Source organism: Acidimicrobiales bacterium, assembly GCA_041394185.1.
Taxonomy (GTDB): Bacteria; Actinomycetota; Acidimicrobiia; order Acidimicrobiales; family Poriferisodalaceae; genus JAAETH01.
The window spans coordinates 692,059-803,731 of the sequence record JAWKIQ010000002.1 but is presented as its reverse complement, the minus strand read 5'-3'; the positions used below and the strand labels follow the sequence as shown (position 1 = coordinate 803,731).

General features: G+C 64.1%; 125 protein-coding genes, 5 tRNA genes and 2 pseudogenes (2 of these 132 running past the window's edge). 105 read left to right on the top strand and 27 right to left on the bottom strand.

Going from position 1 to position 111,673, the window contains the following annotated elements; translation table 11 throughout:
• The 7 genes from R2770_11315 to R2770_11285 all read left to right on the top strand — a co-directional run.
• A protein-coding gene (locus R2770_11315) for a cbb3-type cytochrome c oxidase subunit I (GenBank protein ID MEZ5281051.1) crosses the window boundary here: on the top strand, positions 1–536 show its 3' end. It extends 1,117 nt beyond the left edge of the window; the window shows 536 of its 1,653 coding nt (coding positions 1,118–1,653); its start codon lies beyond the left edge, outside the window; the stop codon is at positions 534–536.
• Positions 536–1,126: a hypothetical protein gene (locus R2770_11310; protein ID MEZ5281050.1), complete on the top strand. Its 591-nt coding sequence runs from the start codon at positions 536–538 to the stop codon at positions 1,124–1,126. Before R2770_11315 ends, R2770_11310 begins: the two co-directional genes overlap by 1 nt.
• A 6-nt stretch (positions 1,127–1,132) precedes the next feature.
• Positions 1,133–1,921, top strand: a complete 789-nt coding sequence (locus R2770_11305; protein MEZ5281049.1) for a hypothetical protein — start codon at positions 1,133–1,135, stop codon at positions 1,919–1,921.
• A 92-nt stretch (positions 1,922–2,013) separates the two neighbouring features.
• Positions 2,014–3,099, top strand: a complete 1,086-nt coding sequence (coxB, locus tag R2770_11300) for a cytochrome c oxidase subunit II (GenBank protein ID MEZ5281048.1) — start codon at positions 2,014–2,016, stop codon at positions 3,097–3,099.
• 46 nt (positions 3,100–3,145) lie between these two features.
• Positions 3,146–5,125: a cytochrome c oxidase subunit I gene (gene ctaD, locus R2770_11295; GenBank protein ID MEZ5281047.1), complete on the top strand. Its 1,980-nt coding sequence runs from the start codon at positions 3,146–3,148 to the stop codon at positions 5,123–5,125.
• Positions 5,118–5,753 carry a heme-copper oxidase subunit III gene (locus R2770_11290; protein ID MEZ5281046.1) on the top strand — a complete coding sequence of 212 codons (636 nt, stop codon included), beginning with the start codon at positions 5,118–5,120 and terminating at the stop codon, positions 5,751–5,753. The genes ctaD and R2770_11290 overlap by 8 nt, the downstream gene beginning before the upstream one ends.
• A 12-nt stretch (positions 5,754–5,765) precedes the next feature.
• Positions 5,766–6,065 carry a cytochrome C oxidase subunit IV family protein gene (locus R2770_11285; GenBank protein MEZ5281045.1) on the top strand — a complete coding sequence of 100 codons (300 nt, stop codon included), beginning with the start codon at positions 5,766–5,768 and terminating at the stop codon, positions 6,063–6,065.
• A 29-nt stretch (positions 6,066–6,094) separates the two neighbouring features.
• On the opposite strand, the gene R2770_11280 is transcribed toward R2770_11285, so the two are convergent.
• On the bottom strand, positions 6,095–6,829 hold the full coding sequence (locus R2770_11280) for an ABC transporter permease (protein ID MEZ5281044.1): 735 nt from the start codon (positions 6,827–6,829) through the stop codon (positions 6,095–6,097).
• On the bottom strand, positions 6,826–7,740 hold the full coding sequence (locus R2770_11275; protein MEZ5281043.1) for an ABC transporter ATP-binding protein: 915 nt from the start codon (positions 7,738–7,740) through the stop codon (positions 6,826–6,828). Before R2770_11275 ends, R2770_11280 begins: the two co-directional genes overlap by 4 nt.
• 91 nt (positions 7,741–7,831) lie before the next feature.
• Between R2770_11275 and serS the strand changes: the two genes are divergently transcribed.
• Positions 7,832–9,082, top strand: coding sequence for a serine--tRNA ligase (gene serS / locus R2770_11270; GenBank protein ID MEZ5281042.1), 1,251 nt, complete (start codon positions 7,832–7,834; stop codon positions 9,080–9,082).
• Positions 9,083–9,096: 14 nt separating this feature from the next.
• Here serS and R2770_11265 read toward each other — a convergent pair whose 3' ends face one another.
• Together R2770_11265 and R2770_11260 are read right to left on the bottom strand one after the other, a co-directional pair.
• Positions 9,097–9,423, bottom strand: a complete 327-nt coding sequence (locus R2770_11265) for a CrcB family protein (GenBank protein ID MEZ5281041.1) — start codon at positions 9,421–9,423, stop codon at positions 9,097–9,099.
• Complete coding sequence (locus R2770_11260) at positions 9,420–9,755, bottom strand: CrcB family protein (GenBank protein MEZ5281040.1); 336 nt, start codon at positions 9,753–9,755, stop codon at positions 9,420–9,422. The genes R2770_11265 and R2770_11260 overlap by 4 nt, the downstream gene beginning before the upstream one ends.
• Before the next feature lie 113 nt (positions 9,756–9,868).
• Between R2770_11260 and pdxH the strand changes: the two genes are divergently transcribed.
• Positions 9,869–10,504, top strand: coding sequence for a pyridoxamine 5'-phosphate oxidase (gene pdxH / locus R2770_11255; GenBank protein ID MEZ5281039.1), 636 nt, complete (start codon positions 9,869–9,871; stop codon positions 10,502–10,504).
• Here the strand turns inward: pdxH and R2770_11250 are convergent.
• The 5 genes from R2770_11250 to R2770_11230 all read right to left on the bottom strand — a co-directional run bounded on the left by R2770_11250 (position 10,458) and on the right by R2770_11230 (position 13,381).
• A complete protein-coding gene (locus tag R2770_11250) occupies positions 10,458–11,129 on the bottom strand; it encodes a poly-gamma-glutamate hydrolase family protein (GenBank protein ID MEZ5281038.1) in 672 nt (223 codons plus the stop codon). The genes pdxH and R2770_11250 overlap by 47 nt on opposite strands.
• Positions 11,130–11,155: 26 nt before the next feature.
• Positions 11,156–12,049 (bottom strand): cytochrome c biogenesis CcdA family protein, encoded by an 894-nt coding sequence (locus R2770_11245; GenBank protein ID MEZ5281037.1) that lies wholly within the window; start codon positions 12,047–12,049, stop codon positions 11,156–11,158.
• A 3-nt stretch (positions 12,050–12,052) separates the two neighbouring features.
• Entirely contained in the window at positions 12,053–12,592 is a 540-nt protein-coding gene (locus tag R2770_11240; GenBank protein MEZ5281036.1) for a TlpA disulfide reductase family protein, read from the bottom strand.
• Between the two features lie 96 nt (positions 12,593–12,688).
• A complete protein-coding gene (locus R2770_11235; GenBank protein MEZ5281035.1) occupies positions 12,689–13,033 on the bottom strand; it encodes a WhiB family transcriptional regulator in 345 nt (114 codons plus the stop codon).
• 156 nt (positions 13,034–13,189) lie between these two features.
• A complete protein-coding gene (locus R2770_11230; GenBank protein ID MEZ5281034.1) occupies positions 13,190–13,381 on the bottom strand; it encodes a hypothetical protein in 192 nt (63 codons plus the stop codon).
• Positions 13,382–13,523: 142 nt separating this feature from the next.
• On the opposite strand from R2770_11230, the gene R2770_11225 reads away from it, so the two are divergent.
• Positions 13,524–14,276: a thioesterase gene (locus R2770_11225; GenBank protein ID MEZ5281033.1), complete on the top strand. Its 753-nt coding sequence runs from the start codon at positions 13,524–13,526 to the stop codon at positions 14,274–14,276.
• A gap of 3 nt (positions 14,277–14,279) precedes the next feature.
• On the opposite strand, the gene R2770_11220 is transcribed toward R2770_11225, so the two are convergent.
• Together R2770_11220 and orn are read right to left on the bottom strand one after the other, a co-directional pair.
• Positions 14,280–15,401 (bottom strand): MBL fold metallo-hydrolase, encoded by a 1,122-nt coding sequence (locus R2770_11220; GenBank protein MEZ5281032.1) that lies wholly within the window; start codon positions 15,399–15,401, stop codon positions 14,280–14,282.
• Positions 15,398–15,976: an oligoribonuclease gene (gene orn / locus R2770_11215; protein ID MEZ5281031.1), complete on the bottom strand. Its 579-nt coding sequence runs from the start codon at positions 15,974–15,976 to the stop codon at positions 15,398–15,400. The genes R2770_11220 and orn overlap by 4 nt, the downstream gene beginning before the upstream one ends.
• A 70-nt stretch (positions 15,977–16,046) precedes the next feature.
• Between orn and dut the strand changes: the two genes are divergently transcribed.
• Together dut and R2770_11205 are read left to right on the top strand one after the other, a co-directional pair.
• Positions 16,047–16,484, top strand: coding sequence for a dUTP diphosphatase (gene dut / locus R2770_11210; GenBank protein ID MEZ5281030.1), 438 nt, complete (start codon positions 16,047–16,049; stop codon positions 16,482–16,484).
• A gap of 63 nt (positions 16,485–16,547) precedes the next feature.
• Positions 16,548–16,922 carry a hypothetical protein gene (locus tag R2770_11205; GenBank protein MEZ5281029.1) on the top strand — a complete coding sequence of 125 codons (375 nt, stop codon included), beginning with the start codon at positions 16,548–16,550 and terminating at the stop codon, positions 16,920–16,922.
• A 13-nt stretch (positions 16,923–16,935) separates the two neighbouring features.
• On the opposite strand, the gene R2770_11200 is transcribed toward R2770_11205, so the two are convergent.
• A tRNA-Lys gene (locus R2770_11200) sits at positions 16,936–17,008 on the bottom strand.
• A 49-nt stretch (positions 17,009–17,057) separates the two neighbouring features.
• Between R2770_11200 and R2770_11195 the strand changes: the two genes are divergently transcribed.
• A complete protein-coding gene (locus tag R2770_11195; protein MEZ5281028.1) occupies positions 17,058–17,246 on the top strand; it encodes a hypothetical protein in 189 nt (62 codons plus the stop codon).
• A gap of 36 nt (positions 17,247–17,282) precedes the next feature.
• On the opposite strand, the gene R2770_11190 is transcribed toward R2770_11195, so the two are convergent.
• Positions 17,283–17,873, bottom strand: a complete 591-nt coding sequence (locus R2770_11190) for a histidine phosphatase family protein (protein ID MEZ5281027.1) — start codon at positions 17,871–17,873, stop codon at positions 17,283–17,285.
• Positions 17,874–17,947: 74 nt separating this feature from the next.
• Here R2770_11190 and R2770_11185 point away from each other — a divergent pair, with 74 nt between their 5' ends.
• The 4 genes from R2770_11185 (at position 17,948) to R2770_11170 (ending at position 20,907) form a co-directional block, all read left to right on the top strand.
• Entirely contained in the window at positions 17,948–18,184 is a 237-nt protein-coding gene (locus tag R2770_11185) for a MoaD/ThiS family protein (protein MEZ5281026.1), read from the top strand.
• A complete protein-coding gene (locus R2770_11180) occupies positions 18,181–19,044 on the top strand; it encodes a hypothetical protein (protein MEZ5281025.1) in 864 nt (287 codons plus the stop codon). The genes R2770_11185 and R2770_11180 overlap by 4 nt, the downstream gene beginning before the upstream one ends.
• 73 nt (positions 19,045–19,117) lie before the next feature.
• Complete coding sequence (locus R2770_11175; protein MEZ5281024.1) at positions 19,118–19,624, top strand: hypothetical protein; 507 nt, start codon at positions 19,118–19,120, stop codon at positions 19,622–19,624.
• 116 nt (positions 19,625–19,740) lie between these two features.
• Complete coding sequence (locus tag R2770_11170; GenBank protein ID MEZ5281023.1) at positions 19,741–20,907, top strand: glycosyltransferase; 1,167 nt, start codon at positions 19,741–19,743, stop codon at positions 20,905–20,907.
• A 31-nt stretch (positions 20,908–20,938) separates the two neighbouring features.
• On the opposite strand, the gene R2770_11165 is transcribed toward R2770_11170, so the two are convergent.
• Positions 20,939–22,231 carry a hypothetical protein gene (locus tag R2770_11165; GenBank protein MEZ5281022.1) on the bottom strand — a complete coding sequence of 431 codons (1,293 nt, stop codon included), beginning with the start codon at positions 22,229–22,231 and terminating at the stop codon, positions 20,939–20,941.
• A 62-nt stretch (positions 22,232–22,293) separates the two neighbouring features.
• Here R2770_11165 and R2770_11160 point away from each other — a divergent pair, with 62 nt between their 5' ends.
• From R2770_11160 to R2770_11150, 3 genes are all read left to right on the top strand, one after another.
• Positions 22,294–22,758: a YbjN domain-containing protein gene (locus R2770_11160; GenBank protein ID MEZ5281021.1), complete on the top strand. Its 465-nt coding sequence runs from the start codon at positions 22,294–22,296 to the stop codon at positions 22,756–22,758.
• A 145-nt stretch (positions 22,759–22,903) separates the two neighbouring features.
• Positions 22,904–23,707 carry a pyrroline-5-carboxylate reductase gene (proC, locus tag R2770_11155; protein ID MEZ5281020.1) on the top strand — a complete coding sequence of 268 codons (804 nt, stop codon included), beginning with the start codon at positions 22,904–22,906 and terminating at the stop codon, positions 23,705–23,707.
• Between the two features lie 11 nt (positions 23,708–23,718).
• Positions 23,719–24,531, top strand: coding sequence for an SAM-dependent chlorinase/fluorinase (locus R2770_11150; protein MEZ5281019.1), 813 nt, complete (start codon positions 23,719–23,721; stop codon positions 24,529–24,531).
• Here the strand turns inward: R2770_11150 and R2770_11145 are convergent.
• The 3 genes from R2770_11145 to R2770_11135 are packed head-to-tail and all read right to left on the bottom strand — an operon-like array spanning position 24,528 to position 26,333.
• A complete protein-coding gene (locus R2770_11145; GenBank protein MEZ5281018.1) occupies positions 24,528–24,974 on the bottom strand; it encodes a copper chaperone PCu(A)C in 447 nt (148 codons plus the stop codon). The genes R2770_11150 and R2770_11145 overlap by 4 nt on opposite strands.
• Positions 24,971–25,651: an SCO family protein gene (locus R2770_11140; GenBank protein ID MEZ5281017.1), complete on the bottom strand. Its 681-nt coding sequence runs from the start codon at positions 25,649–25,651 to the stop codon at positions 24,971–24,973. Before R2770_11140 ends, R2770_11145 begins: the two co-directional genes overlap by 4 nt.
• 13 nt (positions 25,652–25,664) lie before the next feature.
• Positions 25,665–26,333, bottom strand: a complete 669-nt coding sequence (locus R2770_11135) for an SCO family protein (GenBank protein ID MEZ5281016.1) — start codon at positions 26,331–26,333, stop codon at positions 25,665–25,667.
• Between the two features lie 54 nt (positions 26,334–26,387).
• Here R2770_11135 and R2770_11130 point away from each other — a divergent pair, with 54 nt between their 5' ends.
• Complete coding sequence (locus R2770_11130; GenBank protein ID MEZ5281015.1) at positions 26,388–26,822, top strand: hypothetical protein; 435 nt, start codon at positions 26,388–26,390, stop codon at positions 26,820–26,822.
• A 17-nt stretch (positions 26,823–26,839) separates the two neighbouring features.
• Here R2770_11130 and R2770_11125 read toward each other — a convergent pair whose 3' ends face one another.
• The 4 genes from R2770_11125 to R2770_11110 are packed head-to-tail and all read right to left on the bottom strand — an operon-like array spanning position 26,840 to position 31,390.
• Positions 26,840–29,038 (bottom strand): cytochrome b N-terminal domain-containing protein, encoded by a 2,199-nt coding sequence (locus R2770_11125; GenBank protein ID MEZ5281014.1) that lies wholly within the window; start codon positions 29,036–29,038, stop codon positions 26,840–26,842.
• Positions 29,032–30,723 carry a b(o/a)3-type cytochrome-c oxidase subunit 1 gene (locus R2770_11120; protein ID MEZ5281013.1) on the bottom strand — a complete coding sequence of 564 codons (1,692 nt, stop codon included), beginning with the start codon at positions 30,721–30,723 and terminating at the stop codon, positions 29,032–29,034. The genes R2770_11125 and R2770_11120 overlap by 7 nt, the downstream gene beginning before the upstream one ends.
• 2 nt (positions 30,724–30,725) lie before the next feature.
• Positions 30,726–31,238: a cytochrome c oxidase subunit II gene (locus R2770_11115; GenBank protein ID MEZ5281012.1), complete on the bottom strand. Its 513-nt coding sequence runs from the start codon at positions 31,236–31,238 to the stop codon at positions 30,726–30,728.
• Positions 31,235–31,390 carry a cytochrome c oxidase subunit 2A gene (locus R2770_11110; protein ID MEZ5281011.1) on the bottom strand — a complete coding sequence of 52 codons (156 nt, stop codon included), beginning with the start codon at positions 31,388–31,390 and terminating at the stop codon, positions 31,235–31,237. Before R2770_11110 ends, R2770_11115 begins: the two co-directional genes overlap by 4 nt.
• 155 nt (positions 31,391–31,545) lie before the next feature.
• On the opposite strand from R2770_11110, the gene R2770_11105 reads away from it, so the two are divergent.
• The 11 genes from R2770_11105 (at position 31,546) to hemL (ending at position 41,710) form a co-directional block, all read left to right on the top strand.
• The gene (locus R2770_11105) at positions 31,546–32,424 is read left to right on the top strand and encodes a cytochrome c (GenBank protein MEZ5281010.1); all 879 of its coding nucleotides are present in this window, start codon (positions 31,546–31,548) and stop codon (positions 32,422–32,424) included.
• Complete coding sequence (locus R2770_11100) at positions 32,424–34,208, top strand: FAD-dependent oxidoreductase (GenBank protein ID MEZ5281009.1); 1,785 nt, start codon at positions 32,424–32,426, stop codon at positions 34,206–34,208. Before R2770_11105 ends, R2770_11100 begins: the two co-directional genes overlap by 1 nt.
• Complete coding sequence (locus R2770_11095) at positions 34,205–34,987, top strand: cytochrome b N-terminal domain-containing protein (GenBank protein MEZ5281008.1); 783 nt, start codon at positions 34,205–34,207, stop codon at positions 34,985–34,987. Before R2770_11100 ends, R2770_11095 begins: the two co-directional genes overlap by 4 nt.
• On the top strand, positions 34,980–35,537 hold the full coding sequence (locus R2770_11090) for a hypothetical protein (GenBank protein ID MEZ5281007.1): 558 nt from the start codon (positions 34,980–34,982) through the stop codon (positions 35,535–35,537). Before R2770_11095 ends, R2770_11090 begins: the two co-directional genes overlap by 8 nt.
• Positions 35,534–36,046, top strand: a complete 513-nt coding sequence (locus R2770_11085; GenBank protein ID MEZ5281006.1) for a ubiquinol-cytochrome c reductase iron-sulfur subunit — start codon at positions 35,534–35,536, stop codon at positions 36,044–36,046. Before R2770_11090 ends, R2770_11085 begins: the two co-directional genes overlap by 4 nt.
• Positions 36,046–36,507, top strand: a complete 462-nt coding sequence (locus R2770_11080; GenBank protein MEZ5281005.1) for a cytochrome c — start codon at positions 36,046–36,048, stop codon at positions 36,505–36,507. Before R2770_11085 ends, R2770_11080 begins: the two co-directional genes overlap by 1 nt.
• Positions 36,508–36,739: 232 nt before the next feature.
• Positions 36,740–37,381, top strand: coding sequence for a redox-sensing transcriptional repressor Rex (locus R2770_11075; protein MEZ5281004.1), 642 nt, complete (start codon positions 36,740–36,742; stop codon positions 37,379–37,381).
• Positions 37,382–37,476: 95 nt separating this feature from the next.
• Positions 37,477–38,736, top strand: coding sequence for a glutamyl-tRNA reductase (locus R2770_11070; protein ID MEZ5281003.1), 1,260 nt, complete (start codon positions 37,477–37,479; stop codon positions 38,734–38,736).
• 3 nt (positions 38,737–38,739) lie between these two features.
• A complete protein-coding gene (gene hemC, locus R2770_11065) occupies positions 38,740–39,639 on the top strand; it encodes a hydroxymethylbilane synthase (protein ID MEZ5281002.1) in 900 nt (299 codons plus the stop codon).
• Positions 39,639–40,373, top strand: coding sequence for a uroporphyrinogen-III synthase (locus R2770_11060; protein ID MEZ5281001.1), 735 nt, complete (start codon positions 39,639–39,641; stop codon positions 40,371–40,373). The genes hemC and R2770_11060 overlap by 1 nt, the downstream gene beginning before the upstream one ends.
• Positions 40,374–40,444: 71 nt before the next feature.
• Positions 40,445–41,710 carry a glutamate-1-semialdehyde 2,1-aminomutase gene (gene hemL / locus R2770_11055; GenBank protein MEZ5281000.1) on the top strand — a complete coding sequence of 422 codons (1,266 nt, stop codon included), beginning with the start codon at positions 40,445–40,447 and terminating at the stop codon, positions 41,708–41,710.
• On the opposite strand, the gene R2770_11050 is transcribed toward hemL, so the two are convergent.
• Together R2770_11050 and R2770_11045 are read right to left on the bottom strand one after the other, a co-directional pair.
• Positions 41,707–42,921, bottom strand: coding sequence for an NAD(P)/FAD-dependent oxidoreductase (locus R2770_11050; protein ID MEZ5280999.1), 1,215 nt, complete (start codon positions 42,919–42,921; stop codon positions 41,707–41,709). The genes hemL and R2770_11050 overlap by 4 nt on opposite strands.
• 35 nt (positions 42,922–42,956) lie before the next feature.
• Entirely contained in the window at positions 42,957–43,694 is a 738-nt protein-coding gene (locus R2770_11045) for a c-type cytochrome (protein MEZ5280998.1), read from the bottom strand.
• 360 nt (positions 43,695–44,054) lie between these two features.
• On the opposite strand from R2770_11045, the gene R2770_11040 reads away from it, so the two are divergent.
• The 33 genes from R2770_11040 (at position 44,055) to R2770_10880 (ending at position 76,223) form a co-directional block, all read left to right on the top strand.
• A complete protein-coding gene (locus R2770_11040; protein MEZ5280997.1) occupies positions 44,055–44,504 on the top strand; it encodes a hypothetical protein in 450 nt (149 codons plus the stop codon).
• Complete coding sequence (locus R2770_11035) at positions 44,504–44,920, top strand: 4Fe-4S dicluster domain-containing protein (protein MEZ5280996.1); 417 nt, start codon at positions 44,504–44,506, stop codon at positions 44,918–44,920. The genes R2770_11040 and R2770_11035 overlap by 1 nt, the downstream gene beginning before the upstream one ends.
• 22 nt (positions 44,921–44,942) lie before the next feature.
• Positions 44,943–45,737: a selenite/tellurite reduction operon b-type cytochrome ExtP gene (gene extP / locus R2770_11030; GenBank protein ID MEZ5280995.1), complete on the top strand. Its 795-nt coding sequence runs from the start codon at positions 44,943–44,945 to the stop codon at positions 45,735–45,737.
• A 19-nt stretch (positions 45,738–45,756) separates the two neighbouring features.
• The gene (locus R2770_11025) at positions 45,757–46,476 is read left to right on the top strand and encodes a menaquinol-cytochrome c reductase cytochrome b subunit (GenBank protein ID MEZ5280994.1); all 720 of its coding nucleotides are present in this window, start codon (positions 45,757–45,759) and stop codon (positions 46,474–46,476) included.
• Between the two features lie 18 nt (positions 46,477–46,494).
• Positions 46,495–47,364, top strand: a complete 870-nt coding sequence (locus tag R2770_11020) for a Rieske 2Fe-2S domain-containing protein (protein ID MEZ5280993.1) — start codon at positions 46,495–46,497, stop codon at positions 47,362–47,364.
• A 94-nt stretch (positions 47,365–47,458) separates the two neighbouring features.
• Positions 47,459–48,535 (top strand): c-type cytochrome, encoded by a 1,077-nt coding sequence (locus tag R2770_11015; GenBank protein MEZ5280992.1) that lies wholly within the window; start codon positions 47,459–47,461, stop codon positions 48,533–48,535.
• Positions 48,536–48,542: 7 nt separating this feature from the next.
• Positions 48,543–49,355 (top strand): hypothetical protein, encoded by an 813-nt coding sequence (locus R2770_11010; protein MEZ5280991.1) that lies wholly within the window; start codon positions 48,543–48,545, stop codon positions 49,353–49,355.
• Between the two features lie 11 nt (positions 49,356–49,366).
• Positions 49,367–49,843: an NADH-quinone oxidoreductase subunit A gene (gene ndhC, locus R2770_11005; protein MEZ5280990.1), complete on the top strand. Its 477-nt coding sequence runs from the start codon at positions 49,367–49,369 to the stop codon at positions 49,841–49,843.
• Positions 49,843–50,412, top strand: a complete 570-nt coding sequence (locus tag R2770_11000; GenBank protein ID MEZ5280989.1) for an NADH-quinone oxidoreductase subunit B family protein — start codon at positions 49,843–49,845, stop codon at positions 50,410–50,412. The genes ndhC (R2770_11005) and R2770_11000 overlap by 1 nt, the downstream gene beginning before the upstream one ends.
• On the top strand, positions 50,409–50,894 hold the full coding sequence (locus R2770_10995; GenBank protein MEZ5280988.1) for an NADH-quinone oxidoreductase subunit C: 486 nt from the start codon (positions 50,409–50,411) through the stop codon (positions 50,892–50,894). The genes R2770_11000 and R2770_10995 overlap by 4 nt, the downstream gene beginning before the upstream one ends.
• A 1-nt stretch (position 50,895) precedes the next feature.
• On the top strand, positions 50,896–52,194 hold the full coding sequence (locus R2770_10990; protein MEZ5280987.1) for an NADH-quinone oxidoreductase subunit D: 1,299 nt from the start codon (positions 50,896–50,898) through the stop codon (positions 52,192–52,194).
• A 26-nt stretch (positions 52,195–52,220) separates the two neighbouring features.
• Complete coding sequence (locus R2770_10985) at positions 52,221–52,841, top strand: NAD(P)H-dependent oxidoreductase subunit E (protein ID MEZ5280986.1); 621 nt, start codon at positions 52,221–52,223, stop codon at positions 52,839–52,841.
• On the top strand, positions 52,838–54,277 hold the full coding sequence (gene nuoF / locus R2770_10980) for an NADH-quinone oxidoreductase subunit NuoF (protein MEZ5280985.1): 1,440 nt from the start codon (positions 52,838–52,840) through the stop codon (positions 54,275–54,277). Before R2770_10985 ends, nuoF begins: the two co-directional genes overlap by 4 nt.
• Entirely contained in the window at positions 54,274–56,844 is a 2,571-nt protein-coding gene (gene nuoG / locus R2770_10975; GenBank protein MEZ5280984.1) for an NADH-quinone oxidoreductase subunit NuoG, read from the top strand. The genes nuoF and nuoG overlap by 4 nt, the downstream gene beginning before the upstream one ends.
• A gap of 30 nt (positions 56,845–56,874) precedes the next feature.
• Positions 56,875–58,083 carry an NADH-quinone oxidoreductase subunit NuoH gene (nuoH, locus tag R2770_10970; GenBank protein MEZ5280983.1) on the top strand — a complete coding sequence of 403 codons (1,209 nt, stop codon included), beginning with the start codon at positions 56,875–56,877 and terminating at the stop codon, positions 58,081–58,083.
• Positions 58,084–58,085: 2 nt separating this feature from the next.
• Complete coding sequence (gene nuoI / locus R2770_10965) at positions 58,086–58,709, top strand: NADH-quinone oxidoreductase subunit NuoI (GenBank protein MEZ5280982.1); 624 nt, start codon at positions 58,086–58,088, stop codon at positions 58,707–58,709.
• Positions 58,706–59,254 (top strand): NADH-quinone oxidoreductase subunit J, encoded by a 549-nt coding sequence (locus R2770_10960; protein ID MEZ5280981.1) that lies wholly within the window; start codon positions 58,706–58,708, stop codon positions 59,252–59,254. Before nuoI ends, R2770_10960 begins: the two co-directional genes overlap by 4 nt.
• The gene (gene nuoK / locus R2770_10955; protein ID MEZ5280980.1) at positions 59,254–59,559 is read left to right on the top strand and encodes an NADH-quinone oxidoreductase subunit NuoK; all 306 of its coding nucleotides are present in this window, start codon (positions 59,254–59,256) and stop codon (positions 59,557–59,559) included. The genes R2770_10960 and nuoK (R2770_10955) overlap by 1 nt, the downstream gene beginning before the upstream one ends.
• Positions 59,560–59,563: 4 nt before the next feature.
• Positions 59,564–61,444 carry an NADH-quinone oxidoreductase subunit L gene (gene nuoL / locus R2770_10950; GenBank protein ID MEZ5280979.1) on the top strand — a complete coding sequence of 627 codons (1,881 nt, stop codon included), beginning with the start codon at positions 59,564–59,566 and terminating at the stop codon, positions 61,442–61,444.
• Positions 61,444–63,057, top strand: coding sequence for an NADH-quinone oxidoreductase subunit M (locus R2770_10945; GenBank protein MEZ5280978.1), 1,614 nt, complete (start codon positions 61,444–61,446; stop codon positions 63,055–63,057). Before nuoL (R2770_10950) ends, R2770_10945 begins: the two co-directional genes overlap by 1 nt.
• On the top strand, positions 63,057–64,556 hold the full coding sequence (locus tag R2770_10940) for an NADH-quinone oxidoreductase subunit N (GenBank protein MEZ5280977.1): 1,500 nt from the start codon (positions 63,057–63,059) through the stop codon (positions 64,554–64,556). The genes R2770_10945 and R2770_10940 overlap by 1 nt, the downstream gene beginning before the upstream one ends.
• A gap of 217 nt (positions 64,557–64,773) precedes the next feature.
• Positions 64,774–65,139, top strand: coding sequence for an NADH-quinone oxidoreductase subunit A (gene ndhC, locus R2770_10935; protein MEZ5280976.1), 366 nt, complete (start codon positions 64,774–64,776; stop codon positions 65,137–65,139).
• Positions 65,130–65,633, top strand: coding sequence for an NADH-quinone oxidoreductase subunit B family protein (locus R2770_10930; protein MEZ5280975.1), 504 nt, complete (start codon positions 65,130–65,132; stop codon positions 65,631–65,633). The genes ndhC (R2770_10935) and R2770_10930 overlap by 10 nt, the downstream gene beginning before the upstream one ends.
• 7 nt (positions 65,634–65,640) lie before the next feature.
• On the top strand, positions 65,641–66,339 hold the full coding sequence (locus tag R2770_10925; GenBank protein MEZ5280974.1) for an NADH-quinone oxidoreductase subunit C: 699 nt from the start codon (positions 65,641–65,643) through the stop codon (positions 66,337–66,339).
• On the top strand, positions 66,336–67,508 hold the full coding sequence (locus R2770_10920; protein MEZ5280973.1) for an NADH-quinone oxidoreductase subunit D 1: 1,173 nt from the start codon (positions 66,336–66,338) through the stop codon (positions 67,506–67,508). Before R2770_10925 ends, R2770_10920 begins: the two co-directional genes overlap by 4 nt.
• Positions 67,505–68,542 carry an NADH-quinone oxidoreductase subunit NuoH gene (gene nuoH / locus R2770_10915; GenBank protein MEZ5280972.1) on the top strand — a complete coding sequence of 346 codons (1,038 nt, stop codon included), beginning with the start codon at positions 67,505–67,507 and terminating at the stop codon, positions 68,540–68,542. Before R2770_10920 ends, nuoH (R2770_10915) begins: the two co-directional genes overlap by 4 nt.
• Positions 68,543–69,076: an NADH-quinone oxidoreductase subunit I gene (locus tag R2770_10910; GenBank protein ID MEZ5280971.1), complete on the top strand. Its 534-nt coding sequence runs from the start codon at positions 68,543–68,545 to the stop codon at positions 69,074–69,076.
• Positions 69,076–69,570 carry an NADH-quinone oxidoreductase subunit J gene (locus R2770_10905; protein MEZ5280970.1) on the top strand — a complete coding sequence of 165 codons (495 nt, stop codon included), beginning with the start codon at positions 69,076–69,078 and terminating at the stop codon, positions 69,568–69,570. The genes R2770_10910 and R2770_10905 overlap by 1 nt, the downstream gene beginning before the upstream one ends.
• Before the next feature lie 2 nt (positions 69,571–69,572).
• Positions 69,573–69,872: an NADH-quinone oxidoreductase subunit NuoK gene (gene nuoK, locus R2770_10900; protein ID MEZ5280969.1), complete on the top strand. Its 300-nt coding sequence runs from the start codon at positions 69,573–69,575 to the stop codon at positions 69,870–69,872.
• A 10-nt stretch (positions 69,873–69,882) separates the two neighbouring features.
• Positions 69,883–72,192, top strand: a complete 2,310-nt coding sequence (nuoL, locus tag R2770_10895; protein MEZ5280968.1) for an NADH-quinone oxidoreductase subunit L — start codon at positions 69,883–69,885, stop codon at positions 72,190–72,192.
• Between the two features lie 14 nt (positions 72,193–72,206).
• Positions 72,207–73,745 carry an NADH-quinone oxidoreductase subunit M gene (locus R2770_10890; GenBank protein MEZ5280967.1) on the top strand — a complete coding sequence of 513 codons (1,539 nt, stop codon included), beginning with the start codon at positions 72,207–72,209 and terminating at the stop codon, positions 73,743–73,745.
• A gap of 3 nt (positions 73,746–73,748) precedes the next feature.
• A complete protein-coding gene (locus R2770_10885) occupies positions 73,749–75,242 on the top strand; it encodes an NADH-quinone oxidoreductase subunit N (GenBank protein ID MEZ5280966.1) in 1,494 nt (497 codons plus the stop codon).
• A gap of 6 nt (positions 75,243–75,248) precedes the next feature.
• Positions 75,249–76,223, top strand: coding sequence for an SAM-dependent methyltransferase (locus R2770_10880; GenBank protein ID MEZ5280965.1), 975 nt, complete (start codon positions 75,249–75,251; stop codon positions 76,221–76,223).
• On the opposite strand, the gene R2770_10875 is transcribed toward R2770_10880, so the two are convergent.
• Positions 76,220–77,530: a deoxyribodipyrimidine photo-lyase gene (locus tag R2770_10875; GenBank protein ID MEZ5280964.1), complete on the bottom strand. Its 1,311-nt coding sequence runs from the start codon at positions 77,528–77,530 to the stop codon at positions 76,220–76,222. The two genes, R2770_10880 and R2770_10875, sit on opposite strands and share 4 nt — an antisense overlap.
• A gap of 80 nt (positions 77,531–77,610) precedes the next feature.
• On the opposite strand from R2770_10875, the gene R2770_10870 reads away from it, so the two are divergent.
• From R2770_10870 to R2770_10850, 5 genes are all read left to right on the top strand, one after another.
• Positions 77,611–78,363, top strand: a complete 753-nt coding sequence (locus tag R2770_10870) for an ROK family protein (GenBank protein MEZ5280963.1) — start codon at positions 77,611–77,613, stop codon at positions 78,361–78,363.
• 78 nt (positions 78,364–78,441) lie between these two features.
• Complete coding sequence (gene acs / locus R2770_10865; protein MEZ5280962.1) at positions 78,442–80,433, top strand: acetate--CoA ligase; 1,992 nt, start codon at positions 78,442–78,444, stop codon at positions 80,431–80,433.
• Positions 80,430–80,951, top strand: a complete 522-nt coding sequence (locus tag R2770_10860) for a hypothetical protein (protein MEZ5280961.1) — start codon at positions 80,430–80,432, stop codon at positions 80,949–80,951. The genes acs and R2770_10860 overlap by 4 nt, the downstream gene beginning before the upstream one ends.
• A gap of 6 nt (positions 80,952–80,957) precedes the next feature.
• Positions 80,958–81,803 (top strand): zinc metalloprotease HtpX, encoded by an 846-nt coding sequence (locus R2770_10855; GenBank protein MEZ5280960.1) that lies wholly within the window; start codon positions 80,958–80,960, stop codon positions 81,801–81,803.
• A 77-nt stretch (positions 81,804–81,880) separates the two neighbouring features.
• Entirely contained in the window at positions 81,881–82,960 is a 1,080-nt protein-coding gene (locus R2770_10850) for a hypothetical protein (protein MEZ5280959.1), read from the top strand.
• A gap of 20 nt (positions 82,961–82,980) precedes the next feature.
• On the opposite strand, the gene R2770_10845 is transcribed toward R2770_10850, so the two are convergent.
• The 3 genes from R2770_10845 to R2770_10835 form a co-directional block, all read right to left on the bottom strand.
• Positions 82,981–83,469, bottom strand: coding sequence for a YajQ family cyclic di-GMP-binding protein (locus R2770_10845; protein MEZ5280958.1), 489 nt, complete (start codon positions 83,467–83,469; stop codon positions 82,981–82,983).
• A gap of 66 nt (positions 83,470–83,535) precedes the next feature.
• A tRNA-Tyr gene (locus R2770_10840) sits at positions 83,536–83,618 on the bottom strand.
• A gap of 59 nt (positions 83,619–83,677) precedes the next feature.
• Entirely contained in the window at positions 83,678–84,172 is a 495-nt protein-coding gene (locus R2770_10835) for an N-acetyltransferase family protein (GenBank protein MEZ5280957.1), read from the bottom strand.
• Between the two features lie 118 nt (positions 84,173–84,290).
• On the opposite strand from R2770_10835, the gene R2770_10830 reads away from it, so the two are divergent.
• The 35 genes and pseudogenes from R2770_10830 to rpsH all read left to right on the top strand — a co-directional run.
• Positions 84,291–84,363, top strand: a tRNA-Thr gene (locus R2770_10830).
• A 28-nt stretch (positions 84,364–84,391) separates the two neighbouring features.
• Positions 84,392–84,465 (top strand) — tRNA-Met (locus R2770_10825).
• A gap of 133 nt (positions 84,466–84,598) precedes the next feature.
• Positions 84,599–85,783, top strand: coding sequence for an elongation factor Tu (gene tuf, locus R2770_10820; GenBank protein MEZ5280956.1), 1,185 nt, complete (start codon positions 84,599–84,601; stop codon positions 85,781–85,783).
• Between the two features lie 108 nt (positions 85,784–85,891).
• A complete protein-coding gene (locus tag R2770_10815) occupies positions 85,892–86,458 on the top strand; it encodes an RNA polymerase sigma factor (protein ID MEZ5280955.1) in 567 nt (188 codons plus the stop codon).
• Complete coding sequence (locus tag R2770_10810; GenBank protein MEZ5280954.1) at positions 86,448–86,816, top strand: hypothetical protein; 369 nt, start codon at positions 86,448–86,450, stop codon at positions 86,814–86,816. Before R2770_10815 ends, R2770_10810 begins: the two co-directional genes overlap by 11 nt.
• Positions 86,817–86,942: 126 nt before the next feature.
• Positions 86,943–87,015: transfer RNA gene (locus R2770_10805), tRNA-Trp, on the top strand.
• 53 nt (positions 87,016–87,068) lie between these two features.
• The gene (secE, locus tag R2770_10800) at positions 87,069–87,371 is read left to right on the top strand and encodes a preprotein translocase subunit SecE (GenBank protein ID MEZ5280953.1); all 303 of its coding nucleotides are present in this window, start codon (positions 87,069–87,071) and stop codon (positions 87,369–87,371) included.
• Positions 87,371–88,198, top strand: a complete 828-nt coding sequence (nusG, locus tag R2770_10795; protein ID MEZ5280952.1) for a transcription termination/antitermination protein NusG — start codon at positions 87,371–87,373, stop codon at positions 88,196–88,198. Before secE ends, nusG begins: the two co-directional genes overlap by 1 nt.
• 143 nt (positions 88,199–88,341) lie before the next feature.
• A complete protein-coding gene (rplK, locus tag R2770_10790; protein MEZ5280951.1) occupies positions 88,342–88,770 on the top strand; it encodes a 50S ribosomal protein L11 in 429 nt (142 codons plus the stop codon).
• Between the two features lie 82 nt (positions 88,771–88,852).
• Positions 88,853–89,539, top strand: coding sequence for a 50S ribosomal protein L1 (gene rplA / locus R2770_10785; GenBank protein MEZ5280950.1), 687 nt, complete (start codon positions 88,853–88,855; stop codon positions 89,537–89,539).
• A gap of 178 nt (positions 89,540–89,717) precedes the next feature.
• The gene (gene rplJ / locus R2770_10780; GenBank protein ID MEZ5280949.1) at positions 89,718–90,386 is read left to right on the top strand and encodes a 50S ribosomal protein L10; all 669 of its coding nucleotides are present in this window, start codon (positions 89,718–89,720) and stop codon (positions 90,384–90,386) included.
• A 67-nt stretch (positions 90,387–90,453) separates the two neighbouring features.
• The gene (gene rplL, locus R2770_10775; GenBank protein ID MEZ5280948.1) at positions 90,454–90,834 is read left to right on the top strand and encodes a 50S ribosomal protein L7/L12; all 381 of its coding nucleotides are present in this window, start codon (positions 90,454–90,456) and stop codon (positions 90,832–90,834) included.
• A gap of 359 nt (positions 90,835–91,193) precedes the next feature.
• Positions 91,194–94,769 (top strand): DNA-directed RNA polymerase subunit beta, encoded by a 3,576-nt coding sequence (locus R2770_10770; GenBank protein MEZ5280947.1) that lies wholly within the window; start codon positions 91,194–91,196, stop codon positions 94,767–94,769.
• A 53-nt stretch (positions 94,770–94,822) separates the two neighbouring features.
• On the top strand, positions 94,823–98,719 hold the full coding sequence (locus R2770_10765) for a DNA-directed RNA polymerase subunit beta' (protein ID MEZ5280946.1): 3,897 nt from the start codon (positions 94,823–94,825) through the stop codon (positions 98,717–98,719).
• Positions 98,720–98,722: 3 nt separating this feature from the next.
• A complete protein-coding gene (locus tag R2770_10760; GenBank protein MEZ5280945.1) occupies positions 98,723–99,439 on the top strand; it encodes a hypothetical protein in 717 nt (238 codons plus the stop codon).
• Between the two features lie 151 nt (positions 99,440–99,590).
• Positions 99,591–99,962 carry a 30S ribosomal protein S12 gene (gene rpsL / locus R2770_10755; protein MEZ5280944.1) on the top strand — a complete coding sequence of 124 codons (372 nt, stop codon included), beginning with the start codon at positions 99,591–99,593 and terminating at the stop codon, positions 99,960–99,962.
• A gap of 1 nt (position 99,963) precedes the next feature.
• A complete protein-coding gene (gene rpsG / locus R2770_10750; protein ID MEZ5280943.1) occupies positions 99,964–100,434 on the top strand; it encodes a 30S ribosomal protein S7 in 471 nt (156 codons plus the stop codon).
• Positions 100,435–100,541: 107 nt separating this feature from the next.
• Positions 100,542–102,638, top strand: a complete 2,097-nt coding sequence (fusA, locus tag R2770_10745; GenBank protein MEZ5280942.1) for an elongation factor G — start codon at positions 100,542–100,544, stop codon at positions 102,636–102,638.
• Between the two features lie 65 nt (positions 102,639–102,703).
• Positions 102,704–103,888: an elongation factor Tu gene (gene tuf, locus R2770_10740; GenBank protein MEZ5280941.1), complete on the top strand. Its 1,185-nt coding sequence runs from the start codon at positions 102,704–102,706 to the stop codon at positions 103,886–103,888.
• Between the two features lie 5 nt (positions 103,889–103,893).
• Entirely contained in the window at positions 103,894–104,214 is a 321-nt protein-coding gene (rpsJ, locus tag R2770_10735; protein MEZ5280940.1) for a 30S ribosomal protein S10, read from the top strand.
• A gap of 344 nt (positions 104,215–104,558) precedes the next feature.
• A complete protein-coding gene (gene rplC / locus R2770_10730; protein ID MEZ5280939.1) occupies positions 104,559–105,194 on the top strand; it encodes a 50S ribosomal protein L3 in 636 nt (211 codons plus the stop codon).
• Between the two features lie 7 nt (positions 105,195–105,201).
• Positions 105,202–105,819 (top strand): 50S ribosomal protein L4, encoded by a 618-nt coding sequence (gene rplD / locus R2770_10725; GenBank protein ID MEZ5280938.1) that lies wholly within the window; start codon positions 105,202–105,204, stop codon positions 105,817–105,819.
• Positions 105,816–106,106 (top strand): 50S ribosomal protein L23, encoded by a 291-nt coding sequence (gene rplW, locus R2770_10720; GenBank protein MEZ5280937.1) that lies wholly within the window; start codon positions 105,816–105,818, stop codon positions 106,104–106,106. The genes rplD and rplW overlap by 4 nt, the downstream gene beginning before the upstream one ends.
• Positions 106,107–106,108: 2 nt before the next feature.
• Positions 106,109–106,945 carry a 50S ribosomal protein L2 gene (rplB, locus tag R2770_10715; protein ID MEZ5280936.1) on the top strand — a complete coding sequence of 279 codons (837 nt, stop codon included), beginning with the start codon at positions 106,109–106,111 and terminating at the stop codon, positions 106,943–106,945.
• Between the two features lie 3 nt (positions 106,946–106,948).
• Positions 106,949–107,233: a 30S ribosomal protein S19 gene (gene rpsS / locus R2770_10710; GenBank protein MEZ5280935.1), complete on the top strand. Its 285-nt coding sequence runs from the start codon at positions 106,949–106,951 to the stop codon at positions 107,231–107,233.
• Positions 107,230–107,580: pseudogene (gene rplV, locus R2770_10705) on the top strand (50S ribosomal protein L22). Before rpsS ends, rplV begins: the two are co-directional and overlap by 4 nt.
• Positions 107,581–108,103: 523 nt before the next feature.
• Positions 108,104–108,772 (top strand): annotated as a pseudogene (gene rpsC / locus R2770_10700) (30S ribosomal protein S3).
• 263 nt (positions 108,773–109,035) lie between these two features.
• Positions 109,036–109,452: a 50S ribosomal protein L16 gene (gene rplP / locus R2770_10695; protein MEZ5280934.1), complete on the top strand. Its 417-nt coding sequence runs from the start codon at positions 109,036–109,038 to the stop codon at positions 109,450–109,452.
• On the top strand, positions 109,452–109,667 hold the full coding sequence (rpmC, locus tag R2770_10690) for a 50S ribosomal protein L29 (GenBank protein MEZ5280933.1): 216 nt from the start codon (positions 109,452–109,454) through the stop codon (positions 109,665–109,667). Before rplP ends, rpmC begins: the two co-directional genes overlap by 1 nt.
• Positions 109,667–109,948: a 30S ribosomal protein S17 gene (rpsQ, locus tag R2770_10685; GenBank protein ID MEZ5280932.1), complete on the top strand. Its 282-nt coding sequence runs from the start codon at positions 109,667–109,669 to the stop codon at positions 109,946–109,948. Before rpmC ends, rpsQ begins: the two co-directional genes overlap by 1 nt.
• Positions 109,945–110,313 carry a 50S ribosomal protein L14 gene (rplN, locus tag R2770_10680; protein MEZ5280931.1) on the top strand — a complete coding sequence of 123 codons (369 nt, stop codon included), beginning with the start codon at positions 109,945–109,947 and terminating at the stop codon, positions 110,311–110,313. The genes rpsQ and rplN overlap by 4 nt, the downstream gene beginning before the upstream one ends.
• Position 110,314: 1 nt before the next feature.
• Entirely contained in the window at positions 110,315–110,623 is a 309-nt protein-coding gene (gene rplX / locus R2770_10675) for a 50S ribosomal protein L24 (protein ID MEZ5280930.1), read from the top strand.
• A gap of 20 nt (positions 110,624–110,643) precedes the next feature.
• On the top strand, positions 110,644–111,186 hold the full coding sequence (gene rplE, locus R2770_10670; GenBank protein MEZ5280929.1) for a 50S ribosomal protein L5: 543 nt from the start codon (positions 110,644–110,646) through the stop codon (positions 111,184–111,186).
• On the top strand, positions 111,186–111,371 hold the full coding sequence (locus tag R2770_10665; protein MEZ5280928.1) for a type Z 30S ribosomal protein S14: 186 nt from the start codon (positions 111,186–111,188) through the stop codon (positions 111,369–111,371). Before rplE ends, R2770_10665 begins: the two co-directional genes overlap by 1 nt.
• 13 nt (positions 111,372–111,384) lie before the next feature.
• A protein-coding gene (gene rpsH / locus R2770_10660) for a 30S ribosomal protein S8 (protein MEZ5280927.1) crosses the window boundary here: on the top strand, positions 111,385–111,673 show its 5' portion. Its footprint extends 116 nt past the window's final position; 289 of the gene's 405 nt are visible here — the first part of the coding sequence; it begins with the start codon at positions 111,385–111,387; the stop codon falls past the right edge of the window.

The following is a 111,673-nucleotide window of genomic DNA, read 5'->3' as shown; positions in this document are numbered from 1 at the left end:
GGCTCGAGTCGGTCAATGCCTTCGACATGGATCCTGCGATTGCGCTCAGGTTCACCACCTGGAACACGGCGGCTTTCCAGCTGCTGGTCCTCGGCGCGGGCGCGGCGGGTGCACTTGCTGCCCATACCTGGTGGGCGCCCATAATCTGCGGCCGCAAGACCATGGCCGGTCCCGGGTTCCTCGCCGCTTTGGCCATCGGTGCCGGCGCCATCGTGGCCGCCCTGGGCAGCGTGTTGGCCGGAATCGTGTCGGGCCAGCCCGGCGGGCCTTTCACCAACTCGATCTACTCGGGTCTGGAAGATCCCAGCGAGGCCTTCAACACCATCGCAGCTCTGGGCACGATCCTCGTGGCCGCCGGAGCTGCCGTCATGTTGCTGAACGTGGTGGTGTCGATCTTCTTGAAGAAGGGTCCCGAAGCGGGCGACAACCCGTGGGAAGCATTCACCCCCGAGTGGGAGTCCGAAATGGGTCTGCCCGCCTTGGCGTCTGGCACGCCACTACTTGACGCTCGTGAAGAACAGGAGGTCGGAGTCTGATGGCCGACACCGCCATGGCTGTGCCGGGCATGCGCACCGCCCCCCGCACCCAACTAGTAGCGACGTCGCTGGCCGTCGTTGCGGCCTCGAGCCTCATGGCCGGGCTGCTGGCGTTCTACATGAGCCGGCGCCACGCCGTCGTCGATCCGGGCCACAACTGGTTGCCAGACGACGTTGCAATTCCCAACACGCCGATGGTCATGACGGTCGTCACCATCGTGTTGGCCGCCCTGTTCGGCCACTGGGCCGCGTGGGCCGGGCACCGCAACGAGCGGGGTCACACCTACATGGCCATCGGCGCCACGATGTTGATGATCCTGGCCTTCCTGAACATGCTCATCTTCTCGATGAACCGCATGGACATCGCCATCGGCACCAGCGAATGGCACAACCTCGCCTTCACCATCACCGGTGTCATCATCGCCTTCACTCTCATCTCCCTCGCCTACTGGTTGTTGATGGGAATGCGAGCGCTCGGCGGCGACCTCGGCCCCGAGGGCGCAGCCTCTTTGACCTCATCTGCTCTCTTCCTCGACTTCTTGGTCTTGGCCTGGAGCGCAGCCTGGTACGCCGTCTACGTCGTCAAGTAGGGACCAATGTTCGGAACCGCCACCAAATTCCTCGCCGGAGTCGGACTGCTGCTCATCGTCGCTGCGACGGTGTACGGCGTCGGCACCGCCGCCAACAGCACGGGCGACGTCGCTTTCTCGGGAACCATCATCCTGGGCACAGCCGGCGCTGCTTGCCTGTTCCTCGCCTGGCTGTCACTCGAAGCCGGTGACGCTCCGTCGATCGACCGCGAGCGTGAAGCCGCGTACGAGCTCGTACCCGCCTATTGGCCCATCATGGCCTCGGCCGGTGTGGGCGTCATGATCGTCGGCCTCGTCGCAACGCCGCTTTTGGCGATCGCGGGCTTCGTGTTGATCGTGCTGGCCGCCATCGAGTGGACCATCACGGCCTGGGCCGACCGCCGCTCCACCGATGCTGCCGCCAACTACGCCGTTCGCCGCAAGGTGATGCTGCCCTTCGAGGTGCCCGTCTACGCCGTGCTCTTCGGCGCCATTCCTGTTCTGCTGGGTTCGAGGGTTCTGTTGGCGCTGCCCCGCAACGCTTCGAGCTGGCTTGCCCTGGGCGTGGCCACGACGATCCTGATCTTCGCCTTCGTCTTCTACGCCAAGCCCGACCTCAAGGGCCCCATCATGGCGTCGATCCTCGCCATCGGGGCATTGGCCGTCGTGGTGGGCGGTATTGTTGCCATCGCCGTAGGCGAACGCGACTTCGAACACCACGAAGAAGACCACGGCGACGACACAGAACACACCGAAGAAAGCACGCTCGGATTCACCGGCGACGGGGTCGCCGTCATGGTGGTGAACGTGCGATGACCCGATTCGACCGAGGCCCCCTGGGGGCAGAGAGCGAGCTGGCCCGAGTGACTCAGCCTGTCCGCAAGTCGAGAACGCGCAGGTTTGCGCCCTTGGCCCTGCTCGTTGGCGCGCTGGCCGCACTGTCTGCCTGCGCCGGCGAGAACGGCCAGAACGGCCTGAAGCCCCGCGGCGAGAACGCCGATGTCATCTGGTCGGTCACGAGCTTCATCGGAATTGCCGCCATCGTGGTTGCTGTCCTGGTGGGCATAGCGGTCGTCTTCATAATCTTCCGCTTCCGCAGTACGCCCGAGACCTACGACGATCTGCCAGGCCAGATCCACGGCAACTCGGTGGCCGAGATCGGCTGGACCGTCGTGCCGCTGGTGTTCCTCATCATCGTTGCGGTCGTGTCCGTGCCCAAGGTGTTTGCCCTGGCCGACCAGGACGAGACCGACATGACCATCCTGGTCGAGGGTCAGCAGTGGTGGTGGCAGTTCAGCTACGACCTGGACAACGACGGCACCTACGACATCGTCACCTCCAACGACATCGTGTTCCCGGCAGATCAGCAGATCAACCTGCGGATTACCTCCAATGACGTGATCCACAGTTTCTGGGTACCCGAGCTCAACGGCAAGAAAGACGCCGTGCCGGGTCGTGTTCACGACTGGAAGATCCACGCTCACGAGCCCGGCGTCTATGGCGGGCTTTGCGCCGAGTACTGCGGCTTGTCGCACGCCGACATGCGCCTCACGGCCGTCGCTCTCGACGAGGCCGACTGGAACGAGTGGCTTGCTCGCCAGACCACCGATCAGGTCGCCCTCGAGGGCGACACACCCGAGGCTCGGGGCTACCAGCTGTTCGGGCAGTTCTGCTCGAGCTGCCACGTCGTGAACGGTGTCTACGAGTCGGCCTACGAGAACGAGCCACCATTGCTCTCGGGTGTGGCGCCGAACCTGACCCACCTGATGAGCCGCACCGGCTTTGCCGGCGGAATCTTCGACATGTACCTCGAAGACGGTTCGCTGAATCAGGCCGATCTGGTCGCTTGGGTTCAGGATGCTCCTGGCCGCAAGCCCCTTCGTGCCGACAATCAGCAGGGCATGATCTCGTTCGCTGAACAGCTGAACGTCGACCAGGTCGAAGACATCGTTGCCTACCTCCAAACCCTCGGCGACGCGCCGATCCTTCCCTGATAACCCCGCATCCCGCAGCACCTGAGGCCCCACAGGAGAACGACACATGGCGATAATCGAGCAGGAACCATCAGAAATCCTCGAGCTCGAATCCGGCGCCGCCTCGCCCACACGCGATCGTGGCATCGGCATTCTCGCCCGACCCACTGCCAACACGGGCTGGCGTAGCTGGCTGTTCACAGTCGACCACAAGAAGCTGGGCATCCTCTACGGCGCCGTAGCCATGTTCTGGTTCCTCATCGCCGGCATCGAGGCGTTGTTGGTGCGTCTGCAGCTGGCGGTTCCAAACGGCACCGTCCTCACCGCCGACGAATACAACCAGCTGTTCACCATGCACGGCACCACCATGGTGTTCCTGGTGGTCATGCCCTTGGCGGCGGCGTTCGCCAACTACGTCGTGCCTCTGCAGATCGGCGCTCGCGACGTCGCCTTCCCCCGCATGAACGCCCTGGGCCTGTGGCTGTTCGTCTTCGGCGGCATCTTCTTGAACCTCAGCTGGTTCACGGGCGGCGGGGCCGACTGCGGCTGGTTCTGCTATGCACCCAACTCTGGTCTGGCCTATAGCCCGGGGCACGGTGTCGACTATTACGCCCTGGGCCTGCTGATCACCGGTGTTGCCTCGCTTGTCGGCTCGGTCAACCTGATCATCACGATGCTCAACATGCGGGCGCCTGGCATGGATCTGCGCAACATGCCGATCTTTTGCTGGATGATCATGGTGGTGCAGTTCCTGCTGCTGTTCTCGCTGCCGGTCATCACCGTGGCGCTTCTGTTCCTGGTGTTCGACCGCAACTTCGACGCCAACTTCTTCAACGTCGAGCAGGGCGCAGATCCGCTCCTTTGGCAGCACCTGTTCTGGATCTTCGGACACCCCGAGGTCTACATCATCATCCTTCCCAGTTTCGGCATCATCTCCGAGACGCTGCCGGTGTTCAGCCGCAAGCCCCTGTTCGGCTACTCGTTCGTGGTCTTCTCGGGCATAGCCATCGCCTTCATGGGCTTTGGTGTGTGGGCTCACCACATGTTCGCCTCGGGCATGGGGCCCGTATCGGTGGCTGCGTTCTCAGCGGCAACGATGTTCATCGCAGTACCCACCGGCGTGAAGATCCTGAACTGGATCGCCACCATGTGGGGCGGCAACCTACGTTTCACCACCGCGATGTTGTTCTCGATATCGCTGGTGTCTATGTTCACCCTGGGCGGCGTCACGGGCGTCATGCACTCGGTGGCAGCATCCGACACCCAGCAGACCGACAGCTATTTCATCGTCGGACACTTCCACTATGTGCTGTTCGGTGGTGGCGTCATGGGCCTGTTCGCCGGCGTCTACTACTGGTGGCCCAAGGTGTTCGGCTTCCTGCTGAACGAGCGTCTAGGCAAGACCCACTTCTGGCTCATGTTCGCCGGCTTCAACTTGACCTTCTTCCCGATGCACTTCCTCGGGCTGCAGGGCATGGCTCGTCGTACCTACCGCTATGACGAGGGCCTTGGCTTCGACTGGATGAACATGGTGGCCACCATCGGCACCATCGTGCTGTTCATCTCCGCGGCGGTGTTTGCCTTCAACATCTTCACCACCAGCATGAAGTACCGCCGTGGCGAGGTGCCCCAGGCTCCAGCCGACCCATGGGACGGTCGCACCCTCGAGTGGTCGATTCCCTCGCCCGCACCCGAGCACAACTTCGACTACTACCCAGTCGTCACCCAGCTCGACGACTGGTGGCACAAGAAGTACCAGAAGAACGAAGACGGCGTCCTGGTCCAGATCGCCGACGGCAACGAGATCGCTCAGAAGGGCGACCAGCACCCGCATCTGCCCTCGCCGTCGTATTGGCCCATCGTGCTTGCGTTCTCGATGCCGGTCCTGTGCCTGGGCGTCATCTACAACCTGTGGCTGAGTGTCATCGGCGGTCTCATCGCCGTGGCGGCCATCTATGGATGGGCTCTCGAGCCCGCAACCGATCCTGATGCCGGCCATCACGACGAACACGCCGAGCACGAGACCGAGGAGGAGACCGTTGACTGACACGGCCCAGGTCGGATACGGCCGTACCGATTGGGACGACTACGACCATCTGCCCACCAATACCGGGCTTTCGCACGAGAAGCTCACCATGTGGGGCTTTCTCGGCTCCGAGTGCCTCCTGTTCGGGGCGCTCATCAGCAGCTACCTGTTGCTGCGCAACAAGCCAGACGGTCTCGGTATAGACGTCGGCCCCAAGGCCAGCGATCTGTTCGACATCCCGTTCACTTCGGTCAGCTCGTTCGTGCTGCTGATGAGTTCGTTGACCATGGTGCTTGCGGTCCAGGCAATCCAGAAGGGCGACGACCGCCAGACCCGCTTGTGGCTGGCGTCCACCGCCAGCTTCGGTGCGCTGTTCATCGCTGGCCAGGTGTATGAGTTCACAGCCTTCTACCGCGAGGGCATGGGCTACACCACCAACATCTCGGCGTCGGCGTTCTACACCCTGACCGGCTTCCACGGTGTGCACGTGTCGGTAGGCATCTTGATGCTGGCGTCACTGTGGTTCATGTCCCGTTCCGGACGCCTGACCCAACGAAATGCCGAGACCGTCGAAATCGTCGGCCTGTATTGGCATTTCGTCGACATCGTCTGGATCGTCATCTTCGGCATCGTCTACCTGATTCCCTAGGACCACACTGCAATGAGCAACGACACCGCAACTGTCGAGCATGCCGAGCACACCGAGCATGGCGAACACAAGGATCACCTGAGCTTCTCGGGTGCGATCAAGGTCGCCATCATCTTGGCGATCATCACCTTCATCGAGACGATGACCTACTTCGTCGACTTCGGTGCTGCAGCCGAGCCGGTAATCATCGTCGCCATGATCTTGAAGTTCGCGACCGTGGTCGGCTACTTCATGCACCTGAAGTTCGACAACAAGATGTTCACGTTCTTGTTCATGGTCGGCATCGTGTTGACCCTGGGTGCTACCTGGTGACGCTGGCGACCTTCGAGTACTTCAGCTGATCATCCGCTGGGCTGCCAACGCATGAGCTTGGCAGCCGCAGCCGGAGCCAGTGCGGCCCAGGTCATCAGCACCAGCCACGGACCTGCGTCGACCCCAGCGCCGTCGAAGGCACCGCGGACGATCGTGGCCAAGGCCGTTCCGGGCAATGCGCGGCTGAAGGTAGCCAGCGCCGCGGGCAGATCGCCCAGCGGCACGATCATGCCGCTGATCAGCAACATCACGATGTAGACCGCGTTGGCCAGCGCAAGCGTCACCAGGCCGCCCAGGCGGCCCGCCATCAAGAACGCCAACCCCACGAAGGCGGCCGTGGCCAGCAAGATCGCCCCGACGACGTCGATCGGTGTCTGCGAGGGCGTCCAGCCCAACAGCCGAGCTACCAACAGGACCGCCAGCACCTGAACGACCTCGACAGTCGCCACGGTCAGTACCTTCGCCAGCACCAACTCTGATCGACGAAGGGGTGTGGCGCCCAGCCGCTTCAGCACTCCGTAGTGTCGGTCGAAGCCGGTCGAGATCGCCGTATTCACGAACGCAGTCGACATGACGGCCAATGCGATGATGCCCGGTGCCAAGAAGTCGACAGCCTCGACAGCCTCGCCCTTGGGCAAGATGTCGACCAGGCTGAAGAACACCAATAGGCCCAGCGGCAGACCAACGATCAACAGCAGCGACTCGCCATTTCGCGCCAGCAGCCTCAGCTCGAATCGATACTGGGCGAACACTCGCCGCATCATGTCGGCTCCTGATCATCCGGCAAGTCGGCCAGCAGCGCGCGAATCGCCGCCTCGAGGCTCCCACCGGTGTCTCCAACCGAGTCGATCTCGACCGCTTCAGCGGCAAACCACTCGACAAGGCGAGCGATCGAGGCCGATGACTTCGGGCAGGCGACGCGAAAGCGGCCTGCGCCGGTTTCGGTGACACGTGCCGCCATGTGCTCTGCAAGCCGCTCGCGGTCAAAAGATGCCGAGGCGCCGAACGTCAGCTCACTCTGGGCTGGTGCAAGATCTTCGGGCGAACCCTGGGCGATGATCCGTCCCCGAGCCATTACGACCACCCGATCGGCGATGGCCTCGGCGAAGGCGAAATCGTGCGTCGTGACCAGGGCGGCCGCCCCGGCGCTGCGTCTCTGGTGAAGCAGGTCAACAACCCGATCGCGGCCCTCGGCGTCGAGGCCCGCAGTGGGCTCATCGAGCAACAGGGCCACTGGCTCGCCAACCAATGCGAGGGCCAGACCCAGGCGCCGATGCTCACCGCCAGACAAACGCCGCACGAACGTAGACGCTCGGTGCTCCAGCCCTACGAGCGCCAGCAGCTGTTGGGCTCCCAAGCCCTTGCCGCCGGCGAGCCGAACGAAGAGATCAACGACCTCGATGGACTTGGCTCCGGGATATATCCCGTCGTCTTGCAGCAGGACTCCGGCAAGCCCGGCGTCGAGCGCAGCGGTGGGACCGAGACCTGCGATCCGCACCTCGCCGCCCGACGGCACGCGATAGCCCTCGATGGCCTCTACGGTGCTGGTCTTGCCGGCACCGTTGGCTCCCGCCAACACGACGATCTCGCCAGGGTTGACCTCGAGATCCACTCCATCGACAGCAACGAGGTCGCCATAACGAATGGTCAGGCCGTGGACGGAGACAATCGACACCGGGCCCAAAGCTACTGCGTCGGGCGGCATGCGGTTGCGTGATGCGAATACGGGTCGTGGAGACCGTCCCGGCCACCTACCATCTTCAACCGTGATCGATCTCAATCTCCTACGCAACGACGCCCAGTACCGTCAGGGGGCGATCGCGAAGGGTGCCGACGACGCCAGCCTCGATGCGCTGTTGGCAGCCGACGACCAAAGGCGCGACCACCTGACCCGCACCGAGGAGCTGAGGGCAGCCTCGAACGCGGCAAGTAAGGAGATCGGATCGTCGCCCCCCGATGAGCGTCCGGCCAAGATCGAGGCCGCGTCGCAGATCAAGGCCCAGTTGGCTGCCGCCGAGGACGAACTCCGCCAAGCCGAGTCGGTTGTAGGCGGTCTCATCGTCACGATTCCCAACCCAGCCCACGTCAGCGTTCCCTCCGGCGGGGAGGACGACTACGAGGTGCTCCGTACCATCGGCGAACCCACCCCAGCGCCGGCCATGGACCACGCCGCGATTGGCGAGGCGCTGGGCCTGGTCGACAGCGAGCGTGCCGTACGCAACAGCGGCAGCCGGTTTGCCTATCTGATGGGAGCGGCGGTGCGACTCGAGTTCGCACTGGTGCAGTGGACACTGGACAAGTTGCTGGCGCACCAGTTCATTCCGGTGGTACCGCCCGTGCTGGTCCGCGAAGACATGATGGTCGACGCCGGCTTCTTTCCCACCGACCGCAATCAGGTCTACGAGATCGCCGGCGACGATCTGTTCCTGATCGGCACCAGCGAGGTCGCTTTGGCCGGCCTTCACCGTGGCGAGAGGCTCGACGCCGAGCAGCTGCCGCTGCGCTATGCCGGGTTCTCGTCGTGCTTCCGGCGTGAGGCCGGAACCTACGGCAAGGACACCAAGGGAATCTTTCGGGTTCACCAATTCGACAAGGTCGAGATGTTCTCGTACGCCCATCCCGATACCTCGTGGGACGAGCTCGAGCAGATCCGAACCCTCCAAGAGGAGATCGTCGCCGAACTCGGCATGCCATATCGGGTCATCAATGTGGCTGCAGGAGATCTGGGAGCAGCGGCGGCCAAGAAATACGACCTCGAGATCTGGTTGCCTTCAGAGGGTCGCTATCGCGAGATCACGTCGTGTTCGAACTACACCGACTACTCGGCGCGACGCATGCGCACCCGCTACAAGGGTGAAGACGGCAAGTCAGACCTCGTGCACACACTCAACGGCACTGCCTGTGCAATCTCTCGCATGCTGGTGTTCTTGTTCGAGAATGCCCAGTTCGACGGGGTCATCGTCGTTCCGGAGGTTCTGAGGCCCTACTGCGGTCTAGAGGTCATCGAGGCACCCTGAGCCCGACTGGCCCCTCAGGCCAATGAGATGCCCGCCAGGGCTGCGCCGACGCCACCAACTGCGGTGACCACCAAGTAAGCCACCCCCGCCCGCCGGTCGCCCTCGGCGAGCGCGGCGACCTCGTCGGCAACCGTCGACACCGACGTCAACGACCCAAGCCCGGCAATGGTGACGACCACGGCAGAACCACCGGTCAAGCCGTGGAACAGCCCGGCCAGAAATGCGCCACTCAGGTTGACCAACAGCGTTCCCACCGGCCACCGCCCATTCATCGTGTTGGTCACCAGGAACCTTGCGGCGGCGCCGACGACCGCAGCCAGCACGAACCCGAGGGCCGTCATGGCTCGAGCATCCCGAGCCGCCGACCACTGACATAGCCAAGACCCGACGCAACAACGACCGCAAACAGCAGCAGCGTTGCCGAAGCCGCACGACCCTGGTCGAACCGCCCTGCGACAGCGACCGCAGCGCTGGACAAGGTGGTGAGCCCCCCGCAAAACCCTGTGGCCACCACCAGCCGAGTGGCCGCTTGGGGTTTGCGGGCAGCCACCCAGCCGATGACGACGCACCCGAGCGCGTTCACCAACACCAAGGCACCATTCGCCGCCAACACCTCGCCGGCCAACCATCGACAGCCTGCGCCCGCCACCGCGCCCGCCCCAACAAGCGGCACAGCCCGTAGTATCGACAGCCGGGGCGTGGTCATAGGGGCAAGAAATCCGGTGGAGTTACAGCGTCCCCAGGCGTCACACTTATCGGTGCGCGCTCAGCTGAAAGGGAAGTCTGGTGAACATCGACGAACTCAGGGGTCGCCTGATGGACGCGGGCCTGGCCGCAGAGCTCGCCGAAGAGGACCCGCTCGAGCTGTTCGCCGCCTGGCTGGGCGAGGCCCGGGGCGCAGGCCTGTTCAATGCCCACTCGATGGCCCTTGCAACGGCGGGGCCCGACGGCTTCCCCACGGTCCGCAACGTGTTGATGCAGGGCATCGTCGACGGCGCGTTCACGTTCTACACCAACCGGCAGAGCGAGAAGGGCAAGGCGCTGGCATCGAAGCCCAAAGCCGAGGGCCTGTTCTCGTGGTTGCCGCTCGAACGCCAAATCCGGGTGCGCGGTGCGGTGGTCGAGCTGGCCGACGCTGCCAGCGACCAGTACTTCGCCACACGACCGCGCGAGAGCCAGCTGGCTGCCGTGGCATCCGACCAGAGCACGCCGATACCCGACCGGCAGTATCTGATGAAGCGCTTCAAGGTCCTCGAGGCCGCCAACGACGGGCGTGAGGTCGAAAGGCCGTCCCACTGGGGCGGCTACGGACTGGTCGCCGAACGCATCGAGTTCTGGCAAGGTGCCAGGCACAGGCTTCACGATCGGTTGGTCTTCACGCGCTCTGACGACGGCTGGACAACGACGCGTCTGGCGCCTTGAGCTTGGCGTCGCCAAGCGACCAGCGCTGAGCGAACGCCGCCAGACCTTCCACCAGCGCTTCCAGATGGGGAACGATCGTGCCAGGCTCGAGCTGGCCCCAGAAGATGGGGCTGCGACCGCGCACCCGAGGTGGTAGCTCGATCTGTACGCCACCCATGCGTGGCAGGTTCACCGGGTTCAGCCGGTGCTGGCCCCGCAGCGCTTTCGGAATGCCCTTCAGCTCGGTGATGATCTCGTAGTGGCGCAGCCGGGGGATGAGCTCTATGGCGACCATCTCGGCGACCTGCCGATTGCGCCCGCCCAGCAGCAGCGACCGCCACAGTTCGGGTCGACCGAAACCATGCAGAGAAACGACTACCTCGACGTGCTCGAGGAAGGTCTCCAGCCGGGGGCTGGGGTCGCGGCCGATCAGGTGTGAGGGGATGTGCCACTGATCTTCGGGCGGCTGAACCACGGCGTAGTAGGAGGCGCCCGACCTTTCGGCAGCTTCCCTGGCCACCCAGTCGGTCATCTCCTCCAGGTGGCCGCCATGGATCGCCATGAAGCCGACCGACGATCGCAGCTGCAGTTGCTCGACGACCCCGGGTTGGGCCAGCAGGCTGCGAAACGGCCTCGGCTCGTTCAACAGAGCATGGTCGCGAAGGTGCAGCGTCATACCCGACGACCCGGTGTGGCACCGGCGGTCGATTCCGACGGGTCGCGGCGTGGAGGTCGCAAAAGCACCAGACCAACGGCTGCGGCGACAATGGCCACCAACAACAGGCCCACCTTTGCTCCGCCCAAGCTGCTGACCTGGTTGCGAATGCTGTCGGCCACACCCTCGACCCAGCGACTCGGCCGCCTCCAAGCGCTGTCGTGGGCGGCGTCGACCAGTTCGATCGACCAGTAGTAGGTCATGTAGATGCCGGCTGCTATCAGCAGCACAGCGGCGGCTCGATCGACGTGGCGCATGGCCCTTCGCAGGGTGTGGAGAAGGCTCTGGCGAGCCAGGGCCAGCGACACTGTCAAAGCGATCAGCACGGTGGCCATACCGGCCGAGTAGGCCACGAAGCTGGCAATGCCAGAATCGAGCCCGTCAACTCCACTGATGACCACGACAAAAGTGGGGAAGGCACATGACAGGCTCGCCAGCGCGTAGCTGGCCCCGAACACGAACAGCGACCGCAGGCCGGTGCCAGAGGTGTCGGCCTCGAGCTTGGGCAACGAGATGATGAGCCTGAAGCCGAGCAGCATCGATACGCCCAACGCCACCATCGCAAGACCCAGGATCAGCCCGATCCACGGCAGTCGATCCTGTAGCGACGTCAGCCCTGCGGTGAACAGGATTCCGACCGCACCGAACACTGCGAGGAACCCCAGCGAGACGACACCCCCGGTTGCGAGGGCGCGCAACACGGCGGCACTTGGGTTGGCTACGCCGCCGTCTGATCGACTCTCGATGCCGAGGAAGTACGACAGGTAGGCGGGCAACATGGCGAAGCCGCACGGGTTGACGATCGCGATCAGGCCCGCCGTGAAGGCGAAGGCGATCGGAGCGTCGAACACGGCTCAGCCCAACCCGAAGTTGTCGGCGATTCGGTCGCGGAACTGGCCTTCGGTCAGTGCTCCGATGTGGGTATCGAGCACCTTGCCATCGGCGCTGATGAACACCGTTGTGGGCATACCGAAACCCTCGTATCGGTCGAGCAGAACACCATCGATATCGATACCGGTCGGATAGGTGACGCCCAGTTCTGCCACGAGCTTGGCGGCGATGTCGGCGGGCTCGGATGGGTCGAGACCCAACACAACCAATTCGCCTTGCAAGTCGAGGTGAATGGCCTCGAGAGCGGGCATCTCTGCCACACACGGCGGGCACCACGAGGCAAAGAAGTTCAGAACGACGGGTGTGCCTTCGTACTGGGCGAAATCGAGAGGTTGGCCCGCCAAATCGACCGCCACCGTTTGATGGAACTGGCTGGGGCCGTCTTCACCCTCAGACCACGTGAAGGCAACTACCAAAGCGATGGCGGCCAGAGCCAACAGACCGATGCCACCGATGGTACGGCCGAGCGAACGCGAGGGGCGGCCCGGAGCTTCGGTATCCATGGGTCAAAAGATACCGGCCCCGGGCCGCCCAGCCGTCCCGGCAAGCCCGGTCGTCACCGATCCATCTCGGATCGGCTCGACATCGGGCTGCGTTCGTCAGGCCGTGGCGGTCAGCTCGGGCGGAATCGGAACCTCGTCGACCACCAGCGCAGGGCGCGGGTTCTTGGGCGGACGACCACGTCCCCGCTTGTTGGCGAGAACCTTTCCGTTCATGACGAGCTCGCCACCCCAGACCCCCCACGGCTCCTGGTTGCGAAGCGCCAGTTCGAGGCACTGGGCGGTCACGGTGCACTTGCCGCAGATGGCCTTGGCCCTGGCTATGTCGTGGATCTCATCGGAGAAGAACAGACCGGTCATGGTGCCGGCGCCGTCGACGCAACGGCCGTTCTTACGCCACGAGGTGTCCTCGGTTGTGTCGAGTAATAGTTGGATCGTCCTCATGATTCGGCTCTCCCCTTGTGAGCCACACCCCGCAGGGTTCTGGGTTGTCGGACAGTCAGTCAGGTGTCAGGTGGATTCATGGCGCCTCCGGAAACGAGAAAGGCCGCCGGATCGATCCGGCGGCCTGGTGGAAGAACTAGCGATGTCTTTGCGTCGCTAAGTCGGTCTCACAAGCCGCGGATTCGGGTGATACATGCCGGCGCCCTTCCCGAGGTGCGCGAACGCCGGCTTGACGGTGTTGGTGGTCCACACGATCGAGCAGATGGCGTCGGCAGCGACAGCGGCGCGGAACTTGGCGCGCGCGACGACGCTGCTCAACGAGAGCTGAAGCGTGGTCACGGCGTTCATCGGAGTTCTGCGTCCTCGGTTGTCGGGCGTCCGTGCTGAACCGGCATGAACCGGGGCCGCAACGGGCGGCGGGACTGGCGTCTCGCTTTCACGAGGATCCACGGATTTCGACCCGGAGTCAACCCATTTATTGTGAGGGGCCGTGCCGACACCAGACGGAGCCAGAGAACTGTTGCCACTTCCCGACAGCGGAAGGCGCTTCAGCTACACCCGCAAGGTTCGCCTAGGCGACACCACGCCGAGGGGACGGCTGCGCCTCGACGCGGTGGCCAGATACCTCCAAGACATAGCCAACGACGATGCTCGCGACGCGGGTCTCACCGATGCCATGTGGTGGATTCTCAGGCGCACCAAGGTGGTCGTCGACGCCCCGCTGAGCTTCGACGAGAAGGTCGAGCTGACGACCTGGTGCTCTGGCTATGGCGGGCGTTGGGCCGAGCGCCGCACCGAACTGGTGGGCGACAAAGGGGGGCACCTGTCGGCGGTGGCGCTTTGGGTGGCGGTCGACAGCCAGACGGGTGCGCCGCGGCGTATTGGCGACGAATTCGTCGAAACCTACGACCTGGCTGCTCGCGGACGAAAGGTTCGCGCCCGGCTGCATCACGAGCAGCCCCCGGTCGACGCCGCCCGCAAATCGTGGGCAGTGCGATATGTCGACCTCGACGTCATCGGCCACGTCAACAACGCCGTCTACTGGGCAGCTGTCGAGGAGTCGATGGCCGAAGCTCGCTCTGGGGGGCGGGTGCGGGCATCGGTCGAGTTCGCTTCGGGTATTGAGGCCCGGTCTTCGGTCGAGCTGTCGGTTGCACCTTTCGGCGGTGGTGAGGCCGGCTGGTTCATGGTCGACGGCACTGTTGCGGCCAGCTATCGGTGGCGACCCACGGGCGACGCCTAGCGGCTAGGTGAACGTGTACAGCAGCTGGCCGTCTTCGCGCCGCGAGATCGAAGCCTCTCCGTCGTAGCGAAGATGCTCGAGGTGGGCGAAGGTCTCGCTTTCGGCCATCGGGCCCCAACTGCGCTTCTGGAACAGCCGCTTCATGTACTGCTCGACGGTTGCCGGGCCCAGATCGGCGCTGGCTTCACGCAAGATGTCGAGACGTTCGTTGTGGTGATCCTTGATGTGCCGGACCCTTGACCCGATGTCTTGGAATTCGAGGCCATGTGCAGGGAGCACCCGCTCGACGTCGGCATAGGACGCGACCTTGTCGAGCGACCCGAAGAATGCCCGCAGAGGGTCGCGACCCTGTTTCAGGCCCGAAATGTGTGGCGTGATGGTGGGCAGCACGTGGTCGCCGGCGAACAGCAGCTTGTGTTCGGGGTCGTGCAGGCACAGATGGTCGATGGTGTGCCCCGGGGTGTGTACGGCACGAAACTCGCGGCCCGCCAGTTCGATGACGTTGCCGTCTTCGACCCGGTGGGTCGGGTTGGGCGTGGGTATGAAAACACGCCCCAGCTTCGTGCGCATCAAGGCGTACATCAGGCGACGGTGGCGAGGGGTCTCGAACCGCAGCTCGGCACCCCAAGGCGTCTTGCCCGCTTCGTCCACCAGGTGCACGTTGTCGTCTGGTGTGTCGACGTTCTCGAGGGGCTCGTCGTCGTCCTCTGAGGGGTCCCAGAACATGCGGAAGTCGCGGTGTGTGATGACGCGCGCCCCGGCCTCCTTGCGCAGGCGTCCGGCTTGGCCGAAGTGATCTGGGTGGCTGTGGGTCACCAGGACCGTGTGGATGTCGCCGACCTTCAGCCCAGCCCTGGTCAGACCAGCCTGAAGCGACTTCCAGGCCTCGCGCCCGGGCAGGCCGGGGTCGATCAGGGCCGCGCCTTTGTCGTCGTCGAGGATGTAGCAGTTGACGTGACCCAGGCCGGTGAAGTTGATGGGCAGCTGCAAACGCCTGACACCGGGTGCCAGCTCAGTTATCTCTTCGATGGGGGCGCGACGCTCTTCGCGCAACGGCTTGGGCATGTCAGCCGGATCGCCGTGGCCGCTGTGGTGGTGATGCTGGTGTGCGGAGTTCTCGGTCATTGGTCGTCGGTTTCGACGGCGGGTGCGGGTGCGCCGGGCGCCCCCGGCGCAAAGAGGTTGTCTCGGTAGTAGCGGAGTTCCTCGATCGATTCCTTGATGTCGTCGAGGGCGCGGTGGCTGGTGCGCTTGCCAGGGCTGGCTTTGAAGACGTCCGGATACCACCGACGACAGAGTTCCTTGATGCTGGACACATCTACCGATCGATAGTGAAGGTGGTTCTCGATGTCGGGTAGGTAGGCGTCTAGAAAGCGCCGGTCGGTGCCAATCGAGTTGCCGCACAGGGGCACGGTCGCTGGTTGGGGGCAATGGCGCTTGATGAAGTCGAGGGTCTCGTTACCCGCCTGCTCGAGGCTGATCGACGAGCCGCGGATCTGTTCGAGCAGGCCACTGCGCGTGTGCATTCGGGTGACGACGTCGTCCATGTGCGACAAGGCTTCGTCGTCTTGGAACACCACCAGGTCGGGGCCTTCGGCGATGATCTCGAGCCGGTCGTCTGTGATGATGGTGGCGATCTCGACAATGGTGTGGCGGCGTGGGTCCAGCCCTGTCATCTCGAGGTCCATCCAAACGAGCACCCGGGCATCGTAGGCGGCTTCGGCCGGGTTCCCGAATCCGGACCTGTCGTGGCCGCTAGGCTCGCCCGCCGTGGTCGCCATCGAGATACGCCGTTTGCATCCTCTGGCCGAGGTTCCCGCCTACGCCAAACCCGGCGACGCCGGAGCCGATCTGGTGTCGGTGGAGGAGGTGGTGATCGAGCCCGCCGGAGGGCGGGCCATCGTGCCGACAGGCGTTGCAATAGCGCTGCCCGATGGTTTCGTCGGTTTGGTGCACCCCCGCTCTGGGCTGGCGGCCAAACACGGGCTGACCACTCTCAATGCTCCGGGCACCATCGACAGCGGCTACCGGGGCGAGATCAAAGTCATCATGGTCAACACCGACCCGACCCACGCCTATACGGTGCGCGCGGGTGAACGCGTAGCCCAGCTGGTGGTGCAGAGGTTCGAGACCGTCGACTGGGTCGAGGTCGACCAACTCGACGAGACCGAGCGTGGCGAAGGCGGATTCGGGCATACGGGCCGCTGACTTTCGTCACAATCGGGCCGAGGGTCCGCGACGTTGTCCCACCCCCTATGTATGACTTGTGGCATGGACGAACGCACCACCCCCGGCGCCGACCAAGACGACGTGTTCTCTCCGGACACCCTCTTCGACGGCCAGCTCTTCGACGAGCTGGGCCGTCCACGTTCGATCCAGCGCACCCGCCGCCACCCCAGCAGCGGCCGAGCCAGGCGTGTCGACGAGCAACACTCCGCATATGACGACGCTCGAGATCGCATCCGCGAGCTGTCGGCCGAGCACCGGGCGTTGGCCGCCTCGGCGATGTCTGAGGGTGTCGAGGCCGAGTTCGCCCGCCGCCGCGCCATCGCTGCAAGCCGCTCGAAGCGACGGCGTGACTCCTCGGTGGGCGACCAGCGCGACCACCACTCCCGCATGCGCCACACCTTGACGCTGGTGTCATAGAACACCGCCGCCGTGCCCCCGGTGGGACTCGAACCCACGATCGTCGGATTAAAAGTCCGCTGCCTTACCTACTTGGCCACAGGGGCGACCAGCCCGAGACGCTAGCAATCATCTGGGCCCGATACGATCGCCCGGGTGAACACCTCGTCGCAGCCTCCAGATATTTCTGCCGAAGCCGACATAGATCTCGACGCGGCGCCAGATGTCGCACTGCTCGAGCGTGTCGAGGGTGAGATGATGAGGGTCGAGGCGACACTCGGAGCCCTAGGTGCCGGCGACGCCGACCCGGGTGCTCTGACGGGTTGGATCGCCGACAACGACTGACCGTCCGCAGTTGATCGACCCTGGTCTGCCCGATCGCTACTCGAGGCCGGTGTCGGTGCCCGCAGCCAGATCGGGGCCATCTACGATGGACCAGCCCGACGAGTCTCGGGTCAGCAATCTGCTGGCCAGGTTGGCGATTGAGCGGCCTTGCAGCCCCAGGTGGCGGTCGATGCATCTGATGACTCCGCCGTGAGCCACAACAACGGCCCTAGCTGTGCGCTCGGCAATGTCCTCCAGACCTGCCATCGCCCGCTGGGTGAGGCTGTCGTCAGACTCGAACCCCTCCGGACGCATCCGCTGGTCTAGATAGCCGGGCCAGCCGGCTTCTATCTCTTCTCGGGTCAGCCCTTCCCACGGGCCGGCGAAACGTTCGCGGATCTTGCAGTGGGTCGAAACGATCTCGTGGCCCAACGCCTGGGCGATCAGGTTGGCGGTGGTGACGGCTCGCCACAGATCCGACGCCCAGATCGAGTCGAACTCGCCCATGGCCCCGGCTGCCAGGCTGGCGCCCGCAGCTGCGGCCTCTCGGCGACCCAGTTCGGTGAGGGGCGGGTCGGATTGTCCTTGCCAACGCCCGATCTCGTTCCACTCCGATTGGCCGTGCCTGACGATCAGCAGCTCCGTCATGGCCTGCGAAGGTACTCGCTACGCTGGTCATCCATCGCCGTCGGCTACTACTGCGGCAGGAGGGCTCGGCACAAATGGCAACGCTTCGTCTGTTCGCTCAGGCCCGAGAGGCCGCTGGCACGTCGACGGCCCAGTTCGATGCCACGACTGTCGGCGGTGTCCTCGACCAGGCGATCGATATGTGGGGTGCCGGGTTTGCCACCGTTGTCGAGCACAGCAGGGTCTGGCTCAACGGCGACCCTGCCCAGTACGACATGGTGGTGGGCGACCGCGATGAGGTCGCCGTGTTGCCCCCGGTTTCTGGCGGGTGAGTACGACTGCGCAGCGCAGGCCCGACGGCCGGCGCTCCCAAGGGGCTGCTCGCTCCAAGGCCAAGGGCCGGCGCAAGGTGGCGCGATCGAACCGGTGGTGGTGGCAGCCCACGCCGGCAACCCGCCAAATCCCGATGGGCTTGGCCTGGTTCGGTGTCATGTCCGGAGCGATGTGGCTGGGAATGTGGCCGGTGGCCATGGTGCTGGGCGTGGTGTCGGCCGTCGCCGGCTATCAGCTGGGCGCGTCATGGATCGAGGCCGGCCGCCGCGCAGACGCTTACCTGGCGGCGTTGGTCTGTGGCCTGTCGGCGCCCGCCGCCGCGGTTCACACCGCTGCGGTTGGTGCGCTGCTGATCGCGGGGGTTGTGGTCACCTTGCTCGGTGCCAGTGTGCAGAGAACCATGCACTCGTCGCCGGTCGAAGACGCCGGGTTCACGATCCAGTCGTGGTTGGCGATCTCGATTGCGTCGGCCAGCTTCGTTCTGGTGTACCGCTACGAGGTCGGTGCTGCGGTGTGGCTCCTGTCGCTGTCGGCCATCTACGACGCCGGCCACTATCTGATCGGGGCCGGTTCGCCCCAGTTCTGGGAAGGTCCGGTCGCCGGGGCCATCGGTGTTGCGGTCGTGTCGTTCGCGCTCGTATCCATCGGCGTGCCTCCGCTCGACGAGGCGGCCGGCCTCAGGTTCGGCGCTGCGGCGGTTGTCCTGATGCCCGCGGGTGTGATTCTGGCCGGCCTGCTGCTGCCCCGTGCCGACGTCGTTGCTCCGGCGCTGCGCCGCATCGACAGCCTGCTGTGCCTGGCGCCGATCTGGGCGTTCTTCATCGGCCGATACATCGAATCGATCTCGCCGACGCTATAAGCCGCGTCTTCTCAAGGTCTGGGGCCCAACCTCCGACAGGACTGTTGTCTGAGACCAGCGAAGGTTGAACGCCATGCCCCATCCAGAACTCGAATACGCGATGTCACCAGATGCGGTCGCCGACCTCGATGATGCTTCGCGCGACGAGCTGGCCGAGCGCCGCCATCGTCTGACCGCCGTCGAGGAGCAGGTTTCGTATCTGCGGCGCGTAGCGCAGAGCCGCGTCGATGTCGCTCGTTCCGAGCTCGACGCCCGTGCTGCCGGGCGTCAGCGCAGCGACCTCAGCGACATCATCCGACGTCTACCCGAGGTTCTGTCAGAGCACGGCAACAGCCATGGGATGCCCGGTGTGGCGGCGCCCGACATAGATATCGATCCCGAGTATTCGGTCGATCTCGACACGGTAGTGTCGCCGGTTCGGCTGCTCGATGTCGGTACGTTCAGTCGCACCGAATTGCGTGAGCTGGTCGTCAGGCTCGAGGCCGAGGAAGCTCGCATCTCGGTGCAACGGCGGCTGGTGCAGCAACGACTGGACCAGATCGAAGAGGAAATCGCCCGCCGAGACGACGTGCGCGTCTAGCCCGCTCGTCACTGAATCGCCTAAAGCCGATCGGCGAAGTCGGGAATTTGGCGAGGGGCTGCTACGTTGCTCCTGTTGTGCGATCGATAGGCGTCATATCTCTCCACACTTCCCCGATGGTTCAGCCCGGGTCAGGTGATGGCGGTGGAATGAACGTCTACGTGCGCGAACTGGCCACCGCCATGGCCCATCGAGGCGTCGATTGCCACGTGTTCACGCGACGGGTTCATGAGGGTCAGCCAGACGTCGTGCAGGTCGAGCCGGGGCTGTTTCTTCACCACATCACCGCCGGCGGTTACGACCTGGCCAAAGAGGACCTTCCGGCCATCGTCGGCACCTTCACCTCGGCAATGCTCGACCGAATCCGCGATTATCCGATCGAGGCGATCCACGCCAACTATTGGCTCTCGGCCGATGTGGGCCATCGGCTCAAGCACGAGCTGGGTATTCCTTTGGCGGTGACCTTCCACACCCTGGGAGCGGTCAAGCGGGCCAAAGGAGACGACGAACCGCAGTTTCGAATCGACACTGAGCGGGCCATCATCGGCTGCAGCGATGCGGTCTTTGCCTCTTGTGAGACCGAGGCTCTCGAATTGCTCGATCATCACGAGCAGGCTCGGGGGCGCATCGAGTTCGTCACGCCTGGGGTCGACCACGCCTTCTTCTCGCCGGGGCGGCGTTGGGCTGCCCGCAGCGCCCTGGGGCTGGCTGCCGACAAGCCGACCGTGTTGTTTGCGGGCCGGCTTCAGCCGCTCAAAGGGGTCGACCTGGCGATAGAGGCAGTGGCCCGGTCGAAGCATCGCCCTCAACTGGTGGTTGTCGGCGGCCCCTCAGGCGTGGGTGGCGAGGAGTATGTCGCCGAGTTGCACCGTCGTTGTTCGGAGTTGGGCATCGCAGGCCAGGTTCGATGGTTCGATCCGCAGCCGCATCACCTGCTGTCGTCGTTCTACCGCGCTGCCGATGTGGTGGTGGTGCCCAGCCGCAGCGAATCGTTCGGGCTGGTGGCACTGGAAGCATCGGCGTGCGGGACACCCGTGGTGGCCACTGCTGTCGGCGGCCTCAACACCATTGTCGACCATGGCCGGTCTGGTGTGCTTGTGGCGGACCGAACGGCCCCGGCGTTTGCCAGGGGCATCGACCGGGTGCTCGACCAAGCCGAGAGCTCCCCGATGGGTGCGGCCGCGTACCGCAGGTCGCTCGACTTCACTTGGGGTGCGGCGGCCGACGCCGTGTTGGAAGTATTCGACCGCTTGGGTGCGGTCGAGCTGGTGACCTGCAGCTAGAGGGGCGCAGCACCGTTCTGCCAAGCCCGGCTCAGGCCGCCTGGTTTGGTGGTTTGGCCTTCGGTTTCTGTTTTCGTGGTGGTGGTTTGGTCCATTCGCTGATGATGGTGCCGTGGCTGTCCTCGAGTCGCCAGTGGTCTGGTGTGTCTCCCATGACGAGTCGTGCGTTCGTGGCGTGGAGCCGGTCGTGGTGGTGTGGGCATAGCAACGCGAGGTTGTCGAGGTTGGTCGTTCCGCCGTGTTCGCGGTGGTGTAGGTGGTGGGCCTCACATCGCGCGGCTTCGGTGTTGCAGTGCCGCCATCTGCATGTGCTGTCGCGGACGGCCAGGGCCAGCTTCTGTGTTGGTGTGGCGTACTCGACGTCATATGCCAGATCCAGCAGCCGCCTGTCCGCCTGCTGAAACCAAGCATTGATCTGGGCCCTACACAGCATCGAACGTGCGATCGATGCTGGTATTTGGGTTCCGTCGATCGTGTAAGCCGATCCGTCGGGTTTGGCGAGTTGGTCGATGTCGATGATCAGGTTCACACAACCAGCAGCCTTCTCCTTGGCACCCGCGGTGGGGTCGGCTTGGTCGGCTGCCGGGAGGAGTCCGTCTGTGAGCATGCTTGCGATCACGTCTGCACCACGCTGCTGATGGCTGCGCCGCTTTCGCGGGTCTGTGATGGTTCGCATGTCGTGGTGGAACGCGGCGCGTTCGCGGCGGTCGTATTCGGCTTTCAACGCGGCACCGGTGACTGGGTCGAGGGTGGCTTTGAACCAGATCATGTCTTCATCGTCGATCCCACAAGACCCACGCCTGCGTCGACGCTGACGGGCCAGCCGCTCTTCAGGGTCCTCGCGGGTTTGTTCGCGTTCGGCCTCACGAACCGCCGCCCTCGTCTCATCCGCCGACTGGCCCATCGCTTCTGCCAAGAGTCGGGCTTTGATTTCGTCGGGTAGGTCGGTGTTGGTCAGGTAGTCGGCCTGTTCGGAGTTGATGTCTCCTGCTTCCAACGCCTCCGCAACATCGGGATTCGTCGCTAGACGCTGTGACCTGGCTTCGGCTTCGCGTTGGGCCTTACGCGACGGCGCCGGCGGCCCAGGAATCGGCTTGGGCTTATCGTTCTGCTCCGACTCTGGCTTAGCTTCGGGATCGGGCTCCTTACCTCGCCGGTTCGCGGCCCTCTGACGCGCCTTGGTCAACGCGCTAAGCAAACGAGCTTCGTGGCCGTCCAAACGAGCTCGCACACGACGAACACCGCCGAGCTCAGCTTCTAGCCCGGCGACATCCATCACCTCGAGTTCGTCGGCGCCGCTCAGCACCACCCGCACCTCTGTCACGCCACAAACCCTAAACAGGGGGTGGGACACCCGGCTGCCCGCACGAATAGGGTTTGTGCATCATGTTCCGAGATCCCGCTTCCGTTCCCGAGATGTCCGAGGTGGCTGCGTTCATCGATTCCTGGTTGAGCGAGCAGCTCGCCGAGAACGACGCAGTCGTAGCCGTCGGAGTAGACCCAGACGAGCGCTATCGGTGGTTCGTCAGGATGGCCGGCGACGAGCGAGATATCACCGCCGTGTGGCTGACACTGCGCCAGCGAACACTGTCGTTCGAGTCGTACTTCGCACCAGCACCCGAAGAAAACCAGCTCCTGGCCTACGAGACCCTGCTTCGATGGAACAACAAGCTGTCGGGCGCCCGGTTCTCGATAGGTGCCGAGGACGCCGTATTCATCGAGGGCGAGATCGGCTATCACACCGTCGACGGGTTCGAGCTCGATCGGATTCTCGGAACCATCTACGAGGCCGTGGAACGCTGGTTCAAGCCGCTTCTTCGAATTGGCTTTGCATCACGATTCAAGGACTGAGGATCTCAAGATCAATCCGACCCCTTCATGGCTTCTTGACAACTTTCGATCTGTTTCATACAATGTCGTCAGACGGATCGGGCGCTGGTCGATCGGGGAAGTAGGGCGGGCGCCCGATCCGTCCTTTGGCGGTACTGTCGGCGACATGAACGGCTCGACAGACCCGGTTGAACTCCAGATAGTCGGCGGCGGCAAGATGGGCGAGGCCCTGCTGGGCGGCTTGCTCAGCGCTGGCACAGACCCAGGTTCTGTCGTGGTCGTCGAGCCCGTGGCGGCACGGAGGGCCGAGCTGGAAGACACCCACGGGGTGTCGACGTCTGACACCGTCGGGGCCTGCTCGGGGGCCATAGTCGCTGTGAAGCCCCACTATGTCGAGCTGGTGTGCCGTCAGCTGGCGAGCGCTGGTGTTTCACGAGTGTTGTCGATTGCAGCCGGGGTCACGTTGGCCACTCTCGAGTCGGCTTTGGGCGATGGAGTAGCCGCGGTCCGAGCCATGCCCAACACGCCTGCGCTGGTCGGAATGGGCGCGTCTGCGCTTGCGCCCGGCAAGGCCGCCACCGACGCCGACGTCGAGTGGGCGTTGGGCATTCTGGGCGCCGTTGGGGCAGCCGTTCGAGTCGACGAGGGCCTGCTCGACGCAGTCACGGGCCTGTCGGGCAGTGGGCCCGCCTACCTGTTCATGGTGGCCGAAGCGATGGTCGAGGCCGGTGTGCTGAACGGCTTGCCCCGCGACCTCGCTTCGACCCTGGCGTTCAACACCATCGCAGGCGCCGGCAAGATGCTGCTGACCGAGGGAGCCGACCCGGCCGCCCTGCGAGGCAACGTGACCAGCCCCGGGGGCACCACGGCCGCAGGCCTGGCAGCACTGGAGGCCAAGGCCGTCAGATCGGCGTTCCTGGATGCGGTATCCGCTGCCGCGGCGAGATCGCGCCAGCTCGGGGGCCGATAACGTCAGCGGCGATGTCCCGCCACTACGAAACCGTCACCCTGCTCACCGACCGAGGACGCGTCGACGAGAGCATCGGTGTTGCGCACAGCATCGTTCGCGACATTGCCCCCTCGGTCGCCGTCGTCGACCTGGCCCACGAGGTGCCTGCCCACGACGTGCGGTCGGGCAGTCTGATGCTTGCGCGCAGTGCGCCATACATCGTGCCTGGCGTGGTGGTCGCGTCGGTCGACCCGGACGGCTCGGCGGCTCGCAGATCTATCGCCGTCGAGGTTGGCGACGGTGTTGCCGTGTTGATGGGTCCCGACAATGGGCTTCTCGCAGCCGCCGTTGCCGTGGTGGGCGGAGCGGGCAGGTGTCACGAGATCACCTCCGAGATGCATCGGCTGCCGAGCCCGGGCCAGACCTGCCCGCTGCGCGACGTGTTGGTGCCTGCGGCCGCCCATGTCTGCAACGGCGTAGACATCTCCGAGTTGGGTCCCGCTGTCGACCCGAGCTCGTTGCTGCCGTCGCTGGTACCCATGCCCAGACTCGAGAACGAACAGGTCATCGCCGAGGTCATGTGGGTCGACCACTACGGCAAGATCCAGCTGAACATCGATTCCGAGACCGTGTCGCACATCGGCCCTACGGTGGTTGCGTCCTTTGGTGACCAACATCGCACGGTTCAGGTCTATGCGTCGGTGGCAGACATACCCGATGGTCGCATCGGGTTGGCACCCGACGTGCACGGAATGTTGTGTCTGGCTGTGCAGCAACAATCTGCGGCTGCCGAGCTGAAGCTGGACATAGGCGCCGAGGTGATTCTGGCGCCGGCGGGCGACTAGGGCTCGCCGACCGTGACCGTGGTGACGACGCGACCAGCGTTGGCGAACTCGAGGGTCAGCTCTATTTGATCTCCGTCGACGATCGGCTCGGTCATGCCCATACACATGACGTGCAGGCCCGTCGGCTCGAACACCATCTCCTGGCCTGCGTCGACGGTGAGGTCCTGGGCATTGGCAGGCCCCATCTGCATCAGATCGTCGACGACCTCGCTGCGGTGCAGTTCTGCCATCGCGCACCGAGGCGACGTGGCGCTCAACAATTCGTCGGGCGCGTCGGCTCCGTTGTCGACAGTCAGATAGAACGCTGCGACCTCGGCCCCAGGCGGGGTGGCCCTGGTCCACGCCTCGGCAACGGTGAGATCGCCCGAGTCGCCAGAGCCGCAAGCGCCGACCATCGCGCCTGACAAGGCGCAGGCAGTCGCCAGGGCGAATCGGCGCTTCACAACAGCTCCTTCAGATCGTCGCGTAGATCGTCGCGCTCGACGGTAGGCGGCCACACGACAGCGAGGTTTCCGTTGCGATCGATCCCGAACAACGAAGCTGTGTGGTTGACCGCATAGCTGCCGTCGGCGGCGGGCTCGTCCAACTGGTAGAAGACGCCATAGGCCGACGCCACCCGGTCGATGGCCTCGACCTCGCCGCCTGCCCCCAGGAAACCGGGGTTGAAGAACCGTACGTATTCGCCGAGCGAGCCCAGGCCGTCGCGCTCGGGGTCGACGGTGACCATGATGAGGTGTACGTCTTCGCCATCGTCGCCAAGGCCCTCTATGGCGCGAGCTGCCGTGTCGAGGGTCGTGGGGCACACGTCGGGGCAGTAGGTGTAGCCGAAATAGATCATCACCACATCGCCCTCGAAGGGGCTGAGGCTGGCCGGCTGGCCGTCGTCGAACAGCAGCCCATCGAGAGGAGCGGCGGCAACGTCGCCCGAAAAGGTGGTGCCGGCAAAGCTGTGCGGACCGAACATGGCGAACAGCCGTGGAAGTGCGAACTGTGCGGTCAGCAGGGCCGCGATGATGACGGCCACCAACAGCGCGAGCTTGAGGCCAAGGGTCTTGGCTCTCGAGGCAACAGGAGCCGAAGCGGGTCCGGGTGTGGTGTCGGTCTCGGCGGTGGTTTCCATCGTGATGTGTGTATCAGCCATAGCAGGCAAAGAGATGGGCGGCCTCATAGGCCAGCGAAGCCGCCCCCTTCGACAGGCGCGCCTCGTCTGCCAGGAGCCCCACGTGGCTCACGAGCTTGTCGGCATCGTTGGAGAGGGTCTGATAGCGATATTCGCCGCGGACAACGCCGTTGCCGTCGACCAGGACGAAGCCGGGATCGAAGGTGATGTCTCCCGATTCGACGCTGCCGATGGCGTTCTGGCCCGGCTCGACACGGTCGAAATAGCGGCCGAAACCCGAACCCACCAACGACTTGACCTGGTCCCATGACCCGCCGAGCCATGACCAGCGTTGCCCGTCGGCACCCGTGGACGCGGCGGCCTGCTGAAGACTGCTGGTGGAGGGCTGGTCTGCCAAGGCGATGGTGACCATCTTGAACTCGATCTCGCTGAGGTTCACCTCGCTGTCGACCCTGGAGAAGACGGCGGCCATCGTGTCGGGAATGCGGGCGCACTCGCCGGTGCAGTCGAGCGGCTGGAAGGTGTAAAGCGTGATCGAACCCCGCCCGGTTTCGCTGGTGTAGGCGTCGCCGGCTTGGTCCGTCAGCGAGAAACCTGGCGCCGGCCTTTCGCGGGGGAGCACCTTGATGGGCTGGATGATGGCGAACGCTATCGCCCCGAAGAACACCGTGGAGAACACCACGATCGGGACTTTCGCCCATCGGCGAAGGCTGCTTCGTTGGTTACCTTGCTCTGCATGCTGAGATCCAGGCCCACCAGAAGAGTCGTCAGAGCCGTCGCCTTCGCTGCCGCCATCTCGTTGGCCACCCCGCTGGGCGGGTGCGCCATCCCCGGCAGGCAGGTCGTCGACGGTCCGGGACTGGTCGGCACCTACACCGTCAACGGCGTCGACGTCGTCGGCTCGGAGTACTCGGGCACCGTTGTGATCAGGGCCACCGACACCGAGGACGTCTACGAGATCGACTGGCTGGTCACCGGAGCTCTGCTGACCGGCACCGGGACCCTCACCGGCGATCGCTTCGTGGTGCAGTGGCGCACCATCGCCTCCGACGAAGACACCAGCACCGGAACCGGCAGCTACACCGTCGACGACGAGGGGAACATCTTCGGAACCCGATCGGTCGACGGCGTCGACGGCGTCGGCACCGAGGAGATCTTCCAGGAAGCCTGAGTTCTGCCTGCGGGGGTTCACGAGGTACCTCCAAGCGTCAGAAGGTATTCGATCAAGGACTCGATCTCTTCTGGCGTCAGCCGGTCTTGGTAGATGGGAAGCATCTGACCGGCCCTGAAGCCATCGACGATATAGGCGTTGGGGTCGACGATGGATTCGTGCAGATACTCTTGCGCGGTCATCCCAGGGATGCGCTGACCGGCGCGATCGGCGATGCCACCCAGCGAAGGCGCAACCGGACGGTCGTCGCCCGGTGCCACCGAGTGACATGCCGAGCAGCCGCCTCTGCGGTTGTCGTTGAAGATGGCCCTGCCCTCGTCGGCGCCCGGTGGTGGCGGCTCATCGATGGCTTCCAGGAAGACACGCCGTCCGGCTTCGACGACCGCGGGACCCGAGAACAGCGTGGTGACGGTGTTTCCTTCGTGTAGTTCCACGACGAGGTCGTAGCTTCCGGGATCGAGGTCGAAGTCGATCACCCCGACGGCGCTGGTTCCAGACCGGGGGACCGCCTTGGATCCCATCGCCACCCCGTCGACGGTCACGACCACAGCGACGGGCTGGCCCACCACACCGCTGGGCGACGGTTGTCCGGTGATCTGGCGACCGGGGGTGTGATCGACCACGACCCGAACGGCCGCATCTGCCGAAGCGCCGTCGAACGGGATCAGCGTGGCCAGCCCGACCCCCAACAACGACAACATCACGACGGCCGCAGCGGCAACGCGGGTGCGACGTCCGGCAGGCATGTGGCTGGCGTCGGTGGCGGGGTGAAGACCCGGACTCTTCACAGCCAGCGCCAGATCGCCCAACGCGACGTAGTCTTCGGCGACCGAGCCTTGGAACGCCCGCTGAAGATGCGGTGCTCTTTGCCCTCCGAGGCGATCGTGGGTCAGCTCGTTGCCGATTCCGTAGGCGCACTCGCCCGGCGCACATCCGACGATCTGAACCGACTCGGCGCCGCGGCGCATCAGGTCGCCGACAGCCTGGGCGTGGAACATTCCGGTGCAGCGAACCGCGACCACGGTGTGCTGGTCGTCGCTGGGTACACGGTTGGTACGCAGGTGCCGCTCGCAGGTCACGACGACCTGTTTGCCCTGAGGATCGACCAGTTCGACGGCGTGTGAGTCGAAGCCCGGAAGCTCCAGCGCACCGAACGAGCACGAGCCGAGGCAGATGCCGCAGCCAACGCACGCGTCGGGGTCGACCACGGCGAGGCCACGGGTTCCCTCGGTGTCGCCGATCTGCACCATCGACAGCGCCATGTAGGGACAGTCGGCAACACACAGATCGCAGCCCGTGCACTTGTCCTCGAGTACCTCGACAACTGGCGAGCGGTCTTTGAGTACCCAAGGCACCAGCGCCGCCGCGACGACCGCCGCGGTCATTGCCAGCACCACCAGGCCGGCCTTGCTGGAAAGCAGCGGGGGCAGCAGGAACAAGATGAACGGGTCCAGAGGCATCGCCGGTGTGAGACGGGCCGGGTCGGCGTGATCGAGCAGGTCGGCAGGTACGGCTATGGCCAATAGCAACAGGCCTGCGGCCATCAGGATCATCCAGTGACGTGGGGGAACCCACCGCAGGCGACTGCGCCGCAGGTGACGCCACATGAAGAAGCCGATGACGATGGTGAGGATGACGTGGGCGAACCACACGAACACCATCAGCCCCGAGCCCGAGCCGGCACCCGACCCGACGATGTTGCGGACCACGAAGGAGGCACCCCAACCGAAACCGCCGATGACCGACTGCACCGATTCGCCCAGAGCTTGGGCCCGAAGATCCCAGACAAGCCAATAGCCGGTGACCCCGGCCAGCCAGATCAGGACCAACGCTGTCAGGCCGGTGAGCCAGCGGTACCGGCGAGCCGAACCGAACCGGCCGCTGACGAAGATGCGCCACGCGTGCACGATCGTGGTCAGCACCAGCGCAGCCGAGGAGTACCGGTGGATTCCTCGCATCACCCGCTGGATCGGGTGGTTGGTCAGGTCCTCGACGGCCGAGTACGAGGCGTCGAAGCCGAACTCGAAGAAAAGGGTGATGTAGAGACCGGTGAAGGTCACCACACCCAGAAGGAAGACGCTGATCGTGCCAGCGTGGGGAAGAGGGTTTGCCCTAGCCGATCCGATGATGCGGCGCATGGGCCGCTCGAGGCGGTGAGCCAGCGACTCGGTGGTCGTCCGAGCCGCCGACCCACCGCCATTTCGAGCTTCTACCAAGGCTTGAATCCTGGTGCGTTGAGGTTCATGTTCACGATCTGGTCGACGAGCTGCGGGCCATAGGCGATGAGCAGCAGGGCGGCGGCACCGATGAGCCACGGCTTGAACCTGTCGAGCCAGGCCGGGGTGTTCTGGGCATCGTGCAGCGACTCGGCGATTGGCACCTGGGGCACCTCATCGGCGGGCACCGGCTTGCCCATCACGGTCCTGACGATGATCACGACGTAGGTGATGACCGAAACCAGCAGGATGGCGCCGCCGATCGAAACACGCAGCAGGTGGCCGTCCCAGCTCTCGGGTACGTACAGAGCGTCGCCCAGAGCGGTGCGGCGGGGTGCGCCCAGCAGGCCCAGCATGTGCATGGCGTTCGAGAAGATCACCATGCCCACGAACCACGACCAGGCCTGGAACAGTGCCACCTTGGGGCCCCACAGCGCCTTGCCGGTGAGATACGGAACCATCCAGTAGCTGATGCCGATGAACGACAGCGTCACCGCTGTGGCGACGGTGAGATGGAAGTGTCCGGGCACCCAAGCCGTGTTGTGCACCACGAGGTTCAGGTTGTACGAGGCGTTGGTGAGACCGCCGATGCCTCCGAACATGAACAAGATGCCGGCCAGCAGCTGTGCCGCAACCGAAGGATCGCTCCACGGCAGCGCCCTGACCCAGCCGATCAGGCCGATGCCGCCGCGCTTGCGTGCTGCGTACTCGAGCGAGGCGACGACGGTGAACAGCGTCAGCATCGAGGGGAAGAACACCGAGTAGGTCAAGATGGCGTGGATGTACTTCCATGCCTGGGGCACGCCCGGGTCGACGAACTGGTGGTGGAAACCGACCGGCACCGAAACGATCAGGAACATCCAGAAGGCCAGGCGGGCCAGCGAGTCGCTGAACAGCTTGCCTCCGGCCTGCTTGGGCAGCATTCCGTACCAGCTGACGTAAGCGGGCAGCAGCCAGAAGTAGACCAGCGGGTGACCGGTGAACCAGAAGTACGTGCGGGCGAGCTCGGGATCGGTGTTGTCGATGAGGCCGAGCGACCAGGGCAACAGCATCGTGAGGATCTCGACGGCGACGCCCAGCGTCGCGATCTGCCACATGGCGGCGTTCAGCACACCGCCCAAGGCGATGAACGGTGACCGTACGCCCGGATTGTCCTTACGCCACTGGGCCAGGGTCAGGTAGAAGCCCAGACCCTCGATCCAGCTACCCACAACGACGAGGGTGAGGCCCAGATAGAAGGCCCAGCTCGCCTTGAGTGGTGCGTAGAACGTGTAGAGGACGGTTGCCTGGTTGGCGAGGATCGGCACGGCCGTGATCAACAGGCCGGCGACCATCACATAGAAGCCGACCTTGTTGATGATCGGCTTGGCCAGTGACCTGCCGAGGCCCTTCATGGTCGTCAGGTTGGTGAACCCGACGATGAAGAAGGTGGTCCACACAAGCGCGTTGAGCACGCCGTGCAGGGTGAGACCCTGGTAGTAGCTCTTGATCACCGGGTCGAGGTATTCGTACAGATCCCAGCCGGCCCACTGGAACGACTGCAAGGGTCCGAACAAGCTGCCTACGAGCAGCGCTGCAACGGCGATATAGATGTGCAGAGCGATGAAGTTCTTCTCGCCCTTGCTGAGGTCGTAGCCGGAGTCCCAGTTGCGTTCAGGGGCCGGCGTGTTCTCGGTGATCGTCATTGCTAGCCCTCCGCTCCGGTGCCTGACACGACTCTGATGGTTCCGAACATCGCGTGGTGCTGACTGCCGCAGTACTCGGTGCAGATGAATGGGAACTCGCCGGGTTCTTCGAAGGTGTGAGTCAGCTTCGAGACCTGCCCGGGGACGATCTGCATGTTGATGTTCGTGTCACGGATGTTGAAGCCGTGCTGTACGTCGATGCTGGTCACATAGAAGGTGACCTCGGCACCGACGGGAATCTCCAGCAGACCGGGCGTGTAGCTGAAGGTCTGGGCGACGATGTATGCGTCGTACTTGCCCTCGGCGACCTCGCGCAGGCCGGGTTCGGAGAATGGCCCTTCCTGGGTGACCGTCTGCGGGTCGACCTCTTGGTCGGCGCCGGGAACGGTGAAGCCCATGAAGAAACCGGCGACGGTGACGGTCGCTGCAAATGCGACCAGCAGCACCACCGAGAACCGCATCCAATTGCGTTCGATCGGGTCGGCCCCCAGCCCCTTGTTTTCGGTGGCTGTCATCCGGTCACCCCACGGCTGATGAGGATCACGTAGACCGATGCCCACAAAAGGATCAGCATTGCGACGAAGGCCACGACCAGGAACACGGTCCCGGTCGGCTTGAAGTCCTCGTCAGGGTGTGCTTCACCCGTGTCTTGTTCGAGTGCGCTCACGAACCTCTCCCTCGTACGTACGCGGCTGTGGCTTCAGCGATGGTCGCCGCGCGTGATTGACCGAACCAGGGACAAAAGACCCTGTTTGGTACATGGGAGGAGCGTGACAATCCGGAACGTCCCCTTCCCATCCGACGACTCGCGAGTTGGAGTCCATGGCGCACACCCGATTCGAAGCCGAAAGACGCTCCAGGGCACGGTTGAGGCTCGCGGCATTGCTCGCGGTCGTCGTCGTGGCCCTGGGCTTGTCCTCATCCTCGGCAATGGCCCAGGAGCACCTCGCTGCCGACGATGGTGGCACCGAGACGACCGACACCGGCACAGACACAGGCGGAACAGATGACGGCACCGTCGAAGAGCCGGCCGAGACCGTGCCCGGCGTGCCCGACGAGCTGCTCGTCAGGGGCGCAGACCTCTACACCGCCACCTGTTCATCGTGTCACCAGCCGCGAGGCGCCGGCCTCGAGGGCCAGTTCCCGCCGTTGATCGGCAATCCGAACGTTCAAGGCCAGGCCGACTATGTACGCCAGGTCATCAACAACGGTCGCCAGGGCGAGTTGGTGGTCGACGGTGTCACCTACAACGGTGTGATGCCGGCGTTCTCGACCTTGCCAGACGGAGACGTCGACGCGATCGTCGCTTACGTCAGCAACGGATTCGTCACGCCGGCGGCGGTGGTCGAAGAGATCGTCGGTGGCGAGACGGGCAACTCGTTGCCCGGTCTGGCCAACATGACCTATCTGCTGGCGATGTTGGTGGCAGCGGGTGTAGGCGTCTATGCGTTGGCGCCGAGGATCGTCGGTCAGGTAGATCGCTTGCAGATGCCGTGGCTCGACGCCTGGCTCAAGACGGCCGTCATAGTCGTCGGCTTCATCCTCGCAACCGTCTACATCCCCAGCGAGATCCTCAAGACCGACTATGTGACCAGGCTCGGCGACTTCGGCCAGAACGTCATCGGGCTGGGTCTGTGGGGCGGTGGCCTGGTGGTCGGCATCTGGGCCCTCTGGTACGCCCACCGCGATCGGCGGATCTGATGATTCCAGATTCGCTGTCGTTCTACGACGAGAACATCCCCTGCCTGGCGGCGTGCCCCGTTCACACCAACGCCGGCATGTATGTGGCGGCCATCGCCGATGGTGAAGACGAGCTGGCCTATCTGACCGCCCGTCTTCCCAACCCCTTTGCGTCGGTCTGCGGCCGGGTATGTGCGGCACCGTGTGAGGACGCGTGTCGCAGGGGAAAGATCGACCGGCCCATAGCGATCCGGGCGCTCAAGCGTTTCGTCACCGAGCAGTACGGCCCCGAAGCCAGGGCCTACGACTACAACGGCCAGGCGCCGTGGGACAAGGTCGTTGCACCTCCAGACGAAGACCGGCCTCAAAGGATCGCAGTGGTGGGCGGCGGCCCGGCCGGCATGGCCGCGGCGCACGATCTGCGCCGGCTCGGCTACGGCGTCACGGTCTTCGAGGCCACCGACAAGCTCGGCGGCGCGATGTGGCTGGGCATCCCCGAGTATCGCCTCGATCGCAACGTGTTGGCCCGCGACATACAGGCCATAGTCGATCTGGGCGTCGAGGTTCGCTACAACACCCGGCTGGGCCAAGACATCACCCTCGAACAACTCCGCCAGGAGTTCGACGCCGTGTTCCTGGGCATCGGGGCCACCCTCGGCCGCGGTCTCGATATCGAGGGCGCCCAGTCCGACGGCGTCTTCAAGGCCATCGAGTTCCTGATCAATATGAACCGTGGCTTCACGGTCGACGTTGGCGAGCGGGTGCTGGTGGTCGGCGGCGGTGACGTCGCAATGGACGCAGCCCGCACCGCACTGCGTGCCGATGTGTACGGCGACGACGGCAAGGGTCGAGCATCGATCAGCGACGCCCTCGATGTCGCTCGTACGGCGGCTCGCGCCGGCGCCCGAGATGTGCGGGTGATGTCGCTGGAATCGCGAGAAGAGATGCCGGCCCACGACTTCGAGGTCGAGGAAGCCGAGGTCGAAGGCATCAGCTTCAGCCCCCGCAGAGGCCCCAAGCGCATACTGACCAAGGACGGTGCCGTGGTTGGCATCGAGACCGTGGGTGTCACTTCGGTGTTCGACGAGGACGGTCGTTTCTCGCCGACCTTCGACGAGTCCGACATCCAGACGTTCGAGGCCGACACCATCATCTTGGCCATCGGCCAGGCGATCGATCTCGAGGCCCTCGGCGATGCCGGCCCCGAAGTCAGCCCGAGGCGCACCATCGAGATCGACTGGAACACCGGCCAGACCTCACTGGCCGACGTTTGGTCGGGAGGCGACGCCGCCAAGGGTCCTCGAACCCTGATCGACGCCGTTGCCGATGGCCGCAAGGCCGCTGCATCGATCCATCGATCCTTCGGAGGCGAAGTGCCCGAAGAATCGATGGGAAAGATGGTGAAACTCGAGCAGTTCCACCGTCTCCAGGACACCTACGACCGCATCGATCGGGTCGAGGTTCCCACGATTTCCTCAGGCCGCCGCATCGGACTGACCGAGGTCGAGATGGGGTTCACCCCCGAGCAGGCCCGGTGTGAAGCGAGCCGCTGCCTGAGGTGCTTCGCAAACATATTGCTCGAACCCGAGAAATGCGTCCTGTGCGCTCTGTGTGCAGACGTGTGTCCGGTTGATGTCATCTCGCTCGTGCCCGCGAACGAGATCGATCCGTCGCTCGGCGAAGACGCCGGCACGGCCTTGTTGCTCGATGAAGAGCGCTGCATTCGCTGCGCCATGTGTGTCGAGCGTTGTCCAGCAGATGCCCTGTCCGTCGGAATGTGGTCAGGAACGGGAGTACCGACATGACAATTGCCGAGGAGCGGCCCTCCGAGACCGACAGAGCGGCCGATGGTGAGGACCTTCTAGACAAGGTCCGAAGCACACCGATCGGTCGCTCGATCTGGCGCAGTCCCAGGCGGGTGACACCACGTGACCGTGCGGCCGCGCACTGGTCGAGCTTCGTCATGCACCTCTATCCGGTGAAGATGAAGCGCGAACAGATCGCGTTTCGCTACTCGTGGTTCCTCGGGGTCATCTCGACCGTGCTGTTCGGCTCGCTGATCGTCTCGGGCCTGTATCTGATGTTCTTCTACGTACCTTCCCCCAACCAGGCGTACTCGGATATCCAGACCCTGCAGACCGAGGTCACCTTCGGTCAGTACATCCGCAACGTGCACCGATGGTCTGCCCACCTGATGGTTCTGGCGGTGGTCGCCCACATGTGCAAGATGTTCTACCGGGGCGCCTACAAGCCACCGCGTGAGGGCAACTGGATCATCGGTGTCGGCCTGCTGGCGCTGACCCTGCTGATGTCGTTCACCGGCTACCTGCTGCCGTGGGACCAGCTGGCCTTCTGGGCCATCACAGTCGGCACCGAGATGGCCGGCTTCGTTCCCTTCGTCGGCGACACCGTCAAGGAGGTCATGCTCGGCGGGCCGGTGGTCGGTGCCAGCACCCTGCTGCGGTTCTATGTGCTGCACGTCGCCGTGCTGCCGGTGATGATCGTCACCTTGTTGACCTTCCACATGTGGCGCTGGCGCAAGGACTCGATGCTCGAGGTATCAAGGAGTGAGCCCGATGTCTGATCCAGGCACCAGCACCGAGGTTCCCGTACACCTCGACCCCAAACCCAAGGTCATCGACGGCCGGCGGGTCATGGGCATCGTCCCCGGCAAGCCCGTCGCCGGCGAGCGCAAGGAGCCAGGCGACGAAGACATGGTGATGGTCTGGCCCCACCTGCTTGTCAGGCACGGCGTGGTCGCCATCGGCACCCTGCTGGTCGTGCTGGTCATTGCGGTGCTCTTCGACGCACCGCTCGGCAGCCATGCCGATCCGACGCTGACCCCCAACCCAGAGAAGGCTCCCTGGTACTTCGCAGCGCTACAGGAGTTGCTGGCCCAGTTCCCGCCACTGATCGCGGGCGTGCTGGTTCCGGGCGCCATTGCACTAGGTCTGGTGGCCCTGCCCTTCGTCGATCGCGGCGAATACGTACAACCCCGTCACCGCAAGGTGGCCGTGGCAACCTTCACGACCTTCCTGGTCATCTGGGTGATCCTGACCCTCATCGGCTTTGCGTTCCGCGGGCCCAACTGGTCGTGGGTCTGGCCTTGGGAAGAATGGCATGGAGTACTATGACCACTGAGCTGATCAAGCGACGCCGTTTCCTCTCCAACCTCTGGAAGACGGGTGCGGCCTTCATCGCCGGTGCCGGCGCCTGGACCACTTGGGACCTCATCAAGCCGCTACCCACGGCGGGCTTTGGTGGAGTGGTCCGAGCGGTGAAGCCCGAAGCCGTTCCCGACGACAGCGTCGTCGAAGTGGCGGCAGCTCGGGCCTATCTGGTCAAGGTCGACGGAGACGTGGTCGCCCTGTCGCAGAAGTGCACCCACCTGGGCTGTCGGGTTCCGTTCTGTGCCTCGTCGGGACAGTTCGAGTGCCCCTGCCACGGCTCGAAGTTCAACAGGGGTGGTGACTATCGGGCCGGGCCCGCTCCGCGGGGCATGGACAAGTTCCCTGTCGAGATCGGCGATGACGGCCTGGTCTACATCGACACGGGCACCACCATCGACGGGTCGGCGCCGGGCGTGACGACCATCGACGCACCGGCAATCGGTCCGGCGTGCGCATCGGAGGCTGGGCACTGATGGCCAGATACGAATACCAAGGCGACGAAGAACTCGAGACGTCCACCAACAAGTGGATGCTGGTCGGTGGCGTCCTGATGTTGTGTATGGCGGCAGTGTTTCCGCTGTATCGCTGGTTCGAGCCGACCAACCGCGAAGCTGCCCGCGAACAGAACCTCGAATCCTTGGCCGAGCAAGGCGAGGAGATGTGGGCGATCTCGTGCGCTTCGTGTCATGGCCTCAACGGTGAGGGCCTCATCGGGCCCGCGTTGAACTCGCAGCAGTTCATGCAGTCGGCCAGCGACGACCAGATCCAGCTGTTGATAGCCGTTGGCGTGCCCGGGTCGCAGATGAGCGCCTACAGCCAGGATCACGGTGGCCCGCTGACCTCCGAGCAGATTCGGGCCCTGCAGATCTTCATCCGAACCTGGGAACCGACCGCGCCCGACCTGCCCGGCTGGCGCGACATGGTCGGCAACTGAGCGGCAACCCCTCGAACTGGGGGAGGCACGACCAGCGGAGCCATCTCGTAGGCTTCGCTGGTCGTCGCCGTTACGGGAGGCATTCATGCGACCATGGACGACCCTGGTTCTGGCCGTGTTGTTGATGGCGCTGTTCGTCGCTGCCGTGCTGCAGTTCGTGTTCGGGCTGTGAGCTCGCAGACCCAGCGATGCGCGCTTGTGAACTCGTGAAATCGGAGTAACTTCGATCGACATGGATCGCCAGATCCCCGACGCCACCGTTTCGAGACTGCCCGTGTACTTGCGCGTCCTCTCCGATGTGGCTGCCGAGTCGGCGGGCCACGGTCCGACGATCTCCTCGGAAGAGTTGGCGGCGCGTTCTGGGGTCAACGCGGCCAAGGTCCGCAAGGATCTCAGCTACTTGGGTACGTACGGCACGCGTGGCGTTGGCTATGACATCGAGTTGTTGATGTTCCAGATGAACCGCCAGTTGGGGCTCACCGGCGACCGCGCTGTCATCATCGCCGGGGCCGGCAACCTCGGGCAGGCGCTCAGCAACTACGGGGGCTTCTCCGACCGGGGGTTCCGAGTCGTGGCGATGGTCGATTCCGACCCATCCAAGCTGGCAGACGACTCGGCCATCCCGGTGTTCGGGCCGTCGTCGGTCGAGGGGTTGGTTGCCGAACATCCAGGGTGCATCGTCGTCGTGGCCGTGCCGGGTCCGTCGGCCCAAGAGGTCGTCGATCGCTTTGTGCGCGCCGGTGTGCGGAGCTTTCTCAACTTCGCCCCAGGGGTCGTGGCGGTTCCCGAAGGCGTGTCGCTGCGCTCTGTCGACCTGGGTCTCGAGCTGCAGGTGCTGAGCTTCTACCTCGAACGCAACATGGCAACCACATGACGCCTGCTATCTCGCATTTCCCCTGTTCTTCACATGGCTATCGGCAGGCTGGTGCCGGTAGGATCCTTGTGTTCCCGGCTGAGGTTGTCTGAACCGTGTCGATCCTTGTAATCGGAGTCAATCACGCAAGCGCGCCGCTCGACCTGCTCGAGCGCGTCGCCATTCGTGGCGACGATGTCGACAAGGCGCTTCACGGGCTTTGGCAGTGCGACAACGTCGGCGAGGTCGTGATCTTGTCGACCTGCAACCGAACCGAGATCTATGCCGTCGCCGAGCGGTTCCACGGGGCCTTCGACGACATCCGCAACCTCATGGCCGATCGTGTGCAGATGTCGCACGAAGAGCTCCTCGAGCACCTGTACGTCTATTACGACGACGAGGCGGTCAGGCACCTGTTCCGGGTCACGTCTGGCCTCGACTCTGCGGTGTTGGGCGAGTCGGAGATTCTCGGGCAGGTGAAGACGGCTTGGGAGACGGCTCGCGCCAACGAGACCGCTTCGTCCACGCTGAACCTGCTGTTTCGCCACGCGGTCGAGTGCGGCAAGCGTGCCCGCACCGAAACAGGCATTGCTCGCAACATCGCATCGGTTTCGCAGGCCGCAGTGGCCATGGCAACCGAGCGCCTCGGCACCCTCGACAACACCAAGGTCATGGTCGTCGGTGCAGGCGAGATGGCCACCGGAATGCTCGAGTCGCTCGCCGGTGCCGGTGCCGCCGAGGTCCTGGTTGCCAACCGCACCCGTCAGCGGGCTGCCGAACTGGCGGCTCGTGTCGGTGGCAGGGCCATCAGCCTTCCAGACCTGGGTCGTGAGCTGACAGACGTAGACGTCTTGTTGACCTCGACGGGTGCCACGTCGATCATCGTCGACCACGTTGGCCTGGCCGCTGCTGTCGAAGGCCGCGGGGGGCACCCTTTGGTCATAGTCGATGTGGCCGTCCCGCGCGATGTCGACCCGTCGGTGTCGGACCTGCCAGGCGTCACCTTGCTGGACATGGACGACCTGTCCGAGTTCGCTGCGGCCGGTCGTCGTGAACGTGCTCTCGAGATAGCTGCTGTCGATGCCATCGTCACCGAAGAGGTGGCCCGCTTCACCGACGTGAAGTCTGCTCGCGAGGTTGCCCCTCTGGTCACCTCGTTGCGAACCGAGGCCGAAGCCATCAGGCGTGCCGAGATCGACCGGGCACTCGGCTCGCTCAGCGATCTCAGCGACGCCCAGATCGCCGCTGTCGAGCAGCTGACCCACCGCCTCGTCGCAAAGCTGTTGCATCAGCCCACGATCACCGTCAAGGAATCGGCGGGGACACCCAAGGGCGACCGGCTCGCCGACAGCTTGCGCGATCTCTTCGGGCTGTAGCGGGTGAAGCTGCGTATAGCGACCAGGGGCAGCGATCTCGCGCTCTGGCAGGCACGCTTCGTCTCAGACTTGTTGTCGGGCGCGTTGCCCGGCGTCGATGTCGAACTGGTGATAGTGACCACGGGCGGCGATCGCGATCAGACCTCTCCCATATCGGCCATCGGAGGCCGGGGCGTTTTCGCCAAAGAGGTGCAGGCTGCGGTGCTTGACGGCCGGGCCGACATGGCGGTGCATTCGGCCAAGGACCTCACATCGACCTCACCCGACGGACTCACCATCGGGGCTTACCCGGCCCGAGCCGACGTCCGCGACGCCCTGGTCGGGTCCAGCCTCGCCGCGCTGGCCGCGGGCGCTCGCGTTGCCACCGGCTCGGTCAGGCGCCGTTCGCAGCTCGCTTTGTTGCGCCCCGACCTCGACTTCGTAGAGCTGAGAGGCAATGTGCCGTCACGCGTGGCCAAGGTCGGCGTCGACGGCATCGACGCAGTGGTTCTGGCTGCTGCCGGGTTGCAGCGCCTCGGTATGGAACACCACATCGCCGAGTACCTCGAACCACTTGCGGTCCTGCCGCAGGTCGGGCAGGGTGCTCTGGCGGTCGAGTGTCGAGCCGACGACGAACCTGTGTTGGCTGCTCTGTCTCAGATCGACGACGCGTCGGTCAGGCCATTGGTCGAGGCCGAGCGTGCATGGCTGAGGGTCTTGGGCAGCGGCTGTGAGCTTCCTGTCGGCGGCCTGGCCACCTGGAATGGTGACCTGATCGAGCTCGAGGTGATCCTGTGTGCTGACGACGGGTCGCAGGCGATCAGGTTCGCCGACTCGGGCCGCGACGCCGAGACCGTTGGGCTGGCGGTTGCCGACGAGGTCCTGAATCGACGTGGGGGCCGCTCACTGTTGGGCCGCCTTTGATGCTTCGGTCGACGTTGGCCGGACTGCGTGTCGCGGTGACGCGCTCGGCCGATCGTGCCCATCAGCTGGTCGACCTGGTTTGTGCAGCCGGAGCCGACGTCGTATCGGTGCCCGTGTTCGGCGTCGTTTTGCGACCTCCTGATCCTGCGCTGGCCACGGCGATCAATGGCCTGACACCGAGCGACCTCGTAGCCGTGACGTCGGTCAACGGAGTGCGGGCGTTGTCGGCCCTGAATGTAACGCTTCCCAGTGGCCTGGTCGCGGTGGGCGGTGCAACCGCCGATGCTGCCAGATCGGCTGGTTTCCAGGTGCGCCTGGTGCCGGCCAAACAAACGGCTGCCGCTCTCGCCGAAGCCGTGGGGCCTGGGAACGGCCGGGTGGTGTTCATGGCAGCGGCGGCCGCAGGCCCAGACCTTCAGGCCGGGCTCGAGACGCTGGGCTGGCGCGTGGACCGCCACGACGTATACGACACCAGGCTGCTGACCCCCGACCAGCGGTCGATGGTTGCAGCCAACCGCTGTGACCTGGTTGCGTTCACGTCGGGGTCGACGGCACGGGGCTGGGTCGAAGCCGGAGGAGCGCGCCTGCCCGCCGTGTCTATCGGACCAAAGACCTCGGCGGTGGCGCGCCATTTGGGTTTCCGTATCGAGGCCGAGGCGGTTTCGCACGATCTCGAAGGCCTGATCGAGGCATTGGTTGTGGCCGCCGAACGGTCCGTTCCGCCCAGCATCTAACATCGGCCGGGTCCCCCGCCCCCGTCCATCGGAGAACCGATGACATCTAACCACCGTCCATCGGAGAACCGATGACATCTAACCAAGGCATGTTCGACCGAGCCCGCTCTGTGATTCCCGGCGGTGTCAACTCGCCCGTCAGGGCCTTCGGCGCCGTCGGCGGCACGCCCTATTTCGTCGAACGTGCCGAGGGCGCATACGTGTGGGATGTCGAGGGCAATCGCCTCATAGACCTGGTTCAGTCCTATGGCGCGATCATCGCCGGCCACGCGCACCCCACGGTGGTCAGGGCAATCGAAGAGGCCGCCCGCAAGGGCACGTCGTATGGAGCGCCGACACCTCGCGAGATCGAACTGGCAGACGCAATCGCGGATCGAGTCGGCGTGGTCGATCAGATTCGCCTGGTGAACTCTGGCACCGAAGCAACGATGAGCGCCATCAGGCTTGCCCGCGGCCACACGGGGCGTGACCGAATCCTCAAGTTCGCAGGCAACTATCACGGCCACGCCGACATGTTGTTGGCCGCCGGAGGCAGCGGAATGGCGACCTTCGGGCTGTCGGGTTCGGCCGGCGTGCCGGCCAGTGCCGTAGCCGACACCATCGTGGCCCCCTACGACGTCGTGCCAGATCTCACGGACGACGTCGCTTGTGTCATCGTCGAACCGGTGGCTGCGAACATGGGGCTGGTCGTACCTCCCGCCAGCTTCATCCAGCAGCTTCGCGCCGAGTGCGACCGCGTAGGTGCCCTGTTGATCTTCGACGAGGTCATCACCGGTTTCCGTCTGGCCCGTGGCGGAGCTTGCGAGTTCTGGGGTGTCGACCCCGACCTCGTCTGCTTCGGGAAGATCATCGGTGGCGGGCTTCCGATCGGTGCCTTCGGCGGGCGGTCCGACGTCATGTCCAGTCTGGCGCCTTTGGGGCCCGTGTATCAGGCGGGCACCTTGTCTGGTAACCCGCTGGCTACGGCCGCTGGGTCTGCGGCCTTGTCGCTGCTCGATGCCGATTCCTATGTCCAGCTCGGGGCCGCGGCCAAGCGCCTTGCAGATGGCCTGCAGGCCGCGTTCGACCGTGCCGGTTTCGAGGCTCGAGTGCCCAGGGCCGGAACTCTGGTCGGCCTGTTCTGCGGGCCTGACGAACCACACAACTACGACCAGGCTCGAACCACCGACGAAGATGCCTATGCGGCTCTGTTCCACGCCATGCTCAGGCGCGGGGTGGCGATGGCGCCGGGTGCCTACGAGATCTTGTTCCCCGGGCTTGCGCACACCGACGAGATCATCGACGAGGTGATCGAGATAGCGGGCGACGCGGCGGCCGAGGTGGTTGCGAGCCGCTAGTGATGCTCTGGGGGCTCGGGAACCAGACGAGCCAGCTGCACCACCAGGCGCGCGGCCGCGGCACCCCGTCTGCTGGGCCGGTGACCGGTGGCCAGGTGCATGGCCAGGTCGAGGTTTCCCTGGGTCCACATGGTTACGCGGGTCAACAGGCCCGCCACGCGCGGACGGGTCAGCCCGCGGGCGATCAGCCTGGCTATCGTCAGCTGATCTGCGTATGCAGTGTCTAGGGCCGCTTCGTAGTCGCGTAGCGCCAACCCGTCGTCTCTTCGGACGGCCTCGACCATCGGATCGATCGCCAGGCTCGCAGTACCCAGCGCCGCGGCCGCGCCGGCCCCGTTCAGCGGGCTGGTCATCGCCACGGCATCTCCGACCGCCAACCAGTTGGGGCCCGTCCGCGGCCACACGCTGTCGCCCAGCGGAATCCGGCCTGTCATGGCCCTTTCGGTGTCGTGAGGGTCGATGTTCCAGCGACGCGGCAGCTTGTCGGTCCAGTCTTCGAGCAGATCACCGATGACCACCGAGTCCGAGTCTCGGTAGGTGCTGAGCACACCGACGCCGACGTCTACTTCGCTTTCACCCGTGGGAAATGCCCACGCCATGCCGGGCACACTGTTGCCCCTGCGATCGTGGATGTCGATGGCGATGTCGAGCCAACCGCGATCGGCCGCATCGCATGCCATGGTTCGCGCCGCTGCTACCGCTTGAGGCCTGGTGCGTCGCCGAGCGGTACCGAGGCGACGCCCGACCCTCGACAGCGACCCATCGGCCACAACGGCAAATCTGCACCACACAGGCCCCGAATAGGTGTCGAATCCCACCAGGATCCCGTCGTCGAAGATCGGGTTTGTGGCTGTGGTCGACCACAACCAGCTGACGCCCGACTCGATGGCCGTCTCGGCGAGCCGGTCGAGCACGCTGGCCCTCGCCACGGTGGCGCCCCGCCTGGAGTCTGGAAATGCGACCTCGATCGAGCGGCCGTGAGCCAGCACGCGCACGCCGGTTACGTCGTGACAGTCGTGGGGGAGAGCCCCCATGCGTTCGAGCGAGTCGATTGCGTGGGGGGTCAGAGCCAGGTTTCCCGGCGCCCGAGAAGCTTTGTCGCGGCTTTCGAGTACAACCACCGACAGGCCCCGCCGAGCCAGCTCAGCGGCCGCTGATGCGCCCGCTATGCCTCCGCCCACAACGGCTACGTCGAAGCGCTCAGACGTCAATTACGTCCGATCCGTCGAGGCCTGGTGACGGTTGATCAGTGACCGCCGCCGCCGGCGCCACCGCTGCCGCCACCGAGCTCTTCCCATACGAGATCGCGGGCTTCGATGTCGGCCTCGGCGAGCTCCTCGCCTCCGAGCTGCTCACGGACATAGCGAGCAACGGCGTAGATCTCGTGCTCGGACAGCTGTGAGAAGCCTGGCATCACGGCGCGGGCACCTGCGATGTGGGGACCGCCCGGGCGATTCGGGTCGCCGATCACGTTTCCGACGCCCCACTCGGTCGTGCCGGCTGCAATCCAGTCGAGCATCGGATCGATGGTCGGGAAGGTCAGCAGAACTGAACCCTCGGTGAACGGATAGCCGACACCGCCGCCGCCACCGGCGCCGTGGCAACCCGCGCAGCCGCGGGCGTTGTACACCTGGGCGCCTTCGCTCAATGCGGTGACCTCGGTGACTTCCTCGTCGGCCATCATCTGCACATAGGTGATGCCCCAGACGGGCAGCAGGAACAACACGGGCAGCACCCACATGGGGATCTTGTGCCTGGACTTGGCGGCTGCCACCTCTGGCGAGTCTGGCTTTGGCGGCTCGGGCTTCGACTCGACCGCAGCCGGGGCCGCAGCAGCCACCGGGGCGGGGGCCGCAGCCACGGGCGCTGGCGACGCGCCGCCATCGGACGACGCGGCGGGCGCGCCGCCATCGTCGCCGAGCAGGCCAAGAGCGCGACGACGCTCTCGCGAACGCTCCAGCAGGTATTCGGGTACTTCGGTCACAGATTCCTCCGCCAGGGGCGGTCGGGCGCGTGGGCCCGCCTCTCACTTGGTGGTCTCGCCACGCGAGCCTAGCGAACGCGCAGCCAGGGCTCGACAAAACCGTCGCACCAGTCTGCCACGCGAAACCGACCCGAAGACAATGATCCGCGATGGTCGATCGGTGGCGTAGCCTGGTCGAGTCGGCGCGGCACCTTCGTTTGGTTCGGTACCGTTTCGCGTATTAGACAACTCGACGGTTTTCGCGTGCGGTCGGGTGCGGATACATTGTGAGGCGATTCACAAGGTCCGCCCTCGTGCGCGCCGAGGCGCTCGGGTCGAGATCTACAGGTCGAGTTCGGATTGGTAAGGAGGACGTAGAGCGTGGTCGCATTCATCACGGCACTCGTGATCACCATCGGCATGACCGCCGGCATCTTCGTCTATGCAGACCGAAGGCCCGCCGATCAGCCGACGACATGGGGCGAGGCGATGATCGGCTCGGCCTACGTCTTCATGCTGCTGATCCTGTGGTTTGGCATCCTTCCCGACCAGTTCGTCGACTGGGTCGACTCTGAGGGCTGGAACAACGAGCGCTTCTTCGTGGGCCCAGGGGCAATCCTCGAGGCCAAGGCCCAGGGTGGCTGGTTCCCGTTCTCCATCACCTACCTGGCCATTCGCGACATCGTCGTGGTCATCGAGCACGTCGTCGCCTTGGCTCTTCTTCCCATCACCGCCGCCTACTGGCAGAACCGTGGCGAGCGGGCCAAGGCCAAGGAAGCCGCCACCGCTGCACCTTCGGACTTCGGCCGTCCCCTGGTCAGGGAGGCCTGATGGCCAAGACCGACGCAAACCCGCCGCTGCCCGAGTTCCGCACCGACTACGTCCTGCAGACGGTCGATGCCGACTACTTGGCGGCCGCGGTCAAGCCCAAGCAGTTCATCAACATCGATCAGTCCGAGTGCATCACCTGCGAGGGCTGTGTCGACATCTGCCCGTGGAAGTGCATCTGGCTCGTTTCGACAGATGTCATCGACGAGGCCATCGGTGCCGATCTACCTGGCTCCGATCCCACCGACGCGTCGGTGTTCTTGATCGACGACGACGTGTGCACCCGCTGCGCACTGTGTGTCGATCGTTGCCCGACGGGTGTCATCACCCTCGGCAAGGTCACGAACAACCCGCCTGCGGACGGCGATGTCCACGGGCGCACCAACAACCACGGCTACGCCTACGGCATGCGGTTCTGAGAGGACAGGCAGGAACTCCGACATGGCCAAGACCATCGAAAAGCGCAAGCCCAGTCTCCCCGAGCGGGTTCAAGACACCATGAACAACGTGGTCGACAAGACCCAGAGTTCACAGGCCTGGAACTCGATCTTTCGTCCGGGCTCGATATTCCGCAAGGGCTACACAGACAGCCCCAGGAACCGCTCGTACGTGATCATGAACAGCGTGCTGTATCACCTTCACCCGGTGAAGGTGAAGCGCCACGCGGTCAAGGTCAGCTACACGCTGTGCCTCGGCGGGCTGAGCTTCTTCCTGTTCATCTTGTTGACGGTGACGGGCATCTTCTTGATGTTCTTCTACCGTCCAACGGCAGCCGCTGCGTGGGCAGACATCGCCAACCTCCAGACCTCGGTTGCGTTCGGCCTGCTGGTGCGCAACATGCACAGATGGGCCGCCCACCTCATGGTGTTGTCGGTGTTCTTGCACATGGCCCGCGTCTTCTATCACGGCGCATACAAGGCCCCCCGTGAGTTCAACTGGGTCATCGGCGTCATGTTGCTGAAGCTCACACTCCTGCTGTCGTTCACCGGTTATCTGCTGCCGTGGGATCAGCTGGCCTTGTGGGCCGTCACCGTGGGCACCAACATGATGGGCTTCACGCCGGTGTTCGGCGAGCAGGTCCGCTTCGTGCTGCTCGGCGGAAACCAGATCGGTGCAGAAACACTTCTCCGTTGGTACGTGCTACACGTACTGATGCTCCCGTTCACCATCGTCATCTTCATGGCGATCCATTTCTGGAGAGTCCGCAAGGACGGCGGCATCTCCGGTCCGCTCTAGGCCGAAGGGAATCTTTTAGATGACAGAGATCCCAGAACACCTGCTCAACCGCTCCAAGGCCGCCCGCAGCAAGGCGTCGGGCGACGGGGGCGATTCGGGCGCACCTTCGGGTGACGACGGCGAGAAGATCCCGCGCGCCCTGCTCGAAAAGAGCCAGCAGGGTGGCGGTGCCGTTGCCCCCGCCGGAGCCGGCGGTGGCGTAGCCACACTTGCCCCGCCCCTGGCCGCTGGCCCTGGCGGACACACGCAGCGCCTGCTCACCGTGGTCAAGTCGGGCTCGATCCAGGACATCAAGTCGAATACGGTCGACAAGGTGCACACGTGGCCGCACCTGTTGGCCGCCGAGTTCACTGCAGCCCTGTTCATCACCGCCTTCTTGTTGATCTTCAGCATCTTCGTCAACGCTCCGCTGCTGACGTTGGCCGACTTCAACAACACACCCAACCCGGCGAAGGCACCGTGGTACTTCCTCGGCCTCCAGGAACTCTTGACGATGTTCCATCCGATGATCGCCGGCGTCACAATTCCCGGTGTGGTCCTGGGCCTGCTGATCCTGGCGCCCTACGTCGATCGCAACCCCAGCAAGAAGCCAGAAGACCGCAAGTTCATGGTTTCGCTGTTCACGATCCACCTCATGTTCTGGGCCGTGCTCACCATCGTCAGCTCGTTCTTCCGCGGCCCCGGGTTCAACTTCACCATGCCGTGGGACACCGGCCTCACTGGCATCTTCCACCTCTAGTCGGCAAGGGACTCAGTTATGGACGCCTCAACAGTGCTCGCCATCGCAATACCAGCCCTGGTCGGTTTGGCCGTGGTTGTTGCCGTGGTTTCTATGCGCCGCCGCGACCAGGCGGGCTTGGGCCACCTGTCGCGCGAAACCCTCAGCCGCGAGGCTGCGGTTGGTCTCGGCGTGAACGACGACGTCGAGTCGGTCTCTGGCCGCGAGGTCGAACGGGCTGCGGCCCTCGAGCGCATCGGCGGCTCGATCGAGCCGGTCAAGGTCGCCACCGCTCCCGAGGTGTGGACACCACCTGACCCCGAAGCGCTCGGTGTCAGCCGCCGCCAATTCCTCAACCGTTCTGCCATTGGCCTCATGGGTCTCAGCCTTTCGGGCTTTGGTGCTGCGGTGTTGGCGTTCCTTTGGCCCAAGGCCGGCGGTGGTTTCGGTTCCAAGGTCAAGGTCGGCACCATCGAAGATGTTCAGACGGCATGGGAGAGCAGCCAGCCAGCCGTCAACTTCGCCTACTTCTCCGAGGCCCAGACCTACGTGCAGCCCTATCCGGCCGACGCACTCGCCGCCGGCAAGGCTGTGTACAAAGAGGCGCTTCACCCCGGTCTCGAGGCAGGGATGATCGCACTGTGGCAAAAGTGCCCGCACCTGGGCTGCAAGGTTCCTGCCTGCGCGACGTCGCAGTGGTTCGAGTGCCCATGCCACGGTTCGCAGTACAACCGTGTTGGCCAAAAAAAGGCCGGCCCGGCACCTCGCGGTCTCGATGCGTTCCCCATCGAGATCAGCGGTCAGGACGTCATTGTCAACACCGGAGCGGTCCTTCAAGGACCCACGCCGGGTGTCAACACCACCAACCAAGGTCTTGAGGGGCCGCACTGCACCTCGGGTGGCCACTAAGGTCTGACGCCGGCTACCCGGCGTCGCTCGAAGCATCGGGCGGGAGAGAGAATTCGTGATCATCGCTGCCAGCACAGAACGGACCATCGGTCTGGTGATCCTCGCGATCATCATCATCGCCTGGGTCGTCTATGTGTTCGTCAACATCCTTCAGTCGAAGGCCGAACTCGGGTCTGAGGTCGAGCTTGCGGCCAACCGCAAGCCCATGCCGACCGACGACGAGTTCGAGGGCCCACGGCTCGAGCGCGTCCAGGCTTGGGGCGTGCTGTTCCTGGCTGTCATCGGCCTCGGTCTGCCGATCTATTGGCTGCGTGAGCCCGGGCGCCAAGACGGCGCCCAGCGGTTGCTCGACGACCAGGCCCTTTCACGGGGCGAAGAGGCCTACACGGCCGGTTTCCAGTGCAACAGCTGCCACGGCGAAGACCTCAGCGGTGGTGCTGCTGCCACCATCGTCAAGTTGCCCCGGGGCAGCAGCGGCGACGAGGTCAGCGTCCAGGTCAACTGGGCCGCACCCTCGCTGAACGACGTGTTCTACCGCTTCGACACCGACATCGAAGATCCCGAGGACAGCACCGAGGTTCGCTCGATCCTCAACTTCGGACGTGCTCCGGTCATGCCGGCATGGGGTCTGCCCGGCGGCGGCCCAGGCAACGAGCAGCAGATACAGGACGTCATCGACTATCTCTGGCACAACCAGCTGAGCCAAGAAGAGGTCGTCGACAAGTGGCAGAGCGCGTTCGCCACCCAACAGGGGCTCGACGAGAACGCCGGCAAGTCAGAGGGCCAGGTCCTCTACGAGCTGCATTGCGCCCGGTGCCACACCCCGTTCTACAGCTCGCGTGGTACCCACGTTCAGCCGACCGGAGCCGAGGTGACCATCGAGCCCGGGCAGCCGGGTGCGGGCGCGTACGGCCGACCGCTCAGCGCTGCATCGTTGACCGAGCAGTTCCCCGACATCGAAGACCAGATCGGTTTCGTCACCCGAGGCGCCGAGCAGGACGTTCCCTACGGCACCAGGGGCCTCGGCAACTACGGAATGCCCGGATTCGGCACCTTCCTCTCAGAAGACGAGATCCGAGCCATTGTCGAGTACACCAGGACCTTCGAGCTCGAGCCCGGCCTGACCGGCACGGCTGGCGACGAGGTCAACCCAGAATCGAGCGAGGGATAAGTCGCAGATGATCAGCAGCCTGCTCGCTTTCCAGTGGGATCCGAACATAACCGGCTACCTCGCTGTCGGCATCGGTTTCATCGTGCTGTGCGGTTCGGTCTACCTCCTGTTGGCGACCAACGTCGGAACCCGCCTCGGATTCTTGATTTCACTCTGTGGTCTTGCCGGCTGGATGTTCCTGATGGGCATCATCTGGTGGGTCTATGGCATCGGTCTGGTCGGCGATCCGCCCTCGTGGCGACCGCTGCAGATAACGACCAACCTGGCCGCTGCCGACGTCGACGAGGTTCAGCAACTCGCCAACCTGCCGTTGGGTGCCGAACCGCCAGGCGATTGGCAGCTTGTCAGCGCTGAAGAGCGCGGCGACATCGACTCGGCGGCAGATGCCGAGATCGTCTGTGCTGCTGCCGACGAGCGTCGCCTCGAGGTTGTCAACAACTGCTTGTACGAGAGCGCCCAGGACATCTTCCACCACCGAGCGTTTCGTATCGGTGGCGAGCGCTCTCGCCCGCTGATTCCCAGCAACAAGCTCTTCGACTTCTTCCTGCCCACGTGGGGCTCACCCCACTACACCGTGGTCCAGGTGCAGGCTTATCAAGACCAGCCGCCGATCGACCTGAACTCCGATGCTCCGATTCCCGAGCGCGTCCTGGACGACAACGCCACCATCTGGAGTGTCGTGATGGTTCGCGACCAGGGCAACTTGCGATTCCCGCCATTCCTGATAACGGTGGGGTCTGGGATCCTCTTCGCGATCACCGCTTATCAGTTGCACCGTCGTGACTTGGCCCTGATGGCCAGGAGCGGCGCCCAAACCTAAGGAAAAGACCGATGGAGCAGTACCTGCCGATTCTGACGCTGGGGGTACTGGGGGTCATATTCGTACTGGGGAGTATCTTCGCATCTCGCTTGCTCGCGCCCAGCCGAGCGACGAGGGCGAAGTCGGCGCCATACGAGTGCGGCATCACCGATACCGTCGAGGCGCCCGAGCGATTCCCGGTCAAGTTCTATCTGGTCGCGATGTTGTTCATCATGTTCGACATCGAGATCGTGTTCTTGTATCCGTGGGCCGTCGCCAACGGCGAACTAGGGGCTTTTGGCCTGGTCGCGATGCTGATCTTTGCTGGCATCTTCTTCCTGACCTTCGTCTATGAGCTCGCGCTCGGAGGCCTCAACTGGGGTCCCGGGAGGAAGCGACTCGACCCGGTTCGCTCACCCGAGCGCACCACCACGAGCACGGTCCGCAAGGTCGGGCTCGAGGGACGCTTCGCCGTCCCACAGCCACAAGCGGAAGGTGAGGCAGCCTGATGGGATTCCTCGACGACGGCCTCGAAGGACTCCAACACAACTTCATCACCGCTCCCATCGAGGAGCTGGTCAAGTGGGCCCGCCGGCGCTCGCTGATGCCGGCGACCTTTGGTTTGGCGTGCTGTGCCATCGAGATGATGGCGACGGGCGCCGCCCACTATGACATGGCGCGCTATGGCATGGAGACGTTCCGGGCGTCGCCACGCCAGGCCGATCTCATGATCGTGGCCGGACGTGTCAGCCAGAAGATGGCCCCCGTTCTGCGGACCGTCTACGACCAGATGATGGAACCCAAGTGGGTCATCTCCATGGGCGTATGCGCGTCCAGCGGCGGGATGTTCAACAACTACGCCATCGTCCAGGGCGTCGACCAGATCGTTCCTGTCGATGTCTACGCACCCGGGTGTCCTCCGGGACCCGAGACACTGCTCCATGCAATCTTGACCCTGCACGAAAAGATCCGCACCGGAGAGCTCACCCAGCGCCGCGAACAGAACGGCGGCGGGGCCGGCATCCACCTCGACGAGCAGCCGGCACCTGTGATCATCACCACGGGTGGCGGACGGTGACCGCCGCCGTAGATGCAGCTGCCCTCGGAGTCGTCGAGACGAGCTCGCGGGGCCAACAGGTTCTTCACCCTGACTTGGCGGGATACAAGGACACCGTCGTGGCTCTGTTGGGTCAGGGATTCACGATGTGCGCCGACCTCACCGCCGTCGACTACCTCGGCCTCGACAACCGCACGGTCGCCGACGGCGTAGCGGCCAAACGCTTCGAGTTGGTCGTCAACCTCCTCGACCTCGTCGGGCGTCGGCGGGTTCGCCTGCGCGTTCAGCTCGACGACGGCCAGAGTGTGCCGACCATCGTCGACCTTCATCCGGGTGCAGAGGCGATGGAGCGAGAGGCCTACGACATGTTCGGCATCACCTTCGACGGTCACCCAGACCACACCCGAATTCTCATGCCCGAGAACTGGGTGGGCTACCCGCTCCGCAAGGACTTCTCCATGGGCCGCATCCCAGTTCAGTTCAAGGCTCCGGAGGGCAGGTGACATGACGACCACCGAGAACTCACCGGACCACATCGATACAGACAGCATCCTGGCTTCTCGCCAGGCCCTCCTCCACGACGACAAGGTGTTGCGCCTGTCCGAGATCCGTGCCGCCGAGATAGCGGCCGACATCGAAGACGAGCGGATGATCATCAACATGGGCCCGCAGCACCCGTCGACCCACGGCGTGCTCAGGGTCATGTTCGAGCTGCAGGGCGAAACCGTGGTGCGCAGCAAGCCGATCATCGGCTATCTGCACACCGGCATGGAGAAGACGGGCGAAGACCTGACCTTCCTGCAGGGCTGCACCAACGTCACTCGCATGGATTACGCATCGCCGCTGTTTTCCGAACTGGCTTTCTCTCTGGCCGTCGAGCAGTTGCTCGAGATCGAAATACCCGAGCGCGCCACCTGGATCCGCATGCTCATGACCGAGCTCAACCGGATGAGCTCGCACCTGCTGTTCTTGGCCACCAACGGCATGGACCTCGGCGCCGTCGGCATGATGTTGTACGGCTGGAAGGAGCGCGAGGACGTACTCCGCTTCTTCGAGACCGTCACCGGTCTGCGGATGAACCACAACTACATCCGCCCCGGTGGTGTGGCCGCCGACCTACCCGATGGTTGGGAAGATGGCGTGGCGAACCTTCTGTCGGGCCTGCCCGAGCGCCTCGAAGAGTTCGACATCCTCATGACCGGCCAGCCGATCTGGCGCGATCGCACCCAGGGCATCGGAGTCATCACGACCGAAGACGCCGTGGCTTTGGGAGCAACCGGGCCAATTCTGCGCTCGACCGGCTACGCCTGGGACCTGCGGCGTGACATGCCCTACCTCGCCTACCCCGAGGTCGACTTCGACGTGGTCGTCGGTACCTACGGCGACACCTTCGACCGCTATGCCATCCGTCTCAACGAGATACGCGAGTCGATGCGCATCGTCCAGCAGTGCCTCGAGCGCATGCCCAGCGGCGACTATCGCAGCGACGACCGCAAGGTGACCCCACCGCCCCGTGCCCGCATCGACGAGTCGATGGAGGCACTGATCCACCATTTCAAGATCTTCACCCAGGGTTTCAGCGTGCCCGAGGGCGAGGTTTACGCCGCCGTCGAGTCGCCCCGCGGCGAGCTCGGCTGCTACATCGTCAGCGACGGCTCGACCAAGCCCGTGCGTATGCACATCCGCGGACCCAGCTTCGTGAACCTACAGACACTGCCCCACCTGCTCCAGGGGGGCCTCATTGCCGACGCCGTGGCCGTCATCTCGTCGGTCGACCCGATCATGGGCGAGGTCGACCGCTGATGGTGGCCCGATCAGATGAAACACCGATGAGCTTCTTCACACCCCAGAACCGGAGTCTCGCCGAGACGATCGTGGCTCGATATCCACGTCGTCGTTCGGCCACGATTCCACTGCTGCACCTGGCCCAAGAGCAGCACGGATGGATCTGCGACGAGGCGATGATCGAGATCGCCGAACTGGTCGATGCCACCCCTGCCGAGGTCAAGGGCACCGGCACGTTCTACGAGATGTTCAAGTTCCACCCGGTGGGCAAGTACGTGGTGAACATCTGCGGCACCATGTCATGTCAACTGCTCGGTTCCGAGTCGTTGATGCACCACGCCGAACAAAAGCTCGGAATCACCGCCGGTGGCACGACCCCCGACGGTCTGTTCACCCTCGAGCACGCCGAGTGCCAGGCGGCCTGCACCGAGGCGCCCACGCTGCAGGTCAACTACCGCCACCGCTATCGGGTCACCACCGAGGCATTCGATCAGCTCATCGACGACCTGGCGGCGGGGCGACTCGACGCCGAGATCCCGCCACACGGCACGCTGGCCCGCACCCGCCAGGACATCCCGGCAGCCAAATGGGTCGGCGCCGTGCCACCCGAAGACGTCGACAGTGCCCCGGCCTGGCTTCCCACCGAGTCGAAGGAGGGTGCATGACCGTTCGCCCCATTCCACATGCGCCCGGGTTCTTCGCGAACGACGAGACGCCTCGCGTGGTGACGTCGCGCTTCGACCACGAAGACGGCTACACCTTCGAGCGAGCAATGGCCACCGGTGCCTACGAGGGCCTCAAGACCGCCCTCACCAAGACGCCGTCCGAGGTTCACGACGAGGTGCGCAACGCCACCGTTCTGGGCCGCGGAGGCGCAGGCTTCCCCGCGGGTGTCAAGTGGGGCTTCATGCCTCCCACCGTTTGGCCCCGCTATCTGGTCGTGAACGGCGACGAATCCGAGCCAGGCACCTACAAGGACCGCCTGCTCATGGAGCGCGACCCCCACCAACTGATCGAGGGTTGCCTCATCGCCTGCTACGCCGTGGGCCTGTCGCAGTGCTTCTTATATGTGCGCGGCGAGATGCCCCTGGCACACGAACGGATCGCCCAGGCACTCAACGACGCATATGCCGCCGGGTTCGTCGGCAAGAACATCCTGGGCACCGACTTCAGCGTCGACATCATTCTCCACTGGGGCGCGGGCGCCTATGTCGTCGGTGAGGAAACGGCGCTCATCGAATCGCTCGAAGGCAAGCGAGGCATGCCGCGCCTGAAGCCGCCCTACTTCCCAGCGGCCATCGGCTTGTACGGGCAACCGACGATCGTCAACAACGTCGAGACGTTGTCGAACCTGCCCTGGATCCTCAACCACGGCGCCACCGCGTACACCGCCATCGGCACCGAGACCTCGCCCGGAACCCGCATGGTGGCCGTGTCCGGCCACGTCAAGCGCCCGGGCGTCTACGAGATCGTCAACGGCACGACGACGTTCCGCGACCTGATCTATGGCGACGACTACTGCCAGGGCATGCTCGAGGGCCGCGAACTGAAGGCCTTCGTGCCGGGCGGCGGCAGCGCCCCCTGGTTCACTCCAGAACAGCTCGATATTCCGTTCGAGGGCCGCGAAGCCGGTGCTGCTGGTTCGATGCTGGGTTCGGGCGCCGTGATGGTGATGGACGACACAACCGACATCCCCACAGCCGCTTTGTCGCTGACACGCTTCTACGCCCACGAGTCATGCGGCAAGTGTGTTCCGTGCCGCGAGGGCGGCACCTGGCTGGAGAAGATCCTCACGCGAATCGTGCGGGGCCACGGCACCCGCCGCGACCTCGACCTGTTGCTCGAGGTCGGTGAGAGCATCTGTCCCGGCGACTTCCCGCACGCGTCCAGCTCGAAGCTGGGCCTCGAGGCGCAGCCCTTCCCGTACAAGATGACGACCATCTGCTTCGTCGGCCCGTCGGCCTTTGCCCCGGTCCATTCGGCTCTCACTCTGTTCCGTGAAGAGTTCGAGGCCAAGCTGCTGCCCGACGACGCCGTTTCGCCCAACTCGGTTCCGGTCGCCATCGGCGCCAAAGCACACGCTGGGGAGGCCTCGCGATGAGCGATGCAGTCGAAGCTACGCCAGGTGTTGCCGTCACCATCAACGGGGTCGAGGTCGTCGCCAAACCGGGCGAGCTGGTCATCGAGGCTGCCGAGCGAAACGGCACCTACATCCCCCGGTTCTGCTACCACCCGCGCATGAGCTCGGTGGGCATGTGCCGCCAGTGCCTCGTCAACATCGACACCGGACGTGGTCCGGGCCTGCAGCCCTCGTGCATGATTTCGGTGTCGGACGGAATGGTCGTCGACACCGAGTCTGAAAGCGTCAAGCGAGCCCAAGAGGGCATCCTCGAGCTGCTGTTGGTGAACCACCCGCTCGACTGCCCGGTCTGTGACAAGGGTGGCGAATGCCCCTTGCAGGATCAGACGCTGGCCTTTGGTCCCGGCGAGTCGCGCTTCGTCGAAGAAAAGCGGCATTACGAGAAGCCGATTCCGATCAGCGACCTGGTCTATCTCGACCGCGAGCGCTGCATCCTGTGCGACCGCTGCACGCGCTTCGCGCGCGAGGTGGCCGGCGACCCCCTGATCAGCTTCATGCAGCGGGGGAACCAGACCCAGGTCCTGACCTTCCCCGACGATCCGTTCAATTCGTACTTCTCTGGCAACACCGTGCAGATCTGCCCGGTGGGTGCCCTCACGGCCAAGCCCTACCGCTTCCGGGCCCGGCCATGGGACCTCGCCGAGGTCGAATCCACCTGCACCACCTGTTCGGTTGGTTGTCGGGTGGCCGTGCAGTCCAGCCGCAACGAACTGCTGCGCTATCAGGGCGTCGACATCGAGTCGGTCAACCACGGCTGGCTCTGCGACAAGGGCCGTTTCGGGTTCGAGGCTGTCAACTCCGATCAGCGCCTGACACAGCCCTATGTTCGCAACGGTGCCAACGACGCAGAGTTGGTGGGCACAGACTGGAACTCGGCGCTCGACGCCGCCGCCGAGGCCCTGCGTGCCGCAAACGGGTCGGTCGGTGTCATCGGCGGCGCCCGTCTGTCCAACGAGAACGCGTACGCGTGGTCGAAGTTCGCCCGCACGGTGCTCGACACCAACAACGTCGATGCCCAGCTGGGCGACGGCCTGACCGCCGAGATGTTGCTGGCACTCCCGCGAGCCACCATCAACGAGGCCGCTTCTGCCGACCACGTCCTGTTGCTGGGGCCAGACCTCAAAGAAGAGCTTCCGGTCCTGTACCTGCGGCTGCGCGGAGCATCCGAGAACGCCACCAAGCTGGTCGAGCTGGCACCGGTTCCGACAGGGCTCACCAAGTACGCAAAGGTCGCTCACACATACCGGCCGGGCGAGTTGGCACATGCGGTCAACGAGCTGATGGCGGGTCCGCTGGGCCAGGAAATGGCGTCTGGCCGCACCGTGGTCGTGGTCGGGCGCCCGTCGTTGGCCGACTCGTCGGCCGAGGTCGAGCAGGCCGTCGCTGTGCTGCTCGAGAAGCTGCCGGAGGCCACGTTCCTGCCCGTCCTGCGGCGCGGCAACGTGTTCGGCGCCATCGACATGGGCTTGGCACCGGGCCTGCTGCCCGGGCGCATCGCCAACGACGAGGCCGGCCGCCAGTGGTATGCATCCAAGTGGTCGAATGTCGCTGCCAACCAGGGCATGGACACCATCGCGATGCTCGAGGCTGCGGCGTCGGGCCGACTTCACACATTGCTTCTCATCGGGTCCGACCCGCTGTCCGATGTCCCCGATCGCGACCTGGTCGAGCGTGCGTTTGCCGGAGTCGCCGAGGTCATCGCGGTCGACACCTTCGCCAACGCGTCGGTAAGGCGGGCCGGGGTGGTCTTGCCGACTTCGACGTTCGCCGAAGCGGGCGGCACCACCACCAACATCGAGGGGCGCGTCAGCACCCTCGGATACATGGTGACCGCGCCGGGTACGGTTCGCGACGATTGGACGATCGCAGCCGAGCTGGCCTGGCGTCTGGGCTCTGACCTGCACCTCGAGTCGCTGCAAGACATTTGGGACGAGATCGAGGCGCTGGCCCCCAGCCACTTCGGTTGCACCGCCGAACTGCTCGCTGCCGACAGCGAGGGTGTGCTGGTGCCTCTGCCCAAGCCTGCGGCCCCCGAAACCGAGGTCGAGCCGGTCGCCGAGGCATCACCAGCCGACGACGATGACACCACTGCGGACGCAGCCACCGAGGCAACAGACGATGCCGACGAAGCGGCCGAACCTGTCGGCGTAGCTGTCCCTGACTTTGTCGGCTGGGCCGCTCCGGCGCTGGCCGCACCGCCCGCGGTCGACGGTTATTCCCTGAGGCTCGTGGCTCGCCGGCGCTTGTACGACCTGGCCACCCACACAGCCATGTCGCCCAGCATGGCCAACATGGCCCAAGACGCGGTCCTCAAGCTGCATCCCGCCGAGTTGTCCGGCCTCGGCATCGACAGCGGTTCACGGGTCAACGTCACCTCGTCGAGAGGCACCACGGTGCTGGCCATCTCGGCCGATTCGTCCGTGCCGCGCGGCGTGGCATTCATGGGCTTCAACCAGCCAGGGGTATCGGCTGCAGATCTGATCAGCTCCGAAACCACGGTCACCGAGATAAGGATCGAGACCCGATGACCGTCTTGCGACTCGACCGGGAGGCCCGCCGTGTTCGGTGATCCGCTGTTCACAGACGGAGTCGACGGCTGGGATGTCGTCATCATGGGCGGCAAGGTCGTCATCGCCTTTGTGTTCTTGCTGGTGGCCACCATGTTCATGGTGTGGTTCGAACGCAAGGTCGTGGGCGACATGCAGAACCGCATCGGCCCCAACGTCGCTGGGCCATGGGGCCTGCTGCAGACGTTCGCCGACGGTGTGAAGTTCTTCTTCAAAGAAGACCTCAAGCCCGCCAACTCCGACCCGTTGGTGTTCCGGTTGGCGCCATATCTGTCTGCGGTCACCGCCTTCCTGGCCTTTGCAATCGTGCCCATAGGCGGCGTATTCACCGACGGACGTAACGGCACCATCAGCATCGGCGGACGCGAGACGTTCGTGCAGGTGGCCGATCCGCCCATCGGCATCTTGTTGCTGCTTGCTGTGTCATCGATCGCCGTATACGGAATCATGCTCGCAGGTTGGTCGTCGGGTTCGAAGTACCCGCTGCTGGGCTCGGTGCGTGCCTCGGCACAGGCGATTTCCTATGAAGCCGCTCTGGGCATGTCGGTCGTTGCGGTGGTGCTGCTGTCGGGCACCTTGTCGACCCACGGCATCGTCCTCGAGCAGGCCGGCGGAATCCGGTCGTGGTTCTTCCTGGCCAGCGGCATCATCCCATTCGTCGTGTTCCTCATCGCCGCCACCGCCGAGCTGAACCGCCCGCCCTTCGATCTCGTCGAGGCCGAACAAGAACTGGTAGGCGGCTTCCACACCGAGTACTCGTCGATCCGTTTCGCCCTGTTCTTCCTGGCCGAGTTCATGAACGTCATCACGATGTCGGCCATCATGGTCACCTTGTTCTTCGGCGGCCCCGCCGGCCCGATCTTCTTCGGGCTCGATTGGTTGTGGCCCACCGTCTGGTTCTTCGCCAAGGTGCTGGTGTTCCTGTTCGTGTTCGTCTGGTTCCGCGCCACCCTTCCCCGGCTGCGCTACGACCAGCTCATGCACCTTGGCTGGAAAGTGCTGATCCCGATGATGCTCGGGTGGCTGCTCGTCCGGGCGGCGATCCTGCAGCAGCAAGAGGGCAACATCGACGCCGTTGTCGCAATCGTCGTGGGCGTCATCTTGGCGGTGGGTGCAACGGCGCTGCTGACAGCAGCATTCGCCGCCGGTGACCGGGCTTACGAACGCGACAACGCTGTCAAAGACGAGGTCGGAGGCTGATCATGGGCATGCTCGACTACGTCAGGGGTTTCAAGGTCACCTTCGACCGCCTCTTCGAAGAGCGCGTCACCACCGAATACCCGAAAGAGAAGCGGCCCAAGCCAACGCGCTTTCACGGCCGCCATGTCCTCAACCGCTACGAGGACGGCATGGAGAAGTGCATCGGTTGCGAACTCTGCGCCGGTGTGTGTCCTGCCAAGTGCATCTACGTACGAGGCGCCGACAACCCCATCGACGACCCGGTCTCGCCCGGCGAACGCTACGGATACGTCTACGAGATCAACTACCTGCGCTGTATCCACTGCGACCTGTGCGTAGAGGCGTGTCCAACCGGCGCCATCACCGAGTCCAAGCTGTTCGAGTTCTCCTTCACCAACCGCGCCGACGCCATCTACACAAAGGCCGAACTGGTCGTAGACGACAACGGCCAGCCCAAGCGCCAGCCGTGGGAGCTTTGGCACGACGGTGACGGCGACAACCTGTCTGGCTGGCTGAGGGCGACATCGCCTTCGGGACGTGCCAGCTACGAGGGTGTCGTGGGCTGGAGCGGCGACCTGGGTGCAGGCGTCAGGGCTCCTGAGGCCGGCCAGTCAGCGTCGGCAGGCGAGTCGAAGGGCCACCAATGATCGACCTCATCGTTTTCATCGTCGCCGCCGCGATCTGCCTGGTTGGCGCCGTCGGCGTCATCTTGGCCAAGAACCCGGTGCACTCGGCGCTGATGCTCGTCATGACCTTGTTCGGAATTGCCGTGCACTTCGTGGCCCAGGAGGCGCACTTTCTGGCCGCGGTGCAGGTCATCGTCTACGCCGGTGCCATCGTGGTGATGTTCCTGTTCGTCATCATGTTGTTGGGCGTCGACATCGAGACCAAGCTCGAGCTACAGGTCATGCCCACACAGAAATACGCCGCCGGCCTGTTCGCGCTCGCGGGGCTGGGGGTGCTGGGTTTCCTGATCGTGCGCGAGCTCGACCCGATCTCGCCGGTCGCCGCCGGAACCGCCATCTCCGAAGATGTCGCCGACGTCAAGCAACTGGCCTATTCGCTGTTCGACCAGTACGTGTTCGCCTTCGAGCTGACCTCCGTCCTGCTGATCGTGGCGGTGATAGGCGCCGTGATCTTGTCTCGCAAGCCGCGGCCCGAACTCGAGGAACCCTCTGGAGGTGAGTCCTGATGGAGGTCACGAGTAACTGGTACCTCGTCCTCGGGGCGCTGCTTTTCATCATTGGTGGTGTGGGCCTGCTGATACGCCGCAACCCGCTGGTGATGCTGATGTGCGTAGAGCTGATGCTGAACGGCATCAACCTGTCGTTCGTCGCCTTCTCTCGAATGCTGAACGACGTAGCGGGGCAAACCGTGGTGTTCTTCGTCCTGGTCATAGCCGCGGCCGAGGTCGTGGTTGGCTTGGGGCTGGTGGTGGCCATCTTGCGCCGCCAACCCGGCGCTACGGCCGACGATCTGAACCTGATGAAGGGGTAGGGGAGTGCTCGAACTCATCTGGCTCGTTCCGGCGCTGCCACTCGCCGGATTCCTCACCCTGGTCGTATTTGGCCGTCGGCTGGGCGAACCCCTGGCGGGTTGGCTGGCCACAGCAGCCGCGGCCGGCTCGTTCCTGGCCACGGTGGTGGTGTTCGTCGGCCTGCTCGGCGAAGACGGTCACAGCCGCCAGTTCGAGCAGGTCTTGTTCGACTGGCTTCCCGTCGGCTCGCTCAACGTCGAGGCCGGTTTCCTCGTCGACCCGCTGTCGATCACGATGGCGCTGTTCATCACCGGCGTCGGCAGCCTGATCCACCTCTATTCGATCGGCTACATGCACGGAGACGAGAAGTTCTCGAAGTTCTTCGTGTACCTCAACCTGTTCTTGTTCTCGATGCTGATGTTGGTATTCGGGAACAACCTCATCGTCACCTTCCTGGGCTGGGAGGGTGTGGGCGCGTGCTCGTACTTCCTGATCTCGTTCTGGCACACCCGCGAGTCTGCGGCGGTTGCGGGCAAGAAGGCCTTCGTCACCAACCGCGTCGGCGACTGGGGCTTCATGGTGGGAACGTTCCTGCTTTGGACCACCATCGGCACCGTCACCTACGCCGAGATCGGCCCGGCGGCCCACGAGCTGTCGAGCACCACGGCCACTGCCGTTTCGCTGCTGTTCCTCGTGGCCGCAGCCGGCAAGTCGGCCCAGCTGCCTTTGTATGTGTGGCTTCCCGACGCCATGGAAGGCCCCACGCCGGTTTCGGCGCTGATCCACGCGGCCACCATGGTCACCTCCGGCGTCTACCTGTTGGTGCGCCTCAACCCGGTACTCACCGATGACGCCCTCACCGTCGTCGCAATCGTCGGTGCCGCAACGGCGCTGTTCGCGGCGCTGTCCGCTGTGGCCCAGCACGACATCAAGAAGGTGCTGGCCTACTCGACGGTCAGCCAGCTCGGCTACATGTTCCTGGCCATCGGCTCGGGCGCCTATGTGGCAGCGATCTTCCACGTCATCACCCACGCGTTCTTCAAGGCCCTCCTGTTCCTCGGATCGGGATCGGTCATCCACGGGATGCACGACGAGCAGGACATGCGCAAGATGGGCGCGTTGCGCGCCCTCATGCCCATCACGGCGGGCACCTTCATCGTCGGCTGGCTGGCCATCGCCGGTGTGCCACCGTTCAGCGGATTCTGGTCAAAGGACGAGATCTTGCTCGCAGCGTGGGAGAAGTCGCCGGTGCTGTGGGCCGTCGGCCTGGTCACAGCGCTGCTCACCGCCTATTACATGAGCCGCCAGGTGTTCCTGGTGTTCTTCGGCAAGGCACGCTGGTCCGATGAGGGCGATCACGCCGTACATCCACACGAGTCGCCTTGGACGATGTGGACCCCGCTTGCCGTGCTGTCCGTGGCTGCGGTCGCCGGCGGTGCGCTGAACCTGCCTCTGGTCAAAGACTGGCTGGTGCTCGAGCACTTCCTCGAGCCGGTCTTCGAACACGGCCACCTGCACCACTTCACCTCGTCCACCGGCACCAAGGTCGGCCTGGCGGTGGTGTCGGTCGTCGCCGGCCTCATCGGCATCGCCTTTGCAGCCCGGGCCTGGCTGCAACACAAGGTCAACACCGACAAGCTCGAGCCCAAGTTCCTCGAGAACGCCATGTATGTGGACGCCACCTACGCCAAGGTCGTCGGCGGCCCTGGCCAAAAAGGCTTCGACCTCTTGGCCGCTTTTGATCGCAACGTCGTCGACGGCGCGGTCAACGGCGCCGGGCGTGTTGTGCAGACGGTCGGACGATTCATCCAGCCGGCCCAGAGCGGCTACGTGCGCCAGTACGCGATTGGTATCGCGCTGGGCGCCCTCGCCCTGGTCATCTGGCTCATGACAGGGGCGGTGTGATGTCGCAGATGTCCATGCTCGCATCATCCACAGGCGCCTCAATGCCTGTGCTGACGTGGCTGATACTCACACCAGCGGTCGGGGCGGCGTTGATAACCCTCCTGCCCAAGAACCTGCCTGGAGTACATCGCCAGATCGGCGTGTTGTTCTCGGCGGCCGCCGGTGCGCTGTCGATCTATCTGGCGGTGAAGTTCGACACCCATGCCGGGGGCTTCCAGTTCGAGTCGATTCGCGAGTGGATTCCTTCGCTGGGCATCTCGTGGCACCTGGGCGTCGATGGCATCTCGTTGTGGCTGGTGGTGTTGACGGGTCTGATCTTCCCGATCGTGTTGGCCGGCATCGACCCTCACGGCGACGAGAAGCCCTACACCGCGTGGATGTTGATGCTTCAGGCGGGCTCGTTCGGCGCGTTCTTGGCCCTCGACCTGTTCATGTTCTTCATCTTCTTCGAGATCGTTCTGGTCCCGATGTACATGTTGATTGCAGGCTGGGGTTACGCCGACCGCAAGTACGCCGCCACCAAGTTCTTCCTCTACACCATGTTCGGCTCGGCGCTGATGCTGGTGGCGATGTTGACCCTGGTGTCGCTGTCGGCCGACCACGGCGGGCTCACCTTCGATCTGGTCGCCCTTGCCGAGCGTCAGGCGTTGGGGGTCAACACCGCCCGCTGGCTGTTCCTGGCCTTCGCCCTGGCGTTTGCCATCAAGGTTCCGGTTGCGCCGATCCACACCTGGCTACCCGATGCTCACACCCAGGCGCCCACGGGTGGCTCTGTCATCCTGGCTGCCGTCATGCTGAAGCTGGGCACCTACGGCCTGTTGCGCTTCGGGCTGTATCTGTTCCCGGAGGCTTCGGTCTATTTCGCCCCGCTGCTGGTGACGTTGGGTGTGATCGGGATCATCTACGGAGCCATAGTCGCCACCGTCCAAGGCGATCTCAAGCGACTGGTCGCCTACTCCTCGGTGGCCCACATGGGCTTCATCGTGCTCGGCACGTTTGCGTTCACCACCCAGGGCATTTCGGGTGGCGTGCTGCAGATGGTCAACCACGGCATCAGCACCGGCGCCCTGTTCATCCTGGTAGGCATGATCTACGAGCGGCGCAAGACCCGCGCCATCGACGAGCTCTCGGGCATCCAGAAGGCCGCACCTGTGTTGGCCGGTGTCTTCACGGTTTCGATGCTGTCGTCGGTGGGCCTGCCGGGCCTGAACGGCTTCGCGGGCGAGTTCTTGATCCTCATCGGTTCGTTCGAGACGCGTCGTTGGTGGACCGTCGTGGCTGCTGCCGGCGTGATCCTCGCTGCCCTGTACCTGCTGTGGGCCTATCAGCGGGTGTTCCACGGTGAACCCACAGACGCCGACATGGAAACGCCCGAACTCAAGAAGGGCGAGGCCCTGCTGATGGTGCCGTTCATCGCGGCCATGGTCTTCCTGGGTGTCTACCCGCAGCTCCTGCTCGAGCGCATCGAGCCCAGCGTCGACGTTCTCGTGACACACCTCGAGACCTACACCGACTACGAGCGGCCCGAAGAAGTGGTCGTGGTGCCCGCCGACGGTGAGCACTCCGACGACTCAGATCACGCCGGCACCGAGTCCGAGGAGGAGGGTCACTGATGTTCGCCCAACTCAGCACATTCGATGCCCCCTCGGTCGACTGGTTCGCCCTGGCGCCCCAGATCATCCTCGTGGGTGCGGCGCTGTTGATCATGCTGATCACAGCCCTGTCGGCCCGACCCGTTCCCGGATGGTTCTCGACCGGGCTCACCGTCATCGCCGGTGTGGCTTCGGTCATCGTGGCCATGGTGTTGTGGAACGACGTGCGCGACGAGGGCGCCTATTCCACAGTCGCCGGAGCCATAGGCGTAGACGGGTTCTCGCTGTTCTTCACGGTCTTGGTGTCGTTGGGCCTGATCGCGACCGCTCTCGTCGGCGACTCGTATCTCCGGCGCGAGCACATGGCCGCACCCGAGTTCCACGCCCTGTTGCTCAGTGCATCCACCGGTGCCATCGTCATGGCCTCGGCCAACGACCTGGTGGTCATGTTCATCGGCCTCGAGTCGTTGTCGATCGGTCTCTATGTGTTGGCGGCCATGCAGTTCCGCAGGCCACAGGGCCGCGAAGCTGCCATGAAGTACTTCGTGTTGGGAGCGTTCTCCAGCGCATTCCTGCTGTACGGCATAGCCCTGGTCTATGGCTCGACCGGCTCGACCAACCTGGTCGTCGTGCGCGATGCCACCAGCACGCTAGGCAACCTCATCTCGCCGAACGAGCTCTTGGTCGTCGGTATAGCCCTGTTGCTGGTGGGCTTCGCCTTCAAGATCGCGGCCGCACCGTTCCACTTCTGGGCTCCCGATGTCTACGAGGGATCGGCCAGCCCGGTGTCTGGCTTCATGGCCTCGGTCGCCAAGGCCGCCGCCTTCGCCGCCCTTCTGAGGGTCATCGTCGTGGCCATGGGCGCCAACGACGGCGATTGGGCCATCCCGCTGGCCGTTCTGTCCGCAATATCGATCATCGTCGGCGCAGTGATGGCGATCTCGCAAAACGACGTCAAACGTATGCTTGCCTTCTCGTCGGTGGGTCACGCGGGCTACGTGTTGGTGGGTGTCCAGACCGCCACTGCCGAGGGCATGTCGTCTGCGCTGTTCTATCTGTTCGTTTACACGTTCATGGTCATCGGCAGCTTTGCCGTCGTCAGCGTTCTCGGCTGGGACGGTGGGCATCCCATCGAGCGCTACGAGGGGCTCGCCAAACGTCGCGCCTGGTTGGCCGGCGCGTTCACCGTGTTCTTGCTGGCACAGGCCGGTGTGCCCTTCACAGCCGGTTTCGTGGCCAAGTTCCTGGTCATCAAGTCGGCCGTGGCCGACGAGGTCTACTGGCTGGCCGTCCTGGCCATGGTCGCCTCGGTCATCACCGCGTTCATGTACCTGCGCATCGTGATGTCGATGTGGATGCGAGACGCCGACGTCGACGGTGCACCCGTGCTGTCGATCAGCCCGGCTACGGCCTTTGTCCTGGCCGCCACCGTCGCCGTGACGTTGGTCTATGGCGTCGTCCCCGACTCGCTCATCGAGTTCGCCCGCGACGCCGTACCCGTGCTGGTGGCCGGCGGCTGATGTCTCGGGTTCTTCCGGCAGACGGGCCGTCTGAGGCTGCTCGCCTGTCGGAATTTCGGTACAAGCCACACCGTCGCACCAGCTTTGTCGGGGCCTTGTCGAACACAATGTTCCGTAGGGCCCTTGGCCTCTAGTAGCTTGGTGGAGTCGGCATCCCCACCAGAGGCGAGAAGAGGGGTTTGCTGGCTCGTGAAAACGATCACTAGCCTCTCCTGCCGTGTCCGAACTCGTCCGTAGCTACCTAGTCGTCGCTCTCTTCGGCATTGCTGCCGTTGGCATGGTGGCGTTCATGCTCGGTCTCGCCCGCTTCTTGCGGCCGACCCGCCCTACAAGGCAAAAGCTCATCGCCTACGAATCGGGCGTAGATCCCTCGGGTAGCGAGTGGGTCCAGAGCCAGATCCGTTATTACGTCTTTGCGGTCTTGTTCGTGATCTTCGACGTCGAGGCCGTGTTCATCTTCCCGTGGGCCATCGGCCTCGAGGATTACGGCCTGTTCGGGCTCGTCGAGATGGCGATCTTCATAGCCATCTTGGCCCTCGGCCTCGGCTACGCATGGCGCAAGGGAGTACTTCGATGGGCCTAGTCGAAAAGGGCTGGAACAAGGGCCCCATCCAAAAGCTGCTCAACTTCGGGCGCTCTCGCTCGATGTGGGTTTACCAGTGGGGTCTGGCCTGCTGCGCCATCGAGATGGGTGCTGCGTTCGGTTCGCCGCGCTACGACGTCATGCGCCTGGGCGTCATCCCGTTCCCGGCGAGCCCCCGCCAGGCCGACCTCGTCGTCATCTCGGGCACGGTCACCGACAAGATGGCGCCGGTCATTCTGCGTCTGTACGAGCAGATGCCCGAGCCCAAGTACGTCATCTCGATGGGCTCTTGTGCCAACAGCGGCGGCCCCTACTGGGACAGCTACTCGGTAACCAAGGGTGTCGATCAGATCATCCCCGTCGACGTCTACGTGCCCGGTTGCCCACCGCGGCCCGAGGCGCTGCTCGAGGGCATCGTGTTGTTGCAGGACCGGATCCTGAACGAGGACATGGGCGAGAAGTGGCGCGGCGATCCAATCGTCGTCGCCGAGTGAGGAAACAGTGGCCGACGAGACCACCGAAACCGAAAACCCAGAACCCGTCACCGACGAGCTTCGCGACAGCATCGTGGCGCGCCTCACCGAGGCGCTCGGCGACGGTGTGCTCGCCAGCCATGTCATCCCCGGAACCGACGTTTGGATCAGGGTTGCAGCCAACCGCTGGCAAGACGCCGGACGCGCCCTCGAGAACATGGGCTTCACCTATTTCGGCTTCCTTTCGGTGATCGACTGGATGATCGCCCCCGAGGGCCGTTATGAAGACACCGAGTTCGACGTCGTAGAAGGTGAAGAGTCGGGCTCGAAGCTGCCCGACGGCACCGGCTACGCGGGTGGCGACACCAGATTCCAGGCCTTCGCCCGGGTGCACTCGATCGCCGAAGGTGTCGGCGTGACCCTCAAAGCCGACATCGACGACTCGATGACGATCGACACCTGGACGGGCGTCTTTGCCGGCGCCGACTGGCACGAGCGCGAGGCTTGGGAGATGTTCGGCGTGACCTTCACCGGGCACCCGCGCTTGCGTCACCTCTACCTGCCGACCGAATTCGAGGGCCACCCGCTTCGCAAGGACTTCCCGTTGCTGGCGCGGGTCGTGAAGCCCTGGCCCGGAGTGGTCGACATCGAAGAGATTCCCGAGCACCTCGAGGAACAACTCGAAGCCGAAGTGATGGCTGCATTCGAAGCGGAGGGCGGAGCATGACCGCAACTTCTGAACACCAGCAGCTGGCCTACATAGCCACACAGGCCGCCGAGGCCCGGGTCAATGTCGAACTCGACACGGGCGACATGACCCTCAACATCGGCCCGCAGCATCCGGCCACCCACGGCACGCTGCGCATCGCGGTGCAGCTCGATGGTGAGCTGGTCGTCAAGGCCGACCCCATCCCCGGCTACATGCACCGCGGCTACGAAAAGCTCGCCGAGGTCCGCACATACCCTCAGGTCACAACCCTCATCAACCGCATCGACTGGGTCGGCAACTTCGCCAACGAGGTTCCGTTCGTCCTGGCCGCCGAGCAGTTGATGGACGTCGAGGCACCGCCCCGAGCCCAGTGGATCAGGGCGATCCTGTTCGAGATGTCGCGCATAGCCAACATTTCGCTGTTCCTCGGCGACATGGGCGTTCAGGTCGGCGCACTCACCCCGGTGTTCTTCGCATTCCGTGATCGCGAGCGCGTCCTGAACCAGATCGAGGCGGTCACCGGTGGCCGATTCCATCCCAACTTCGACCGCATCGGTGGTCTGAAGGACGACCTTCCCAAGGGCTGGATCGCCGAGACCAAGGACTGCATGGACAAGATGCGGACCTTCTGCGACGAGATCGAGGACCTGCTGATGGGCAACCCGGTCTTTCAGCAGCGCTGCCGCGGCATCGGCGTCATCCCCAAAGACGTCGCCCTCGAATACGGTCTCTCCGGTGCCAACCTCCGGGCATCGGGTGTCGACTGGGACCTTCGCCGCGACGTTCCGTCGCCGCTGCCCTACGACAAGATCGACTGGAAGGTCTGGACCCACCCGGACGGCGACTCGTTCGCCCGCTACTGGGTCCGCCTGCAGGAAACCCGCGAAGCGACCTACATCGTCGACAAGCTGCTCGACAGCTTGCCCAGCGGCCCGATCATGGCCAAGGTCCCCCGCATCATTAAGGTGCCCGAGGGTGAGGCCTACGTCTCGACCGAGAACCCTCTCGGCGAGATGGGCTACTACATCGTCTCGAAAGGCGATCTGGGACCGTTCCGGGTCAAGATCCGCACGCCGAGCTTCAACAACATCTCGATCACGTCTTGGGTGATGCGAGGCGTGTACGTCCCAGACGTCATCACGATCCTCGGCTCGCTCTACTTCATTCTGGGAGACATCGATCGATGATCGCCGATGTCAGTTTCTGGATCTTCTCCGACTACGCCGTGTCGACGGCGATCAAGCTCGGCGTGGTGCTCGGCGTCATACCGCTGACCTCGCTGATCCTGGTCTACGTCTTCTTGTTCAAGATGATGGCGTTCATGCAGAGCCGTCTGGGCCCCATGGAAGCCGGCCCCCACGGCACGTTGCAGCTCATCGCCGAGGCCATCAAGTTCCTGCAAAAGGAAGACATCCACCCCGACAACGCCGACAAGCACGTGTTCGCGCTGGCGCCGGTGGTGGTCCTCATGTCGACCTTCCTGCTGTACGTCATCTTGCCTGCGGGCCCCGATCTGGTGGTCGAGAACCTCGACACGGGCATCTTCTATGCCATGGCGGTGTCGTCGTTGTCGGCTCTGGGCGTGCTCATGGCCGGCTGGGCGTCTGCCAACAAATACGCACTGCTCGGCGGCCTGCGCGCTGCAGGCCAGCTGATCGCCTATGAGCTGCCGCTGGTTCTGGCCGTCGTCGGCGTGGTGATTCAGGCCGAGACCCTGTCGTTGCAGGGCATCGTCCACGCCCAGGCCAACTGGGAGATCTTCGGCTGGGACGCCGGCATGCCCTTCATCTTCACCCAGGGCATCGGGTTTGCGATCTTCATGATCGCCGCCCAGGCCGAGCTCACCCAGACACCCTTCGACATGCCGGTCGCCGAGACCGAGCTGGTCGGCGGTTTCCACATCGAGTACACGGGCTTCAGGTTCCTGCTGTTCTTCATGGCCGAGTTCGGCACCGCATTCGCCTTCGCCTCTATCGCTTCGGTGTTGTTCCTCGGCGGTTGGGCGCTGCCGTTCGTCGACCCCAACGCAAACTGGCTCAACATCGTCGGGCCTGGGGTCATGCTGGCCAAGATCATGCTGCTGTCCTTCCTGATCTTCTGGGTTCGTTTCACCTACCCCAGACTTCGCGAAGACCAGCTCCAGAAGTTCGCGTGGAAGGTCCTCATCCCCCTCGCCCTCGTAAACATCGTGCTCACCGGCGTGTTCAAGGTGGCGTTCTAGATGGCAAACATTTCCGGATACTTCAAAGGCCTCGGGGTCACGGCGCGCACCGCTGTTCGCACCATGTTCCCGGACGGACCGGCCAAGCCGCCGTCGCCCGTCAAGGGTGCGGTCACCGTGCAATACCCGCACGAGAAAGAAGAGCCGACGCCCCGAGCCCGTGGCGTCATCTCTTTGCACGAAGAGAACTGCACCGCGTGCATGTTGTGCAGCCGTAGCTGCCCCGACTGGTGCATCTACATCGAGGGTCACAAGGTCAAGGCGCCGCCGCGCCGCGCGGGCGGCAAGCCCCGCACGGTCAACAAGCTCGACCGCTTCGACATCGACTACTCGCTTTGTATGTACTGCGGTATCTGCGTCGAGGTGTGCCCGTTCGAAGCGCTCTTTTGGACCCCCGAGTACGAGTACAGCGAACCGCGCATCGCAGACCTGCTGCACGACAAGCGGCGCCTCGGCGAGTGGTTCGATACGGTTCCCGACTTCGAGGCCTACGAGGCGGGGTCGGAGATGAAGGTCAAGAAGGTGCCGCGCTGATGGTTGCCCAGAACATCGCATTCGGCATCATCGCCGCTGTCGCCGCGGTCAGCGCGCTGCGCATGGTCACCACCAAGAACGTCGTTCACGCGGCCCTCTACCTGGTGGCGGTGCTGGCCAGCCTCGGCGCTCTGTACATCCTTCTCACTGCCGAGTTCGTCGCCACGACCCAGTTCCTCGTGTACATCGGCGCAGTGATGGTGTTGTTCTTGTTCGGCGTCATGCTCACCCGCGCCCCCATGGGCCAGACCACGTCGCTCACCACCTCTTCGTGGCCCATCGGTCTGGGTGTGGCCGCAATGCTCGGCGCAGTGCTCGTCTATTCGCTGATCGATCAGTTCGGTACCGACGAGTTGCCCAACGACCCTGTGGTGTTTCGAACCCGCGATGTGGGCGACGAGATCTTCAGCACCTACCTGATCGCCTTCGAGGCCGCCTCGGTGCTGTTGCTGGCCGCTCTCATCGGGGCCATCGTCTTGGCCAGGAAGGACTGATCATGCTCGTGAACCAGTTCCTGTTGTTGGGTGCGTTCCTGTTCTGCACCGGCATCTATGGCGTCCTCGCTAGGCGCAACGCCGTGATGGTGTTGATGTCGATCGAACTGATGCTGAACGCCGTCAACATCAATCTGCTGGCGTTCGGCCAGCTCCACGGCGCCGTCGCCGGTCAGGTCTTCGCCCTGTTCATCATCGCCGTGGCCGCGGCCGAGGTCGCCGTCGGTTTGGCCATCGTCCTGCTCATCTATCGCAACCGCTCGAACATCAACGTCGAAGAACTCGACTTGATGCGCGGCTGAGGCACCACCAATGCTCGAAAACGCATACCTGGTCCCACTGCTGCCGGCTGTCTCGTTCCTCATCATCTTGCTGTTCGGCAAGCGGATGAAGGGCGGATCTGCCGTGCACTGGGTAGGCATCACCGCCGTGTCGATCGCGTGGGTGTTGTCGCTCGTGATCGGCGTGCAGTGGATCGACCGCAGCGAGGATGCTGCAGCGGCCGATCACGGCAGCGAGGAGGTCCACTCCGACGAGGGTGACCACTCCGAAGACGGGGACCACTCCGAAGAGACCGACACCCACAGCGACGAAACCGACACCCATGAGGACGGCCTCGGCGTCGTCGGCTCCAGCGGCTTGGGCGACGGCACCCTGCTGGGTGTCGAAGAAGGCGGACATCACGTCGTCGTCGCCGAGCCGGTCATCGAGCAGATCACCTGGTTCCAGAACGGCGGCACCGAGCACAAGATCGGCACCTACGTCGACGGTCTGTCTGCTCTGCTGCTCTTTGTGGTGACCACCATCTCGCTGCTGGTTCACATCTACTCGACCGAGTACGTCAAGGGCGACCGTCGCTACACGCACTACTACGCATTCCTCAGCCTGTTCACGGCATCGATGCTGTTCTTCGTCCTGTCGTCGAGCATCTTGCAAATGATCGTCGGCTGGGAGCTCGTCGGTGTCTGTTCGTTCGGGCTCATCGGCCACTGGTGGGAAGACGGCAGCAACAGCAACGCAGCCCTGAAGGCCTTCCTCACCAACCGCGTTGGCGACATCGGCCTGCTGATCGGCATGATCACGCTGTTCTTCGCGACCGGCACCTTCGACATCTTCGAGATCAACACCCTCATCGCAGACGGCGAGGTCAGGCACTTCCTGCTCATCGTGGCCGCCTCTTGTCTGGTGGCTGCGGTGATGTCCAAGTCGGGCCAGTTCCCGCTCCACACCTGGCTGCCCGACGCCATGGCGGGTCCCACGCCGGTGTCGGCCCTGATCCACGCAGCCACCATGGTCGTGGCCGGCGTGTACATGGTGGCCCGCCTGTACCCGGTCTTCTACGACGGCTTCGCCATCTACAGCTCGTCGATCAACCTGTTGGCCCTGGTCGGTGGTTTCACCGCCCTCATGGCCGCGGCGCTTGCCTTCGTCCAGTGGGACATCAAGAAGGTGCTGGCCTACTCGACCGTGTCGCAGCTCGGCTACATGGTCATGGCCCTGGGCGTCGGCGCGTGGACCGCAGCAGTGTTCCACCTGTTCACCCACGCACTGTTCAAGGCCGGCCTCTTCCTGGGCGCCGGTTCGGTCAGCCACTCGGCCGGCCACACCTTCGACATCCGCAAGTTCGGTGGCCTCAAGAAGCACATGCCGGTCACGTTCTGGACCTTCATCGTGTGTTCGCTGGCGCTAGCCGGCATCTTCCCCCTTGCGGGCTTCTGGTCCAAAGACGAGATCTTGCTAGGTGCCCTGGCCGGCCAGAGCCAGAGTTACCCCCTGATGCTGGTCTTCGGCTGTCTGGTGGCTGCGATGACTGCCGCCTACATGACCAGGGTCATCTGGTACACGTTCTTCGGCGAGTTCCGCGGCGAGCTGCATCACCACGACGATCACGGCGACGCCCACGGCCATGCCGACGCTCACGGCCACGACGACCACGGTCACGACGACCACCACGCCGAGGTTCCCCACGAGTCGCCGAAGGTCATCACCATCCCGCTGATCCTGCTGTCGATCGGAGCTGTGGTGGCGGGCGCCGCGAACCTGCCAGGGCCCGTTGTCGAGGTGTTCGGCGCCGATGGCTTCGCCCACAGACTGCAGACCTATGCCGAGCCGGGCAACTTCCTGGACCCGCTGGGCATCAAGCACCCGGCACCGTCGCTGGCGATGGCGTTGGTGGGTCTGGCGCTGGCCCTTGGCGGCATCATCGTCACCTACCTGTTCTTCTGGAAGAACGCTGGTCCACACGGTCTCACCGAGCGCAACGCACTTGCTCGCCGGGGCCGTACGTTCCTCGAGAACAAGTACTACCTCGATCACCTCTACGAGAACGTCATCGTCGCCGGGGTCAAGTGGCCTCTCGCCAAGGCGGCCTACTGGTTCAACCAGAACGTCCTCGACAAGATCGTCAACACTGCGGGCGAGTCTGCTCGCGATGGCGGAAAGTGGGTCTATACCCACATCGATCAGGCAATCGTCGACGGTGCTGTAAACACCGCAGGCAATGCCGCTGGAGCCTCAGGTGAGGGGCTCCGTGTAACCCAGTCCGGCAAGGTTCAGGGCTACGGCGCACTACTGTTCGGCGCCACCGCTGTCCTGGCCATCATCTTCGTGATCGTCATCTAGGGAGAACTGCTCGAATGGAAGCAACAGGATTCGAGGCATGGGCATTGACCCTCGCCGTCTTCCTACCGCTACTGGGCGCAATCGTCATGATGGCGGTGCCCAAGGAGGACGAGGAGACACACAAGCTCATCGCCCTGGTGACGTCGCTTGCCGCTCTGGCGGTTGGCATCTACGTCTTGGCCCAGTTCGACTACGACCGAACAGGCGAGCTGCAGTTCCTGGTCGACAAGAGCTGGATCGACGTCATCAACAGCCGCTACATCATCGCCCTCGACGGTCTGTCACTGCCGATGTTCGCCCTGTCGCTGGTGGTGGTGCCGTTGTGCATCATCTACAGCTGGGATCACATCCCAGAGCCGGGCAACGCCAAGGCGTTTCTGATGCTCATCCTGGTGCTGGCCACCGGCATGAACGGCACCTTCGTCGCCCAAGACCTCATCTTGTTCTTCGTGTTCTTCGAGGTCGTGCTGCTGCCGATGTACTTCCTCATCGGCGTCTGGGGCGGCCCAGAGCGCAAGTACGCCTCGCTCAAGTTCTTCCTCTACACGCTGTTCGGCTCGGCGCTGATGATCCTCAGCTTCCTGGCGCTGTTCTTCCTCAGCGACGTGCAGACCTTCGACATGCGCATCCTTCCCGAGGCTGCGGCAGGCATCCACAGCACCACCGCCATCTGGATCTTCGGCGGCATGTTCATGGGCTTTGGCATCAAGGTGCCGATGTTCCCGTTCCACACCTGGTTGCCCGACGCCCACACGCAGGCACCCACCGTGGGTTCGGTCATCCTGGCCGCGGTGCTCCTGAAGCTGGGTACCTACGGCTTCATCCGCATCGCCATCCCGATCCTTCCCGGAGCCGCAGCCGAATGGGCACCCTGGATCGGCCTGCTCGCGGTCATCGGCATCATCTATGGCGCCCTCGGCTGTTTGGCCCAGACCGACATGAAGCGCCTCATCGCCTTCTCGTCTGTGGCTCACATGGGTTATGTCATGTTGGGCATCTCGACCCTTACCGACTTCGGCATGAACGCCGCCGTGTTCGGCATGGTCGCCCACGGCCTCATCACCGGCATGCTCTTCTTCGTCGCCGGCTCGGTCAAGGAGCGCTATCACACCCTCGAGATCAGCCGCCTGGGCGGTTTGCTCGTGTCGGCCCCGCGCATGGGCTGGATCCTCGGCTTCACCAGCATGGCGTCGCTCGGTCTTCCGGGTCTGGCCGGGTTCTGGGGCGAATTCCCGGCGATCCTGTCGGCCTATAGCCCCGCTGAGGGCCTGCCGGTCGAGACGTTCCGCACCTACATGGTGATCGCCGCTCTCGGCACCGTGCTGGCCGCCGGCTACCTGCTGTGGCTCTACCAGCGCACCGCATTCGGCGAACCCAAGGACGAATGGAAGGACCACCACATCCACGACGTGGGCACCTTCGAGTGGATCGCGTGGACACCGTTCCTGATCGCCATCGTGGTATTTGGCGTCTACCCGAATCTCCTGTTCTCGGTGACGGACGGCGCTGTTGTCAACATCGCCGAGATCGTCGCCAAGTCGGTCGGAGGCTGATCCATGAGCCTGGCCACATTGCTCGCCTTCGAGAGGCCGCCCATCGATTGGCATGCGATCGCACCCGAACTGACGCTGCTGATCATTGGCAGCCTCATCACGCTCGCCGACATCATCTGGACCGATCGAATCCGTCCCCTGATGCCTACGCTGGCGGGCGCGGGCCTGTTGGCCACACTGGTTCCTGTTCTGACGCTTGCCGTCGACGGCACCGACCGAGCCATGTTCGGTGGCGCCTACGTCATCGACGACATGTCCTTGGTCCTGAAGGCGCTGTTCCTCATCGCCGGTTACGTCATCGTCTTGTTGTCGGTCGACTACATCCGCGACGGTGACTACTACGAGAACGAGTACTACTCGCTGTTGCTGTCGTCGTTGCTGGGCATGGTGCTGATCGCCTCGTCCCGCGATCTCATCACGATGTTCGTGGCGCTCGAGCTGCTGTCGATCCCGGCCTACATGTTGGCCGGCTGGCGCAAGGGCGGTGCCACCTCGAACGAGGCGTCGATCAAGTACTACCTGATGGGCGTGTTTGCGTCCGCGGTGATGCTCTATGGCATGTCGCTGGTGTTCGGCATGACCGGCTCGACCGCCTTCGACGACATTCGTGTCGCCCTGTCGGGCGACGATCCCTCGTCGATGACCATCCTCGGCATCTTGTTCGTGCTGATCGGATTCGGCTTCAAGGTCTCGGCCGTGCCGTTCCACACCTGGGCTCCCGACACATACGAGGGTGCACCCACTCCGGTCACCGCCTTCCTGGCGGTGGCGTCCAAGGCTGCGGGCTTCGTGGCCTTGTTGCAGCTGGTGTACGTAGCCTTCGCTGCCCGCGACGACGTGGTCGAGCCGTTCTTTTGGATCATGGCCGCCCTCACGATGACGGTGGGCAACCTGTTGGCCTTGCGCCAGACCAACATCGTGCGCATGTTGGCCTACTCGGGCGTCGCTCAGGGCGGGTTCATGCTGGCCCCCTTCGCCGTAGCCGGAGACGCCACCGACCAGTCGATCAAGGCTGTGGTGACCTACCTCATCATCTACGCCTTCATGAACCTGGGCGCCTTTGCCGTCGTGCTCGCAGTGGCCGCCAAGACCCGCAGCGGCGAGATTTCGTCCTATGCCGGGTTGTTCCAACGAGCGCCCGGTCTGGCCACGGCCATGACGATCTTCCTGGCCGCTCTGGCTGGTATTCCCCCGGTCGGTGGATGGTTCGCGAAGTTCCTCATCTGGAACGCCCTCATCGACGCCTCGTCCTTGCAGGGCTCGCTGCTGGCCGTGGTGGTGGCCATCAACGCAGTCATCGCCTTCGGGTACTACGGCCGGGTCATGCGTGAGATGTGGATGAACGACGCTCCCGAGTCCGATGGCTCGCGTTTCGTCGTCACGCCGGCACTCACGGCCGCCATCGTGCTGACCATCGTCGCCACGGTCGCCCTGGGCATCTATCCCGAATGGGCCGGCCGCTTCGGCGACATCTCGTCGACCTTGGCGCTGCGTTAGCACTCGATGAGCCCAGCACCGATCCGGTTCGATCGGTTCCAGCACCAGGCGCTGTACGGTCCCAACGGGTTCTACAACCGCGGCGGTGCCGCGGGCGCGGTCAACGACTTTATGACCTCGGTCGAGGCCAGTTCGTCGTTCGCCGAGGCCCTGACGGTCGAGTTGGATGCGTTGTGGCACCGTCTCGGGTGCCCCAACCCCTTCCTGGTGGCCGAGGGCGGCTCGGGCGTCGGGTCTCTTTCACTGCAATGCCTGGCCGCTCGGACCCAATGCCGAGAGGCGCTGCACTGGGTCATGATCGAGACATCGGCTGGCCAGCGCGCGTTGGCGGCCGAGCGCCTCGAGCAGGCAGGGTTGCTCGACGACGGAAAGGTTTCGTATGCCGCCGAGCTGCGGCAGCTGGGCGACGGCCCGTCTGTGCACGCAGTTGTCGCCAACGAGTTGCTCGACAACCTCGCAGTGCGCGTGGTGCGGCGCGACGACCACGACACGTTCAGCGAGCTCTACGTCGACCCCAGCGAACCCTCCATCGAGTCGTGGCAGCGGCTCGCCGACAACGACCTCGTGCGGTGTACCCGCCACGCGACAAACGTGCAGCCGGGCTGCCAGTTTCCGCTGGCCGACCGCGCTGTTGCCTGGACCTGGGCCGCACTGGAACGCCTGGTCGATGGCGGGCAGGCGATCCTCATCGACTATGGCGCCGACACCGCCGAGCTTTCCCAAAGGCCCGAACGTGGCTGGTTGCGGTTCTACAGAGGCCATCAGCGGCGTTCGATTTCCGATGCAACCACCGGCGGCGTCGACATCACCGCCGACGTGCCGTTCGATCAGCTGCCTGGCAAGCCCACCCTGACAAGCCAGCGCCGCTGGCTGATCGAGCGTTTGCCCGAGCTGGCCCGACCCGCCGACATGGGGCAGATGGCCATCACCGACCCGCACGGAATGGGCGGCTTCGTCGTGGCGACCTGGACCAAGGCCTAGCCGCGGGCCTTCTTGTACGCCGCCAGGGTGCGATCACGCGCCTCTGAGTGATCGACGATCGGCCGAGGGTAGTTGTCGCCCAGCCTGACTCCCGCGGCTTCCAGTTCGAGGGGGCCTGCCTCCCACGGAGCGTGGATCGATTGGTCGTCGAGGCTGGCCAGCTCTGGCACCCAACTCCGGATGAACTCGCCGGAGGGGTCGAATCTGCGGCTCTGCGACAGGGGATTCATGATGCGAAAGTAGGGCGCGGCATCGGGGCCCGTGCCGGCGACCCATTGCCAGTTGCCGACGTTCTGCGACAGGTCGTAGTCGACCAGAAGCTCGCGGAAGTGCTGTTCGCCCAGTCGCCAGTCGATCAGCAGGTCCTTCACCAGGAACGATCCTGCAACCATGCGCATCCGGTTCGACATCCAGCCGGTTTCGGCCAGCTGGCGCATGGCGGCATCGACGACCGGATACCCGGTGCGGCCTTGCTTCCAGGCCTCGAGCCCCTCGGCGTCTTGTCGCCACTGGACCCGGTCGTACTCGGGCCGCATTGCCGAGTTGGTCAGCTTGGGGTTCTCCCAGAACAGGTGGGCGTACCATTCGCGCCACGCCAGCTGTCGGATGAAGGCCTCGCGCCCGTGAGATGTGCCGTCGAGTACCTCGATGGCCAGGAGGGGCGACAAGGTCCCGAACTTCAGCGCTGCACCAAAGTGTGACGTATGTGCACCGTCGAGCTCGTTGCGCACATCGTCGTAGGTGTCGACGCGCTCGGCGAACTCGTACAACTGATGAAGCGCCTTGGCCTCGCCTCTACCGGATCGCTCGGCCGCCGGAGCCTGCAGGCCGTCGCACAGGGCCCGCTGCGCCGTATCGACCCAACGTTTGTAGAACGGTGTGAACACCTGAGACACGCGACCGTTGGTTCCAACGACGGCGCCGGGCGGCTGCACCAAGGTGCCCCAGTGGCCGACCAGCTCGCCTTCGCATGCCTCGGCTACCGCAGCGTCGCGCCTGGTGCTGTAGGGCGTGACGTCGTTGTTGACGTGAATCTTCGATACGTCGTGCGTCGAGGCGAAACGTGGCACCACATCCCTTGGCTCACCCTGGGCGATCGTGAGTTCCACGTCGATGGCTGCAAGAGCGGTCGACAAACCGGCCAGAGCATCGTCGAGGAACTGGCGCCTATGGCGACCACACGTCTGCCTGGCGACCGGGTCGTCCACGAACAGCGCCGAAACCTCGCCGGAGCTTGCGGCGGCGGCCAGGGCGGGGTTGTCGTGGACCCGAAGGTCTTTGCGGAACCAAACCAGCTGTCTCGACACGCTCGAACAGTCTATGGATAGCCTCGCGGTCTGCTTTGCCGACAGGACCGATGTCGGAATCGACGAACCCAGGAGTGAACATGATCGGCCACGAGGGACTCATGATGGGCATCGACATCGGGGGCTCTGGCATCAAGGGCGCCCCTGTCGACCTCGACGCCGGCCGCTTCGCCGAGGAGCGCCACCGCGTCGATACCCCTCAACCGGCGACGCCGGGCGCCGTGGTTCACGCGGTCGGCGAGGTCATCAACTATTTCCGCTGGAAGGGCCCCGTCGGGTGCACCTTCCCCGCCGTCGTGCAGAACGGAACGGTCGTAACCGCCGCCAACGTCGACAAGAGCTGGATCGGGGCCGACGCCGCCACGCTGTTGTCTTCGCATCTGGGCCACGACGTGCTGGTGGTCAACGATGCTGATGCAGCTGGCGTGGCCGAGATGGAGTTCGGTGCGGGCGCCGGTCACGAGGGCACGGTGCTGATCGTCACCCTGGGCACCGGCATCGGTACGTCGTTGTTCGTGGACGGGACCCTCGTTCCCAACACCGAGTTGGGCCACATCGAGATCGACGGCGTCGACGCCGAGACCCGGGCAGCGTCGCGCTGGCGCAAGGAGGAAGGTCTCAGCTGGGAGCAGTGGGGTGGCAGGGTCGACAAGTACCTGCGCACCATCGAGCGGCTCATCTGGCCAGACCTGATCATCGTGGGCGGCGGTGTCTCGAAGCGCCACGAGGACTTCTTTCCCTACCTCAACACCCGCACTCCGCTGACGCCTGCGAAACTGCGCAACGACGCCGGCATCATCGGCGCTGCACTGCTGGCAGCTCGCACGCACTGAGGGTCGCCGCCGGCTTCGGCAGCCGGCTAGCACCGTGGCTATTCTCGCAAGTGGAATCCGAGCCGAACGAGGTGCGACGTGAACGAGCCGACGATCGAGAACTATTACTCCGAGGACAGGACGTTCGCCCCACCGGCCGACTTCGTGAGCCGGGCCCTGGTCACAGACAACTCGCTGTACGAGGAGGCCGCGGCAGACCGGTTGGGCTTTTGGGCGCGCCAGGCTCGCGAGCTGGTGACCTGGTTCGAGGACTTCGACACCGTCCTCGAGTGGGAGCTTCCCTTCGCCAAATGGTTCGTGGGCGGCAAGCTCAACGTTTCGTACAACTGCCTCGACCGTCACGTCGAAGCGGGCAAGGGCGACAAGGTCGCCTTCCACTGGGAGGGCGAACCTGGTGACACCCGCACCATCACCTACTCCGAACTGCTCGACGAAGTGTCGCGGTTTGCGAACTCGCTGAAGAGCCTGGGGGTCCAAAAAGGCGATCGGGTTTGCATCTACATGCCGATGATTCCCGAACTGCCAGTAGCGATGTTGGCCTGCGCGCGCATCGGTGCGCCGCACTCGATCGTGTTCGGCGGCTTTTCGGCCGACTCGTTGGCCGACCGTATCCATGACGCCGAGGCCAAGGTCCTGATCACCGCCGACGGGGGCTACCGCCGTGGCGACCCGTTCGGGCTCAAGCCGACGGCCGACGCAGCCGTGGCTGCCACATCCAGCATCGAGCACGTCGTCGTGGTGCAGCGCACCGGACAAGACGTCGACTGGACCGATGTAGACGTCTGGTGGCACGACCTGATGGCCGATGCCTCGCCGGATTGCCCGCCCGAACCCATGGACTCCGAGGATCTGCTGTATCTCCTGTACACCTCGGGCACCACCGCAAAGCCCAAGGGCATCATGCACACCACCGGTGGATACCTCACCCAGGTGGCATTCACCCACAAATACGTGTTCGACCTGCATCCGGACAGCGACGTCTATTGGTGCGCAGCCGACATCGGCTGGGTCACCGGCCACAGCTACATCGTCTACGGCCCCCTGGCCAATGGCTGTACCTCGGTGATGTATGAGGGCACGCCAGATACGCCGCGCCCCGAACTGCGCGAAGGCGAGCGCGCCCAGTGGCCCAAGGATCGTCTGTGGGACATCATCGAGCGCTATGGGGTGACCCAGCTCTACACGGCCCCCACCGCAATCCGCACCTTCATGAAGTGGGGCGCGCAGGAGGTCGAACGCCACGACCTGTCCAGCCTGAAGGTACTGGGCACGGTCGGCGAGCCGATCAACCCCGAGGCCTGGATGTGGTACCACACCCACATCGGCGGCGAGCGGTGCCCGATCGTCGACACGTGGTGGCAGACCGAGACGGGCGGCCACATGATCACCCCTCTGCCCGGTGTCACGACCACCAAGCCCGGCTCGGCGGTTGGCGCCATTCCTGGCGTCGTTGTCGAGGTTGTCGACGACGACGGCAACCCGATCGAACGCGGTGGCGGTTATCTGACCATCAGCGAACCCTGGCCGTCGATGTTGCGCGGCATCTGGGGCGACCCCGAGCGCTACAAGCAGACCTACTGGAGCACCTACCAGGGCCGATACTTCGCCGGCGACGGGGCCAAGATCGACGACGATGGCTACCTGTGGCTGCTGGGCCGCGTCGACGACGTGATGAATGTCTCGGGCCACCGCATCTCCACCACCGAGGTCGAGTCGGCGCTGGTCGATCACCCCGCCGTGGCCGAGGCCGCCGTGGTGGGAGCCACCGACGCCACCACAGGCCAGGCCATCATCGGCTACGTCATCTTGCGCGGCGGCAATGAATCCAGCCCCGAGCTGACCGAAGAGATCCGCGGCCACGTTGCCACCAAGCTCGGCGCCATCGCTCGCCCCAAGGCCGTTGTGCTGGTGCCCGACCTGCCCAAGACCCGCTCTGGAAAGATCATGCGTCGTCTCCTGCGCGATGTTGCCGAGGGTCGCATCCTCGGTGACACCACGACGTTGGCAGACGCCACGGTGGTCGACGAGATCCGCGATCGGGCGGCTTCTGGCAACCACGACGACGATTGACAGTCGACCAGCCATCGCATTGGCTGTGGCGAGAACGCCCCGCGGCTGAAGGACCGTCGGTCTGTGTAGACCTCGACGGCGTGTTGGCCGATGGTCGCCATCGCGAGCCCTTGTTGGCCCACGGCCGTTGGGACGACTTCTTTGCCGCGTGCGGCCAAGACGTCCTGATCGGCTCCAACGCATTGCTGGTGGCCCTGCTGGACCCGGCCCTGACCGTGGTGTTGCTGACGTCCAGGCCGTTGACCGTTCAGCAACCCACAGTCGAGTGGGTGTCGCGCCACCACGTTCGCTGGGACCTGCTGGTGATGCGCCCTTCGAGGGCGCAACAGTCATCTGCGGCGTTCAAGTCGGGTGAGGTCGATCGACTGCGCGCTGCCGGCTACCCCCCGATGTGGGCCATTGACGACGATCCCCGAAACATCGATGCCTACAGGCGTTCGGGAGTTTCGGCCACCTACATCCATAGCGGCATCTACGACCGCCAGCCCGGGAACACCAAGGCCACGCCCGGCGTTTGATGAGTCATGTTGAATACCGCCAAGACCGCCGTGCTCATGGCCGGCCTCAGTGGTCTCATCCTGTTCATCTCTAGCTTTTGGGGCGCAAACGGCCTCGTTATAGGCCTGATCGTCGCCTTGGTCACCGTCGGCGGCTCTTACTGGTTCAGCGACAAGCTGGCCATCCGCTCTGCCCGCGCTGTCGAACTTCAGCCGGGGCAGTTGCCCGAGTACTGGAACATCATGACCGAGCTGACCCAGCGCGCCGGCATGCCCATGCCCAAGCTCTACATCAGCCCTGATCCACAGCCCAACGCGTTTGCCACCGGGCGCAACCCCGAGAACTCCGCGGTGTGTGTGACCCAGGGCTTGGTGCAGCACCTCGAGTGGTACGAGATCAGGGGTGTTCTCGCTCACGAGCTGGCCCACATCAAGAACCGTGACATCCTCATCGGTTCGGTGGCCGCTGCCATCGCAACCGCCATCACCTTCGCTGCCCGCATGGCCCAGTTCGCGGCGATCTTCGGAGGGGGCAACCGCGACGACGATCGCAATCCCATCGCCGAGTTGGCGCTGATATTCCTGGCCCCGGTTGCAGCGATGGTGCTGCAGATGGCTATCAGCCGGTCGCGCGAGTTCCAGGCCGACCGCACGGCGGCTCGCCTGATCGAAGACGGTGAGCCTCTGGCCCGAGCGCTCGAGAAGCTCAGCATCGGAACCCAGCGCATCGCAGGTATAGCCGACCCGGCCCAGGCCCAGATGTACATCGCCAACCCGTTGGCCGGACGCCAGATGAGCTTCCGCAGCCTGTTCTCGACCCATCCTGCGATGGACGAGCGCATCCGCCGCCTCCGCGACAACAGCTGGCGGTGAGCCGCCGATCGGACCTTTAGCTCAGGTCGGGTGCCCAGCAGTCGACTCTTCGAGGACCGACTGCCGTGGGAGGCATCATGAGGTGGGTCACATCGTTGCTGGTGCTGGTTCTTGCCAGCGTTGTCTTGGGTTGCTCGTCTGGCGACGATCCCACAGCTGCCGACACCGTCGGGTCGAACGACACTGCGTCGTCGACTGCTTCAGCGCCATCGACAACCGTCGAGTCCCCGACTTCGACATCGTCGACCACATCTGTTTCGGCCTCGACCACGTCTGTTTCGCCCTCGACCACATCTGAGTCGACCGATGCGATCGCCGAAGAATCCACGCTGCCGGGCTGGGCGCCAGCCGGATGGACTCAGGCGGAACTCGACGAGGCGATCGACCTGATCGAGGAGACTCTGGTCGCTACGGGCGAGTCTTTTCAGGTCATCGACGGGACGGCCGTGAGCGACGATTGGGTGATCTCGTTCGACAACCTGCTCAGGGAGCTTGACCAGGCCGATCGATCCGAGTGGCCTGAACGGGTCGAAAGATGGGTGCGAATTAGCCTCGAAGTCGCGGCCGTCGAAGCCGAACCGCCCGGCCTCGACGCGCTGCGTGTAGCGGTCCGCGAGGAGATCCCCAGCCCGGCCATCTCGGGCGAAGTAACCCCCGGCCTGGTGTGGGGTGTGGTGTTCGACTTCCCCGACGCAGTTCGATACGTAACCGACGAGGACCTTGCCGATCTGGAGATGGGCGAGGAGGAGCTCCTCGCGACAGCGTCGGCAGCCACCATGACGCACGAGCCTTCGGTCGAGCTGCTCGAAACCGACTTCGGTGTCGACCTCTGGTTCGTGGACGGCGACTACTACGCATCGAGCTTCATCTTGTTTCCCGAGGTGCTCGACCTGCCCGAAGCGCCTCATGGCTGGCTGGCCATCGTGCCCACCCGCGATCTGCTGGTCTTGTCGCCGGTCGAGTCGGCATCGACCCTCCGAGACGCAGCCGAGGTGCTGTCCTGGCTTGCCGGTGACCTGTACGAAACCGAGCCAGGTCCCTTGAGCAGCATGCTGTTCTACGTCATCGATGGACAGATCGCACCGGTCTTCGAGGTGCTCGACGGCCAGTTCGCGTTCCCACAAGAACTGCTGGACTTCGATCGCCTACCCGACTAGGTCCGCGGCCGGGCAACGGGTCAGTCGCGGAAGTTCTCGAACTGCAGGGGCAGGTCGAACGGGCCTTCCTTGAGCCCAGCGATGACCGTCTGGAGATCGTCGCGCTTCTTCGAGATGACACGCACCTGGTCGCCCTGCGTCTGAGATTGGACGCCCTTCAGGCCGAGGGTCTTGATGTATTTGTTGATCGACTTCGCGTCGTCGGATGAGATTCCGGCCTTCAACGCCACGACCTGTCGAACGGTGCCGCCGGCGGCGTCTTGTTCCTTGCCATAGTCCAGCGACTTGAGGCTCACCTTGCGCTTGACGAGCTTTTCCTCGAGCACCACCCGGGCTGCGGCGAGCCGGTCGGCCGACACCGATGCCAGGGTTATCGACTCGTCGCCCAACTCGATCGAGGTGTTGGTGTTCTTGAAGTCGTAGCGGTTGGCGATCTCGCGAGCCGCCTGGTCGACGGCGTTGCGGACCTCCTGCATGTCGATCTGAGAAACCACGTCGAAGGATGCCATTCCCCGAACCTAGCGCCCCCGACGCGAGAACCCCCGGAGCCGAAGACTCCGGGGGTTCTGTAGCTGTGGGCCGGGGAGGATTCGAACCTCCGTAGGCGTGAACCGACGGGTTTACAGCCCGTTCCCTTTGGCCGCTCGGGCACCGACCCAACCGGTGGAAGAAGATAGCGCCAATCGCGCCGAATCGAAACCGCGAATGTGTGGGGCTTCAGCGCGGCCTTGCCATGCGCTGCATCACGTTCACGTCGAGCCACCGGCCGAACTTGCGTCCGATCTCTCGCTCGATGCCCACCGTCTCGAATCCGTGCTTGCGGTGCAGCTCGATCGAGGCGGTGTTCGAGTCGCCGATGCGGGCGATCATCGTGTGAAAACCGTGGCTGTCGCTGCAGCGGCAGAGTTCGGCCATCAGATGGTCGCCGACTCCCAGACCGCGGTGACGGTCTGAGACATAGACCGAACTCTCCACGGTCGTGTTGTAGGCCGGCCGTTGGCGGTAGGGCGAAAGCGAGGCGAACCCCGCGACTTCGCCCTCGATCACGGCGACCACGACGGCGTGGGCCCCAGATCTATCGACCAGCCAGGTGCGCTGCTCGTCGAGTGTGCGGGGGCGAAGGTCAAATGTCGCAGTCGAGTGTTCGACCTCGTTGTTGTAGATGCGGGCGATCGCCGCGGCATCGTCGAGCGTCGCGAGGCGCAGCAACAAACCGATCCCTCCCTCGTCACGGGTGAGTCGAAGAGTACAGCGCAAAGTCGAACGAAAGTGTTGCGCGAACCCCCTCGTTCATAGCTAAACTCGTCCTTTGCTGCCACACGGCATGCCAGCCCCGTTAGCTCAGTCGGTAGAGCACAGCCATGGTAAGGCTGGTGTCGCCGGTTCGATTCCGGCACGGGGCTCGACGAGTAAAAATAGACTCGCACCCCTGGCGGGGTAGCTCAGCTGGTCAGAGCGCACGGCTCATAATCGTGAGGTCACGGGTTCGATCCCCGTCCCCGCTACGGCTCCGGTACGACCGGACCACAGGCCCGGTTCCCACCGGGCCCGCGGTGTCGTTTTCAGACGCCACATCGCTGCCAGACCGCCGCGCGCAGGGCGCGGCTCCCAGATCCTCCGGAAAGAGCGAGATATCCCATGGCGAAAGAGAAGTTTGAGCGGACGAAGCCTCATGTGAATGTGGGGACGATGGGTCATATTGATCATGGGAAGACGACGTTGACGGCGGCTATTACGAAGGTTTTGGCTGAGTCGTCTGGTGGTAAGGCTACGGCGTTTGAGGATATTGATAAGGCTCCTGAGGAGCGGGAGCGTGGTATTACGATTTCGATTGCTCATGTTGAGTATGAGACTGCGAATCGTCATTATGCGCATGTTGATATGCCTGGGCATGCTGATTACATCAAGAATATGATTACGGGTGCTGCGCAGGTTGATGGCGCGATTCTTGTTGTGTCGGCTGCTGATGGTCCGATGCCTCAGGCGCGTGAGCATGTGTTGTTGGCTCGTCAGGTGGGTGTTCCGTCGATTGTGGTTGCCTTGAATAAGGTGGACATGGTTGATGATGAGGAGTTGTTGGAGCTTGTTGAGCTTGAGGTTCGTGAGCTTCTGTCGGAGTATGAGTTCCCTGGGGATGATATTCCGGTGATGCCTGTGTCGGCTTTGAAGGCGCTTGAGGGTGATGCGGATGCTGCTGCTCAGGTGTTGGAGTTGATGGCGCAGGTTGATGCGTTTATTCCTGATCCTGAGCGTGATACGGATAAGCCGTTCTTGATGCCGATTGAGGATGTGTTCACGATTACGGGTCGTGGGACGGTTGTGACTGGCAAGATCGAGCAGGGTGTTGTCCATGTGGGTGACTCGATCGAGATTGTTGGTATCAAGGACACGAAGACGACGACGTGTACTGGTGTTGAGATGTTCCGGAAGCTTCTTGATGAGGGGCAGGCTGGTGACAATGTTGGTGTGTTGTTGAGGGGTATTGGTAAGGAGGAGGTGGAGCGTGGTCAGGTGTTGGCTGCGCCGAAGTCGATTACTCCTCATACCGAGTTTGAGGCGACGATGTATGTGTTGACGAAGGAGGAGGGTGGTCGTCATAAGCCTTTCTTCACGAATTATCGTCCTCAGTTCTATTTCCGTACGACGGATGTGACGGGTGCGATTACGTTGCCTGAGGGTACGGAGATGTGTATGCCGGGTGATAACACGGATTTGACTGTTGAGTTGCATGCTCCGATTGCTATGGATGAGGGTTTGCGGTTTGCTATTCGTGAGGGTGGTCGTACTGTTGGTGCTGGTCGAGTCACCAAGATCATCAAGTAGTCGTCCTCCCCTGCTCGACTGACCGGTCGGGCACCACAATCGAGAGCTGCCCGGGGCCACCGCCCCGGGCAGCTGCGTTGTTGGCTCGATTGGGCTAGCTTCGGTGAGGTGGACATCGAGACCCTGGCGCTCGCAGCCAAGGCCGGCGACGACCGGGCGTTCTCTGCGCTGGTCGAGGCAACGTACGGCGACACCTACACGCTGGCCCACAGGCTCACCGGTAACGCCCACGATGCCGCCGATGTGGTTCAGGATGCCTACATAAGGGCGTACAAGAACCTCAAGTCGTTCAGGGGCGATTCCAAGTTCTCGACCTGGATGTATCGCATCACAGCCAACTGCGCTGCAACCCATCTGGGCAAGCGGCGCCGCAACAACCACGACGAGCTGACCGATCTGGTCGCGCCCTCGGACAGCACGGCGATCCACGATCCCGACTTCGTGGCGATGAACGGCTCGCTTCGTAGCTCGTTGTTGGAGGCCTTGGCGGGGTTACCCGCTTCCATGCGTGCGGTCGTGGTATTGCGAGACGTCTACGACCTCCCGCACGAGGACATTGCCGCCGAGCTGGGAATCTCTGTGACGGCGGCCAAGGTGAGGCTCCATCGGGCCCGCCGCAAGCTGCGCGACCTCGTCGACGAGACCGTGTTGGCCGAGGTGCGCCGTGCAGTGTGAATCAGCAGCAGCGGCGGTGGCGTCTCTGGTGGCGGGCGAGGTGCCATCGAGCCGTCGCCAAGCTCAGCACGTCGACCAGTGTCTCAGGTGCCAGGCCGAGGTGGTCAGAGGTCGACGGGTGCGGCGCTCGCTTCGCGAGTTGCGCACGGCGATGGTCAGCCCCGATCCCGCTCTTTTGAGCGACCTGTTGCTGGCGGTCAGTCGGGCCGCAGCCGACGAGGCCCAGCGTTCGAAGGGCCGGGCCCGCCGCCTGGTCTACCTGGCCGCGGCGGCCACCGCTGCCGGCGGTGCTGCCGGCGGAATCGCCGTTGCGGCCCTCAGGCGTAGGCCGGGACGTCACCTCATCGCCGCGGGCTGAGCCGGGCATCGGGCGACATAGTCCGAAACTGCCGTCTGCGTTCGTGATGTCGGCTGCTATCGTTGTCGGGTCGGGACGTAGACCGGCTGCGCGAGCGCGCCTCGTCCGGTCCCGAACAACTGACAAAGGGCAGTAGCTCAATTGGTAGAGCACCGGTCTCCAAAACCGGCGGTTGGGGGTTCGAGTCCCTTCTGCCCTGCGATCTCGCGCCGCCTTCGGGTGGTCCCGAAACCATGAGTGGAGTTTCCCCACATGGCCATGAATCGACAGCAGCGTCGCCAACTGCAAAAACAAGGTGAAGTCGACAAGGACGGTGCGCCCATTGCGCAGCGCCGTGAGCGCGCGTCTCAAGGCCCGCCCGAGTCGCGCACCGGCCCTCGCGAATTCGTCGGCGAGGTACGCGACGAGCTCAAGAAGGTCGTGTGGCCGACGCGTGACGAACTCAAGAACTACGCCGTCGTCGTGTTCGTGACCATCGTGGTCCTCACCGCCATCATCGCCGGGATGGACTTTCTCGCCGGCGAAGGCGTTCTGAAACTCTTCGAGACGAACTGATGACCGACGAAACCAACACCGAACCCGTCACGCCCGACCTCGACGAATTGCTTCCCACGGGCGATCTCGTCGTCCCCGACCAGCAAGAAGACGAGATCGATCTGGCGTTGCCGGTTGGCGATCTGTCGCCGGGGTCCGAATCCGAGAGCGCTGAACAAGACACCGACGTCGAAGATGCGGCCGCTGATGTACCGGCCGGGGTCGATCCCGAGACCGGCGAGATCCTCGACGAGGACGACATCATCGAAGAGCGTCCGGCGCTCGAGAGCCCATACGATCGCCCCGGCAAGTGGTTCGTAGTCCACACCCAGTCGGGCTACGAGAACAAGGTCAAGCAAAACCTCGAAGCACGCATCGTGTCGCTGAACCTCGAAGACAAGATCTTCGAGGTCGTCGTGCCGATGGAAGACGTCATCGAGTTCAAGCAGGGCCGCAAGGTCGTCGTACAAAAGAAGATGTTCCCCGGATACCTGCTGATCCGTGCGGCTCGCGGAGGCGACACCCAGCACGCCATCCGCAACACACCCGGCGTCACCGGGTTCGCCGGGCCCGGCGGTAAGCCCACCCCCCTCAAGCGTCGCGAGGTCGAGACCTTCCTGGCGGTTCGTGGCGAGGAGGGTGTCGAAGAAACCACACCTCGCAAGACCAAGACGCGCATGCTTTATGAGGTCGGCGAGACGGTGCGGGTCAAGGATGGCCCCTTCGCAGACTTCCAAGGCCAGATCGAAGAGATCAACACCGAACAGCTCAAGCTCAAGGTCTTGGTCAACATCTTCGGCCGCGAAACGCCGGTCGAACTCGACTTCGCACAGGTTGGCAAGCTCTGAGGATCTGGCCGGAGGCCACGCCACCCGCCGCGTAGCTCCGAATTTCGAAACTTTTCTGGCGCGAACCTCAGATCGCGCGGCAAACTTGTCCCTCGTGCCCGGCGCAGCCTCGCGCCCCGGGTCCCCCACACACGGAGATTCTCATGGCGAAGAAGAAGGTCGCCGCAATCGTCAAGATCCAGATCCCCGCCGGCGGCGCCACTCCCGCTCCGCCCGTCGGTACGGCTTTGGGTCCACACGGCGTTGCCATCATGGACTTCTGCAAGGCCTACAACGCCCAGACCGAAGCCCAGCGCGGAACGATCATCCCGGTCGAGATAACGATCTTCGAAGATCGCTCGTTCACCTTCGTCACCAAGACGCCACCGGCGTCGGTTCTGTTGCGCGAGGCGGCCAAGGTCGACAAGGCCTCGTCCAACCCTGGTCGCGAGTCGGTTGCAAAGATCTCGCAGGCCCAGCTCGAGCAGATCGCTCAGACCAAGCTGCCCGACCTGAACGCCAACGACATCGAGGGCGCCAAGCTCATCATCGCCGGCACCGCTCGCTCGATGGGTATCGAAGTCGAGGCCTGAGAGGGCTTCGCTCAACCACCCCGGAGAGCACCTCGCTCCGGGTCCTGGTCTGTCTCGAGGTAGCAGTTTCTGCGAAAGGACAATCATGCCCAAGGGCAAGAAGTATCAAGACGCGCTGCGTCGATTCGATCGTGCCGCACTGCACGATCCCGAGGCCGCTTTCGGCCTGGTTCCCGCAATCGCCACCGCTACCTTCGACGAGTCCGTCGACGTGGTGTTCCGGCTCGGCGTCGACCCCCGCAAGGCCGACCAGATGGTGCGTGGAACCGTCGCCCTCCCTGCCGGCACCGGTGGCGAGGTCAGGGTGCTCGTGTTCGCTCAGGGCGACGCGGTCGACGAGGCCCGCTCCGCGGGCGCCGACTTCGTCGGTTCCGACGAGCTCGCTGCCGAGATCGAGGGCGGCATGTTCGACTTCGACGTCGCCATCGCGACCCCCGACATGATGCCCCTGGTGGGGCGCCTCGGTCGTGTGCTCGGCCCTCGTGGTCTGATGCCCAACCCCAAGACGGGCACAGTCACCCCCGACGTGGCCAAGGCTGTCACCGAGTTCAAGGGTGGCCGTGTCGAATATCGCACCGACCGCTATGGCAACGTCGCCCTGTCGATAGGCAAGGCCAGCTTCTCGCCCGCCGATCTGTCGGTCAACTACAACGCCGTGGTCGACGAACTCTCCCGGGCCAAGCCCGCATCGGCCAAGGGCCGCTACTTCCGCAAGGTGACGCTCAGCACGACCATGGGCCCCGGTATCCGGGTCACCCCGCCGGTCTGATCATCGAGATCACGAGCTAGCCTCACATCCACATAAATTCGCTCGCCGAAGACATCCGGTGGCCCTGCGGGGCGTAAGTGGATCGAATCCCGATCCAGCCTGACGAGGTGAACTCCTGAACTCCTCTCGGAGCCGGGGTTCGCTGGTGCGAGCCCCGAACTGCCGAGAGGAGGTGAAAATGGACAGAACACCACGTGCCGAAAAGGTCGCTGTGGTCGACGAGGTGCGCAAGCGCTTCGAAGAGTCGAACGCAGTGCTGTTGACCGAGTACCGCGGCATCTCGGTGGCCGCGATGGGAACCCTCCGTCGTGCGCTGACCGCTGCCGGGGGCGACTACAAGGTCTACAAGAACACCCTGGTTCGCTTGGCCGTCTCCGATCTCGGAGTCGAAGGACTCGCCGACAAGCTCGTCGGGCCCACCGCGCTGGCTTTCGTCAAAGACGACGCCGCCGCAGTCGCCAAGTCGCTCAAGGACTTCGCGGCGGGCAACGACAAGCTCGTAATCAAGGGCGCCGTCCTCGACGGAAAGCTCCTGGACGAAGCTCAGGTCAAGGCTCTCGCCGAGCTGCCTTCGCGCGACGAGATGCTCGCCAAGTTCGCGGGCCTGCTGCAGGCTCCGATGTCGAACATGGCCGCATTGCTCAACGCAACCATGGCGAAGTTCGCGTACGGCATCCAGGCGCTCATCGATGCGGGTGGCCCCGAGGCCGCCGCAGGTGCTTCGACCGGGTCAACCGATACGGCTGACGCCGAGGAGCCCACCGACGCCGTCGAGTCTTCCGACTCAGACGACGCACCAGAGCCCGTCGATGCCGGCGAACCCGCCGACGCCGAAACCGAAGACTGATCCCAACTTTCACGAATCGGGCCGTCTCTGAGGAGACGACCGACCCTCTTTAGGAGAACACCAACAAATGTCTATCGACGAGATCCTCGATGCGATCGGGAACCTCACCGTCATCGAGCTGAGCGAGCTGCTCACCGCCTTCGAAGAGAAGTTCAACGTCACCGCTGCTGCCCCTGTGGCCGTCGCTGCCGTTGCTGCCGGCGGCGACGCCGGCGGTGCCGCTGCCGAGGAGGAGAAGGACGAATTCGACGTCATCCTCACCGGTGCCGGCGACAAGAAGATCCAGGTCATCAAGGAGGTTCGCGGAATCACGAACCTCGGCCTGAAGGAAGCCAAGGACCTGGTCGAGGCCGCCCCGAAGGCTGTCCTCGAGGGTGTGTCCAAGGAAGACGCCGAGAAGGCCAAGGAGGCCCTCGAGGGCGCCGGCGCCACCGTCGAGCTCAAGTAACTCCTTCACTTTCGCTCAGCGAATAACCGCGTCAGAGGGGGAAGCACCAAGGTGCTTCCCCCTCTTCGCGTTCGGGCTCGCTTGACCGCGGCCCAAGTTCTACCTAACGTTTCGTGACACAACGAACCGGGCGCTGGTCCTCAGCTTCGATGCCGAGGTGCCGACCGGGTCTGTAGAGGGTTGCTCGAACACCGGGCAACGACCTTGTTGTTTGCGCGATCGGTGCGTGGGCGCTAGCCTGTGCTGTTGCCGTGGCCGTTCTGTCGTTTTACTCCGACACTCAGGCGTTCACGCGCGTCCAGAATCGTAGTGGTATCGGGATGACGCCCGTGGCCACCATCTGATGTCGGGAGTTCCCCTTGTCTTCTCGCTCCGCAATTCGCGATCGGTATTCGTTCGGCTCTCTGGACGAAGTCCTGGAGCTTCCGGATCTCATCGGAGTTCAGCGCGACTCGTTCCAGCGCTTCCTCGATCAAGGGCTTGCCGAGACCTTCGCTGACATCAGCCCGATCACGGACTTCAGCGGGTCGCTGCGCCTCGAGCTCGAGTTCGACCCCGACGACGAAGATCTGCGTCCACCTCCAAAGTTCTCGGTCGACGAGTGCAAAGAAAAGGACATGACCTACGCCGCGCCGATCTTCGTGCGCGCACGCTTCATGAACTCGTCCACGGGCGAGATCAAGGAGCAGACGGTCTTCATGGGCGACTTCCCCATGATGACCGACAAGGGCACGTTCATCATCAACGGCACCGAGCGTGTGGTCGTCAGCCAGCTGGTGCGCTCACCCGGCGTCATCTTCCAGCCAGGCGAGCGTTACCGCCTGCGCAACATGGCCAAGCATCAGCTCGTCACCGGCACGGTTCATCCCTATCGCGGCGAGTGGATCGAGTTCGACGTCGAGCACAAGCCGGGCAAGGACGTCACCGCCGGCTGTCGCGTCGCCCGTAAGCGCCGCCTCAGCCTCTTCACCTTGCTGCGTGCGCTGGGTTACGACGAAGAGACCCACCCCGGGTTCCTCGATCGCTTCGTCAACCACTTCTCGTTCCTCGAGGGTCAGTGGGAGAAGGATCAGCACATCGCACCGACCCAGGAAGAGTCGCTGGTCGAGATCTACAAGCGTGCCCGTCCGGGCGAGCCCCCCACACCTGAGGCTGCGGCCAACTACTTCAACAACGCCTTCTTCGAGGATCGTCGCTATTCGCTCAGCCGGGTCGGCCGCTACAAGCTGAACCGCAAGCTAGGCAATGAACTCGATCGCATCGAAGAGCTCTTCGGTATCGAGCTCGAACGTCCCGATCCGAACCAGAACGTGTTGTCGCGCGCCGAGGTGCTCGCGGCCGTCACCTACCTGCTGCACCTGGCCGACGCCGAGCCCGGCTATCGCCTCGACGACCAGGACCACTTCGCCAACCGCCGCATCCGCAGCGTCGGCGAGCTGATCCAGAACCAGGTGCGTATCGGCCTGAGCCGCATGGAGCGTGTGGTCCGCGAGCGCATGACCACCCAGGACGTCGAGGCCATCACGCCTCAGACGCTCATCAACATCCGTCCGGTGGTGGCGGCCATCAAGGAGTTCTTCGGAACTTCGCAGCTGTCGCAGTTCATGGACCAGGTGAATCCGCTCTCGGGCCTCACCCACCGGCGTCGGCTCTCGGCGCTCGGCCCGGGCGGCCTGTCGCGCGAGCGCGCCGGCTTCGAGGTTCGCGACGTTCACTTCAGCCACTACGGCCGTATGTGCCCCATCGAAACTCCCGAGGGTCCCAACATCGGTCTCATCGGCGCCCTGGCATCGTTCGCTCGGGTCAATGACTTCGGCTTCATCGAGTCGCCCTACCGCAAGGTAGAGAACGGCCAGGTCAGCGACGAGGTCGTTTACCTCACCGCCGACGAGGAAGAGGAATACGTCGTCGCTCAGGCCAACGCGCCCCTCGACGAGAACGGCAACTTCGTCAACGACCGCGTTCTCGTACGCAAGAGCCCTCAAGGTCAGAGCCTTTCCGACCTGAAGCTGCAGATGGAGCGCGATACCTACTTCGCTGCAACGACCGAGGTCGGCTTCGTGCCTGCCGCCGAGGTCCAGCTGATGGACGTCTCGCCGAAGCAGATCGTGTCGGTGGCCACCGCACTGATCCCGTTCCTCGAGCACGACGATGCCAACCGGGCCCTCATGGGTGCCAACATGCAGCGTCAGGCCGTGCCGTTGGTGCGTGCCGAAGCTCCGTACATCGGTACGGGTATCGAGGCTCGCGCCGCCCACGACGCCGCCGACATGATCCTGGCCGCCGATGACGGCACCGTCACCGACGTCTCGGGCGAATACATCGAGCTCGAATACAAGAAGCTCGGCAAGCAGCGTCATCGCGTGGCGAAGTTCCGCCGGTCCAACCAGGACACCTGCATCAACCAGAAGATCCGTGTTCACGAAGGCCAGAAGGTCAAGCGCGGAGACCTGCTGGCCGACGGTCCCTCCACAGATCATGGCGAGCTCGCCCTGGGCAAGAACCTCCTGGTCACCTACATGGCCTGGGAGGGCTACAACTTCGAGGACGCCATCATCTTGAGCGAGCGTCTCGTCAAGGACGACGTTCTCACCTCGATCCACATCCACGAGTACGAGATCGACGCCCGCGACACCAAGCTCGGCCCCGAGGAGATCACCCGAGACATCCCGAACCTCTCGGACGAGGTTCTGGCCGATCTCGACGAGCGCGGCATCATCCGTGTGGGTGCCGAGGTCGGCCCCGGCGATGTGCTGGTCGGCAAGGTGACACCCAAGGGCGAGACCGAGCTCACCCCAGAAGAGCGCCTGCTGCGCGCCATCTTCGGCGAGAAGGCTCGCGAGGTTCGTGACACCTCGCTCAAGGTTCCGCACGGCGAGAGTGGTGTCGTCACCGACATCAAGGTGTACTCGCGCTCCGATCAGCACGAATTGCCGCCCGGCGTCAATCAGCTGGTCCGTGTGTATGTGGCCCAGAAGCGCAAGATCTCGGTGGGTGACAAGCTCGCCGGTCGCCACGGCAACAAGGGCGTCATCTCCAAGATCCTGCCCATCGAGGACATGCCGTACCTCGCCGATGGCACCCCGGTCGACATCATCCTCAGCCCGTTGGGCGTTCCCAGCCGCATGAACGTCGGTCAGGTTCTCGAAGCCCACCTCGGCTATGCCGCACGGTGGGGATGGGAGCTCGAAGGCGAAGCGGTCGGCGATGAGCCGATCCGCACCGGCCAGTCCAAGACCAGGCCCAACACCAACCCCTCGACGTTCATCGCCACGCCGGTGTTCGACGGCGCCAAGTGGGACGAGGTCGAGTTGTCCGGTGGCGACCCCACCATCAAGGAGATCCTCGGCAACCTGCGCCCCGACGGTGTCGACGGAAAGCGCATGATGACCGATGCCGGCAAGGCGCAGCTGTTCAACGGCCGCACCGGCGAGCCATACGACCAGCCCACCATGGTCGGCTACTCGTACATCTTGAAGCTCGCTCACCTCGTCGACGACAAGATCCACGCCCGCTCGACTGGCCCCTACTCGATGATCACCCAGCAGCCGCTCGGTGGTAAGGCCCAGTTCGGCGGTCAGCGCTTCGGCGAGATGGAGGTGTGGGCCCTCGAGGCCTATGGCGCCGCCTATTGCCTCCAGGAGCTGTTGACCATCAAGTCCGACGACGTGCTCGGCAGAGTTCGCGTGTACGAGGCGATCGTCAAGGGCGACAACATCCCCGAGCCGGGCATCCCCGAGAGCTTCAAGGTTCTCATCAAGGAAATGCAGGCCCTCTGCCTCAACGTCGAGGTGATGAGCCATGCCGGCACCCAAATCGACATGCAGGGCCTGGACGAGGACGTGTTCCGCGCCGAGGAGTCCCTGGGCATCGACATCAGCAGGCCAGAACGAGGAAGCGACGAGGAGGACGAGATGCGCAGACAGCGGATCTGAGGTCTGTGAAGACCAGATAGTTCCGCAAGTACGCATCTCGAAGGAGACACCACATGATCGACGTCAACGATTTCTCCGAGCTTCGCATCGGACTAGCCACCGCCGATGCCATCCGCACCTGGTCGAACGGCGAGGTCAAGAAGCCCGAAACCATCAACTACCGCACGCTCAAGCCCGAAAAGGACGGACTCTTCTGCGAGAAGATCTTCGGCCCCACCAAGGACTGGGAGTGCGCGTGTGGCAAGTACAAGCGCGTCCGCTTCAAGGGCATCATCTGCGAGCGCTGCGGCGTTGAGGTAACCCGCCAGAAGGTTCGCCGCGAGCGCATGGGCCACATCGAGCTGGCGGCCCCGGCTGTTCACATCTGGTACCTGCGCGGCACCCGCTCGTGGCTTGCGTACCTGCTCATGGGCACCGAGGCTCGTGAAGAGCTCAAGGCCAAGCAGCTCGAACGCGTCATCTACTTCGCAGCCAACCTGGTCTGCTGGGTCGACGAGGACAAGCGCCACGAAGATCTTCCGCGCCTCGAAGAAGAGATGCGCGAAGAGCTCGATGCCATCGCCAAAGAGCGCGATCTCGAGATCGACAAGGCATACAAGGAGCTCGAGGCCGAGATCGAAGAACTCGAAAAGGACGGCGCCAAGGACAAGGACCTCAAGGCCCGCCAGCGCGATGCCGAGCGCGACATCGCCGCACTGCGCGAGGAGTACGAGGAAGAGGTCGAGCTGGTTCAGCGGGTCTTCGACGAGTTCAAGGACCTTCACAGCCGCAAGATCATCGAAGACGAGCTCCTGTGGCGTGAGCTGGTCGACCGTTACGGCGAATACTTCGATGGCGGCATGGGTGCCGAGGCCATCGCCCGCCTGCTGGGACGCCTCGACCTCGACGAAGAAGAGGTCAAGCTGCGCGAGCAGATCGACCCCGCCGAAGGCGTCAAGCCGCTGTCGGTTCAGCGCAAGCAAAAGGCCATCAAGCGCCTGAAGATCGTGTCGGCGTTCAACCGCCGCGACGAACACGGACGGCGAGTGAACGACCCGAGGGCCATGATCCTCGACGCCGTTCCCGTGATTCCGCCCGAGCTGCGCCCCATGGTGCAGCTCGATGGTGGTCGCTTCGCCACCTCTGACCTGAACGACCTCTACCGCCGCGTCATCAACCGCAACAACCGCCTCAAGCGGCTGCTCGATCTCGGGGCACCCGAGATCATCGTCAACAACGAAAAGCGCATGTTGCAGGAAGCCGTCGACGCCCTGTTCGACAATGGTCGCCGCGGCCGCCCGGTCACCGGGCCGGGCAACCGTCCGCTCAAGTCGTTGTCCGACATGCTCAAGGGCAAGCAGGGTCGCTTCCGCCAGAACCTGCTGGGCAAGCGCGTCGACTACTCGGGCCGTTCGGTCATCGTGGTCGGCCCGACGCTGAAGCTGCACCAGTGTGGCCTTCCGAAGCTGATGGCCCTCGAGTTGTTCAAGCCCTTCGTCATGAAGAAGCTGGTCGACACCGAGGTCGCACAGAACATCAAGTCGGCCAAGCGCATGGTCGAACGTCGCAGGGCCCAGGTCTGGGACGTGCTCGAGGAGGTCATCCGCGAGCATCCGGTGCTGCTCAACCGTGCACCTACTCTTCACCGTCTCGGCATCCAGGCATTCGAGCCGATCCTCGTCGAGGGCAAGGCCATCCAGATCCACCCGCTGGTCTGCGCCGCTTTCAACGCCGACTTCGACGGCGACCAGATGGCTGTTCACCTGCCACTGTCGGCCGAAGCTCAGGCCGAGGCCAGGGTCTTGATGCTGTCGTCGAACAACATCTTGTCGCCCGCCGACGGTCGCCCGATGACGGTGCCCAGCCAGGACATGATCATCGGCTCGTACTACCTGACCGAGGAGCGCGGGACGCTGGCCGAGGGCGAAAGCCCGAAGGTCTTCAAGCACCGTTACCAGGTCGAGCAGGCTCTCGAGATGGGCAGCGTCACGCTGCACACCCCTGTGATCTACCGCGGGGCACCCAGCCTCAAGACCGAAGACGGCTGGCAGCGCACGACACCTGGGCGCATCTTGTTCAACGAGACGTTGCCCGTCGGGTTCCCCTACGTGAACCGTCCCGTCAAGAAGCGCGACATGGGCAACATCGTGTCGGCGCTGACCGACGATTACCCCAAGGCCGACGTGGCCGCCAGCCTCGACAGGCTCAAGGCTCTGGCCTATCGCTATGCCTCACAGTCGGGCCTGACCATCTCGATCAACGACGTCGCAGTTCCGCCGTCGAAGGGCCAGATCCTCGACGGTTACGAGGCCGAGGCCGAGCGGGTCGAGACCCAGTACCGCCGGGGCATCATCACCGACGGCGAGCGCCGCCAAAAGGAGGTCGAGATCTGGACCTCGGCCACCGAAGAGGTGCGCGATGCCATGGAGGTCGAGCTCAAGGCGACGGTGTTCAACCCCATCGACATGATGGTCGGTTCGGGCGCTCGCGGAAACATGATGCAGGTCCGCCAGATCGCCGGCATGCGCGGCCTGGTGGCCAACCCTCGCGGTGACATCATCCCGAGGCCGATCAAGAGCTCGTATCGAGAAGGCCTCTCGATGCTCGAGTACTTCATCGCCACCCCGGGTGCCCGCAAGGGTCTCGTCGACACCGCTCTGCGTACCGCCGACTCTGGCTATCTCACACGCCGCCTCGTCGACGTAGCGCAGGAGCTCATCATCAACGAGGAAGACCCCTTCGACCGCGACGGAATGGTGCGCGGCATCTGGCTCGAAGACATCGGCCCTGATACCGCCGACAAGCGCACCTACCTCGAGACCCGCCTGTTCAGCCGTGTGCTCGCCGACGACGTAGAGCTCAGCGACGGTTCGGTCATGGAACGCGGAACTCTGGTCGGCGAAGAGGAGATGATCCGACTTCGCGACGACGAGAAGGTCACCCGAGTGCGCGTCCTTTCGCCACTCACCGACGACAGCGAGTTTGGTGTGTCGGCCAGGGCCTATGGCTCTTCGCTGGCCAGCGGCAAGCTGATCGAGGCCGGCGAGGCCGTGGGTGTCATCGCCGCTCAGTCGATCGGCGAGCCCGGTACTCAGCTGACCATGCGTACCTTCCACACCGGTGGTGTCGCCGGGTCCGACATCGCCGGCGGTCTGCCACGCGTCGTCGAGCTGTTCGAGGCTCGTAGCCCCAAGGGCAAGGCCGTTCTGGCCAAGCGTTCGGGCGTCGTGCGCATCGGCGAAGACGACGGCCGTGGCCGGGTCATCGAAGTCGTCGGCGACGACGGCGAAGAAGACGTGTACACGGTGCCGGCGGTCGCTCGTCTGGCCATCACCGATGGTCAGGAGATCCGCGCAGGCGATCCTCTCGTCGACGGCCCCCGCGATCCCAAGGAGCTCCTCGAGATCCGTGGTATCCGTGAGACACAGCAGTATCTCGTCGACGAGGTACAGAAGGTCTACCGCGACCAGGGCGTCTCGATTCACGACAAGCACATCGAGCTCATCGTGCGCCAGATGACTCGTCGAGTGCTCGTGGCCGAGCCGGGCGACAGCCCGTTCCTTCCAGGTGAGCAGGTCGACCAGCGCGTGTACGCCGAGGTAAACCGTGGCATCGTGCGCGATGGCGGACGCCCTGCCGAGGGCCGGCCGGTGATGATGGGTATCACCAAGGCATCGCTGGCAACCGACTCTTGGCTGTCGGCGGCCTCGTTCCAGGAGACCACCAGGGTTCTCACCGAAGCCGCTATCGAGTCTCGTTCCGACGACCTCAAGGGCCTCAAGGAGAACATCATCATCGGCAAGTTGATCCCGGCCGGAACCGGAGTCGAGCGCTACCGTGCCTTCCGCACCACCGCCCCCGACTACGAGCCGATCGATTTCTGGACCTCCGAAGGCGAGGAAGAGCAGGACCCTGCCGAGTGGCTCGCCAGCATCAGTGGCGGCAGCGACGATCTCGGCAGCTCGGCCTGAGCCATGCGTAGTTCCGCCGTGGCGGCGGCCGTCGTGTTGGGCGCGCTATCAACAGCGTGCTCCGACGACCAGCCGCTGCCTCCGGCGGTGCTCATAACCACAGATCCACCCCCGGCCACCGCTGGGTCGCCACCTTCGACGACCCAACCGGTGGCCGGTGGCGTATCCGACGTCACGTCGGCACCAGGCGTCACCTCGTCGACGACCGTCGTAGAGGTCGGTGAGCTCGACCCCAAGGACGTATTCGCCGATCTGAGCCCTTACGACGCCAGCCTCTCGTTCCTCGACCTGTCCGACGTCGACTCGCAACGGCTCGAGGACTCGTTGCGTTCAGACCAGCGAGTGGGTCCACATCTGCAAGGGGTCGAGGCCAAGGCGTTGATGAGAGAGGGCGACCTGGTGGCCGTCGCTTTGGCCTTGGCCGTCGATCCGCAGTCGGCATCCGCGCCGGGGTTCACCGAGACCTTCCTCGCTGGGGCAACCAGCGGGGGAGTGGCAGACCCGCTGCCGCTCGACGTCGCCGGTTATGAGGTGACCGTGTGGATCACCGGAGACACCAGCAGCCTGGTGTGGGTGCTCGAGAACGTCTATGTGGTGGTGACCGGCCGCGATGCCCAAGCGCTCAGAACCAGTGTCGATTCCATGGTAAGAGCAGCGGTCGGTCTGGCGCCGGCACAGGCTGCCGACGCGGCCCCGGGCTCCGCTGACGGGGGCGCCTGAGCGATGGCATCACCCGTAAACGCGATAGGGGTTGCCGAGATCGTCCGCAGGCCGTACGCTTTAGCGCTGGCCCTGAGCGCGGAGCGCCGTTTCCCCGCTGGCCTGGGCCAATCCGTTCGTCTGTCTCTCCAACCAAGTCACGAGGTCGTTCGTGCCCACGATTCAGCAACTGGTCCGTAAGGGCCGCGAAACCAAGCCCGCCAAGGGTAAGACACCCGCGCTGAAGGGTTCCCCGCAGCGTCGCGGCGTGTGCACGCGCGTCTTCACCATGACCCCCAAGAAGCCCAACTCGGCTCTGCGCCGTGTGGCTCGTGTCCGACTCAGCTCGGGCGTCGAGGTCACCGCCTACATCCCCGGCGAGGGACACAACCTCCAGGAGCACTCCATCGTGCTCGTGCGCGGTGGTCGTGTGAAGGATCTCCCCGGCGTTCGCTACAAGGTCATTCGTGGTGCGCTCGACGCATCGTCGGTCAACAAGCGCAAGCAGGCTCGCAGCCGCTACGGCGCCAAGAAGGAGAGCTGAAATGCCCCGCCGTGGAGCAGCACCCCGCCGCGACCTCATGCCGGACCCGATCTACGACTCGGTCCTGGTCACCCAGCTGATCAACAAGATCCTCCAGCGCGGCAAGCGCACGCTGGCCGAGCGCATCGTGTACGACGCCCTGGACATCATCCAGACCAAGACCGAGGCCGAGCCAATCTCGACCCTCAAGCGCGCTGTCGACAACGTTCGCCCCCAGCTCGAGGTCAAGAGCCGCCGCGTCGGCGGTGCGACCTACCAGGTCCCCGTCGAGGTGCGTCCCCGCCGTGCCAGCACCCTCGCCATTCGCTGGATCGTCGGCTTCGCCCGCGATCGCCGCGAGCGCAGCATGGCCGAACGCCTCGCCAACGAGCTCATCGATGCCGCTGGCGGCATGGGCTCTTCGGTCAAGCGTAAGGACGACACCCACCGCATGGCCGAAGCCAACAAGGCCTTCGCCCACTACCGCTGGTAGCCCGCGGGCTAGCTGCAGATCACTACGAATACGAATCACCAAATCATCGAACCCGGCACCAGTGCCGGGTTCGACCTTGAACCACCCACCGCCTGGGAGATCCCCTCATGGCTCGTGCCCACACGCTAGAGAAGCTACGCAACATCGGCATCATGGCCCACATCGATGCCGGCAAGACCACCACGACCGAGCGCATCCTCTTCTACACCGGTCGCAACTACAAGATCGGTGAAGTCCACGACGGCGCCGCCACCATGGACTGGATGGAGCAGGAACAAGAGCGCGGTATCACCATTACCTCCGCTGCCACCACCTGCGCCTGGGATGGGCACACCATCAACATCATCGACACCCCCGGCCACGTCGACTTCACCGTCGAGGTCGAGCGCTCGCTTCGCGTGCTCGATGGTGCAGTCGCGGTGTTCGACGGTGTGGCGGGCGTCGAGCCGCAGACCGAGACGGTCTGGCGCCAGGCCGACAAGTACCGCGTTCCGCGCATGTGCTTCATCAACAAGCTCGACCGCACCGGTGCCGACTTCTACTACTGCCTCGACACCATCAAGGACCGCCTCACGACCAACGTTGCCGTCCTGCAGTTGCCGATCGGCGCCGAATCCAACTTCCAGGGCGTGGTCGACCTCGTCAAGATGAAGGCGCTCACCTGGTCGCTCTCGGTCGACGAGAAGGACCTCGGCGCCAAGTACGACATCGTCGAGATCCCCGAAGAGCTTCAGGATCGTGCCGACGAGTTCCGTCTCGAGCTGCTCGAGCGCATCGCCGAGACCGACGACGACTTGATGGAGCGTTACCTCGAGGGTGAAGAGTTCACCGAAGACGAGCTCATCGCTGCCATCCGCAAGGCGACCATCGCCAACAAGATCGTTCCGGTCCTCACCGGATCCGCGTTCAAGAACAAGGGCGTGCAGCCACTGCTCGACGCCGTGGTGCGCTATCTGCCCTCGCCTGTCGACGTCGGTGCCATCCGTGGCACGGCGCTTCGCAGCGAGGACGAGCTCAAGCGCATGCCCAGCGACACCGAGCCCTTCTCGGCGCTGGCGTTCAAGATCATGACCGACCCCCACGTCGGCAAGCTGGTCTACTTCCGCGTGTACTCGGGCCGCCTCGAAAAGGGCGCTCAGGTGATGAACACCACCACCGAGAACAAGGAGCGCATCGGGCGCATCCTCGAGATGCACGCCAACAACCGTGAAGACCGCGACGAGGTGCAGACCGGCGACATCGTGGCCGCCATCGGTCTCAAGAACACGCGCACGGGCGATACGTTGTGCGATCCCTCGAACCCGATCGTGCTCGAACAGCTGGTGTTCCCCGAGCCGGTGATCCACGTTGCCGTCGAACCCGCTTCCAAGGCCGACCAAGACAAGATGGGCAAGGCTCTGGCCGCCCTGTCCGAAGAAGACCCCACCTTCCGGGTGCGCACCGACGAGGAGACCGGCCAGACCGTCATCTCGGGAATGGGCGAGCTGCACCTCGAGGTCATCGTCGACCGCATGATGCGCGAGTTCCGTGTCGATGCCACGGTGGGCAAGCCCCAGGTCGCCTACCGCGAGACCATCACCAAGTCGGTGCCCAAGGTCCAGTACATCCACAAGAAGCAGACCGGTGGCTCGGGTCAGTTCGCAGACGTTTCGATCAAGATCGAACCCAGCGGCGCCGGCGGTGGCTACTCGTTCAAGGACAGCACCAAGGGTGGTGTGATCCCCAAGGAGTACATCGGCTCGATCGACCAAGGCATTCAGCAGTCGGCCACCAACGGCCCGCTTGCCGGGTTCCCGATGGTCGACTTCAACGTCGAAGTCGTCGACGGTAGCTCTCACGATGTCGACTCCTCGGAGATGGCGTTCAAGCTCGCGGGCTCGATGGTGCTTCGCGAGGCCGCCAAGAAGGCCGGGCCGGTTCTGCTGGAGCCGGTCATGTCGGTCGAGGTCGTTACGCCCGAGGATTACATGGGCGACGTAATCGGCGACCTCAACAGCCGCCGCGGCCAGGTCGGTCAGATGGAGATGCGTGGTACCAACCAGGTCATCTCCGCAACCGTTCCGCTTTCGGAGATGTTCGGTTACGTCGGCGACCTGAGGTCCAAGACCCAGGGTCGCGCCACCTACACCATGCAGTTCGACAGCTACCAGGAAGTGCCGGCCAGCATCGCCGACGAGATCATCAAGCGGATCCGCGGCGAATAGCCCGGTAGCCTCGACAATCACACGAACGAACTAACACAAGATTTCAACTCAGGAGAACAAAACCCATGGCGAAAGAGAAGTTTGAGCGGACGAAGCCTCATGTGAATGTGGGGACGATGGGTCATATTGATCATGGGAAGACGACGTTGACGGCGGCTATTACGAAGGTTTTGGCTGAGTCGTCTGGTGGTAAGGCTACGGCGTTTGAGGATATTGATAAGGCTCCTGAGGAGCGGGAGCGTGGTATTACGATTTCGATTGCTCATGTTGAGTATGAGACTGCGAATCGTCATTATGCGCATGTTGATATGCCTGGGCATGCTGATTACATCAAGAATATGATTACGGGTGCTGCGCAGGTTGATGGCGCGATTCTTGTTGTGTCGGCTGCTGATGGTCCGATGCCTCAGACGCGTGAGCATGTGTTGTTGGCTCGTCAGGTGGGTGTTCCGTCGATTGTGGTTGCCTTGAATAAGGTGGACATGGTTGATGATGAGGAGTTGTTGGAGCTTGTTGAGCTTGAGGTTCGTGAGCTTCTGTCGGAGTATGAGTTCCCTGGGGATGATATTCCGGTGATGCCTGTGTCGGCTTTGAAGGCGCTTGAGGGTGATGCGGATGCTGCTGCTCAGGTGTTGGAGTTGATGGCGCAGGTTGATGCGTTTATTCCTGATCCTGAGCGTGATACGGATAAGCCGTTCTTGATGCCGATTGAGGATGTGTTCACGATTACGGGTCGTGGGACGGTTGTGACTGGCAAGATCGAGCAGGGTGTTGTCCATGTGGGTGACTCGATCGAGATTGTTGGTATCAAGGACACGAAGACGACGACGTGTACTGGTGTTGAGATGTTCCGGAAGCTTCTTGATGAGGGGCAGGCTGGTGACAATGTTGGTGTGTTGTTGAGGGGTATTGGTAAGGAGGAGGTGGAGCGTGGTCAGGTGTTGGCTGCGCCGAAGTCGATTACTCCTCATACCGAGTTTGAGGCGACGATGTATGTGTTGACGAAGGAGGAGGGTGGTCGTCATAAGCCTTTCTTCACGAATTATCGTCCTCAGTTCTATTTCCGTACGACGGATGTGACGGGTGCGATTACGTTGCCTGAGGGTACGGAGATGTGTATGCCGGGTGATAACACGGATTTGACTGTTGAGTTGCATGCTCCGATTGCTATGGATGAGGGTTTGCGGTTTGCTATTCGTGAGGGTGGTCGTACTGTTGGTGCTGGTCGAGTCACCAAGATCATCAAGTAACTGACATGGCTGCATCACAGAAAATCCGCATCCGGCTGAAGGCCTACGATCATCAGATCGTCGATCAGTCGACCCAGAAGATCGTCGAGACCGTCCTGCGTACGCAGGCCCAGGTTCGCGGCCCCGTGCCGCTGCCGACCGAGAAGCACCGTTATACGGTCATCCGGTCGCCGCACAAGTACAAGGACTCTCGCGAACACTTCGAGATGCGCATTCACAAGCGGCTGATCGACATCGTCGAGCCCTCACCCAAGACCGTCGACTCGTTGCAGCGCCTCGAGTTGCCGGCCGGTGTCGACATCGAGATCAAGATCCAGCAGGACTGAAGTCAGATCTCAGGCACGGGGTCCCGCCGCTCAGGCGGGGCCCCGTGTGCATTTCCCCACCCGTCGACTGGCGGCACAGAAGTAGCCCTCCGGGGTTGTGCAGCGCCGAACGCGCGGGTATCGTTTCAGATTCGTGCGCCGAAGCAGTCGGCGCAGCTGCGCTAGGCCACCTGCCCAGCCGGTAATCGACGTCTTCGTAGGCCCGGGTCGTGTTTGAACGGCCGCTGCGGGAACCACGGGGCACAACCGAACCAACGCTCCGCTGGCCATGCCATGCGGAGCGTTCGCGTGACACGAGGAGGGTTTCCGCCCTCCCTCAGCGAGCAAGAGAGAGAACGCCTCCGATGGCGAACAAGGCGATTGTTGCCGAGAAGGTCGGCATGACACAGCTCTGGGACGATGACAACCGCGTCGTCCCCGTGACGATGCTGCGCGTGTCGCCGTGCCGCATCGTGCAGATCAAGACCGACGAGAACGACGGTTACACAGCGATTCAGGTCACCTATGGCTCGGCCAAGGAGAGCCGCCTCACCAAGCCCGAGGCCGGCCACTTCGCAAAGGCCGGCGTCGAGCCAGGCACCCGCCTGGTCGAGCTCCGCGTCGACGACGTGAGCCAGTTCGAGGTAGGCCAGCAGATCGATGCCAGCCTCATCGAGGCCGGCAGCCTCATCGACGTGACGTCGGTCTCGAAGGGCAAGGGATTTGCGGGCACGATGAAGCGCCACAACTTCTCTGGTCAAAAGGCCAGTCACGGCGCCCACCGTGTACACCGCAAGCCCGGCTCGGTCGGCGCATGTGCCACCCCGGCCCGCGTGTTCAAGGGCACGCGCATGGCAGGGCGCATGGGCGGCCAGAAGGTCACCACGCAGAACCTGACCGTGGTCAAGTCCGACGCCGATGCCGAGATCATCTTGGTCAGGGGCTCGGTCCCGGGACCCAAGGGCGCCGTCGTGGTGGTCCGCGACGCGGTGAAGGGATAACGAGAACATGTCCATCACCCTCAACGTCAAGACCCAGACGGGCGCCGACGCCGGAACCGTCGAGGTGTCAGAAGACCTGTTCGGAATCGAACCGAACATCCCGGTGCTGCACCAGGTCGTCACCGCACAGCTTGCGGCACGGCGCGCAGGAACCCACTCGACCCTCACCCGGGCCGAGGTACGCGGCGGCGGCGCCAAGCCGTTCCGCCAGAAGGGCACCGGTCGTGCCCGCCAGGGCTCGAGCCGCGCTCCTCAAATGACGGGCGGCGGCATCGTGCACGGTCCCAAGCCCCGCAGCTACCGCCAGAAGGTCAACAAGAAGGTCAACCGTCTGGCCCTGGCTTCTGCGCTCTCGGACCGCGTCCAGTCAGAGCGCCTGCTCGTCATCGACAGGTGGAGCTTCGAAGCTCCCAAGACCAAGGACGCCGTCGAGGCCATGAAGGCCCTCGATCTCAGCGGTCGGGTGGTGCTGGTCGTCGGAGCCGACGACGACACCGCCAGCCGCAGCTTCCGCAACATCCCTGGTGTTCAGCTCCTGAAGCAGTCAGAGCTCAACGCCTACGACATTCTCTGCAGCGACTGGCTGGTCTTCACCACCTCGACGCTGCCGGGAGGTGAATCGTGAAGGACCCACGCGACGTAGTCCTCCAGCCTGTGGTGTCGGAGAAGTCCTACGCCCTCCTCGAGGACAACGTGTACACGTTCGTCGTCCACAACTCGGCTTCCAAGCCCGAGATCAAGGACGCAATCGAGACGATCTTCGATGTGAAGGTCATGAAGGTGAACACCCTTAACCGCAAGGGCAAGCGGATGCGCAATCGCCGCTCGTTCACCTACGGAAAGCGGCCCGATACCAAGCGGGCCATCGTCACCCTCGCCGAGGGTGACTCGATCGATCTGTTCGGGGCCTGATAATGGGTATTCGCACACGCAAGCCGACGAGCCCGGGTCGCCGTTTCCAGACGGTTTCGGATTTCTCCGAGCTCACCACCGATCGCCCAGAGAAGTCTCTTCTTGCCAAGAAAAACGCGACGGGCGGCCGCAACAACAACGGTCGCAAGACCGCCCGCCACAAGGGCGGCGGTCACAAGCAGCGCTACCGCGTCATCGACTTCCGTCGCAACAAGGACGGCGTGCCCGCCACCGTTGCGACCATCGAGTACGACCCCAACCGCAACTGCCGCATCGCCCTGCTGCACTACCACGACGGCGAGAAGCGCTACATCCTGGCGCCTCAGGGTGTGACGGTCGGCGATGTGGTCTCCAGCGGCCAGAACGCCGACATCCGCCCGGGCAACGCTCTGCCTCTGCGCTTCATCCCGGTTGGTACGACGGTCCACAACATCGAGCTCAAGCCCGGCGCCGGCGGCCAGATGGCCCGCAGCGCCGGTGCCAGCGTCCAGCTGGTGGCAAAGGAAGGCGATTTCGCCACCCTGCGCCTTCCGAGCTCCGAGATGCGCCGCGTGCCCATCGATTGCCGCGCAACCGTCGGTGAGGTCGGAAACGCCGAGGCAGACCTGGTGAAGGTCGGCAAGGCCGGTCGCAACCGCTGGAAGGGCGTTCGTCCCCAGACCCGCGGCGTGGCCATGAACCCCGTCGATCACCCCCACGGTGGTGGTGAGGGCAAGACCTCAGGTGGTAGGCACCCGGTGTCGCCATGGGGTCAGCCAGAGGGTCGCACCCGAGATCGCAAGAAGAAGTCCAACGACATGATCGTCCGCCGCCGTCGCACGCGCGGATCGCGGAGGTAGTAGATGCCACGCAGCCTAAAGAAGGGCCCGTTCGTCGACGAGCATCTCCTCAAGAAGGTGGATGCCCTCAACGAAACCGGCGAAAAGAAGGTCATCAAGACCTGGTCGCGCCGCTCGACCATCATCCCCGACATGATCGGCCACACCCTGGCCGTGCACGACGGCCGCAAGCACGTGCCCGTGTATGTCACCGAGTCGATGGTCGGCCACAAGCTCGGCGAGTTCGCCCCGACGCGGACCTTCAAGTTCCACGCCGGCCAGGAGCGCAAGGGTAAGGGCCGCCGATGAGCACGATCGATCTCACCGAGGTCGCAGGCGCCCGCGCCACGCACCGCTATGCACGCCTGTCGGCCAGCAAGGCCCGCGCCGTGCTCGATCTGATCCGCGACCACGACGTCGCTGATGCTGCCGACATCCTGCGTTTCTCCGAGCGGGGTGCCGCAGAGGTCATTGCCAAGGTGCTTGCGTCGGCAGTCGCCAACGCCACCAACAACGAGGGCCTCGACGAAGACGAGCTGTACGTCGCCGAGTGCTTCGCCAACGAGGGACCAACCCTCAAGCGCTGGCGTCCACGTGCTCGTGGCCGCGCCACCCGCATAAACAAGCGCACGTGCCACATAACGGTTGTGGTCGCACGCCTCGACGACGAAGAACTCGAGATGCGCGAGGCTGCAACCAGCGCGGCCGCCACAACGCCAAACCGCGCCGACCGCCGCGCCCGCGTCGCCGCGAGCCGCCAGGCCGACAACGTGCCTGAGGACGCGGCCAGCTACGACGACGTGCAGGACGCGATCATCGACACCGGCGCCGATGCTGAAGAGCTCGACGCCCCGACCGACACCCCCGAGGCCGACAACCCCGAGGCCGTGGCCGAGTGGAATGCCGAAGACGCCGACGCCGATGGCGAGGCGAACCTGGCCGACGAGTCGCCCTATGGCGAGGGCTCGATGGCCCCGCCCGCCGACGGCTCGATCCCCGAGGGGTTCCCGGTCAAGGGCAACGCAGACTCGATGAAGTATCACGAGCCTGGTGGTCGCTGGTACGACAGCACGGTGGCCGAGGTCTATTTCGCATCCGCCGAAGCTGCTGAGGCGGCCGGCTTCACCAAGGCCGGCTCACGGGCCAAGGCCGCTGACACCGAGGGCGAGGAGGCCTGACATGGGTCAGAAGATCAACCCCTACGGTTTTCGGCTGGGCGTTACCACCGACTGGAAGTCCCGTTGGTTCTCCGACAAGGAGTACAAGGACAACGTCATCGAGGACTGGAAGATCCGCAACTACCTGCGCACCGAGCTTCCGCACGCTGCCATCAGCCGCGTCGAGGTCGAGCGCACACGCGATCGACTCCGTGTCGATGTCCACACCGCTCGCCCCGGCATCGTCATCGGTCGCCGCGGCTCTGAGGCCGACCGGCTCCGGTCGGGACTCAGCAAGATCTCGGGCAACCCCAAGGTCCAGCTCAACATCCAGGAGATCAAGCAGCCCGAGCTCGACGCTGCGCTGATCGCCCAGGGTGTGGCCGACCAGCTCGCAGGTCGTGTCGCTTTCCGCCGTGCGATGAAGCGCGCCGTGCAGAACGCGCTGAAGGCCGGAGCTCTTGGTATCCGGGTTCAGTGCTCGGGCCGCCTCGGCGGCGCCGAGATGAGCCGTACCGAGTGGTACCGCGAGGGCCGCGTGCCGCTGCACACGCTGCGCGCCGACATCGACTACGGCTTCCGCGAGGCCCGTACCACGGCCGGACGTATCGGCGTCAAGGTGTGGCTCTACAAGGGCGACATCCTGCCGTACAAGGTCTCGGCCGACGAGCGCATCGCACGTGAGGCTGCCATGGCCACCGGCGATGGTCCGGGTGCACCCGCCATGCCGGCCGCCGTCGTTTCGTCCAGCGGTCGTCGTGCCGCCGAAGCGGCTGCCGCAGCTCCGGCGCCTGCACCCGCCGACGACGAGACGGTCGACGAAGCAAACGTGCCGCTGGTCAAAGAGGCCGACCCCGAATTCGAGAGGCTCCTCGCCGAAGAAGAGGAGATCGAGCGCAACACCCGCCAGTCGGGCGGTGGTGCCGAGCGCTTCCGACCTGGAGATGCCGACTGATGTTGATGCCCAAGAAAGTCAAGCACCGCAAGCACCAGCGCGGTCGCATGAAGGGCGCCGCCAAGGGCGGTGACACCCTGCAGTTCGCCGATTTCGGCATCCAGGCGCTCGAGCCGGGCTGGATCACTGCCCGCCAGATCGAGGCCGCACGTATCGCGATGACCCGTCACGTCAAGCGTGGCGGAAAGGTCTGGATCCGGGTCTTCCCGGACAAGCCCGTCACCGCCAAGCCAGCTGAGACCCGTATGGGCTCCGGCAAGGGCAACCCCGAGCGCTGGATCGCCGTGGTGAAGCCCGGTCGGGTCATGTTCGAGCTCGGTGGCGTCAACGAGGAGCTCACCCGAGCCGCCCTCGAGCGCGCCATCCAGAAGCTTCCGATCAAGGCCCGCATCGTCAGCCGTGAAGGAGCGATGTAATGGCCAAGGATCTGCGCCAGCTCGACGACGGTCAGCTCGTCGAGCGCCTGGCCGAGACCAAGCAGGAGCTTTTCAACCTGCGCTTCCAGTTCGTAACCGGCCAGCTCGAGAGCCCGGCCGCCGTGACGAAGGCCAAGCGCCAGGTAGCCCGCATCAACACCATCTTGCGCGAACGCGAGATAGCTGCCGCCGAGCGCCTGGCGGAGGAGAGCTGATGTCCACCGAGTCCGTCAACCCAGACGAGCGGCCGAACCGCCGCAAGGTCCGCGAGGGCCTGGTCGTTTCCATCTCGATGGAAAAGACCGCCGTTGTCGCCGTGGTCGAGCGGGTACGTCACCCGCGCTACAACAAGACTGTCCAGCGCACCAAGAAGCTCTACGTCCACGACGAGGACAACGACGTGCGCATCGGTGACCGGGTTCGTGTCGCCGAGACGAGGCCCCTCTCGAAGACCAAGCGCTGGCGCTTGCTCGAGGTTGTGGAGCGTGCGCGATGATCCAGCAGGAGACGCGCCTCAAGGTCGCCGACAACAGCGGCGCTCGCGAGGTTCTTTGCATCAAGGTGCTCGGTGGTTCTCGCCGGCGCTACGCCACGGTCGGTGATGTGTTCATCGCCACCGTCAAGGACGCCATACCAGGCGCCAACGTCAAGAAGGGCGACGTCGTTCGCTGCGTGGTGGTTCGCACCCGCAAGGAACGTCGCCGTGCCGACGGCTCGTACATCCGCTTCGACGAGAACGCAGCCGTGCTCATCAACAACAACAACGAGCCCCGGGGTACGCGCATTTTCGGCCCCGTCGGTCGTGAGCTTCGCGAGAAGCGCTTCATGCGCATCGTGTCGCTCGCCCCGGAGGTGCTGTGACATGAAGATCAAGAAGGGCGACCGAGTCCGGGTGCTCGCGGGCAAAGACCGTGGTGCCGAGGGCGAGGTCATCCACGTCGACCCAAGAGCCAACAAGGTGCTCGTCGAAGGCGTGAACATCGCCAGGCGTCACACCCGGCCCACCCAGGTCAACCAGCAGGGCGGCATCATCGACAAGATCATGCCGATCAACGCTTCGAACGTTGCGGTTGTTTGCCCCAAGACCGGCAAGGCCGGCCGGGTGGGCTACCGCACCGAAGGCGGAACCAAGGTGCGCTTCCACAAGGTGTCTGGGGAGGAGCTGTCGTGACAACCGCGATCGAACCCCGTATGAAGGCCATCTATCGAGACGAGGTGCGCAACGCCCTCAAAGACGAACTCGGCCTCCCGAACATCATGATGGTTCCCAAGCTCAGCAAGATCAGCCTCAACATGGGCGTGGGCAGTGCCCTCACCAACCGGGCCAATCTCGATGGCGCCTTGTCGGACCTCACCACCATCGCCGGTCAAAAGGCAGTCCCAACACGGGCCAAGAAGTCGATCGCCGGCTTCAAGCTCCGCGAGGGCAACGCAATCGGTGCGCGGGTGACCCTGCGCGGGAACCAGATGTGGGAGTTCTACGACCGCCTGGTGACGCTGGCCATTCCCCGCATTCGTGACTTCCGGGGTCTCAACCCCAAGGGTTTCGACGGGCGTGGCAACTACACCTTCGGTGTCACCGAGCAGTTGATCTTCCCCGAGATCGACTACGACAAGGTCTCGGCGACCAGGGGTCTGAACATCACCCTTGTGACCACCGCAACCACTGACGACCACGGACGCGCTCTTCTCAGTGCGCTCGGATTCCCGTTCAAGCGGGAGGGACAGGACTAATGGCCAAGAAGGCACTCATCGAGAAGCAGAAGCGCACTCCCAAGTTCAAGGTGCGCGCCTACAGCCGCTGCAACCGCTGCGGCCGGCCTCACTCGGTCTATCGCAAGTTCGGCCTGTGCCGCATCTGTTTCCGCGAGATGGCCCACGCCGGCGAACTGCCGGGCGTGACCAAGGCGAGCTGGTGAGGGGGTACCGCCAATGACCATGACCGACCCCATCGCCGACATGCTGACGCGTATTCGCAACGCATCTCAGGCCCGCAAGGACGCCGTGTCCATGCCGTCCTCCAAGCTCAAGGAAGCCCTCGCCGGCATCCTCGCTGCAGAGGGCTATATCAACGGCTACAAGGTGGAAACACCCGAAGGCCGCCCGCAGAACACACTGAAGATCGATCTCAAGTACTCAGAAGACCGTAAGCAGACCATCTCGGGTATCACCCGTGTGTCGAAGCCCGGCCTTCGCGTGTACAGCAAGTCCGACGAGGTCC

What these genes read in the sequence shown, in the direction of transcription:
- R2770_10850 (MEZ5280959.1), top strand. Translation starts at nt 81,881, where the DNA reads ATGAGGTGGGTCACATCGTTGCTGGTGCTGGTTCTTGCCAGCGTTGTC.
- R2770_11105 (MEZ5281010.1), top strand. Translation starts at nt 31,546, where the DNA reads ATGGCGCACACCCGATTCGAAGCCGAAAGACGCTCCAGGGCACGGTTG.
- R2770_11175 (MEZ5281024.1), top strand. Translation starts at nt 19,118, where the DNA reads ATGCCCCATCCAGAACTCGAATACGCGATGTCACCAGATGCGGTCGCC.
- rplJ (MEZ5280949.1), top strand. Translation starts at nt 89,718, where the DNA reads ATGGACAGAACACCACGTGCCGAAAAGGTCGCTGTGGTCGACGAGGTG.
- R2770_11075 (MEZ5281004.1), top strand. Translation starts at nt 36,740, where the DNA reads ATGGATCGCCAGATCCCCGACGCCACCGTTTCGAGACTGCCCGTGTAC.
- rplP (MEZ5280934.1), top strand. Translation starts at nt 109,036, where the DNA reads ATGTTGATGCCCAAGAAAGTCAAGCACCGCAAGCACCAGCGCGGTCGC.
- R2770_10930 (MEZ5280975.1), top strand. Translation starts at nt 65,130, where the DNA reads ATGGGCCTAGTCGAAAAGGGCTGGAACAAGGGCCCCATCCAAAAGCTG.
- R2770_10945 (MEZ5280978.1), top strand. Translation starts at nt 61,444, where the DNA reads ATGTCGCAGATGTCCATGCTCGCATCATCCACAGGCGCCTCAATGCCT.
- R2770_11160 (MEZ5281021.1), top strand. Translation starts at nt 22,294, where the DNA reads ATGTTCCGAGATCCCGCTTCCGTTCCCGAGATGTCCGAGGTGGCTGCG.
- R2770_11280 (MEZ5281044.1), bottom strand. Translation starts at nt 6,829, where the DNA reads ATGATGCGGCGAGTGTTCGCCCAGTATCGATTCGAGCTGAGGCTGCTG.
- R2770_10765 (MEZ5280946.1), top strand. Translation starts at nt 94,823, where the DNA reads ATGATCGACGTCAACGATTTCTCCGAGCTTCGCATCGGACTAGCCACC.
- R2770_10890 (MEZ5280967.1), top strand. Translation starts at nt 72,207, where the DNA reads ATGGAAGCAACAGGATTCGAGGCATGGGCATTGACCCTCGCCGTCTTC.
- rpmC (MEZ5280933.1), top strand. Translation starts at nt 109,452, where the DNA reads ATGGCCAAGGATCTGCGCCAGCTCGACGACGGTCAGCTCGTCGAGCGC.
- R2770_10760 (MEZ5280945.1), top strand. Translation starts at nt 98,723, where the DNA reads ATGCGTAGTTCCGCCGTGGCGGCGGCCGTCGTGTTGGGCGCGCTATCA.
- R2770_11310 (MEZ5281050.1), top strand. Translation starts at nt 536, where the DNA reads ATGGCCGACACCGCCATGGCTGTGCCGGGCATGCGCACCGCCCCCCGC.
- nuoK (MEZ5280980.1), top strand. Translation starts at nt 59,254, where the DNA reads ATGGAGGTCACGAGTAACTGGTACCTCGTCCTCGGGGCGCTGCTTTTC.
- ctaD (MEZ5281047.1), top strand. Translation starts at nt 3,146, where the DNA reads ATGGCGATAATCGAGCAGGAACCATCAGAAATCCTCGAGCTCGAATCC.
- rplX (MEZ5280930.1), top strand. Translation starts at nt 110,315, where the DNA reads ATGAAGATCAAGAAGGGCGACCGAGTCCGGGTGCTCGCGGGCAAAGAC.
- rpsS (MEZ5280935.1), top strand. Translation starts at nt 106,949, where the DNA reads ATGCCACGCAGCCTAAAGAAGGGCCCGTTCGTCGACGAGCATCTCCTC.
- R2770_11000 (MEZ5280989.1), top strand. Translation starts at nt 49,843, where the DNA reads ATGGGATTCCTCGACGACGGCCTCGAAGGACTCCAACACAACTTCATC.
- rplL (MEZ5280948.1), top strand. Translation starts at nt 90,454, where the DNA reads ATGTCTATCGACGAGATCCTCGATGCGATCGGGAACCTCACCGTCATC.
- R2770_10870 (MEZ5280963.1), top strand. Translation starts at nt 77,611, where the DNA reads ATGATCGGCCACGAGGGACTCATGATGGGCATCGACATCGGGGGCTCT.
- R2770_10985 (MEZ5280986.1), top strand. Translation starts at nt 52,221, where the DNA reads ATGAGCTTCTTCACACCCCAGAACCGGAGTCTCGCCGAGACGATCGTG.
- R2770_10665 (MEZ5280928.1), top strand. Translation starts at nt 111,186, where the DNA reads ATGGCCAAGAAGGCACTCATCGAGAAGCAGAAGCGCACTCCCAAGTTC.
- R2770_11085 (MEZ5281006.1), top strand. Translation starts at nt 35,534, where the DNA reads ATGACCACTGAGCTGATCAAGCGACGCCGTTTCCTCTCCAACCTCTGG.
- R2770_10880 (MEZ5280965.1), top strand. Translation starts at nt 75,249, where the DNA reads ATGAGCCCAGCACCGATCCGGTTCGATCGGTTCCAGCACCAGGCGCTG.
- R2770_11080 (MEZ5281005.1), top strand. Translation starts at nt 36,046, where the DNA reads ATGGCCAGATACGAATACCAAGGCGACGAAGAACTCGAGACGTCCACC.
- R2770_11120 (MEZ5281013.1), bottom strand. Translation starts at nt 30,723, where the DNA reads ATGACGATCACCGAGAACACGCCGGCCCCTGAACGCAACTGGGACTCC.
- R2770_11190 (MEZ5281027.1), bottom strand. Translation starts at nt 17,873, where the DNA reads ATGACGGAGCTGCTGATCGTCAGGCACGGCCAATCGGAGTGGAACGAG.
- nuoL (MEZ5280968.1), top strand. Translation starts at nt 69,883, where the DNA reads ATGCTCGAAAACGCATACCTGGTCCCACTGCTGCCGGCTGTCTCGTTC.
- rplC (MEZ5280939.1), top strand. Translation starts at nt 104,559, where the DNA reads ATGGCGAACAAGGCGATTGTTGCCGAGAAGGTCGGCATGACACAGCTC.
- tuf (MEZ5280941.1), top strand. Translation starts at nt 102,704, where the DNA reads ATGGCGAAAGAGAAGTTTGAGCGGACGAAGCCTCATGTGAATGTGGGG.
- R2770_11185 (MEZ5281026.1), top strand. Translation starts at nt 17,948, where the DNA reads ATGGCAACGCTTCGTCTGTTCGCTCAGGCCCGAGAGGCCGCTGGCACG.
- R2770_11140 (MEZ5281017.1), bottom strand. Translation starts at nt 25,651, where the DNA reads ATGGAAACCACCGCCGAGACCGACACCACACCCGGACCCGCTTCGGCT.
- R2770_11150 (MEZ5281019.1), top strand. Translation starts at nt 23,719, where the DNA reads ATGTCCCGCCACTACGAAACCGTCACCCTGCTCACCGACCGAGGACGC.
- secE (MEZ5280953.1), top strand. Translation starts at nt 87,069, where the DNA reads ATGGCCATGAATCGACAGCAGCGTCGCCAACTGCAAAAACAAGGTGAA.
- R2770_11020 (MEZ5280993.1), top strand. Translation starts at nt 46,495, where the DNA reads ATGGACGCCTCAACAGTGCTCGCCATCGCAATACCAGCCCTGGTCGGT.
- nuoH (MEZ5280972.1), top strand. Translation starts at nt 67,505, where the DNA reads ATGATCGCCGATGTCAGTTTCTGGATCTTCTCCGACTACGCCGTGTCG.
- R2770_11025 (MEZ5280994.1), top strand. Translation starts at nt 45,757, where the DNA reads ATGACAGAGATCCCAGAACACCTGCTCAACCGCTCCAAGGCCGCCCGC.
- R2770_10905 (MEZ5280970.1), top strand. Translation starts at nt 69,076, where the DNA reads ATGGTTGCCCAGAACATCGCATTCGGCATCATCGCCGCTGTCGCCGCG.
- rplB (MEZ5280936.1), top strand. Translation starts at nt 106,109, where the DNA reads ATGGGTATTCGCACACGCAAGCCGACGAGCCCGGGTCGCCGTTTCCAG.
- R2770_10990 (MEZ5280987.1), top strand. Translation starts at nt 50,896, where the DNA reads ATGACGACCACCGAGAACTCACCGGACCACATCGATACAGACAGCATC.
- R2770_11100 (MEZ5281009.1), top strand. Translation starts at nt 32,424, where the DNA reads ATGATTCCAGATTCGCTGTCGTTCTACGACGAGAACATCCCCTGCCTG.
- ndhC (MEZ5280990.1), top strand. Translation starts at nt 49,367, where the DNA reads ATGGAGCAGTACCTGCCGATTCTGACGCTGGGGGTACTGGGGGTCATA.
- rplE (MEZ5280929.1), top strand. Translation starts at nt 110,644, where the DNA reads ATGAAGGCCATCTATCGAGACGAGGTGCGCAACGCCCTCAAAGACGAA.
- rpsJ (MEZ5280940.1), top strand. Translation starts at nt 103,894, where the DNA reads ATGGCTGCATCACAGAAAATCCGCATCCGGCTGAAGGCCTACGATCAT.
- R2770_10960 (MEZ5280981.1), top strand. Translation starts at nt 58,706, where the DNA reads ATGATCGACCTCATCGTTTTCATCGTCGCCGCCGCGATCTGCCTGGTT.
- R2770_11115 (MEZ5281012.1), bottom strand. Translation starts at nt 31,238, where the DNA reads ATGACAGCCACCGAAAACAAGGGGCTGGGGGCCGACCCGATCGAACGC.
- extP (MEZ5280995.1), top strand. Translation starts at nt 44,943, where the DNA reads ATGGCCAAGACCATCGAAAAGCGCAAGCCCAGTCTCCCCGAGCGGGTT.
- R2770_11170 (MEZ5281023.1), top strand. Translation starts at nt 19,741, where the DNA reads ATGGTTCAGCCCGGGTCAGGTGATGGCGGTGGAATGAACGTCTACGTG.
- R2770_11305 (MEZ5281049.1), top strand. Translation starts at nt 1,133, where the DNA reads ATGTTCGGAACCGCCACCAAATTCCTCGCCGGAGTCGGACTGCTGCTC.
- R2770_10855 (MEZ5280960.1), top strand. Translation starts at nt 80,958, where the DNA reads ATGTTGAATACCGCCAAGACCGCCGTGCTCATGGCCGGCCTCAGTGGT.
- rpsG (MEZ5280943.1), top strand. Translation starts at nt 99,964, where the DNA reads ATGCCCCGCCGTGGAGCAGCACCCCGCCGCGACCTCATGCCGGACCCG.
- R2770_10920 (MEZ5280973.1), top strand. Translation starts at nt 66,336, where the DNA reads ATGACCGCAACTTCTGAACACCAGCAGCTGGCCTACATAGCCACACAG.
- R2770_11240 (MEZ5281036.1), bottom strand. Translation starts at nt 12,592, where the DNA reads ATGGATACCGAAGCTCCGGGCCGCCCCTCGCGTTCGCTCGGCCGTACC.
- tuf (MEZ5280956.1), top strand. Translation starts at nt 84,599, where the DNA reads ATGGCGAAAGAGAAGTTTGAGCGGACGAAGCCTCATGTGAATGTGGGG.
- R2770_11220 (MEZ5281032.1), bottom strand. Translation starts at nt 15,401, where the DNA reads ATGACCGAGAACTCCGCACACCAGCATCACCACCACAGCGGCCACGGC.
- R2770_11285 (MEZ5281045.1), top strand. Translation starts at nt 5,766, where the DNA reads ATGAGCAACGACACCGCAACTGTCGAGCATGCCGAGCACACCGAGCAT.
- R2770_10910 (MEZ5280971.1), top strand. Translation starts at nt 68,543, where the DNA reads ATGGCAAACATTTCCGGATACTTCAAAGGCCTCGGGGTCACGGCGCGC.
- R2770_11205 (MEZ5281029.1), top strand. Translation starts at nt 16,548, where the DNA reads ATGGACGAACGCACCACCCCCGGCGCCGACCAAGACGACGTGTTCTCT.
- R2770_10845 (MEZ5280958.1), bottom strand. Translation starts at nt 83,469, where the DNA reads ATGGCATCCTTCGACGTGGTTTCTCAGATCGACATGCAGGAGGTCCGC.
- rplD (MEZ5280938.1), top strand. Translation starts at nt 105,202, where the DNA reads ATGTCCATCACCCTCAACGTCAAGACCCAGACGGGCGCCGACGCCGGA.
- rpsQ (MEZ5280932.1), top strand. Translation starts at nt 109,667, where the DNA reads ATGTCCACCGAGTCCGTCAACCCAGACGAGCGGCCGAACCGCCGCAAG.
- R2770_11265 (MEZ5281041.1), bottom strand. Translation starts at nt 9,423, where the DNA reads ATGACGGCCCTCGGGTTCGTGCTGGCTGCGGTCGTCGGCGCCGCCGCA.
- nuoG (MEZ5280984.1), top strand. Translation starts at nt 54,274, where the DNA reads ATGAGCGATGCAGTCGAAGCTACGCCAGGTGTTGCCGTCACCATCAAC.
- R2770_11035 (MEZ5280996.1), top strand. Translation starts at nt 44,504, where the DNA reads ATGGCCAAGACCGACGCAAACCCGCCGCTGCCCGAGTTCCGCACCGAC.
- fusA (MEZ5280942.1), top strand. Translation starts at nt 100,542, where the DNA reads ATGGCTCGTGCCCACACGCTAGAGAAGCTACGCAACATCGGCATCATG.
- nuoK (MEZ5280969.1), top strand. Translation starts at nt 69,573, where the DNA reads ATGCTCGTGAACCAGTTCCTGTTGTTGGGTGCGTTCCTGTTCTGCACC.
- R2770_11235 (MEZ5281035.1), bottom strand. Translation starts at nt 13,033, where the DNA reads ATGAGGACGATCCAACTATTACTCGACACAACCGAGGACACCTCGTGG.
- R2770_11090 (MEZ5281007.1), top strand. Translation starts at nt 34,980, where the DNA reads ATGTCTGATCCAGGCACCAGCACCGAGGTTCCCGTACACCTCGACCCC.
- R2770_10940 (MEZ5280977.1), top strand. Translation starts at nt 63,057, where the DNA reads ATGTTCGCCCAACTCAGCACATTCGATGCCCCCTCGGTCGACTGGTTC.
- hemL (MEZ5281000.1), top strand. Translation starts at nt 40,445, where the DNA reads ATGACATCTAACCAAGGCATGTTCGACCGAGCCCGCTCTGTGATTCCC.
- nusG (MEZ5280952.1), top strand. Translation starts at nt 87,371, where the DNA reads ATGACCGACGAAACCAACACCGAACCCGTCACGCCCGACCTCGACGAA.
- nuoF (MEZ5280985.1), top strand. Translation starts at nt 52,838, where the DNA reads ATGACCGTTCGCCCCATTCCACATGCGCCCGGGTTCTTCGCGAACGAC.
- R2770_11010 (MEZ5280991.1), top strand. Translation starts at nt 48,543, where the DNA reads ATGATCAGCAGCCTGCTCGCTTTCCAGTGGGATCCGAACATAACCGGC.
- R2770_11060 (MEZ5281001.1), top strand. Translation starts at nt 39,639, where the DNA reads ATGCTTCGGTCGACGTTGGCCGGACTGCGTGTCGCGGTGACGCGCTCG.
- nuoI (MEZ5280982.1), top strand. Translation starts at nt 58,086, where the DNA reads ATGGGCATGCTCGACTACGTCAGGGGTTTCAAGGTCACCTTCGACCGC.
- proC (MEZ5281020.1), top strand. Translation starts at nt 22,904, where the DNA reads ATGAACGGCTCGACAGACCCGGTTGAACTCCAGATAGTCGGCGGCGGC.
- R2770_10885 (MEZ5280966.1), top strand. Translation starts at nt 73,749, where the DNA reads ATGAGCCTGGCCACATTGCTCGCCTTCGAGAGGCCGCCCATCGATTGG.
- R2770_11095 (MEZ5281008.1), top strand. Translation starts at nt 34,205, where the DNA reads ATGACAATTGCCGAGGAGCGGCCCTCCGAGACCGACAGAGCGGCCGAT.
- rplN (MEZ5280931.1), top strand. Translation starts at nt 109,945, where the DNA reads ATGATCCAGCAGGAGACGCGCCTCAAGGTCGCCGACAACAGCGGCGCT.
- rplK (MEZ5280951.1), top strand. Translation starts at nt 88,342, where the DNA reads ATGGCGAAGAAGAAGGTCGCCGCAATCGTCAAGATCCAGATCCCCGCC.
- R2770_11130 (MEZ5281015.1), top strand. Translation starts at nt 26,388, where the DNA reads ATGCTGAGATCCAGGCCCACCAGAAGAGTCGTCAGAGCCGTCGCCTTC.
- R2770_11230 (MEZ5281034.1), bottom strand. Translation starts at nt 13,381, where the DNA reads ATGAACGCCGTGACCACGCTTCAGCTCTCGTTGAGCAGCGTCGTCGCG.